At 36.8% G+C, this 115,343-nt stretch carries 94 protein-coding genes, 5 tRNA genes, 6 pseudogenes and 3 riboswitches (1 of these 108 only partly in view); of the genes and pseudogenes, 28 read left to right on the plus strand and 77 right to left on the minus strand.

From position 1 onward, the window contains the following. From EHR_RS12400 to EHR_RS12425, 6 genes and pseudogenes are all read right to left on the minus strand, one after another. A protein-coding gene (locus EHR_RS12400; protein WP_010719544.1) for an SGNH/GDSL hydrolase family protein crosses the window boundary here: on the minus strand, positions 1 to 555 show its 5' portion. It extends 339 nt beyond the left edge of the window; 555 of the gene's 894 nt are visible here — the first part of the coding sequence; the start codon lies at positions 553 to 555; the stop codon falls past the left edge of the window. A 145-nt stretch (positions 556 to 700) separates the two neighbouring features. Next, positions 701 to 1,543, minus strand: a complete 843-nt coding sequence (locus EHR_RS12405; protein ID WP_010719545.1) for a DegV family protein — start codon at positions 1,541 to 1,543, stop codon at positions 701 to 703. 231 nt (positions 1,544 to 1,774) lie between these two features. Further along, positions 1,775 to 2,350 (minus strand): dihydrofolate reductase, encoded by a 576-nt coding sequence (locus EHR_RS12410; protein ID WP_080593150.1) that lies wholly within the window; start codon positions 2,348 to 2,350, stop codon positions 1,775 to 1,777. Further along, positions 2,289 to 3,235 (minus strand): annotated as a pseudogene (locus EHR_RS12415) (thymidylate synthase). The gene EHR_RS12410 and the pseudogene EHR_RS12415 overlap by 62 nt, the downstream one beginning before the upstream one ends. Positions 3,236 to 3,245: 10 nt before the next feature. Beyond that, positions 3,246 to 5,141: an ABC-F family ATP-binding cassette domain-containing protein gene (locus tag EHR_RS12420; protein WP_010737367.1), complete on the minus strand. Its 1,896-nt coding sequence runs from the start codon at positions 5,139 to 5,141 to the stop codon at positions 3,246 to 3,248. 318 nt (positions 5,142 to 5,459) lie between these two features. Continuing rightward, the gene (locus EHR_RS12425) at positions 5,460 to 6,227 is read right to left on the minus strand and encodes a cyclase family protein (RefSeq protein ID WP_010737366.1); all 768 of its coding nucleotides are present in this window, start codon (positions 6,225 to 6,227) and stop codon (positions 5,460 to 5,462) included. Between the two features lie 432 nt (positions 6,228 to 6,659). Between EHR_RS12425 and EHR_RS12430 the strand changes: the two genes are divergently transcribed. Both EHR_RS12430 and EHR_RS12435 read left to right on the plus strand, forming a co-directional pair. Continuing rightward, a complete protein-coding gene (locus tag EHR_RS12430) occupies positions 6,660 to 6,989 on the plus strand; it encodes a DMT family transporter (protein WP_010737365.1) in 330 nt (109 codons plus the stop codon). A gap of 3 nt (positions 6,990 to 6,992) precedes the next feature. Continuing rightward, a complete protein-coding gene (locus tag EHR_RS12435) occupies positions 6,993 to 7,307 on the plus strand; it encodes a DMT family transporter (RefSeq protein WP_010737364.1) in 315 nt (104 codons plus the stop codon). Positions 7,308 to 7,435: 128 nt separating this feature from the next. Here the strand turns inward: EHR_RS12435 and EHR_RS14580 are convergent. The 6 genes and pseudogenes from EHR_RS14580 to EHR_RS12460 form a co-directional block, all read right to left on the minus strand. Further along, positions 7,436 to 7,659, minus strand: a pseudogene (locus EHR_RS14580) (type IA DNA topoisomerase); the annotation flags it as partial. Between the two features lie 81 nt (positions 7,660 to 7,740). Then, positions 7,741 to 9,825 carry a cation:proton antiporter gene (locus EHR_RS12440; RefSeq protein WP_010737363.1) on the minus strand — a complete coding sequence of 695 codons (2,085 nt, stop codon included), beginning with the start codon at positions 9,823 to 9,825 and terminating at the stop codon, positions 7,741 to 7,743. Between the two features lie 12 nt (positions 9,826 to 9,837). After that, entirely contained in the window at positions 9,838 to 10,113 is a 276-nt protein-coding gene (locus tag EHR_RS12445) for a hypothetical protein (RefSeq protein WP_010719553.1), read from the minus strand. 231 nt (positions 10,114 to 10,344) lie between these two features. Beyond that, complete coding sequence (locus tag EHR_RS12450) at positions 10,345 to 10,800, minus strand: hypothetical protein (RefSeq protein ID WP_010751262.1); 456 nt, start codon at positions 10,798 to 10,800, stop codon at positions 10,345 to 10,347. Between the two features lie 264 nt (positions 10,801 to 11,064). Continuing rightward, on the minus strand, positions 11,065 to 12,273 hold the full coding sequence (locus EHR_RS12455; RefSeq protein ID WP_010737362.1) for a CCA tRNA nucleotidyltransferase: 1,209 nt from the start codon (positions 12,271 to 12,273) through the stop codon (positions 11,065 to 11,067). Between the two features lie 26 nt (positions 12,274 to 12,299). Next, on the minus strand, positions 12,300 to 12,653 hold the full coding sequence (locus EHR_RS12460) for a nucleotide pyrophosphohydrolase (RefSeq protein ID WP_010737361.1): 354 nt from the start codon (positions 12,651 to 12,653) through the stop codon (positions 12,300 to 12,302). A gap of 159 nt (positions 12,654 to 12,812) precedes the next feature. On the opposite strand from EHR_RS12460, the gene EHR_RS12465 reads away from it, so the two are divergent. Continuing rightward, positions 12,813 to 13,688, plus strand: a complete 876-nt coding sequence (locus EHR_RS12465; protein ID WP_010719557.1) for a YitT family protein — start codon at positions 12,813 to 12,815, stop codon at positions 13,686 to 13,688. Between the two features lie 176 nt (positions 13,689 to 13,864). On the opposite strand, the pseudogene EHR_RS12470 reads toward EHR_RS12465, so the two are convergent. From EHR_RS12470 to EHR_RS12480, 3 genes and pseudogenes are all read right to left on the minus strand, one after another. After that, positions 13,865 to 14,445: pseudogene (locus EHR_RS12470) on the minus strand (ReoY family proteolytic degradation factor). 5 nt (positions 14,446 to 14,450) lie between these two features. After that, positions 14,451 to 15,710 carry a tetratricopeptide repeat protein gene (locus tag EHR_RS12475; protein WP_010737359.1) on the minus strand — a complete coding sequence of 420 codons (1,260 nt, stop codon included), beginning with the start codon at positions 15,708 to 15,710 and terminating at the stop codon, positions 14,451 to 14,453. Continuing rightward, the gene (locus EHR_RS12480) at positions 15,711 to 16,757 is read right to left on the minus strand and encodes a hypothetical protein (protein WP_010737358.1); all 1,047 of its coding nucleotides are present in this window, start codon (positions 16,755 to 16,757) and stop codon (positions 15,711 to 15,713) included. Between the two features lie 329 nt (positions 16,758 to 17,086). Between EHR_RS12480 and EHR_RS12485 the strand changes: the two genes are divergently transcribed. After that, complete coding sequence (locus tag EHR_RS12485; RefSeq protein WP_237727799.1) at positions 17,087 to 18,766, plus strand: hypothetical protein; 1,680 nt, start codon at positions 17,087 to 17,089, stop codon at positions 18,764 to 18,766. 361 nt (positions 18,767 to 19,127) lie between these two features. Beyond that, positions 19,128 to 19,574, plus strand: a complete 447-nt coding sequence (locus EHR_RS12490) for a tyrosine-type recombinase/integrase (RefSeq protein WP_014834737.1) — start codon at positions 19,128 to 19,130, stop codon at positions 19,572 to 19,574. A gap of 230 nt (positions 19,575 to 19,804) precedes the next feature. On the opposite strand, the gene EHR_RS12495 is transcribed toward EHR_RS12490, so the two are convergent. The 4 genes from EHR_RS12495 to EHR_RS12510 all read right to left on the minus strand — a co-directional run bounded on the left by EHR_RS12495 (position 19,805) and on the right by EHR_RS12510 (position 24,854). Next, a complete protein-coding gene (locus EHR_RS12495) occupies positions 19,805 to 20,080 on the minus strand; it encodes an HU family DNA-binding protein (RefSeq protein WP_002290178.1) in 276 nt (91 codons plus the stop codon). 244 nt (positions 20,081 to 20,324) lie between these two features. Then, on the minus strand, positions 20,325 to 21,635 hold the full coding sequence (der, locus tag EHR_RS12500) for a ribosome biogenesis GTPase Der (protein ID WP_010719563.1): 1,311 nt from the start codon (positions 21,633 to 21,635) through the stop codon (positions 20,325 to 20,327). A gap of 815 nt (positions 21,636 to 22,450) precedes the next feature. Further along, positions 22,451 to 23,413, minus strand: a complete 963-nt coding sequence (locus tag EHR_RS12505) for a LacI family DNA-binding transcriptional regulator (protein ID WP_010737356.1) — start codon at positions 23,411 to 23,413, stop codon at positions 22,451 to 22,453. A gap of 1 nt (position 23,414) precedes the next feature. Beyond that, a complete protein-coding gene (locus tag EHR_RS12510; protein ID WP_010737355.1) occupies positions 23,415 to 24,854 on the minus strand; it encodes a sucrose-6-phosphate hydrolase in 1,440 nt (479 codons plus the stop codon). Between the two features lie 184 nt (positions 24,855 to 25,038). Here EHR_RS12510 and EHR_RS12515 point away from each other — a divergent pair, with 184 nt between their 5' ends. Then, entirely contained in the window at positions 25,039 to 26,982 is a 1,944-nt protein-coding gene (locus EHR_RS12515; protein ID WP_010737354.1) for a sucrose-specific PTS transporter subunit IIBC, read from the plus strand. A gap of 224 nt (positions 26,983 to 27,206) precedes the next feature. Beyond that, entirely contained in the window at positions 27,207 to 28,079 is an 873-nt protein-coding gene (locus EHR_RS12520; RefSeq protein WP_010737353.1) for an ROK family protein, read from the plus strand. A gap of 311 nt (positions 28,080 to 28,390) precedes the next feature. Here the strand turns inward: EHR_RS12520 and rpsA are convergent, their stop codons facing one another. From rpsA to EHR_RS12545, 5 genes are all read right to left on the minus strand, one after another. Beyond that, complete coding sequence (gene rpsA / locus EHR_RS12525) at positions 28,391 to 29,623, minus strand: 30S ribosomal protein S1 (protein WP_010737352.1); 1,233 nt, start codon at positions 29,621 to 29,623, stop codon at positions 28,391 to 28,393. Between the two features lie 123 nt (positions 29,624 to 29,746). Further along, a complete protein-coding gene (gene cmk, locus EHR_RS12530) occupies positions 29,747 to 30,424 on the minus strand; it encodes a (d)CMP kinase (RefSeq protein ID WP_010719569.1) in 678 nt (225 codons plus the stop codon). Between the two features lie 46 nt (positions 30,425 to 30,470). Continuing rightward, entirely contained in the window at positions 30,471 to 31,097 is a 627-nt protein-coding gene (locus EHR_RS12535) for an SAG1386/EF1546 family surface-associated protein (protein ID WP_010719570.1), read from the minus strand. A gap of 84 nt (positions 31,098 to 31,181) precedes the next feature. Next, positions 31,182 to 32,573: a RecQ family ATP-dependent DNA helicase gene (locus EHR_RS12540; protein ID WP_010737351.1), complete on the minus strand. Its 1,392-nt coding sequence runs from the start codon at positions 32,571 to 32,573 to the stop codon at positions 31,182 to 31,184. After that, positions 32,557 to 33,585, minus strand: coding sequence for a helix-turn-helix domain-containing protein (locus EHR_RS12545; RefSeq protein WP_010737350.1), 1,029 nt, complete (start codon positions 33,583 to 33,585; stop codon positions 32,557 to 32,559). Before EHR_RS12545 ends, EHR_RS12540 begins: the two co-directional genes overlap by 17 nt. A gap of 30 nt (positions 33,586 to 33,615) precedes the next feature. Here EHR_RS12545 and EHR_RS12550 point away from each other — a divergent pair, with 30 nt between their 5' ends. Further along, the gene (locus EHR_RS12550; RefSeq protein WP_010719573.1) at positions 33,616 to 33,834 is read left to right on the plus strand and encodes a ferredoxin; all 219 of its coding nucleotides are present in this window, start codon (positions 33,616 to 33,618) and stop codon (positions 33,832 to 33,834) included. A 374-nt stretch (positions 33,835 to 34,208) separates the two neighbouring features. Here EHR_RS12550 and EHR_RS12555 read toward each other — a convergent pair whose 3' ends face one another. From EHR_RS12555 to EHR_RS12635, 17 genes are all read right to left on the minus strand, one after another. After that, positions 34,209 to 34,934, minus strand: coding sequence for an alpha/beta hydrolase (locus EHR_RS12555; protein ID WP_025480478.1), 726 nt, complete (start codon positions 34,932 to 34,934; stop codon positions 34,209 to 34,211). A gap of 286 nt (positions 34,935 to 35,220) precedes the next feature. Beyond that, entirely contained in the window at positions 35,221 to 36,561 is a 1,341-nt protein-coding gene (locus tag EHR_RS12560; protein ID WP_010737348.1) for a M20 family metallopeptidase, read from the minus strand. Positions 36,562 to 36,712: 151 nt separating this feature from the next. After that, positions 36,713 to 38,236, minus strand: coding sequence for a YfcC family protein (locus EHR_RS12565; protein WP_010719576.1), 1,524 nt, complete (start codon positions 38,234 to 38,236; stop codon positions 36,713 to 36,715). A gap of 596 nt (positions 38,237 to 38,832) precedes the next feature. Next, positions 38,833 to 39,447 (minus strand): ECF transporter S component, encoded by a 615-nt coding sequence (locus tag EHR_RS12570; protein WP_010737347.1) that lies wholly within the window; start codon positions 39,445 to 39,447, stop codon positions 38,833 to 38,835. Between the two features lie 121 nt (positions 39,448 to 39,568). Beyond that, positions 39,569 to 39,692, minus strand: a riboswitch (FMN riboswitch). Positions 39,693 to 39,772: 80 nt separating this feature from the next. Then, positions 39,773 to 40,489, minus strand: a complete 717-nt coding sequence (locus EHR_RS12575) for a pseudouridine synthase (protein WP_010719578.1) — start codon at positions 40,487 to 40,489, stop codon at positions 39,773 to 39,775. Beyond that, on the minus strand, positions 40,489 to 41,064 hold the full coding sequence (gene scpB, locus EHR_RS12580; RefSeq protein ID WP_010719579.1) for an SMC-Scp complex subunit ScpB: 576 nt from the start codon (positions 41,062 to 41,064) through the stop codon (positions 40,489 to 40,491). The genes EHR_RS12575 and scpB overlap by 1 nt, the downstream gene beginning before the upstream one ends. Next, positions 41,048 to 41,815: a segregation/condensation protein A gene (locus EHR_RS12585; protein ID WP_277749450.1), complete on the minus strand. Its 768-nt coding sequence runs from the start codon at positions 41,813 to 41,815 to the stop codon at positions 41,048 to 41,050. The genes scpB and EHR_RS12585 overlap by 17 nt, the downstream gene beginning before the upstream one ends. After that, positions 41,812 to 42,183, minus strand: coding sequence for a hypothetical protein (locus EHR_RS12590; RefSeq protein WP_010719581.1), 372 nt, complete (start codon positions 42,181 to 42,183; stop codon positions 41,812 to 41,814). Before EHR_RS12590 ends, EHR_RS12585 begins: the two co-directional genes overlap by 4 nt. Positions 42,184 to 42,201: 18 nt before the next feature. Further along, complete coding sequence (gene xerD / locus EHR_RS12595) at positions 42,202 to 43,089, minus strand: site-specific tyrosine recombinase XerD (protein ID WP_010719582.1); 888 nt, start codon at positions 43,087 to 43,089, stop codon at positions 42,202 to 42,204. Between the two features lie 92 nt (positions 43,090 to 43,181). Further along, on the minus strand, positions 43,182 to 43,655 hold the full coding sequence (fur, locus tag EHR_RS12600) for a ferric iron uptake transcriptional regulator (RefSeq protein ID WP_010719583.1): 474 nt from the start codon (positions 43,653 to 43,655) through the stop codon (positions 43,182 to 43,184). 103 nt (positions 43,656 to 43,758) lie between these two features. Continuing rightward, the gene (locus EHR_RS12605) at positions 43,759 to 44,622 is read right to left on the minus strand and encodes a CvfB family protein (RefSeq protein WP_010737345.1); all 864 of its coding nucleotides are present in this window, start codon (positions 44,620 to 44,622) and stop codon (positions 43,759 to 43,761) included. Positions 44,623 to 44,823: 201 nt separating this feature from the next. Then, positions 44,824 to 47,157: a cell division site-positioning protein MapZ family protein gene (locus EHR_RS12610; RefSeq protein WP_010737344.1), complete on the minus strand. Its 2,334-nt coding sequence runs from the start codon at positions 47,155 to 47,157 to the stop codon at positions 44,824 to 44,826. Positions 47,158 to 47,527: 370 nt separating this feature from the next. Further along, the gene (gene rpoD, locus EHR_RS12615) at positions 47,528 to 48,637 is read right to left on the minus strand and encodes an RNA polymerase sigma factor RpoD (protein WP_010719586.1); all 1,110 of its coding nucleotides are present in this window, start codon (positions 48,635 to 48,637) and stop codon (positions 47,528 to 47,530) included. Between the two features lie 23 nt (positions 48,638 to 48,660). Continuing rightward, complete coding sequence (gene dnaG / locus EHR_RS12620; protein WP_010719587.1) at positions 48,661 to 50,502, minus strand: DNA primase; 1,842 nt, start codon at positions 50,500 to 50,502, stop codon at positions 48,661 to 48,663. 186 nt (positions 50,503 to 50,688) lie between these two features. Further along, positions 50,689 to 53,010: a cation-translocating P-type ATPase gene (locus tag EHR_RS12625; RefSeq protein ID WP_010737343.1), complete on the minus strand. Its 2,322-nt coding sequence runs from the start codon at positions 53,008 to 53,010 to the stop codon at positions 50,689 to 50,691. Positions 53,011 to 53,177: 167 nt separating this feature from the next. Beyond that, on the minus strand, positions 53,178 to 53,960 hold the full coding sequence (locus tag EHR_RS12630; protein WP_223603424.1) for a DUF368 domain-containing protein: 783 nt from the start codon (positions 53,958 to 53,960) through the stop codon (positions 53,178 to 53,180). Positions 53,961 to 54,104: 144 nt separating this feature from the next. Continuing rightward, complete coding sequence (locus tag EHR_RS12635) at positions 54,105 to 54,746, minus strand: lysozyme family protein (RefSeq protein ID WP_014834739.1); 642 nt, start codon at positions 54,744 to 54,746, stop codon at positions 54,105 to 54,107. Positions 54,747 to 54,947: 201 nt separating this feature from the next. Here EHR_RS12635 and EHR_RS12640 point away from each other — a divergent pair, with 201 nt between their 5' ends. Further along, positions 54,948 to 55,664: an alpha/beta fold hydrolase gene (locus tag EHR_RS12640; protein WP_010737340.1), complete on the plus strand. Its 717-nt coding sequence runs from the start codon at positions 54,948 to 54,950 to the stop codon at positions 55,662 to 55,664. Between the two features lie 21 nt (positions 55,665 to 55,685). Next, complete coding sequence (gene mprF, locus EHR_RS12645; RefSeq protein WP_010737339.1) at positions 55,686 to 58,271, plus strand: bifunctional lysylphosphatidylglycerol flippase/synthetase MprF; 2,586 nt, start codon at positions 55,686 to 55,688, stop codon at positions 58,269 to 58,271. A gap of 105 nt (positions 58,272 to 58,376) precedes the next feature. Here mprF and tuf read toward each other — a convergent pair whose 3' ends face one another. The 4 genes from tuf to EHR_RS12665 all read right to left on the minus strand — a co-directional run bounded on the left by tuf (position 58,377) and on the right by EHR_RS12665 (position 62,003). Further along, positions 58,377 to 59,564 carry an elongation factor Tu gene (tuf, locus tag EHR_RS12650; RefSeq protein WP_010719593.1) on the minus strand — a complete coding sequence of 396 codons (1,188 nt, stop codon included), beginning with the start codon at positions 59,562 to 59,564 and terminating at the stop codon, positions 58,377 to 58,379. Between the two features lie 263 nt (positions 59,565 to 59,827). Continuing rightward, positions 59,828 to 60,232: a GNAT family N-acetyltransferase gene (locus EHR_RS12655; protein ID WP_010737338.1), complete on the minus strand. Its 405-nt coding sequence runs from the start codon at positions 60,230 to 60,232 to the stop codon at positions 59,828 to 59,830. Positions 60,233 to 60,276: 44 nt separating this feature from the next. Then, positions 60,277 to 60,657 carry a VOC family protein gene (locus EHR_RS12660; protein ID WP_010737337.1) on the minus strand — a complete coding sequence of 127 codons (381 nt, stop codon included), beginning with the start codon at positions 60,655 to 60,657 and terminating at the stop codon, positions 60,277 to 60,279. A 341-nt stretch (positions 60,658 to 60,998) separates the two neighbouring features. Then, positions 60,999 to 62,003, minus strand: a complete 1,005-nt coding sequence (locus tag EHR_RS12665) for a nucleoid-associated protein (protein ID WP_010719596.1) — start codon at positions 62,001 to 62,003, stop codon at positions 60,999 to 61,001. Positions 62,004 to 62,173: 170 nt separating this feature from the next. Between EHR_RS12665 and EHR_RS12670 the strand changes: the two genes are divergently transcribed. The 3 genes from EHR_RS12670 (at position 62,174) to EHR_RS12680 (ending at position 64,246) form a co-directional block, all read left to right on the plus strand. After that, the gene (locus tag EHR_RS12670; RefSeq protein ID WP_010737336.1) at positions 62,174 to 63,025 is read left to right on the plus strand and encodes an aldo/keto reductase; all 852 of its coding nucleotides are present in this window, start codon (positions 62,174 to 62,176) and stop codon (positions 63,023 to 63,025) included. A gap of 20 nt (positions 63,026 to 63,045) precedes the next feature. Beyond that, positions 63,046 to 63,300, plus strand: a complete 255-nt coding sequence (locus EHR_RS12675) for a hypothetical protein (RefSeq protein WP_010719598.1) — start codon at positions 63,046 to 63,048, stop codon at positions 63,298 to 63,300. A gap of 355 nt (positions 63,301 to 63,655) precedes the next feature. After that, the gene (locus tag EHR_RS12680) at positions 63,656 to 64,246 is read left to right on the plus strand and encodes a hypothetical protein (protein WP_014834740.1); all 591 of its coding nucleotides are present in this window, start codon (positions 63,656 to 63,658) and stop codon (positions 64,244 to 64,246) included. Positions 64,247 to 64,495: 249 nt separating this feature from the next. On the opposite strand, the gene EHR_RS12685 is transcribed toward EHR_RS12680, so the two are convergent. From EHR_RS12685 to EHR_RS14725, 3 genes and pseudogenes are all read right to left on the minus strand, one after another. Beyond that, a complete protein-coding gene (locus EHR_RS12685; RefSeq protein ID WP_010737334.1) occupies positions 64,496 to 65,272 on the minus strand; it encodes a phosphatase PAP2 family protein in 777 nt (258 codons plus the stop codon). Positions 65,273 to 65,317: 45 nt separating this feature from the next. After that, the gene (locus tag EHR_RS12690) at positions 65,318 to 66,457 is read right to left on the minus strand and encodes an FtsW/RodA/SpoVE family cell cycle protein (RefSeq protein ID WP_010737333.1); all 1,140 of its coding nucleotides are present in this window, start codon (positions 66,455 to 66,457) and stop codon (positions 65,318 to 65,320) included. Between the two features lie 281 nt (positions 66,458 to 66,738). Next, positions 66,739 to 66,906, minus strand: a riboswitch (M-box (ykoK) riboswitch). 220 nt (positions 66,907 to 67,126) lie between these two features. Continuing rightward, positions 67,127 to 69,567 (minus strand): annotated as a pseudogene (locus EHR_RS14725) (hydroxymethylglutaryl-CoA reductase, degradative). Between the two features lie 185 nt (positions 69,568 to 69,752). Here EHR_RS14725 and EHR_RS12705 point away from each other — a divergent pair. Further along, positions 69,753 to 70,904, plus strand: coding sequence for a hydroxymethylglutaryl-CoA synthase (locus EHR_RS12705; protein ID WP_010737331.1), 1,152 nt, complete (start codon positions 69,753 to 69,755; stop codon positions 70,902 to 70,904). Between the two features lie 207 nt (positions 70,905 to 71,111). Here the strand turns inward: EHR_RS12705 and EHR_RS12710 are convergent, their stop codons facing one another. The 3 genes from EHR_RS12710 to EHR_RS12720 all read right to left on the minus strand — a co-directional run bounded on the left by EHR_RS12710 (position 71,112) and on the right by EHR_RS12720 (position 77,757). After that, positions 71,112 to 73,289: a putative mucin/carbohydrate-binding domain-containing protein gene (locus tag EHR_RS12710; RefSeq protein WP_010737330.1), complete on the minus strand. Its 2,178-nt coding sequence runs from the start codon at positions 73,287 to 73,289 to the stop codon at positions 71,112 to 71,114. A 688-nt stretch (positions 73,290 to 73,977) separates the two neighbouring features. Beyond that, positions 73,978 to 74,706, minus strand: coding sequence for a class I SAM-dependent methyltransferase (locus EHR_RS12715; protein WP_010737329.1), 729 nt, complete (start codon positions 74,704 to 74,706; stop codon positions 73,978 to 73,980). A 384-nt stretch (positions 74,707 to 75,090) separates the two neighbouring features. Next, positions 75,091 to 77,757 carry a cation-translocating P-type ATPase gene (locus tag EHR_RS12720; protein WP_010737328.1) on the minus strand — a complete coding sequence of 889 codons (2,667 nt, stop codon included), beginning with the start codon at positions 77,755 to 77,757 and terminating at the stop codon, positions 75,091 to 75,093. Positions 77,758 to 78,107: 350 nt separating this feature from the next. Between EHR_RS12720 and cls the strand changes: the two genes are divergently transcribed. Next, positions 78,108 to 79,559: a cardiolipin synthase gene (gene cls / locus EHR_RS12725; protein ID WP_010737327.1), complete on the plus strand. Its 1,452-nt coding sequence runs from the start codon at positions 78,108 to 78,110 to the stop codon at positions 79,557 to 79,559. A 197-nt stretch (positions 79,560 to 79,756) separates the two neighbouring features. On the opposite strand, the gene EHR_RS12730 is transcribed toward cls, so the two are convergent. From EHR_RS12730 to pfkB, 9 genes and pseudogenes are all read right to left on the minus strand, one after another. Next, entirely contained in the window at positions 79,757 to 81,478 is a 1,722-nt protein-coding gene (locus EHR_RS12730; protein ID WP_010737326.1) for a hypothetical protein, read from the minus strand. A 13-nt stretch (positions 81,479 to 81,491) separates the two neighbouring features. Next, positions 81,492 to 82,504, minus strand: a pseudogene (locus EHR_RS12735) (WxLIP family cell surface protein). A gap of 13 nt (positions 82,505 to 82,517) precedes the next feature. Next, positions 82,518 to 83,228: a WxL domain-containing protein gene (locus tag EHR_RS12745; protein ID WP_010737324.1), complete on the minus strand. Its 711-nt coding sequence runs from the start codon at positions 83,226 to 83,228 to the stop codon at positions 82,518 to 82,520. A 28-nt stretch (positions 83,229 to 83,256) separates the two neighbouring features. Beyond that, complete coding sequence (locus EHR_RS12750; protein ID WP_010737323.1) at positions 83,257 to 83,916, minus strand: WxL domain-containing protein; 660 nt, start codon at positions 83,914 to 83,916, stop codon at positions 83,257 to 83,259. Then, a complete protein-coding gene (locus EHR_RS12755; RefSeq protein ID WP_010737322.1) occupies positions 83,913 to 84,224 on the minus strand; it encodes an LPXTG cell wall anchor domain-containing protein in 312 nt (103 codons plus the stop codon). Before EHR_RS12755 ends, EHR_RS12750 begins: the two co-directional genes overlap by 4 nt. Positions 84,225 to 84,583: 359 nt before the next feature. Further along, the gene (lacD, locus tag EHR_RS12760; protein ID WP_010737321.1) at positions 84,584 to 85,561 is read right to left on the minus strand and encodes a tagatose-bisphosphate aldolase; all 978 of its coding nucleotides are present in this window, start codon (positions 85,559 to 85,561) and stop codon (positions 84,584 to 84,586) included. Beyond that, positions 85,562 to 86,020 carry a fructose PTS transporter subunit IIA gene (locus EHR_RS12765; protein WP_010737320.1) on the minus strand — a complete coding sequence of 153 codons (459 nt, stop codon included), beginning with the start codon at positions 86,018 to 86,020 and terminating at the stop codon, positions 85,562 to 85,564. A gap of 11 nt (positions 86,021 to 86,031) precedes the next feature. Continuing rightward, entirely contained in the window at positions 86,032 to 87,456 is a 1,425-nt protein-coding gene (locus tag EHR_RS12770) for a PTS fructose transporter subunit IIC (protein WP_010737319.1), read from the minus strand. After that, on the minus strand, positions 87,453 to 88,391 hold the full coding sequence (gene pfkB / locus EHR_RS12775) for a 1-phosphofructokinase (protein ID WP_010737318.1): 939 nt from the start codon (positions 88,389 to 88,391) through the stop codon (positions 87,453 to 87,455). The genes EHR_RS12770 and pfkB overlap by 4 nt, the downstream gene beginning before the upstream one ends. Positions 88,392 to 88,567: 176 nt before the next feature. On the opposite strand from pfkB, the gene EHR_RS12780 reads away from it, so the two are divergent. Continuing rightward, positions 88,568 to 89,314, plus strand: coding sequence for a MurR/RpiR family transcriptional regulator (locus EHR_RS12780; protein WP_010737317.1), 747 nt, complete (start codon positions 88,568 to 88,570; stop codon positions 89,312 to 89,314). A 194-nt stretch (positions 89,315 to 89,508) separates the two neighbouring features. Here EHR_RS12780 and thiD (EHR_RS12785) read toward each other — a convergent pair whose 3' ends face one another. The 4 genes from thiD (EHR_RS12785) to EHR_RS12805 form a co-directional block, all read right to left on the minus strand. Beyond that, a complete protein-coding gene (gene thiD, locus EHR_RS12785; protein ID WP_010737316.1) occupies positions 89,509 to 90,357 on the minus strand; it encodes a bifunctional hydroxymethylpyrimidine kinase/phosphomethylpyrimidine kinase in 849 nt (282 codons plus the stop codon). Between the two features lie 279 nt (positions 90,358 to 90,636). Further along, complete coding sequence (locus tag EHR_RS12790; protein WP_010719609.1) at positions 90,637 to 91,077, minus strand: universal stress protein; 441 nt, start codon at positions 91,075 to 91,077, stop codon at positions 90,637 to 90,639. Positions 91,078 to 91,152: 75 nt separating this feature from the next. Then, positions 91,153 to 91,740: a hypothetical protein gene (locus EHR_RS12795; RefSeq protein WP_223603422.1), complete on the minus strand. Its 588-nt coding sequence runs from the start codon at positions 91,738 to 91,740 to the stop codon at positions 91,153 to 91,155. Positions 91,741 to 92,212: 472 nt separating this feature from the next. Continuing rightward, positions 92,213 to 93,610, minus strand: a complete 1,398-nt coding sequence (locus EHR_RS12805) for a glycoside hydrolase family 1 protein (RefSeq protein WP_010737313.1) — start codon at positions 93,608 to 93,610, stop codon at positions 92,213 to 92,215. Between the two features lie 153 nt (positions 93,611 to 93,763). Between EHR_RS12805 and celB the strand changes: the two are divergent. The 7 genes and pseudogenes from celB to EHR_RS12840 all read left to right on the plus strand — a co-directional run bounded on the left by celB (position 93,764) and on the right by EHR_RS12840 (position 101,231). Further along, a pseudogene (celB, locus tag EHR_RS12810) lies at positions 93,764 to 95,034 on the plus strand (PTS cellobiose transporter subunit IIC). Between the two features lie 214 nt (positions 95,035 to 95,248). Then, the gene (locus EHR_RS12815; RefSeq protein ID WP_010737312.1) at positions 95,249 to 95,968 is read left to right on the plus strand and encodes a GntR family transcriptional regulator; all 720 of its coding nucleotides are present in this window, start codon (positions 95,249 to 95,251) and stop codon (positions 95,966 to 95,968) included. Between the two features lie 157 nt (positions 95,969 to 96,125). Next, entirely contained in the window at positions 96,126 to 97,100 is a 975-nt protein-coding gene (locus EHR_RS12820) for a VOC family protein (protein ID WP_010737311.1), read from the plus strand. Positions 97,101 to 97,163: 63 nt separating this feature from the next. Then, positions 97,164 to 97,772, plus strand: a complete 609-nt coding sequence (locus EHR_RS12825) for an alpha/beta hydrolase (protein WP_010737310.1) — start codon at positions 97,164 to 97,166, stop codon at positions 97,770 to 97,772. A 458-nt stretch (positions 97,773 to 98,230) separates the two neighbouring features. Continuing rightward, complete coding sequence (locus EHR_RS12830) at positions 98,231 to 99,589, plus strand: adhesive domain-containing protein (RefSeq protein ID WP_010737309.1); 1,359 nt, start codon at positions 98,231 to 98,233, stop codon at positions 99,587 to 99,589. Positions 99,590 to 99,610: 21 nt separating this feature from the next. Beyond that, positions 99,611 to 100,219, plus strand: a complete 609-nt coding sequence (locus EHR_RS12835; protein WP_010737308.1) for a WxL domain-containing protein — start codon at positions 99,611 to 99,613, stop codon at positions 100,217 to 100,219. Between the two features lie 10 nt (positions 100,220 to 100,229). Beyond that, positions 100,230 to 101,231 (plus strand): WxLIP family cell surface protein, encoded by a 1,002-nt coding sequence (locus EHR_RS12840; RefSeq protein ID WP_202605293.1) that lies wholly within the window; start codon positions 100,230 to 100,232, stop codon positions 101,229 to 101,231. A 155-nt stretch (positions 101,232 to 101,386) separates the two neighbouring features. On the opposite strand, the gene EHR_RS12845 is transcribed toward EHR_RS12840, so the two are convergent. The 6 genes from EHR_RS12845 to srlA are packed head-to-tail and all read right to left on the minus strand — an operon-like array spanning position 101,387 to position 106,728. Further along, on the minus strand, positions 101,387 to 101,749 hold the full coding sequence (locus tag EHR_RS12845; protein WP_010737306.1) for a PTS glucitol/sorbitol transporter subunit IIA: 363 nt from the start codon (positions 101,747 to 101,749) through the stop codon (positions 101,387 to 101,389). Between the two features lie 15 nt (positions 101,750 to 101,764). Then, complete coding sequence (locus EHR_RS12850; protein ID WP_010737305.1) at positions 101,765 to 103,012, minus strand: NAD(P)H-dependent oxidoreductase; 1,248 nt, start codon at positions 103,010 to 103,012, stop codon at positions 101,765 to 101,767. A gap of 39 nt (positions 103,013 to 103,051) precedes the next feature. Beyond that, a complete protein-coding gene (locus EHR_RS12855) occupies positions 103,052 to 104,047 on the minus strand; it encodes a 2-hydroxyacid dehydrogenase (RefSeq protein ID WP_010737304.1) in 996 nt (331 codons plus the stop codon). Beyond that, entirely contained in the window at positions 104,044 to 105,117 is a 1,074-nt protein-coding gene (locus EHR_RS12860) for a zinc-binding dehydrogenase (protein ID WP_010737303.1), read from the minus strand. The genes EHR_RS12855 and EHR_RS12860 overlap by 4 nt, the downstream gene beginning before the upstream one ends. A gap of 15 nt (positions 105,118 to 105,132) precedes the next feature. Further along, positions 105,133 to 106,170 carry a PTS glucitol/sorbitol transporter subunit IIB gene (gene srlE, locus EHR_RS12865; protein ID WP_010737302.1) on the minus strand — a complete coding sequence of 346 codons (1,038 nt, stop codon included), beginning with the start codon at positions 106,168 to 106,170 and terminating at the stop codon, positions 105,133 to 105,135. Positions 106,171 to 106,194: 24 nt separating this feature from the next. Then, a complete protein-coding gene (gene srlA / locus EHR_RS12870; RefSeq protein WP_010737301.1) occupies positions 106,195 to 106,728 on the minus strand; it encodes a PTS glucitol/sorbitol transporter subunit IIC in 534 nt (177 codons plus the stop codon). A gap of 246 nt (positions 106,729 to 106,974) precedes the next feature. Between srlA and EHR_RS12875 the strand changes: the two genes are divergently transcribed. The 5 genes from EHR_RS12875 (at position 106,975) to tenA (ending at position 111,149) form a co-directional block, all read left to right on the plus strand. Continuing rightward, positions 106,975 to 107,922 (plus strand): sugar-binding transcriptional regulator, encoded by a 948-nt coding sequence (locus EHR_RS12875; RefSeq protein ID WP_010737300.1) that lies wholly within the window; start codon positions 106,975 to 106,977, stop codon positions 107,920 to 107,922. A gap of 113 nt (positions 107,923 to 108,035) precedes the next feature. Continuing rightward, positions 108,036 to 108,134, plus strand: a riboswitch (TPP riboswitch). A 75-nt stretch (positions 108,135 to 108,209) separates the two neighbouring features. After that, a complete protein-coding gene (thiD, locus tag EHR_RS12880; protein ID WP_010737299.1) occupies positions 108,210 to 109,013 on the plus strand; it encodes a bifunctional hydroxymethylpyrimidine kinase/phosphomethylpyrimidine kinase in 804 nt (267 codons plus the stop codon). Between the two features lie 4 nt (positions 109,014 to 109,017). Next, on the plus strand, positions 109,018 to 109,839 hold the full coding sequence (gene thiM, locus EHR_RS12885; protein ID WP_010737298.1) for a hydroxyethylthiazole kinase: 822 nt from the start codon (positions 109,018 to 109,020) through the stop codon (positions 109,837 to 109,839). Next, entirely contained in the window at positions 109,832 to 110,461 is a 630-nt protein-coding gene (gene thiE, locus EHR_RS12890; RefSeq protein WP_428829666.1) for a thiamine phosphate synthase, read from the plus strand. The genes thiM and thiE overlap by 8 nt, the downstream gene beginning before the upstream one ends. A 4-nt stretch (positions 110,462 to 110,465) precedes the next feature. Beyond that, positions 110,466 to 111,149, plus strand: a complete 684-nt coding sequence (tenA, locus tag EHR_RS12895; RefSeq protein ID WP_010737296.1) for a thiaminase II — start codon at positions 110,466 to 110,468, stop codon at positions 111,147 to 111,149. A 419-nt stretch (positions 111,150 to 111,568) separates the two neighbouring features. Here tenA and yqeK read toward each other — a convergent pair whose 3' ends face one another. The 7 genes from yqeK to EHR_RS12930 all read right to left on the minus strand — a co-directional run bounded on the left by yqeK (position 111,569) and on the right by EHR_RS12930 (position 115,315). Continuing rightward, a complete protein-coding gene (gene yqeK, locus EHR_RS12900) occupies positions 111,569 to 112,162 on the minus strand; it encodes a bis(5'-nucleosyl)-tetraphosphatase (symmetrical) YqeK (protein WP_010719632.1) in 594 nt (197 codons plus the stop codon). A gap of 889 nt (positions 112,163 to 113,051) precedes the next feature. Continuing rightward, positions 113,052 to 113,942 (minus strand): acyltransferase family protein, encoded by an 891-nt coding sequence (locus EHR_RS12905; RefSeq protein ID WP_243464872.1) that lies wholly within the window; start codon positions 113,940 to 113,942, stop codon positions 113,052 to 113,054. A gap of 888 nt (positions 113,943 to 114,830) precedes the next feature. Beyond that, a tRNA-Leu gene (locus EHR_RS12910) sits at positions 114,831 to 114,915 on the minus strand. Between the two features lie 8 nt (positions 114,916 to 114,923). Next, positions 114,924 to 114,995, minus strand: a tRNA-Gln gene (locus EHR_RS12915). A 9-nt stretch (positions 114,996 to 115,004) separates the two neighbouring features. After that, positions 115,005 to 115,077: transfer RNA gene (locus EHR_RS12920), tRNA-His, on the minus strand. Positions 115,078 to 115,138: 61 nt separating this feature from the next. Next, positions 115,139 to 115,223, minus strand: a tRNA-Leu gene (locus EHR_RS12925). 21 nt (positions 115,224 to 115,244) lie between these two features. Continuing rightward, positions 115,245 to 115,315 (minus strand) — tRNA-Cys (locus tag EHR_RS12930). Positions 115,316 to 115,343 lie beyond the last annotated feature (28 nt).

Below are 115,343 nucleotides of genomic sequence, written 5' to 3' on the forward strand. Positions count from 1 at the left end.
ATTATAAATACCTAAGATGTAAACCGGTGCGTGACCATTTAACTTCCTAATTTCTTCTATCAGTTGTTCAACATTTTTCTGATACTTTTGTAATGGTCGCTTAAATGATTGGATACTGATCCCAAATAGATCGTTTTGAATCACTTTCATTAAGTCATTTCCGCCCACTGTCAAAGTGATAAAGTCAGCTGATTTAATGTTTGTTTGAATCTCTGAATTTTTCTTGAGCCGTTTTAAAATTTGATCGCTCCGTTCACCGTTTACCCCATAGTTTTCAATTTCAACAGCAGTCAGATCATAGCGATCTTTTAAATCGTTGGCTACTAATGGAACAAAACCACCTTGTTTCGTTTGATCTCCTATTCCTTCAGTTAACGAATCGCCGATAGCTACATAATGGATTTTTTCTTTTTGATCCGTCTTTTGACTAACTGTCGCTGCTGGTTTTAATAGCGGTTTAGCTTTTGGAATCGATAAAGATAGTCCTAAATATACAAATATAGCGATAAGTAATGGGAACAAAACGAGCAATAGTTGTCGTTTTGTTAATTTCATATCATTCACCTCATATTATTCGATTGTTTCTTATGTTATCAAAAATTAAAATAAAAAGGTAGTGTTTCTGAAAAAAATAAGAATTATTATAAAGAAAAAAAGGATAAAATCAATGGCTAACTGACCAATGATTTATCCTCTTGATTTAGTCAACGTAATACATGATTGCAAAGGCGTTTTTCCCCGTATGTGTTGCAATAACTGGATTCGTGTGTAGAACAGGAATCGTCATATCAGGAAATAATTCTTGTAGTCCTTCTTTAAATTCTTGAGCAAGCTCTTGAGCATCTGCATGAGAGATCCCAATTTGACGAACATTTGGTAGCTCTTTTAATTCTTTCTTCAAATTATTGAACCATTTGTCAAAGGTTTTCTTTCCTCGACCCTTAGCAACTGGGATCAACTCTCCATGAGTGAAATTCATCACAGCACGTATGTTCAATACACTTGACAATAAACCAGTTGCTCGGCTAATGCGCCCACCTTTGACTAAGTTATCTAATGTAGAGATCCCAATATATAATTTTGTATTTTCTTGTACTTTTTTGATTTCTTCAAGAATCTCATCAGCACTTTTTCCTGCTTGTGCAAGTTCAGCAGCGCGGATTACTTGGAAGGACAGCCCCTGATCGGTTGTATCACTATCGATGACAGTCACTTTCGTTTTAGTCAGATTGCTTGCCTGACGGGCCGCTTCAACCGTTCCACTCAATCCTTTAGTCATATGGATCGAGATAACTTCACTGCCATCTTCGCCAAGTTGATCATAGGTTGAAATAAATTCACCGATTGGCGGTTGACTCGTTTTTGGTAATGATTTAGCTTGAGCCATCATATCCATGAATTTTTCTCCACCTAATTGATCGTCATCAGGATAGACCACGCCATCGATCATGATAGCTAGTGGCATCACCTGGATATTTAAGTTATCTCGCACACTTTTTTCCATTGTACAAGAAGAATCTGTTACGATTTTTACATTTGTCATACTATCTCACTCTTCCTTTAACAAGATGCCTTTTGGTTTACAACAAGTACTAATAAAGGCAATTTCTTTTTTAAGTATAACAGACAACAGACGTTTTTTCATTAAATACCTCTACGAACGATTCCGTTTTCATCCAAAGATGTGGTATTGATCCTTTCAACTTTATTAAAAAAGATATTTCCCAAAATGTGCTAAACAAGCTTTCAGGAAATACCTTTTTTCATTGGTTATTTATTTTCTTTTTCGTTGATATGTTTCAAATTGATGGGCATAAGGATTTTTTTCGTCCATCTCCCCTTGGCTGATATTGATTAATGACCATTGATCCCAATCAACTTCTGGAAAATAAGTATCCCCTATAAAAGAATGATGGATGACTGTACGATACAGCACCGAACAAAAAGGAAGAAATTCTTTATAAATAGCTGATCCTCCCGCAACGAACAAAATGCCATCGTTTTCCTTTGCATAGTCCAATACTTCTTCAATCTCGTGCATAACCATGACATTGTCAGCTTGGTAATCACGATCTCTTGTCATCACGATTGTTTGACGGTTAGGCAACGGACGACTTCCCATACCTTCAAATGTTTTTCTTCCCATAACTAAAGTGTTTGCTTCAGTCATTTGTTTAAAAAACTTCAGATCATTGGGTAATCGCCAAGGCAGTTGGTCTTCTTTACCGATCAACCCATTTTCATCTTGTGCCCAGATAGCAGCTAACATTTCATCATCCTTTCTGTGTTCATACTGCGATTGGCGCTTTGATTGCTGGATGAGGTTCATAGCCTTCAACCTTGATATCATCCATTTCAAAGTCAAACACAGATTTTTTTCTGTATTTAAAACTATTTTAGGAAACGCACGCATTTCTCTTGAAAGTTGTTCTTTCATTTGTTCCACATGATTTGAATAGAGATGAGCATCACCTAAAGTATGGATAAATTCACCAACTTCTAATCCAGTTTCATGCGCAATCAGATGGGTTAACAAAGCATAACTGGCAATATTGAAAGGCACACCTAGAAATACATCACCACTCCGTTGATACAATTGACAACTTAAACGACCATCATGAACATAAAATTGAAACATCGTGTGGCAAGGCGGTAACGCCATACTAGGAACATCTTCTGGATTCCAAGCAGACACGATCAAACGTCTTGAATCAGGTGTTTTTTTGATTGCTTCGACCACTTCCTTGATTTGATCGATAAACCCACCATCTTTCGTTTCCCAATGGCGCCACTGGTACCCATAGATGTGACCTAAATCGCCATATTTTTCAGCAAATGCGTCATCAGTTAAAATTCTTTCACAAAATAGCTGACTTTGTTCTTGATATTGTTTATTAAACTCAGGATCAGAGATGCTTCGATGGCCAAAATCAGTCATATCTGGCCCATGGTATTCATCACTTTTGATATATCGTTCAAATGCCCATTCATCCCAGATATGATTGTTATTTTGTAAAAGATAACGGATATTCGTATCCCCTTTTAAAAACCATAACAATTCACTCTTAATCAACCCAAAAGGAACCCGTTTCGTTGTTAATAATGGAAATCCTTTTTGTAGGTCGAACCGCATTTGATAGCCAAAAATGCTGCGTGTACCGGTGCCTGTTCGGTCGCCTTTTTCATGTCCTTCTTCTAGTAGTTTCCTGCCTAAATCAAGATATGCTTGCTCCATTTTATTCCTCCTAGTCTTCTACCCATTCGCTTAAGTATTCCCAACGAGCCATTTTCTCATCTAATTTGCTTTCTGCTTGTGAAACGTTTGCTTGTAATTCTTGTAAACGAGTAAAGTTATCTCCTTGATGATTCATTTCTTCTTGTAGCTCTGAAATCTGTTCTTCTAATTCAGCAATTTCATCTTCGATCGTTTCCCATTCTTTTTGCTCTAAATAAGAAAGTTTCTTTTTTGTTTCCTTTTTACCGTCAGCAGCCGGCTTCGTTGGTTCATTCATTTTTTCTTTACCTAAAGGCGCTACATCTTTTTGTGTCAATAAATAACTCGACATATCCCCATAATATAATTTTTGCTTAGCATTTCCTTGAAAAACTAATAATTTTTCTGCTACTTTGTCTAAGAAATAACGGTCATGTGATACAGTAATCACGGCACCTGGGAAACTCTTGAAATAATCTTCTAAAATGGTCAGTGTGGCGATATCTAAATCATTCGTTGGTTCATCCAAGAGTAAAACATTAGGTTGTTGGATCAGCAATTTCAATAGATATAGTCGACGTTTTTCGCCACCAGATAATTTTTTGATCAATGTACCATGCATAAATCGAGGAAATAAAAATCTTTCCAATAATTCAGCCACACCAATTTGCATACCTTCTGCCGTTTGAGCTTCTTCAGCTGCTTCTTGCAAATAAGCAATCATGCGTTTTTCGGGATTCATCTCTTCATTTTCTTGTGTATAGTAGGCGATACGAACAGTCTCACCAACCGTAAACGTACCATTATCTAAAGGAATACGTCCCGCTAAAATATTCAGTAAGGTTGATTTACCGGCACCATTTTTCCCAGTGATCCCTAAACGTTCTCGTGATTGAATCAACAAATCTAAATGGTTGATCAGCAATTTCCCTTCAATAGCATATGTTCCATCTTTGATCTCTAATACTTTTTTTCCTAAACGTTTCGTTGCGATATTCAATTCGAGGTCTGCTTCATGATTGACTTGATACAAGTTTTCTTTAAGATCCTCAAAACGATTGATGCGTGCTTGTTGCTTCGTTCCGCGTGCTTGAACTCCAGCTCTCATCCAGGCTAATTCTTGTTTGTACAGGCGCTTTCGTTTTTCTTCTTGTTCCACTTCCACACGATCTCTTTCAGCTTTTTCTAAAATATAAGCTTCATAATTCCCTCGATACTCGTGTAGTTGTCCAAATGATAGTTCAAAAATGCGATTCGTCACTCGATCCAAGAAATAACGATCATGGGTGACCATTAATAACGATCCACGATACTGTTTTAAGTAATTTTCTAACCATTCAATCGCTTCATAATCCAAGTGGTTCGTGGGTTCATCTAATAATAATAAATCAGGCTCATCGATTAGGACTTGTGCTAAACTTACACGTTTTTTTTGTCCACCTGATAGTGCGCCAATCTTTTTATCTAATTCACTGATGCCTAATTTTTGTAAGATAATCTTAGCATTTGTATCTGTGGTCCAAGCATCTTCTTTGTTCATTTGTTCTTCTGCCTTGGCATAACGTCTCTGAACGCTCTCGTCCTCGCCATTCTCAGCTAATACAAGCAAAGCTTCCTCATATTCTCTCACGGTACGGATTAATGGACTATTTCCTTGAAAAACCGCTTGAAGTACAGTCAATTCATCAGAAAATTCGGTTGTCTGTGACAAATATCCAATTCGATAATCATTCGGATAAAAAACTGTTGGTCGATCTCCATCCCCACTGTCGATACCTGCTAAAATATTTAATAAACTTGTTTTTCCAGTTCCATTAGTTCCAATCAAACCGATTCGGTCTTTTTCGTGGATCAAAAAAGAAATCTGGTTAAATAGTTCTTTTTCACCATACGTTTTATTGAGGTCAGTTACTTTTAATTCTTTCAATCCATTCCCTCCTCATCTTGGTTATTGTATCATAAAATAATTTAATTACGGATATTTTTCTATTGTCATCTTAGACAAAATAAAGGGAGAAAATAAGATAGTGTTGATTTTTTCATTAGAGTGGGATAATAGTTAGAAAAAATCTGATTATTGCCTCATTTTTTTAAGGTACACAAAAAGCACACAACCTTGTATGATTAAAGTGCCTAAACAAAAATCAAAGGAGTGTGCTTTTTTTGTATCTATAAAATAAAAAAAATTTTATGTTTTGACTATCTATAACGTTCCTATTATAAAAAATAATTAGAAAGATGTTAATTATTCGATTATAGCTACTGCTCTAACCCAACCAGCACTAGCATTTTTAATTTTTATCGGATAACAACTGATTTTAAACCCCGTGGAAGGTAATTGATCAAGACTGGTTAATTTTTCAAGCTGACAATAAGATTTCTCGATTCCTGCAAAATGCCCTTCCCAAATAAGTGAAGGGTCTCCGGTCTTATCAAATTCTTTTGCAATGAATGGTAAAGGTCTGTCCCATGACCAAGCATCGGTACCTACCACTTTTATTCCTTGTTCGAGTAGCCATAAAGTTGCTTCTCTTCCTACACCGCACCCACTGATTAAGTAATTTGATGTTCCCCAATATTGATCCGCTCCAGTCCGAATTAAAACAATGTCCTTTTCTTTTAATCGATAGTCCATCGCATCTAAAGCTTCTTTAAAATCCTCGATTTCTAATCGATATCCGTCTGGTTTGTTTGAAAAATCAAATACAACACCATTACCGTAACACCAATCAAGAGGAATTTGCTCAATTGTCCAAGCTGGCTTACCTTTATCCATTGTTGGATGGTAGTGATAAGGAGCATCTAAATGAGTACCTGAATGCGTAGTCAAGTGAATTTTTTCGATCGCCCATGCTAAACCAGCAGGCAAGTGTTCTTTTTTTGCTGTTCCAAAGAAACGAAGCATATCGTTGACGCTTTGTTCATGATCAATATATGAAATTTTAGGTATCATTTCCTCTGGATCACTGGGCAAATCATTTTCTATAGTGATACTTAAGTCAACTAATTTCAATGTCTAACAACTCCTTGAATGATTATCTAAGTTTTAATATTAACTAAAAAAATTTTTCTATTTTACTTTTTTTTGATGATTTTTGAATTTATTTTTTATAGTGATAGTCTGATGGACAATCAATGAATTATGTCATTAAATTAAGAATAGACGTTATGAACGATGCTTTTATTAGTTTATAACGATTAGAAAGGTGAAGAAAATCTTGAAAAATAACTGTCATTTATCCTATTGATTTTATAATGTGGAAGTCCAACATAGTATACTTTACTTGATTTTTTGAGACTAGAAGAAATATCTTCTTTACATTAATAGAAAAATATATTACAATTTTTTTCGAATATCGGAGGATCCTAAGGGATTGGATAAGATTACTCTTATCCAATCCCTTTTTTGTTTTCTGATATCTAATTTTTCTTAAGTAGGTACGAAATGGAGAAGAACTGGTTTTACGTTATCTTCGGAGGTTTTTTAGAAATTTTTTGGGTACTTTGTTTAAAAAAATCAGAGAATTTCCATCATTTTTTCTATTCCATTTTGACGATTTTGCTCGTTGTTATTAGCTTTTATTTATTTGCTAAAGGTATGGAAAGCTTACCTACTGGAGCAGCATATACAGTGTTTACTGGAATAGGTGCAGTTGGAACAATCATTTTTGGTATTTTATTTCTAAATGAAAGTGTATCTGTGCAAAAAATATTGTTTTCTGCATTATTAGTTATAGGAATTTTGGGTCTAAAAATCACAACAAAGGAGGAATAATCTGTGGATATACTTTATCTTATACTAGCAGGAATAGCAGAGATCATAATGGTCTTTTCTCTTAAAAATTCACACGGATTTAAAAAAATAAATTGGAGTATTATAACTATTATTTCTGCAGCCTCTAGTTTACTCCTTTTATCGCATTCAATGAATACATTAGAAGCTGGGGTTAGCTATAGTATTTGGGTAGCTTTTGGTTCCATTGGTTCAATGATCCTTGGAGTATTTTTATTTAAAGAAAAAATGAACTGGCTGCAATTTGCTTCCATGATTATTATTTTATTTTCTGTGATTGGGCTAAAACTAGTTAGCTAATTAAATTGAAGAATCTATTGTCATTTGTGAGATTGGGACAAAACTTGTCTCAGTCTCTTCTACTATCACTAAAGCTGTTTTGCTAATTGAAAGCCATTTTCTTTTAAATACGCTTCAAATGCTTCTTATGTGATTTGAGTTTCATTCGGATCAAGCTTGGCACAAAACTCTCCGTTTTAAGCGATTATCTGGGCTTTTCCTTCAAAGTAAGGTTTTTCTTGACTTTCCTGATCTTTTCTTGCAATTGGTAAATCATAGATGTTGTTGGGGTTTGGACTCTACCTAAGGACAAACTTACTGGTATGCCTTTTTGCTGCAAGAGTAAACTATACCATGGGTTATCATTCATACCATCAATGAATCAACGTGAAATAACAAAAAATCTGAGACAGAATGAGGTTCATTCTGACCCAGATTTGATCACGCTGAGCACTTACTCAACTTTTTTAGCCGGAAGCGAACGTTTTCTTGCCCGCAATGCGAATTTAAATGAAAAATCATCAACTGGCTTATTCATAGTATAAGATTCCAGTAAATTAATATTTTTCCGATAACTATTAGCAGAAAAAGTTGTGATTTTCTCAGCTTCTTCATACTCATCAACGATTTTGCGCTCTAAGTAATAGCCACGTAACATTTTTTTAGAATAAAGACTGTCTTGTTGGATCATCCAAAAGGAGATCAAATTTCCTGAAGCCATTTTGATGCCTTCCATTTTTCGTTGTTGGATGAAAAAGTTGACCATTGTTTCATCATAAACATCGGTTAGGTTTTCTAAACTCTCAATGATCAATTGTGTGTTTTTTTGATAGGTTTCCCGAATTTCTTGAATATCTTTTTCAGAAATCAGTGTCTTTCGATCTGATTTTTGTCGTTGCCAGAACATTTTGGGATGTAAGATGATCCGAATCAACCGTCGAACAAAAATAAACCAGAAGCCGACAAACGACAGTACCTGACTAGTAATAGAGTGTTCAAAATTAGCAAGAAATCGTGAATAAAAACGATAGCCATTTGAGGAAAGCTTATCAGAACGATAACTTTTATCTAACCCATCACGTTCGATGGATAAAATCAATGCTTGAATTTCTTGTACTTCTTGCTTTTCATCATCAGAAAGATCTTTTAAATAAAGATCACGGATACGCTCTTGATAGTTTTCGATCACTGCTTCAGTTGCTAAATATTCTTTTGAATCTTTATCTAACGTTTTGATTTCAGATTTCAATACTTCAATGACTTCTTCTAGGATCATTAAAGCATTCAAATCTGTTTTCACTACCTCTTCCGTTTCTGTCAACAGGGGTAAAACCACGATGCCTACGATCAGCGTTACCAAAATAACTCCTGCCGTCAAAAATAATAATAAAGAGCGCTGATAAAAAATCATTTGGTTAATCGTAAAAGGTAAGATGAAAATCGTTGCTAAACTAACCGTTCCTTTCACACCACCAAAAGTTAAAATCAAAATCTCATTCAATTGTTCCTTGAATTCTTTTCCTTTATATTTAAATAAATAAAAAAGACTGATCGAAACAAAGCGAATCATAAATAAGATCATTGAGATCAACAAAATCGTGATTAACAGCAACCAATTTGAATAAAGCCCATCTCCCCAAACTGGAGAAAATACTTGGGTTAATTCGATTCCTAAAAAGATAAAAACTAACGCATTCAGCGTAAATGTGATTGTTGTCCATGTACTATCGGACAAACTTGATAACTCCGCATCAAACACCGAGATTTTTCTAAATCCCGAAGCTTGCAATACCCCAGCTACTACTGCGGCAATAATCCCTGAAACATCAAATACTTCTGCTAAAACATACGCTAAAAACGGTAATAGCAATTCAATTAACAAGTAACCTGTCACATCTCTGGCAGAAGCCTTCTCAATCAGATTAATTACTTTTCGTTTGACCCAGACAAGTAAAAAGCCAACGACGGCTCCTCCTATACTAGAAAACACAAGTGTAAATCCTGCGTTGACTGCAGAAAAAGAGCCCGTGATCAATGCAGCTAATGCAAATTGAAAGGCGGTAACACCTGAAGCATCATTCAATAATCCTTCGCCTTCTAAAATATGCATCGCTTTATTTGGGATATTCACCCGTCCAGAGAGCGAGCTGACAGCGACAGCATCGGTTGGTCCAAGAGCCGCTCCAAAAGCAAAACAAGCAGCTAATGGCACGCTGGGTAATAAAAACGACAGCGTGAAACCAACCCCGACTAATGTCAGGATTACCCCTCCAAAAGCCAGAAATAAAATCGTATCAAAGTTTTTCAGGATCGAGGATACATCGGCTTTTTCTCCTTCACGAAAAAGCAACGGCGCAATGATCATCACTAGAAAGAGTTCTGGTTCAAAGTTGATCGATTGGCCCCATTCTGTTAAGCCTAAGATGATACCAAGAAATATTTGGATCAGTGGAGCTGGGATCATAGGTAAAATGCGGCTAGCTATATTAGATAAGGTGATCGTTACAGCAAATACGATCACTAACTCAGCAAATTCCATGGTCCGTCCCCTTTATTTTTTATTTTGAGCGAGTACCTTTAGAAATTGTTCTTTTTTCTTCAATATTTTGTTTTCTACCACTTCTGCTTGTACATTGTTTCCTTCTAATTCACACTGTACTCGCTTTGATTCTAAACGTAGCAAATCATGTTTCAATCGCTCAAGCTGACGGTACATGATGATATTTTTCTTCCGCAGCTTACAAAGGATTTGCCGACGATCTTCCATTGAAAACGCACCATAACGATCATGCAACAGTTTCTTTTGTTCTTCAAAGCTCTTCCTCATTTTTAAGATCTCCTAAATGCAAACTTGATCTTCATGAAACACTGAACGTTAAAAGGAAAAGGATTCTCCTTCATTAGACAAGTTCAGCTGGATTCGAAGAATAAGTTTGCTTGAATTTCAGAAACTCATTCTATTCCAAATGGAAGAAAATATCAAGTGCGGAAAACACACCAAAAAAGGAGCTGGGAAACCATTTCCGCTCCTTTCTCAGCTATCCATTAAACTTTGGTTTTATTCAAAAAACTCGCCATAGATATCTTCAACACGTTGATCCGGATTGATCACGATGTATAAATTACCTGTTTTTTCACTGATTTTAGTTGATTGGTATTGATTATCCAATCCTTCTGTTCCTTTATCAAGATAAGGGAAATAAACTAGGTCAGGTGTACCATTGCGATAAAGAATCTCCATCCGTTCAATATCTTCATATTTTAATGCACGGTTGAACATGCCCATCTCTAATCCACCTAAGTTGATGTCGTGAGTTGCTACGGAATCACCTTCGTGAAAAATTTCGATCTTAAATCCAGCACAAGGATGGATTTCCATAAATTCACTACCATTGATTCGTCCAAAACTCGTTGTTATTTGTTTGATCCACAAATCACCAATATGGCGACGATTGATCGTCCACGTTTCGCCGTTTCGGAAATAAAATTTTAGCGCTGTCATTTCTTTACTCATAAAAAAATCCCCTTTTGACGTCATTTATTCTGGTTCCCTTTTAGTTTAGCACACATCCCACGTGAAGGTCACATCTAAAGTTTTTTCAAAGATGTGAAACTTTAGAAGCGTTCCACTATTGACAAAAAAATCCGGAAGCAACTCCCCAGCAATAAGCGAGGATTTTCTAAATAGGAGAAGTTTTTAAATTCCTCACTTATTACTCAGAGCTGATTGCTTCTTTCAGAATCTCTATTAAAGCGCGACTTCGACATTCATCGAAATCTATAAATGGTTATTTTGCTGGAGATAATCAACAAGGGCACTTGCTTCATTTGCTAAATTTCCCTCTACCACTGCTCTTTCTGCAGCTTGAAGTGCATCACTGACCCATTTCCCTGGTTTCTTGTCACTCACACTAAGAAGTTTCTTCCCATCAATTGCTAACTCTCGCATGGATGTAATCGGTAATTGATCATAGCACTTTGCTACTTGTTCTAGTTGAGGTGTTTCACCAAAATAAATCATGAGTTCTTCTGTCTTCAAAGCGTTCTCTTTTCCCAAACAATAGAGTACCATTGGTTCCAACATCTGTCTTTTACGTTGAATCAATCCATGAACGATCATTTGAACTTCTCGAATCATTTGGTTGGAACATTTCCATTCCTTTAAGAAAGGACGGATCTCACTTTCTTGAAGTCCTAACTGATCGATCAACAATGCCCACGCCTGACTTTCAGTTTGCAATGGTTCATCTGGTAAATCGGCAAAACGTAACAGGGCTTCACCATAGTCTCTTAAACCTGGACAATAAATATAACATTGCGTCTCAACGAATGTTCTCAATCCTGTAGAACGCTCTTTCCCTAATAACATTTTGATGAATTCCACATTAATCCGTTCGACAGAAATTTTTCCTAATAATGAATGGTTGGCCTGAATGGCCGCAGCCGTTTCTTGCTCGAGCGTAAACCCAATTTGACTAACAAATCGAATCCCACGCATCATACGCAAAGCATCTTCATGAAACCGTTCCTGTGGATCGCCTACTGCTCGAAGGATCTGGTTTTCTAAATCAGCTAACCCGTCAAATAAATCAATGATTTGACCATCTTCTTTTAATGCAAATGCATTGATCGTAAAATCACGTCTTTTTAGATCCTCTTCAAGTGAACGGACAAATTCGACATGATCTGGACGACGATAATCTTGATAGGTCGATTCTGTCCGAAAGGTCGTGATTTCATATTGTTCCTCTTCAGCCAAGACCAAAACGGTGCCATGTTCAATGCCGATATCAATGGTTTTCGGAAAAAGTTGTTTGATTTCTTCTGGGAATGCACTTGTTGCGATATCTACATCATGGATGGGTTGATCCAACAAGATATCTCTAACGCTTCCTCCGACAAAATAAGCTTCAAAACCCGCTTGCTCCAATTTATTCAAGACAGGAATCGCTTTTTGGTATTCTCTTGGTAATTGTTTTAGTTTCATTGTTTTCCCTCTTCCAACTTGATGGCTTACGCTTTTTTATCATCCTTATTTGCTTCTTTTCTTTCAAAGCGATTGTGATCTCTGCGATTAAATTTTTCCATATTTTTTTCAAATACATCCGTTAAATCGATTTCCAGGGAATTTGCCATGATCATAGTGACAAATAAAACATCACCTAATTCTTCTGCTACAGAATTGTTGGGCTCCGTTTCTTTCTTCGCTTTTTCACCGTATGTATGATTGACTTCTCGAGCCAGCTCCCCGACTTCTTCTGTTAAGCGTGCCATTTGAGCTAATGGAGAAAAATAGCCTATTTTAAACTGTTGGATATAGTCATCTACTTCCTGTTGCATACTTCTTAAAGAACGTTCTTTTGTCATTTCTTCTCCACCTTTCCTATTTATCTTACCAAAAACTACGTCCAAATCCTAGGCAAGAGCGATTGAGAAAATAAAGATTACGTGCTACATTGAGTATTGTGATGTAAAAAGAATGAAATATTGCGAAAATATTAGTCGGTTTATCGAAGGAGTGGTTTGATGATCTCAATGAAAACAGTTAAAGAAGTCGTAATGATTATGGTTGGTACAAGTATTTATGCGTTTGGACTCGTTTATTTAAATATTGCGAATCATTTAGCAGAAGGTGGCGTTTCAGGGATCACTTTGATCTTACGCGCACTTTTTGGGATTGATCCTGCCTACTCTACACTTTTGATCAATATACCTTTGATTTTGATTGGGGGAAAAATTTTAGGAAAACGTTCACTCGCTTATACCGTCTTAGGAACAGTTTCGTTGTCTGCATTTTTATGGATTTGGCAACGTGTTCCTTTACAAATCAATCTTCAACATGACTTACTGATCGTTTCATTATTGGCTGGCTTAATTGCCGGAACTGGAAGTGGTCTGGTCTATCGGATGGGTGGAACTACCGGTGGAAGTGATATCATTGCTCGTATATTAGAAAAGAATTATGGGATCTCAATGGGTCGATCTTTACTGGTATTAGATGTTATCGTTTTGTTGGCTTCATTGACTTACATTGACTTGAAACGCATGATGTATACGTTAATTGTTTCTTATGTTTTCAGCCGTGTCATTGATTCAATCTTAGATGGCGGTTACTCAGCTAAAGGGATTTTAGTCGTCTCAAACAAAAATGAAGAAATTGCCCCACTATTGATGACTGGATTAGAACGCGGCGTCACTTTTTTAAGTGGTGAAGGTGGATTTTCTGGTCATTCTAAAAAAATTATCTATATGGTGGTTAGTTCGAGTGAATTGAATGAAGTGAAACGAATCGTCCATGAAATCGATGAAAAAGCCTTTCTATCGATCATCAATGTCCATGAGGTCGAAGGAGAAGGATTCACTTATCTTAAACCACAGTCTAAGTTATTTAAGCGAATATAGCTCTCTCCTAGTCCTACTCGTTTTTCTGGAGTGAGTTTCATCTTTCTTTTTGGCATACAAAATCCCCCTATACAGGACTTTTATATTTCAGTGTCCTATATAGGGGGAGCATATCAACTTTCCTCAGTCTCTTTTAGTATCTTTAAAAACGAATAAACGTTTAGATAAAAGTATCCTTAGTTAGGATTCTTTCCTGCATGTTCGCCTTTTACTTGGTTCTTGCTTAATATTTCACGATTAACTTCATCGGACAATTCCAGGAAAGCATCTTTATCCCCTTTTTCAAGCGCTTGATCAATCTGTAAGTAAAGCATTTTGAGATGGGCTGCTTGTTCTTTCTCTTTGAGATATTGCTCGACTAGTTCAAGATCTTCTTCACTAATAGAGTCGTTCCAAGATGCAAAGGGGTTCTCTTCTAAAACCATTAAATACTCTTTCGTCTGCCAAGCATTTTCAAAAAGGCATTCTACATATAGCGGTCTTTTCCAATTTAATCGAATTTCATGAAAAATTTGATCAGTATCGGTAAACTCTTTCCCCTCGAGAAATAATTTCATTGGTTCTCCATCGAAAGAAAGGTCACTGATTTGTAATCCCCGATTTGCTTGATTCGCTCCTTCAACAAAATGAACATTACTTAAGATTGCTTCATGATTAGCCAAGTAATTCAAAATCCAAAAAACCTCTCTGCGACTAAATGAAACATGATTGACCATCCAAGTTAAGAAATTCTTTTTTCCTTTACATCTATTAGCATTTTACTCACCTCTCTGCTAGGTCGTCTAATACTGACAATGCCTCCAAATCTCCAGGTTCCAATTCTAAATAATGAGTAAGTAGATCTTTTGTTTTTGTCAATTGTCCTTCTTCTCGTAAGAATAAGGCGTATTCTTTTAGAAAATCAGGTTCATGCTCCAATTCGTGATACGCTTGTTCATAATGAACAGCTGCTAGCGTGAAGTCCTCTAATTCATTATAGGCATGGGCTAAATTCCATTCCGCATATGGATTTGCAGTTTCTTCCATTTGCTCGATACTCTTGATTACATCTTCGTAACGTTCTTCATCTAAATACAAATTACTTAATGTTAATAATGTTTCGTCTTGTTTTTCACCTAATTCCAACGCATTTAATAATAGTTTTTCTGCTTTTTCTTTGTCATGTAGGCGATACGCATTTTCAGAAGCTAAGTGATAGAGTTCTACTTGATAAGGATTTTCTTTGATCCCATCTTCAAGAACTTTCTGCGCTTCTTCAATCAATTCTTCTTCTTGCAATGCTTGACCTAAATAAAGATAAAGAGATTGATATTGGGGATTTACTTCTCTCAATTCTTGTAAATAATTGATCGCTTTTTCATTTTCTTTTAGCTGCAGATTGGTGAAAGCTAACTGGAATAAGCGATCATCTGTCCGTTCTTCCTGCAATGCTTGTTCCAATGGTTCGATTGCTGCTTCAAACTCTCCTTGCATGCTTAGAGATTGTCCTAAACGTTCCTGCATAGAGATGCCAGAAATCTCATCAATATTACTTGATAATAATAGTTGATAGATCGTTGCAGCTTCAGCAAAACGATCGACTGAAAAGTAAAGTTCAGCTAATGCAAATTGGATCAATGGTTCATCAGGCAACAACGCAGCTGCTTCCTTCAATTTCGCTTCACTGACTTCAGGAATACCGATCACTTGATATAAATCAGCAATTGCTAATAAAGCTTGAGGATAGTAGTCACTTTCTTTTGAAATGTTTTCCAGATATTCAAATGCTTGATCGATTTCATTATCTTCAATCGCAATTTCCGCCAATGGAATGAACAACTCATCATTTTCGGGGTACTGTTTCACTAACTGTCCAAAAATTTGCTTTGCTTCTTCTAAAAAACCAATCGCTAAGAGTTCTTCCCCTAATTCAGCCAAAACATCGGCCGGATCTTCTTTCAAAGCTTGTGTCAGATATAACTGAGCTTGCGCCAAATCTTCCTCTGACAATGCTTGTAACATTTTTTCACTATTTGTATTCATTTAAATCCCTCTAATCTCACTAATAATCTCGTCATAAGATTTCATTGTTTGTATTAATTCTTGTTCCTTTGGCGATTGATATTTCTCTATTATACCAATTTTTTTCAAAACAAGAATTTTTTTGCTTTTTTCCGCTAGAAGCAAGACATTTTCTAAATAATCAATTTTTGATAATTGTTCTGGCCAATCGATAGGATAACCCAGATGTTTCAACCAGATAAAAAAATTTTTCAATTGAAAGGACATATCCGCTAGTCCTACATTCCAAGTAAGATGAAAAAGCATTCCTAATAGTTTTTTCATACTAGCTGATAACAAATGACCATTTTCTGTTAGGTAAAAAGCTTGTTCAAATAGTTTACCATAATTTGAGAGATTTTCCGCATCTACTTGGTAAAAACTAATCATTTCTTCCAGCATCCCCGTAAAAGCCCGCTGAGATAACTGCCTTGGTTGCGGATAGTTTTTATAGAGATTTTGTAAAAAATGATAATCACAAACTAAACCACATGTTATCAAAGTCAAAAAATCTATTTGTTTCCCTTCTCCTTGTTTTTCACTGATTGTTTGATCGTAAACAATTCGTTCTGGAAGGTTGGTCGTTCGCAAGACGACTTGATTTGGCAATTGTAAAATATTTCGTTGAGGAGTTAATGCCCGGGCCATTGAACGAATCGATACCGGTATTAGCCATAATGTTGATGCAAGTGAGGTATGCTTCTGGAAAAAACCTGCTAAATCCATGATCCCCTCATTCCCAAACCCAATGATAAGTAAGGATTGGTTTTCAGGATATCGTTTTGCAAATGTCACAAGATTACTTAGTTCTGTTAAGTGATTACATTGAGTATTGGCACAGATATACCAATCAATCTCACTTGGGTTAGGAAACTGTTGGTTGATTTTCTCAACAAACAAATCGTAATACCGTTGGTTCGTCAAAAATAAAACAGGCTGATCAATCGTTATTGTTTTCAGTTGGCTGACCAACGTTTCCCCATAATAGATTTTTGTTTGTTCTTCTTGTCCTTGATAGTCGATTTCCATAAGCACCCCTCCTTTTCTTTATTTTACCATTAGTAAGTAAAATCGGAAAAGAATAGGGTAAATTCTTGGGAGAATATAGAAAAACTTCGTAATTCACCTACATTTAAGAGCACCTATTTAAAGAATTCTTGTGTAATAAATCGGGCATGGTATACTGTAATACGAAGTAAAAGATTATATAGGACTTTGCTTTTCATTTTATAAAACGGAGAAATGGATTAAGCAATTTTATTCAACTAAATTTCATCAAAAATGAGGGATAAGTTTTGTCAAAAATAAATAAAAAATCAGTTACAGCAATATTAATTATCTCCCTATGTGCTTTTTTTATGGTTTCACCTCAAATTTATAAACATGCACTCATTGTTTCAAATGACTGGGTATTTCATATGAACCGTTTCTATGACACGGCTATGCAATTAAAAAATGGCACGTTTAATTATTTCCAATCCATCTACGGTTTTAGCCAATCGGGAAGAGTCATCAATGCCCTTTATGGAACCGACTTTGCCTATTTACATGGACTGTTACTTTTAATTTTTAAAACTTGGTTCAGATTCCAACTTGTATCTACTTTTCTGTGTTACTTCACTGCCGGTACATCGATGTATTTCCTTGGACGGTACTGCCATTTAGAGCAAAAAATTGCTACTGGGATGGCTATTTTATACATGGGTACACCTACCATTTTTTACTATACTCTTGCCCAAAATTTTTCTGGTTGGGGTGCTGCCTTTTTACCTCTTATTTTTATTCCAGCTGTTAGAATGATAAGAAATCGGGAAAGCCCAATCCAACCTGTGGTGCTAGGAGGAACCATTTCATTATTGCTATCTGTCCATATGTTTTCAACCTTACTAGCCGTAGCCGCTTTGATTCCCTTTTTCCTTGTGGGTTTGCTTTACTCTAACAAAAAACTAGTAATAATCAAACAGGCTCTGCTAGCAGTGGTGATCGCTATCGGTCTTTCTTTCAATACGTTTGCTGCTTTTCTGGATTTGTCCAATGATACCTTGATTCCACCATACGCAGTAACTGATCTATTATCGAATAGTACTTCACTTTCGTTTGGTTCAATTGGCTGGACAAACTTTGGACTAATCCTTTCTATGATATTTGTTTTTCAACTTGTGTTTACTATCGTCCACTTTAATAAACTCAATGTGTTGGAAAAAACAATCAACTTAGTCGGAGCATTCTTTTTACTTGTCTCTTCTAAATACATTCCTTGGAATGATATCGGCAATTATTTTACATTTGTTCGCAAAATGCAATTTCCACAAAGACTGGGTTGCCTCGCATGTATCTTATTAATACTAGGGTTCGGTTTTACCATTCAAAAAACCTTTGTAACTTTAGAGAAACAATCGGTTTTAAAAATCAGTGTGCCACTATTACTGACTTTTTCATTGTTAAATTTAACAGGTGGCTATGCTTTAATTTCGGATACAGCAGCTATCTGGAATAGTGATGCCCCACTTTCTAAAGACACCAGTGCTGCTGAAACCTTAGAAAGTAATGCAAGTAATATTCGTCACCTATTTGGAGGCAATGCTGATCTATCTGCTGCTTTACAAATACACAGAAAACCGATGGCTGACTATTTACCCGCTAGTGGTGGACAATTGGAAGATCCTTACAAAGCTTATAAAGAGGACGTTTTACACAATTCTATCCCTCTTAAAAGATCAATTGACAAACAAGGGAATATACATCTAACTTTCACTGCTAAAGATACAAATAAAATAACTTTACCAGTAATCATTTACCACAATAGTTCCCTCATAATCAATGGAAAATCTAGAAGTGAAGCACAATATTCACTGACTTCAATAGGCGCTCTAAGAATTTCTCCAAAGATTGGTACAAATGAAATTATTGTAGGATATAAACCAGGTAAACTATTCAGTTCAGCTATTTATCTCCGAATATTAACAGTGGTTATCATCATTGCTTACTATATGAGCAAACGATGCAAATTTTTCAGTAAAAACAAACGCACGCAATAACCGATGAGCAAAAGATTTTTTCTAAACAGCCAGATAGACAAATGAGACAATGAACGAAGCAATCAACTTTGAATAAATAAGAGGTTGTAAAAATAACGACTATCTTATTCATTAAGATAGTTTGAAAAAATAGCTTTTCGTCAATAATGACTGAGAAGTTTTGTATTAAAAATCTGGGACAGAATGAACCGTATTCTGCCTCAGATTTTTTTATTATTGTTTAAAGCAAGGTTGTGAAAAGAGCGTAAATCAGAGGTTTTGCAAGCATCGGGAGCTTCGATGACAATGAGAAAAGATTTTTTGAAATAGCTTCTCCTATTTTAGAAAATCATCGCTTATTGCTGAGAAATTGATAAAAGAATTGTATCGAAAACCTTCAACGTATCGTTTAGGTCGATTTGCTGAATTTATGTTTTTGACGGGCACACACATCGGAGAAGCAATAGAAATACAAGCGAAAGATTTTGATTTTGAAAATAGTCAAGCTTTCGTAAACGGATCAATTGATCGTTCTGGAGAATATCGAAGAGGGATCAAGGGATCTGTTAAAACAAACGCATCATACAGAAATCTTGATATAACAAATAGAACTCTTTGTTTGGTTAAACGGACAATTGAAGAAGTAACTTGGGATTCTATGGAAAACGACAAGTTCGAAAATCTCAACTATCTATTTGTAACGAAGAACGGGGTTCCTGTACAAAACAATTCTTTCAATCTAGCTTTGAAAAGAGCTGATGAACGTGTTGATTTAGCGCATAAAATTTATCATCTCATATTTTTCGCCATACGCACGTTTCGTGGTTGACAGAAAAAGGATAGCCGTTAAAAGCAATCATGGATAGAGTTGGACATGAAGACTCTAAAATCACAAATCAAATTTACACTCACGTTACATAGAGAATGCGAGTTAACATTTTAGAGGACTTAGAAAAAGATGGGCTCTGATTATTATTGCCCCTTTTCTGCCCCTTTTTCATATTTCGACTTAAGAAAAACGCCTGTAGCTCTAGAGCCACAGGCGTTTATTCAGCCGTATTATTTAACAGCGTCTTTTAATGCTTTACCTGGTTTGAATGCAGGTACTTTGCTAGCTGGGATTTCGATTTCTTCACCAGTTTGTGGATTACGTCCTTTACGTGCAGCACGTTCGCGAACTTCAAAGTTACCAAAACCGATTAATTGAACTTTTTCGCCGTTAGCTAAAGCATCTTGAATAGTTGAAAATACAGCATCGACTGCTGCAGTTGCATCTTTTTTAGTTAAGTCAGTAGCTGAAGCAACTTTTTCGATTAATTCTGCTTTGTTTGCCATGGATAGATTCACCTCCTCCACAAGAGATATGATGTAAAACATCAGTTTAGTTAAAAACATTCTGAGTGGTCCAGAAGTTTAAAAGAAATATTGATCTAGTTCAATATTCTGTTATCACGATATCATATAAACCGCTTAATAGCAAGGTTTTTACCATTTTTCACGTGCTTTTTTTAGTCATAAAAACGTAATAAACAAAACCACCTATTTTTTTTGAAAAAAATCTGCCGATGTGGTAAAATGCCTATTTTCGTCTTCTTGGAATGATTCGGATCGAAGTTCCTTCGAAAGTAAATGCTTTACGAATTTGATTTTCTAAGAAACGTTCATAAGAAAAATGCATCAACTCTTCTTCGTTAACAAAAACGACGAAGGTTGGTGGTTTTACAGCCACTTGCGTAGCATAGAAAATCTTCAACCGCTTCCCTTTATCTGTTGGAGTCGGGTTGATTGCTACTGCATCCATGATGATATCATTCAAGACAGCAGATGGCACACGCAAGTTTTGATTCATACTTACTTCTTCGATCATTTCAGGTAAACGTTCTAAACGTTGTTTTGTGACTGCTGATACGAAGACGATTGGCGCGTAATCTAAATAACGAAATTCTTCACGAATTTCTTGCTCAAAATCACGCATCGTATTGGTTTCTTTTTTGACAAGATCCCATTTGTTTACCACGATGATCACACCACGTCCTGCTTCATGAGCGTATCCAGCTACCCGTTTGTCTTGCTCACGGATTCCTTCTTCAGCATTCAAAACCATCAAAACGATGTCGGAACGGTCAATAGCACGCATCGCACGCATCACACTGTATTTTTCGGTATTTTCATATACTTTTCCACGTTTACGCATTCCAGCAGTATCGATCATTAAAAATTTCTGACCGTTATCAGATACAAAGTGAGTATCGATAGCATCTCTAGTCGTTCCTTCTATATCCGAAACGATCACTCGTTCTTCTCCTAGAATCGCATTAATCAATGAAGATTTCCCAACATTTGGGCGGCCGATCAAACTAAATTTGATCGTATCATCCTCTTCTTCTTCCCCATCATTTGAAAAGTGTTTAATTGCTTCATCTAATACGTCGCCGATCCCTAAACCGTGACTCCCTGACACTGGATATGGATCACCCAATCCTAATGAATAAAATTCGTAAATATCGTTTCGCATTTCGGGATTATCCACTTTGTTAACTGCTAAAATCACAGGTTTATTACTGCGGTATAAAATTTTTGCTACTACTTCATCTGCATCGGTGACTCCTTCACGTCCGCTGACAACACAGATGATGACATCTGCTTCTTCAATCGCGATTTCTGCTTGATGCTTGATTTGATCCATGAATGGTTCGTCACCTAAATCAATCCCACCTGTATCGATCACACTGAATTCTCGACCTAACCATTCGCCTTTAGCATAAATACGATCGCGAGTTACTCCTGGAGTATCTTCGACAATCGAGATACGCTCGCCAGCGATGCGGTTAAAAATCGTAGACTTACCGACGTTCGGGCGGCCAACGATTGCAATTGTTGGATTTGCCATATTTTTTCCTCCTCACAAGTTTCCAATCTTACTTAGTGTAACGAAAGCTTTGCGAACTTTCAAGCATTGTTCGCTAAAATTACGCAAGTATTTATTCATTGGACAACTTTTTTTCATAAAACATCAAAGTGAATATTGAACCCTAGGAAACCACCTTTTATTCTTGTTTCTTTGGTTAAGGAACTTCATTGTTTCAATAACCCTAAAAACCATATTCAGAACCGCTAGATGAGCGTTAGCCTAAATATTCACACACTACTGAACTTAAAATCGATCAGTGACATTTGATTATAGCATAAATTGTTTCTCTCGTTTTCATTTTCTACTCTTTTTATTGTTTCATGATATGTGAAAGCTCTTTTCTTCACTCTCATTCTTTCAACGATCTTCATATTCTCAAACTCTCAGTTTATCTAGCGCAATATCCTAATTCCTTATTCTAGCCTGTATTTTCTTATGGTCACTTCATTAGTCCCACTGTGCCTACAATATAGCCTGATGCCCAAAAATGTTGATTTTCAAACTCAAATTAATATTTTCATGTTTACCAGAAATTATTAACGTCCTTTTTCTTTTAAATAGCCTGTAAAACTGGACATGCATATTTCATTAATCTACAACCGGAAAGTTTATGCCATATCTAGCTATGAGAAATAAGCCGAAGAATCCAAAAATAGTTCCTCCTATTTTTGGTATTCTTCAGCAATTTTTTGTTAAAGCAACTTCTTGAACCATGTGGATAAGGTCGTGAAAGAAGCGATCAGCTCCAAATTTTTTTGAACGAATGTGATAAACATCAAGAAAAGAATTTGACGTTAAATGCTCCCTCCGGGAAGTAACGAGATTGGCAAAATGTAATCCTTGCTTGTCTTTTCATTCTTCATTTTTTTCAGAAGAACATCAACAATCAGACTTGCGATTTCATCAATTGGTTGTCTGATTGTGGTCAATTGTGGGAAAAATTTCTCAACAAAAGATGTTCCATCATAGCCAATAATTTTTAGATCTTCTGGGATATTAAGTTTAAGCTGATGAGCAATTTTCATAGTAAGAATGGCTGTTAGATCATCAGAAACAAAAATACCATCTGGTTTGTGACTTAGGATCGTCGACTTGATTTCCATTTCTCGACGAATCGTAGAGAGATTATTAGGAATTTTGAAAACTTTGCCATTTGGATTTTGAAAAGAAAAACCAAGCGCACGTAACCCTGTTGGAGAATCCGTATTGTCATTTCCTGTAATCATAATACTATTTTGACAACCATTTTTTTGTAACGTTTTAGCAGCCAGTTTTCCACCTTCAAAGTTGTCTGAAGAAACAATGGAAACATTGGGAGCTAAGTTTCTATCAAAAGCGACAATAGGTGCTCCCACACGCTCATAATCAGCAATTCCAAGATTATGACTAGATGAGATAATCCCATCAACTTGATTCGCTTCAAGCATTTCAATATATTCCCGCTCTTTAGCAGGATCGTTCTGACTATTGCAAATAATTGTTTTATAGCCATGTTTGAATAATTCGATTTCCAGATACTCAATCAGTTCAGAGTAAAAGATATTACTGATATTAGGAAAAATAAGCCCAATAAGTTGGGGTGACTTTCCTTGAAGTCCACGTGCTAGATTATTAGGTTTGTAACCAAGAGTTTTCATAGCTTCATGAACTTTTTGTTTTGTTTTTTCCGATAGATATCCCTTATTGTTAATGACACGTGAAACGGTAGTTGGGCTAACTCCAGCTAGTTCAGCGACATCAGATAATTTTGCTACCATATTAATATTTTAATTCAAAGTATTTTCCAGTCGGTTCACCTGATTTAAGTTGAATACCATTTTGGTGTTTCTCAGGGAATACGCGACTAGTAAATACTTTTTCTCCTTTATTAATAAAAATCTCAATGATTGAATTGTCTACAAAAATGTTAGCAATTGTTTCTTTAGTATCAATTGAGCATTCACGAATCGTACCAAAGTCAGTGGCATATTGAATGCCTGCTTTACTGCGATCTAAAATAATTTTTCCTTCTTTGGTATCTACAATCAAGCTAAGTCCATTTCCTTTACTATCAGAGAAAAGAAGTAACTCCGATTTCTGATTTGGAGGAAACGTTAGTTCAAGCTCATAAGTATTATTTGTTTCTGCTTTTGCTGTAAATTGTTCAGAACTAGCACGTAATGATGTAATAGCTTCTACTGGATATTGGTAAAGTTTACCATCTTTTATTGAAAGTTCTTTTACAAGACTCATTGCTCCCTGATAATCATACTTATCAGTTGGATAATCGATATCAGGTAGTCCAATCCAACTGACAATCAGAGCACGACCATCAGGAGTATTGAATCCTTGAGTCGCATACGCTTCAAATCCATAATCAAGATTTTGAATTTCTGAAGTGCCCACAAGTTTTACTTTTTCTATGTCAAGCGATTGACAGATCTTAAAAGTATTTGGGTAGATATTTCCATAATTAAGCTCAGATTTATCCAACCCTTGAGGACAATAAATGAGAACAGGTTTTTTGTCTACAAATACCAGATTTGGACACTCAATCATGTATTCTGAACCAGTGCCGCCAAAATCAAGGTTGCCAACTTCTTCCCATGTTTCCACGTTATTGTCAGTCGCTTTGTAAAGTTTGATAAAGCCTGATTTTTCTAAATTTTGTGCTCCAACAATCGCATACAATTGTCCTTCATAATTAAACATTTGTGGATCACGAAAATGATCAGTTACATCAGCAGGTGGATGAATAAGAACATTCTCACCTTTCGTAATGTTGTAGTCTTTATCCATCCATGCTCCGATTTGAAGTGTATCACGTTCCCAATTTTCATTTCGAACGTTTCCTGTATAGAGTAAGAATAGATTCCCCTCTATTTCATATGCAGAACCGGAATAAGCGCCGTGGCTATCTCGTTTTGTGTCTGGAAGAAGTTCTGCTCCTGTTACATGAAAATGAACTAAGTCATCTGATTCAGTGTGTACCCATTCTTTCAAACCATGAGCAGCTCCAAATGGCCAATTTTGATAAAAAAGCGTATATTTTCCGTTAAAAAAAGAAAAACCATTAGGATCGTTTAACAATCCTGTTTTAGGTTCGATATGATAGCTAGCACGCCAAGGTGATCGTTTTACATTATCCTTAATTTTATCCATCTCATCTTTAGTCCAATCAGAATAAGCACGATATCGTATTTCTCGAGGTAAGTTCATATTTTACTCCTTCAATTTATCTTTTTACAACTAGTATGGTAAACGTTTTCCGTTGAAAAATCAATCATTTCATTTAAAAAAATAAATTATATGACAAACGTTTGACATATTTTTAAGATATGCTAAAATAAATTTGCATTTCAGTGAACCGTTTTCACGTAAAAATAAAAAAGGAGTGATTCGAATGAATTACAGTAAAGTAGCTTCCGACGTAATACAAGCGGTCGGAAAAGATAACCTTATTGCAACTGCACACTGCGCTACACGTCTTCGTCTCGTACTAAAAGATGACACGAAAGTGAATCAAAAAGCTTTAGACGAAAATCCAGATGTGAAAGGCACATTTAAAATTGATGGACAATATCAAGTGATTATAGGTGCAGGTGATGTTAATTTCGTTTATGACGAACTTATCAAAAAAACTGGACTTTCAGAAATTTCAACAGATGATTTAAAACAAATTGCTAGTAAAGATAAAAAATTCAACCCCATTATGGCATTAATTAAATTATTATCAGATATTTTTGTTCCAATTATACCTGCCCTTGTTGCAGGTGGTTTATTAATGGCATTACAAAACTTTTTAACAGCTGCTGGACTTTTTGGACCAAAATCAATTGAAGAAATGTATCCTGCGATTGAAGGTATTTCCTCAATGATCCAACTGATGTCCGCTGCACCATTTATGTTTTTGCCTATTCTAGTTGGTATTTCCGCTGCTAAACGTTTTGGAGCCAACCAGTTCCTTGGTGCTGCAATTGGAATGATTATGACAACACCACAACTTGGTGGTTCTATGGAATATTGGAATATTTTTGGTTATCATGTCTCACAAACTAACTATGCTTATCAAGTCATTCCTGTGTTAGCAGCTGTTTGGCTATTATCAATACTGGAAAAGTTTTTTCACAAAAAACTTCCATCATCCGTTGACTTTACATTTACCCCCTTATTATCTGTAATCATTACCGGCTTTCTAACCTTCACAGTCATCGGCCCTGTCATGTTATTGCTTTCTAACGGGATTACAGATGCGATCGTTTGGCTATATAATGCAACCGGATTTATTGGAATGGGTATTTTTGGTGGAACTTACTCGTTAATCGTTATGACCGGTCTTCATCAATCATTTCCTGCAATTGAAACGCAGTTACTTTCAGCATGGACTAATGGTATTGGACATGGAGACTTTATATTTGTAGTTGCTTCTATGGCGAACGTTGCCCAAGGTGCTGCAACATTTGCTATCTGGTTCTTGACTAAAAATGCTAAAACAAAAAGTCTTGCTTCCTCTGCAGGAGTATCAGCTCTTCTTGGAATTACTGAACCAGCTCTGTTTGGTGTCAATTTAAAATATCGTTTCCCGTTTTTCTGTGCTTTAATTGGTTCCGGAGTTGCCGCTGCAGTAGCAGGTCTACTGAAAGTAGTTGCTGTATCACTTGGTTCAGCAGGTTTTCTTGGATTTCTTTCAATTAATGCAACCTCTATCCCATTTTATTTACTATGTGAATTAATTAGCTTTGCGATTGCTTTTGCAATTACTTACTTTTATGGAAAAACAAAAGCTTCAGGCATCTTTGCAGCAGAAGCTCTTACGGATCAAACAGTGACGAATCATTCAGAAAACACCCAACAATCCACAGTTACTTCTGGCGAACCTACTAAAACAAATCATTCTTCAGAAACAATCGTTAGTCCCCTTGCAGGTGAAGTGATTGGACTTGATTCAGTAAATGATCCAGTATTTTCTTCAGAGACTATGGGAAAAGGTATTGCGATTAAACCAACTGGGGACACTGTTTATTCTCCAGTAGACGGTACTATTCAAGTTACATTTGAGACTGGACATGCTTACGGTCTTAAATCGAATGATGGCGCTGAAATACTGATTCATATTGGTATTGACACCGTATCGATGGGCGGTAAAGGATTTATACAAAAAGTTACTGCTAATCAAAAAGTAAAAAAAGGAGATATCCTTGGAACGTTTGATCGTACGCTAATTAAAGAAGCAGGACTTGATGATACAACAATGGTTATTGTGACAAATACCGCAGATTATTCAAAAGTGACACCACTTATTAAAGGAACAGTTACCGCTACTACTGATTTACTTGAAGTTGACTAATGGAATAGTCAATAGTACTGATTATTCTTTCTAACCAAAACATCAATAAACGGATAATTTAAAGGGCTATGCGCGATCTGATGTATGTATTAACTGGAATAATAGCGATTTTTCAAAAGAAAATAACAAATAAACGAGTTAAATTCTTTAAAAATCTGAACAATAAATTGGTTAAATGCATAACTGCCCATGAAATCATCTTTAACTATAAGGAGAAATGTTTTATGCTATACGGTGCAATTGAAGCAGGAGGAACAAAATTTGTCTGTGCAGTTGGTAATGCACAATTAGAGGTTATTGAGAGAGTGAGTTTTGAAACTTTGAATCCAGGAGAAACAATGCCACAAGTTGTTTCTTTTTTCAAAAAATATGAAACAGAATTGTCCAGCATTGCTGTTGGTTCTTTCGGACCTATTGATATCCATCCTGAATCGAAAACATATGGATATATAACCTCAACACCTAAAATACCGTGGAGAAATTTCGATTTTATTGGTTATCTAAAAAGAAATTTTGAGAAAATTCCTTTTTATTGGACAACTGATGTCAATGCTGCAGCTTATGGAGAATATATAGCTGGACATGGTCAAGGCCATTCATTAGTTGTTTATTATACAGTTGGCACAGGTATAGGTGGTGGTGCACTGCAAAATGGAAGATTTATCGAGGGATTCAGTCATCCGGAAATGGGACATATGATTGTACGTAATCACCCTGACGATCACTTTAAGGGTAACTGCCCTTATCATCAAAATTGTTTAGAAGGTATGGCAGCAGGACCTGCTATCGAAAAGAGAATAGGAATTAAAGGTCAAGATTTAAAGGAAGATCATCCTTTTTGGGACATGGAAGCTTTTTACATTGCCCAATGCATTCATAATACTACAATGATGTTTTCACCGGATATTATCATTCTAGGTGGCGGTGTAATGAAACAAGTACACTTACAAGAGAAAATTCATCGTGAATTTTCAAAACTTAATCAGAATTATGTTGCTCATCCGAAAATAGAAGAATATATTGTTTTTCCAAAATTAGGAGATCAAGCTGGAATTATCGGTTGTTTAGGGCTAGCCCAAAAAATAGCTTCTAATTAAACAATGATAGAGTTTTGATAGTAGTTTGACAGAAATCTCCAGCTCTGATAAATAGTTTAAGCAAATCATCTATCCAATATCTCCAATTGTGAATACAATATGGCACTTGCACAGCCATTTGGTATGGTCTAAACGATGTACTTTATTAGGTATTCCTTAGCCCTTCTCACAGCAGTTGGTTTTATCTTTCACTCGATTTGTGAGTTTAACTAGTTCTAATGATAATAACAGAAAAAGATCAATCAATGTTGTAAACATTGATTGATCTTTTTGTCTCATTTCAGTTTTTTTAAAATGAACACTCAAAAATTTTATTTTTCTGAATCATCAGTAGTCGTTTCTTCGACTTCTTCTTTCAAAGCATCACCTAAAAGATCACCCATTGTGAAACCAGTATTTTCTTCTGGTAATTCATAAGTTTCAACATCTTTTGGTTCTTCTTCCGATGCTGGTTTTTCTTCTAAAGCCTTGATGCTAAGGGCAATACGATGTTCTTCAGGATGTACTTCTAAAACTTTTACTTGCACTTCATCCCCTTCATGAAGTACTTCATGAGGTGTAGCGATGTGCTTGTGGGAGATTTGAGAAATATGAACCAGACCTTCTACCCCTGGGAATACTTCTACAAATGCACCAAAGCTTGTCAAACGTTTCACTTTTCCATCTAAAACTGAACCAACAGTGGCTTTTTCTTCAATATCAGTCCAAGGCCCAGGCAACGTGTCTTTAATTGAAAGAGAAACACGTTCTTGTTCAGGATTAATCGAAAGAACTTTTACTTTTACTTCATCCCCAACTGCTAAAGCATCACTAGGCTTCGCCACATGGCTATGTGAGATCTCAGAAACATGGACCAATCCATCAATTCCACCTAAATCAACGAAAGCACCAAAATCAGTAATACGAGCTACTCGTCCGTCGATAACGTCTCCCTCGTGAATATTGGCTAGAATTTCTTTTTTCTTTTCTTCTTTTTCCGTTTCCACAACTGCTTTGTGTGAAAGAATTAAACGGTTTTCTGAAGGTTCGATCTCAACGATCTTGAACGCCAATGTTTCACCTTTGTATTCTGAAAAATCAGCAACAAAATGATCTTCCACCATTGAAGCTGGTACAAAACCACGAACACCTACATCAACGACTAAGCCGCCTTTTACGACATTCGTCACAGGTGCTTCGATGATATTACCTGCTTGGAAATCTTTTTCGATATCTTCCCAAACTTTTTTGGCATCCAAACGGCGTTTTGAAAGCAAATAGCTACCGTTTTCTTTATCTTTTCCGATAGTACTGATAACTACAAGTTCTAGAGTATCTCCTACTTTTACTACCTCGTTGATATCTTCAACAGGTGAAGTAGACAATTCTTTAGCAGGAACGACGCCTTCAACTCCGGCACCTTCGATTCCTACCACAACTTGTTTATCTTCGATTACTAAAACTTCGCCGGATACAACGTCTCCAACGTTTACTTCTTGGACGCTATTCATTGCATCTTCCATTGATTGACTGTTTTCTGTTTGATTTTGTTCAAATTCTGTCATAACATTTGTCCTCCTAACCAACATTCTGCCGTAACAACGGTACTAATTTTAGTTTAATTGATTATTAAAAAAAATAAAGCGATTTCGTTTGGTTTACCCTAAAAATCCTGAGTTTTTCCCTTTTTACAAAAGATAGCCTTTTTCTGTGACCACTTTTTTGATGGATTGGACAACTTCCGTAATCGATTTTCCAGTAGTGTCGATTCGAATGGCATCATCCGCTTGTCTTAAAGGGGATACTTTTCTTGTAGAATCATAATGATCTCTCTCTTGGATTTCCTTCGTAAGAGTTTCCAACTCTGTTGGTATCCCTTTTTCAATATTTTCTTTATAGCGTCTTTGTGCCCGTTCTGTTACACTTGCTACTAAAAATATTTTCACTTCTGCCTGAGGTAAAACAGAAGTACCAATATCTCGGCCGTCCATTACAACCCCACCATGTTCACCAATTTTACGTTGGATCGAAACCAGTGCTTCACGTACTTTTTGATGAGCAGAAACTTCAGAAACTGCCTTGGTCACATCTGGCTGACGAATTTCTGTAGTTACATCTTGGTCTGCCACCAAAACGTGTTGACCGTCTGTCTCTTGGATAAAAGAGATTGGATAGGCTTGGATCAGCTTTACGAGTTGCTCTTCATCTCCAAAAGGTACTTGGTGTTTTATCGCTAGATACGTAATGGCACGATACATGGCGCCTGTATCGGTATAAATATAGTTGTATTCTTTTGCCAAAATTTTTGCAACAGTACTTTTACCTGACGAAGCAGGTCCATCTATTGCAATACTGATTTGTGTCATGCTATAACTCCCTTTTCAAAAAAAAAGCCGCAGATCGCGGCTAAGATTATTTAACTTTTAATTGTTGTCCAGGATAAATCATATAATTATTTGGATCTAAACCATTTAATGCAAATAATTGATCAATAGTGATCCCGGCACGTTCAGCTACTTGTTTAGGTCCGTCACCTGGTTGAACAGTCACTGTTGATCCATCTGCAGCAGCCGAAGAGGATGGTGTTGTCGCTTCTTCTACCGTGCTAGTTGGTTGTGTTTCTTGTTGGTAAGTAGACGTTGTCGAAGGCGTTGTTTCCTCTGGTACAGTAGTACTTTGTGGTGTACTTGCTACTACTGATTCTGTCTGAGTAGTGCTTTCAGGCTCCGTACTTGATTCTTTTGTTGATGATACTTCTGATGAGGTCGTACTTTCCACTACAGAAGACGTTGTTGTAGTTGATGATGCACTTGAAGCATTGGAAGACCCATTTCTAATCCAGAAGTAAGCTCCCGCTGGAATTGCAATACACAATACTAATAATACTAAGAAGAGAGACAAAAACAGCGTGTTGCCTTTCTTTTGTTGTCGTTGAGAACTTCTTGAAGAAACTTCGTCTTCAGTGTCATAAATCGGTTGTTCCCATGGCTCTTGTGTTTCATTATTTTCTGATGAATGATGTCTATCTTTTCTGCTCACCTTATTAACCTCCTAATTTCTATCGTGAATATTATACCATAGCCAGAACGCGATTGTCTTATAAATTTTCTATCCAATGTTTTTTTAAAATAAATTTAGTAAAATATCTTGCCACTGTTTTAGCTCTACAGATGGGCTGACTTCTCTATTTTCCTGACTCGTAAGGACCGCTCCATCAATATCACAACATTTTTCTGGTTTTTTTATCAGTTTCTCCCCAAAGTATTCAAGAATCAGCGCTCTTCGACAAGTCTTTGCATTGACATAATGAAGCATTTGTTGTAGTCGATATTCCTTTTCTTTTTCTTGACGTTTTAGCCGATTTAACCACTCTTGCGGATTGCTCGTTTGTGCAATTATTTCTAACCATTTTTGTTGAATCTCATCGAATTGTTCTTGTTCATTGCTATGATATTGCAGATAAATTTCAAAACTTTGTCGTTGTTCTCTAGAAAGTTGATTAAAAAAATAATGAATGCGTTCGTCATTTTCTTTGTATAAAAGAATCGCTTCACTCGCCTGTTGGTCTCTTCCCGCACGCCCGATTTCTTGAACATAATTTTCTAAACTATCTGGTAAATCGTAATGGACAACATAACGGATATCTGGCTTATCGATGCCCATACCAAAAGCATTCGTCGCAATCAAAAATTGAAGTTTATTTTGACTAAATTGTTGTTGCAACTGTCGCCTTTGTGATGCCTCTAATCCACCATGATAATAGCCGATAGTAAAACGTGAGCGAAATAGCTGATACAAACGCTCTACCTCTTTCTTTGTCGCACAATAAATAATCATCGAGCCTTTTGCTTGTTTCATCAGGTCCTCTAGATCAGCTTCTTTTTGGGAAGTCTTTTTGACATATAAAGCAATATTTTGTCGATTAACCGAATGGATAATTCGAACTGGCACTTCTTGAAACAAGACAGTTTCAATATCATGTTGCACGGCTGTAGTAGCGGTTGCTGTCAAGGCAAGCGTTACTGGAGAGCCTAATTTCTGAGCAATTTCTCCTAGTTGTTGGTATTCCGGACGGAAATCTACCCCCCACTGAGAAACGCAATGCGCCTCATCGATCACATATAACCCAATTTTTTGTTTTTGTAATTGTTCTATCACATCTTTTTGCGTCAACATTTCTGGACTTAAAAATAAAAATTTATAATCGGACAAATGATTTAACACATAATATCGTTCCGTTCTAGATAGTAAACTATTGAAAGCAACAACTCGCTTTTCTCCTTGTTTCTGTAGTTGCATCACCTGATCCTCCATCAATGAAAGCAAAGGTGAAACAATGATAACTATTCCTTCACGCAGATAACCGGTCAGTTGGTAGCATAGGCTTTTTCCATTTCCTGTCGGTAACACTGCGAGGACATCTTGGTCATTCAATAAAGACTGGATGATTTCTTCTTGTCCTGAACGAAACGAAGTAAATCCAAAACGTTTTTGTAGTTCATCCTTCAGCGACATTCTTCAGTTCCCCTTTCAATACACCAATTTGATAAAAACGAAACTCTCCATAGTCTAGTGGTGCGACTTCATTTAATTCTCGATAATTCCATTCTTTGATGTTCGATAGTTGACTTAGTCGCTTAAATGTCTGCTTGGTGATCATTTTTTGATAAGGAAAATCAGTTAAATAAAGTTGCCATTCGATCAAATGATCGGTTACTGTTCCTCTTTTTAAATGACGTATCTTCATTACTTCATCAATTGAGCATCCAGATAAAATCAGTTTTCTCGTCGTTAACATACTTTGATTGAAGTTTTGCATAAGTAGTGGTGAAACCAATTGAAAAAGCAACGAATCTTTTTTTTCTTCGATTGTTTTTAGCAGCAGGTGTACTTGCTTTGCTTCATACAATTCACGTTGCACTTCATTGGTTATTTCTGTTAATTGATAAGTTAATAGACCAGGTGACTGGATACCTGAAAATTGATTGGCCAGAAAGTTAGCCGATTCAGATGTCATCGTTGAAAAGATTTCACTCAGTTCTTGGCTTAATTTTTTTGCTAAGGTTTGTCGATCTAGTTGTGTGTCAGCTAACCATTTTTTTACTTGGATAGTATAATAGGGACTAGTTTCAATCGGTAAGTATTCCTTTTTATTATTTACCAGATGAGAGACAACTTGAACAGCAAACTTGATCAACCGCCAACAATTCTCAGCGGTTCTTCCATAACGATCATAATGGAGCCCTTCTAGATCAATTATTTCTTCTGCTAAAGCTTTTTCACCTAAATGAGTGATCATCACGCCATCTTCTAGCTGAATAAGGAACTTTTGGTCAACTAATTGGTCAATGATACGTGTAAATTCTTCTTGATTCATTTTAGGAAAACTACCATGTATAAATAATAAATGGTTTAAAAAACTATAAATCAATACCGAACTCGTTCGTTTTCCTGTGATAACTTGGTATAAGGAGCTGATCCTTAACTTGTTTCTTGTTGAAAATAAAGCTAAAATAAATGAAGTCATATTACTCCCCTTAAGAATAGGATGGTCAAAATGTCATTACTATGTAAATTAGTACCTGAGCGCTGTATCGCTTGTGGTCTTTGTCAAATCGAAGCCCCAGATATCTTTGATTATGATGAAGAAGGAATCGTTTTATTTGCCCAAGAACCAGAAGCTCATCAGCAATTTGTTTCTCAAACTGACGAGGAAGCCGTCAGAAAAGCTTATCAAAAATGTCCAGTAAGAGCTATTTTATTAGAGAAATCATGAAAACTAGTTAACCAAATGAATATAGATCAATGTAAGTGTTTCTAACAATGATGATTTGAAAAGTAGGCAGTTGACCTGGAAATGGTGTCTGAACAAATTTCTTTCTATGTTCAAGTGAAAGTTTGAGTTGATTTATCTCTAGTCTATTTATATAAAGATTGTGACTTATGTAGCTCTTCGGCAAAGTTTCTGATAAATGGACTTCTGAACTGCCTTAGATAAAGTCATGAAAGAAGCGGGAAGCTACGATAACAATAAGCTTGAATTTTTTTTAACAGTTTCTCATGTTTAAAAAAATTCAAGCTTTTTTCAAAGAGCTGATGCACACTTTTTACTCATTTTTAAAGTGAGCTGTAAGATTTAGGTCTGGAACTCTATTCTCCTAACCAATTGATTAACGTATTGGTAATCGCTGTTTGTTGGTCTTCGTTTGTAATCTTAGCTTTACCGTCTCCCTTTTGTTCCCCATAGCTGCCAAATCCGCCATGATTTCCTCCATTAATCGAAACATATTCTGTTTGCTCAGGTAAATATTCTTTAGCTGATTCATAGGCTTTTTGATTCAAGACTTTATCATTAGACGCAGTCAGGCTTAATACAGGTAACGTCGTTTTCGCCAATGTACCTTTTTCATCAGGATAGCTTGCTAAGAAAAAGATTCCTTTTAAGTGTTTGTCAGAAGAATGCTGATTAGCATAGCGACTCGCCATGACGCCCCCCAATGAGTGTCCACCAATCACATAATTTCGATTTGAAAAGTCTTCTTTGATCTTATCTGCCTTATTCCCACTAAGTATGGCTAAGTCAAGAGGCATCTTAGCGATTGCTACGGAGTACCCACTTTTTGCTAATTGTTCAGCCCAGACACTATAACTAGCTGGTTCAACCAAAGCACCTGGATAAAAAATAACCAGTGGTTTTTGACTTTTTTCTTTCGTCTCAAAAAATAAATAATCTTTTTTATCCTTTCCATTTTGGGCTATTTGACTTGCTTGACTAGATGGTTCATAGGTATTTTGTTGTAAATAGTAGTACCCAGCGCCTCCTGCTAGCCCCAAAAAAATAATTATACCAATTAATACTCGCTTAAATATCTTCACATCTCTCACCTATTCTCCTTTTATCGTACCTATTGATCGATTATAAATTCACACTAAATAAAATACGAATAAATTGCAACTCTTTTTTCTTGAAAAAGAATAAATTTGTTTAGCCAGTGGCACTAAATGCGATCTTTCTTAGACCTGACTCTTCCCCTCAACAAGACCCACTATAACAAAAAAAAAGGCTGATGAATGTACATTGACCTTCATCAGCCTTTAACAGTAAGAGAGCAGTTTCGTTCTCTATTGAACTAAAGTGTATTTAGTTGAGCATTTCAAATGATTATTTTCCACACAAACGGTAAACAGCTTCTGCATAGATTTCCATTGCTTTGTACATGCTGCTTAGTTCCCAACGTTCATTTGCCTGATGCATAAAATCAGGGGTATCTGGGAACATTGCACCAAATGCTACACATTGGTTCATCGTCCGCGCAAAAGTTGCACCGCCAGATACAAATGGTTCAGTCATATCACCAGTAATATCACGGTAAGTTCCTAAAAGATTTTTGATCAATTCACTGTCTAATGGAACATAAAGGGAATTTAAGAAGTCAAATTCTTCATAAGTCAAGTCATACTTTTTAGCAGTTTCTGTTAGTTTTTCTACGAGTTCATCTTTTTTGAAAGTTACTGGGATACGCATGTCGACCCCGATTTTAGTTTGTTCAGGAGTGATTTCCAGACTAGCAAAGTTCATTGTCAATTCGCCAGATTGTTCATCCACCGTTTTTCCTACCACGTTTTCACCAGTAGCATTTTCTTGAACTAATTGACCTAAGAAGTTGATTGGAGCAAAATCAAATACTTCAGAAAGAGCAATCGCTAAACGAGAGATTGCATTGACACCTTCTGCTGCATCTTTGGCATGGATACTTTTTCCAAGAACGACAATTGATTCTCCTTGATCTTCAAAGTCAAATCCATGTTTTTTCAATGCTTCTTTGACTTCAGCTAATTTTTCACCAGCATAAGGAGCTGCATCTGGAACGACATTCAGTGCGCCACCAGCTTTAACTGAAAATTCAGATGTTCCCGGTCCAGTTAGGTAAGCTTGTAGTAATCCTTTTTCAGCATAAATCAATGGAAACTCTGCATCTGGTGCGAATCCTTGCGTAATACCTTCTTCTTTTTCGTTGTATTTATCTAAACAACGCCACAAGTTTTCTTCATCGGTTCCAAAAATAAATCGGATACGTGTATTAAATTCAACGCCTGCATCCATCAACGCTTTGACAGCATACATTGCAGCGATAGAAGGTCCCTTGTCATCTTGTGATCCTCGTCCAATCAACCAACCATCTTTGACAGTTGGTTCAAATGGTTTAGAATCCCAATTGTTTTCATCGCCAGCTGGAACGACATCCATATGACACAAGATACCAAATAGCTCATCGCCAGATCCGACTTCCGCATAACCATAATATCCTTCTGGATCTTTAAATGTCTTAAATCCTAGATTTTCACTGATTTCTAACACTTTATCCAATGCTTCGATCACTTTTGTCCCAAAAGGATGCCCTTCACCAGTATCTGATTCGTCCAGAACTGAAGGGATTCGAATCAATTCATTTAAAGATTCCAATGCTTGTTCATGATGTTGTTTTGTTACAAATTGTTTCATGTTACTAGCCTCCTAATATAATAAAAAGGTTATGTCAAAACAACAGACACAACCTCTTTTTTCAAACAATAAATAGTTGAGCTTGGATCTTGTCCATTCACATCAAGTAAAAAACCATGTACACTCTAAGTCAACGGTTTTGTCTACTTTGTTATAACATTGCCGCTACACCTAAGATAACACAAATGGCTACAAATAGGATAGCAATCAATTTTCCTGTGAATTTCCACCAAACGGAAATATCAAAACGAGCGATCGCAACAGCCCCCATAACGATTGCTGATGTTGGTGTGATCAAGTTGACCAAACCAGATGCTGATTGATAAGCAGTGATAACTAAATCTTTACCAACGCCTGCAAATTCACCCATTGGTCCCATGATTCCCATAGTAGCTGCTGCTAGTCCAGAAGTTGATGGGATCAAGAATGACATAGGGATATAGAAGATAAACGTTAAGATCAAGAAGACACTAGATGACAATGAACTTAATCCTTGTTCACCCCAATGTAAGATCGTATCAGTAATTAAACCATTATTCATCACAACTTGGATACCACGTGCAACAGCTACCACGATCGCAACACCGATCAAATCTGAAGCTCCTGCTAAGAATTCAGAAATAAAGACTGATTCTTTCATTCCGTAAGTGATTGCCACTACAATAGCCATCACTAAGAACAACATGGTAATTTCTGGGAAATACCATTCTCCTAAAGGAAGCATGTTTTTACCTAAAACAGTTCCGACTACAGGTAACCCTGTTAACCAGTTAGTTAATGATTCAAAAATCGTAAAGTTTTTATTCAATGTTGTCCAAGGAATCAAACTAATGATCATAATACCAAAGGTAATGAAAAATAGGATATTTACATGTTTTTGTCTTTTAGTAATTGATTCTTGACGACCAATTGAATCGATATCAAAATGTTTGATGTCTTCTTCACGTTGTTTATATACAAGTGATTTCGTTGGGTCTTTTTCCACTTTAGATGCGTAACGGTAGACATAAGCAATTGAGATAGCCAATAGTACCACGAACATCAAGAAACGTAACCCGATTCCTTCACCCATTGAGATACCAACTGCTTGAGAAGCGACCCCAGTAGCAAATGGATTAACGGTTGAAGCTAAACAACCAACTTGTGACCCTACTAAAACGATAGCTACTGCAACAACTGTATCAAACCCAACAGCCATCATAACAGGAATCAATAAAGCATAGAACGGAATAGTTTCTTCCGCCATACCATAAGTTGAACCACCTAATGCAAATAAGATCATCAACACAGGGATCAACATTTTTTCTTTTCCTTTAAAGCGTTTTACAACGGAAGCAATCCCTGCATCCAAAGCACCAGTTTTATTGATAATACCTAAGAAACCACCCACAACTAAAATAAAGAATGAAATTGGAATAGCAGCCGGTGTTTCTTTCGTTAATTCCCCAGCAGGTACACCTAGCATCCCATTAATCGGTGCCATAAAGATATCCCATAGCCCCTGAGGATTTTGCTCTACTCGTTCATATGATCCAGCAATGATGTTGCCTGCATCATTGACACTATAATGTCCAGCTGGTATGAACCAAGTTAGTACAGCGATAATCGCAATAATAATAAATAAGACCGTATACGCTGAAGGCATTTGAAATTGTTTCTTCTTTGTTTGTTCCATGTTCTTCTCCCTTTCTTGTAACATTAGAATCTTATAAGAGTGATTCCATCAGTTATTTTATCAAAAAGAATACGATAACCAAAACAATAACCTATTGATTCGGCAAATTTTATTCAAAAATCCTGCTTTCACTCCTTTCTCTATAAAATTTAAGGTAAAGCTTTTTCAATACAATTGTAGCGTTTTCCTCTTCCATTATAACAAAACTATTTATCATTCAAAAAGTGATTAATTTCACATTTTGAATCATAAAATACATTTTTATGCATAAACAAAAGAAATACTCAAACACCGTTTATAAAACGCTTACACAACATAGGTTAATGAATTTTTTTTCATTAAAATTTCCGATATTTTTTTATTTCCTTGAATTCTTTTTAGAAAAAACAATTTTTATTTTCTCATCCCTTTTTTTTCTAATCGTTGGACTACTTTTTCAGAAATACTAGTACTTACAAAAACGGCTCCATAACTTTTTATATTGTAAAAGTTATGGAGCCTTGACTGATTTTTTTAATGATAAAATAATTAAGAAAGTGGCATCAATTCATGCTTCCCTCTGAAAATGGATAAACGAGCATGAGCTGCTGTACTATTTATTTGTTGTTCGTCACTGTATGTCTTTGTGCCAACTGGTGTTGTTTCCGACTTAACCATGGCAATAATTTTGCGTGTAAAACCAAAAAGGCAGCACTGACGATAAATCCTTTAATGATATTAAATGGGACGATTCCGATCAGGACATAATTAGCTAACGGCATCCCTAACATTTGATTAGCATTTAAACCTAAAAACATAAGGTACAATGGGGTAATCACAAAATAGTTTGCGACACTCATGAAGATCGTCATTGCGATCGTACCAGAAATCACACCTAAAAACTTATTTTTTCCTACTTGAGTCTTCTTACGGAAGAAGTAGAAAATAGGTAAGGTAAAGATAGCTGTTGCTAAAAAGCTGGCTGTATCTCCTACCAAATTATCTGGTGAAAAGCCGGTAGTGATCAAGTGTAAGATCGATCGTAAGAAAGCTGTAACCAATCCAGCAACTGGACCAAATAAAAACATACTGATCAGTACTGGGATATCACTAAAATCGATCTTTAAAAAACTAAAGGCTGGCATGATCGGAAATGCGATATATTGCAAAACCAATCCGATCGCAGCAAATAATGCCACAGCGACCATTTTTTGTACACGGGTGTTCTTCATTTGAAATCCTCCTGTTAGGACTCCTCTTCAGCGAACTTTTCGACGAACTTTTTGCAAATAAAAAAACTCTCCAATAACAGGGAGAGTTAGAGTTATTTGGCAAAAAACTACGTCAAATAAGCTCTATCTTCTTTATCCAGACTATACTGTCGGTATCGGAATTTCACCGATTCAGCTACTTAGGTAAAGTAGGTCGTGGACTATAACCACCGGTCGGGAATTTCACCCTGCCCCTGAAGACGAACCATTTATAATTTTGTTTACCTTTACATTATACATCGCTTGAGAAAAAATGCAATCATTTATTCTTATAATAAGTAAGTAATCATTTTGATTGATTCAATAAACTGCTGACTTCTTTTTTGTTCAACTCACGATAGTCGCCAGGGCGTAAGCCTTGAAGCGTCAAATCGCCGTATTTTTCTCGTTTTAATTTTTGAACAGGTAAGCCAACTGCTTGAAGCATATTTTTTACTTGATGATTTCTACCTTCATGGATAGTCAATTCAACGATACTATGATTTGTCTTAGGATCCACAGATAATATTTGGTAACGTGCTGGTGAAGTTCGTTTCCCTTCGATTTTTATCCCTTTCGTCAAGGGAGATAACATTGTTTTAGTAGCAATCCCTTTGACTTTCGCCACATATACTTTGTCTACTTCATGTTTCGGGTGGGTCAAACGTTGCGCAAAATCACCGTCATTAGTCAAGAGCAGTATACCCGAAGTATCATAATCTAATCGTCCTACTGGATAAATTCGTTCTTTCACCATTGGAAGCAAATCAGTTACGACTTTTCGCCCCTTGTCATCAGCAACAGCGGAAATCACGCCTTTTGGTTTATATAGTAAATAGTACCCGTATTCTTCTTGATAAATCGGCACTTCATCTACTTCGATCAAATCACGTTTGCTAACTTTTACTCCGAGTTCTTTTACTACTTTGCCGTTGACTTTTACTCGTCCAGCCAAAATATATTCTTCCGCTTTACGTCTGGAAGTGATCCCTGCATGCGCAATTACTTTTTGTAGTCTTTCCATTATATCTGTTCTCCTTCATCCATTTCATCAAAGAATAAGTCGAGTGAAGACTCTTCGTTTAATGAATGCTCCATTGCTTGTATATCTGGTAAGTCTTTTAATGAGTTGAGACCAAAATAATCTAAAAAATAAGGAGTCGTCCCATACAAAATAGGTCGTCCAGGTCCTTCCACGCGTCCTTTTTCTTCAATCAACTGATGAGCAGCTAGCCGTTGAATGGCACCTGAGACTTGAACCCCACGAATTTGTTCGATTTCTACTCTGGTAATCGGTTGTTTATATGCAATGATCGCCAACGTTTCGACAGCTGCTTGTGAGAGAGTATTAGACGTCCCTTGGGCATAGCGTTTCAACAATGGCGCTAACTCTTTTTTGGTTGTTAAAACGACATGTGCCTCTGTTTCCAAAATATGCAAAGCACTAGCTGGATCATTTTCATATCTTGTTTTTAATTCCGTTAATAAAGCCACTGTCTCTTCTTTCGTAATAGTTAACAGATAGCTGATTTCTTCTAACCCGATTCCTTCCTCGCCAACAATAAATAAAATGGCTTCAAGTTCACTTAATTTTGTCATCTTTGGTATCTCCTACTGCTAGATAAAGCATAATTGTTTCATAATTTCCTTCTTGTTGCGCAACGATCTGACCATTTTTCATCATTTCTAATAAAGCCATAAATGTAGTGACTACTTCTGTTTTCGAAGGCGTTTCAAAAAAAGACTCAAAAGAGCATCCCTTATGATGTTGCTTAAGACGCTCTTCAATAAAGATGATACGTTCTTCAATTGTTGTATCATCAGGAGTAATCGTTTTTTCAACTTTCTCTGAGAATTTCTTTCGCTCTAAGATTTTTTCCATCGCATGAAACAAATCAATCTTTTTGACTTGTCCACGTTTCAATGGTTTCTCTTGTCCAATGAGATCGTCTACTGCAACTGGTTCTTTCGTATAATATAAGCTTCTCTCTTGGGCTTTTTCGGTTAACTGCTCTGCAGCATACTTATACTTTCGATATTCCAATAATTGATTGACTAATTCGTCACGCGGGTCCTCTTCCCAATACTCATCTTCAATGATTGCTTCTTGAACAGGTAACAAAGTTTTGCTTTTGATCGCCATCAACGTGGCAGCCATCACTAGATATTCTCCAGCAACAGCAAGTTCAAGAGTTTTCATCGTATGGATATAACTCATGTATTGCTCAGTGATCGTTGCAATCGGGATATCATAAATATCGATCTCCATTTGCTGGATCAAATGAAGGAGTAAATCTAAGGGTCCTTCAAATATATCTAATTTGATATTGATTTCTGTCACCATATTCACTCTTTCTTCTTGTTTCGATCGACCCATTTTGCGAGATATGGACGGGTAATCTCTGTTGGTCGTATGGAAAAGTCTGGGTATTTTTCTTGAAGTTCATCAAGCATTTGAAAGCCCATCTGATCTCCCCGATAAGATGGATTCAATGAAACATCGTGAATAATCAATTCCTGATTTTCACCCCAATAAACACCAATGATTCCTTGAATATTCGTTGAACCTTCTGGTGTGAAGAAAAAAAGTTCATATCCTTCTTCTGTTTCATAGGTATTGATTTCTTTGAGTAAATTCGATTTATCCGTTAGTTTCTTATGAAAACTTAACAGTCCCATAGCAATTTTACGATTTTCTTTTCGGTAATGTGTTAACATTTTTTCACCTTCCTATGACTAAGCCCTTGGAAAATGCTGCTTATAAACATCCGTCATTCTTTTCTTTGTAATATGTGTATAAATTTGTGTTGTTGAGATATCAGCATGTCCTAACAATTCCTGTACCGTTCGAAGATCTGCACCATTTTCCAGCAAATGTGTCGCAAAACTATGCCTTAAAGTATGAGGGGTCACCTCTTTATTGATTCCTGCTTCACGCACTAATTGTTTAAGGTTTTTCCAGATACCTTGCCGTGATAACCCTGTACCATGATGATTGACAAATACATGCGTTTCAGAAGGATTCGCTACAAGGAGGGGGCGTGCTTCGTCTAGATACCGCTCCAACCATTGGATCGCATAATCACCTAGAGGTATGATCCGTTCTTTGTCCCCTTTACCAAGTGTTTGGACCAAGCCGAGCGACAAGTGAAGATCACTTAGCTTTAAACCAACGAGTTCACTGACACGCATACCTGTTGCATACATGACTTCTAGAATTGCTCGATCTCTGATCCCTAGATTTTTGGTTGTATCAGGTGTTTCGATCAATCGTTCAACCTCAGTCAAGGATAAGGTGCTAGGTAACTTTTGAACCTTTTTAGGCGTATCAATGTGTTGCATCGGGTCATGATCAGTCAATCGTTCTTGACGTAAGAATTGATGAAATCTTCTCAAGCTAGTAATCATTCTGGTCACGGTTGCTGGAGCTTTCTTTTCATCATGCATCTTTTCCAGATAATTGATCACGACGTAGCGATCGACATCTTGCCAGGAAGTGATTTGCTCATCTTCTAAATAGTGAAGATACTGTAACAAATCTCGTTCATAACTTTTTCTCGTATTTAATGACAAGCCACGTTCAATCGTCAAATAGTGGAGATAATCATTAATTTCTTCATTCATAATAATCCACCTCGTGCTCTTCTATCATATCAGATACCCTTCATTTTCGATAGTCTATTTTACAGCTAGGCAAAGAAAAAGCCGTCTAGCAATCAGACGGTTTTGCTTTCTTTTTCTTTAGTGTAACATTTTTGACAAATACCATGAAATGTTAAGCGATGATCTTTTACCAAAAAGTGATACCGTTGCTCCACAATTTCTTCCACTTCACACAATAAATCTTCTTCAACCTCTTCAATCGTGCCACATCGTAAACACAATAAATGATGATGGAAATGTTTTGCTCCTTCTTTTCTCAAGTCATAGCGAGCAACACCATCATTGAAGCTGACTTTATCAATGACTTTCAAATCGGTCAAAATCTCTAACGTCCGATAGACAGTAGCTAACCCAATTTCTGGACTCTTTTTTTTCACTAGAAAAAAGACTTCTTCTGCCGATAAATGTTCTTTCTCATTTTCTAAAAGTACTTGTAAAGTTGCTTCTCTTTGTGGGGTTAATTTGAACCCCGACTCGTGTAATTGTTGTTTCGTTTTTTTCATTACTGACATCGCATTCATAACCATGTATTCAACCCCGACAATTTATAATAATTATAATCAAACAAAAGGAATCTCTTTCTAAATTAAAATAATTATAAGCTAGTTAAGATAAACATGCAAGGTATTCTCAATTAGATTTTCTAATTCGTTTCGTTACCCCTGCTTCTTGTTTGACTAGTCCTTGTTTTAATAGATTGCCGATTGCTCGTTTAAAAGCTCCCTTGCTTATACCAAAAGTTTTCATGATATCTTCCGGATCAGATTTGTCAGTAAAATGGATTTGCTCATCTGCTGATCGTTCAATGATCGTTAAAATCATTTGTGCATCATCAGAGATTGCTTCATATGCTCTTGGTTTTAATGAAAGATTCAATACTCCATCAGGTCTCACACCAATTACTCGTCCTTTGACTTGTTCACCTAAGCGCGGCTCATTATAGCGTTCTGATGGGTGGATAAATCCGATATAATAATCATCTGTTAAGACGTACGTTCCGGTAATTTTCAAGCGGTAAGCAACACCTGTAATGTCTTTATTTTTGATTTCTTCTGTTCCACGTTTACTCAATGATTTAAAAATCTTTTCATCGGCTAAACTACCCCAAATTCGGTCTTTGCTATCGACTCTTAAAGCAACCATTAAACGATCGCCTTTTTTAGGCCAAAGTTCTGTCATCGTTGGTAGTTCATCTAATGAGACTACAAAATCTTTGTCGGGTAATCCAATATCGACGAATACTCCTAAATCTTTTCGTGAAGCAGTCACTGTACCAAAAGCATAATGACCAATTCGACTTTTAGGAATCAACGTAGTAAAACGATTTTCATGTTTTTGATTTTGATAACCAAACCCTTCGACTGCTTCACCGATACGATAGGTCCCTTCGGTTTTACTTAATCCAAAAGTTTGTCCATTTTTCTGGACAAAGTAATTTTTTTCATTTTCATCAATTACCATTCCGGTAAATATTGTTGCCAATAATTCATTCATCTTATTTCTCCTTATTTATAAAAGATTCAGCCATCTTTTCTTAGCTATCATAACATAATGTTCCCATGATTAGTAGTTGGTTTGGTCTTAGTCGTCGCAAAAAAACTCAGACATCGTGTATCTGATCCTATATGGTCATCCACTTAGTTCCATACGATCTACGATATCTGAGTAGTATTTGATCATTGTCTATCTAGCAGATTAATGGCTGCCATTTCCGCCAAACCAGCCTGTTTTACAATTGATCGTCACAATATAAAATGGTAATGCACTTTCACCGATTCCACGCATCAAATTAGATTGGGTTGAAGTAGCATAAAGATTATAATAACCTTCACCATTTTCGATTCTCGCTTTTTCTAGTTTATATCCACCTGCCACAATGTAGCCTCGTTGAATACAAGTAGCAATAACACTTTGTTGGACTCCTGGTGCCCAATTCCATGCTGGATTAGATGCATCAGCCACATCACTTTGTCGAGTTGACATGATGGGTTGATTGGCTGAATTAGTCTTATTGGTCGTTGAACTAGATTTTGCTTGTTGTGCAGCCAGAGCTGCAGCTTGTTTGGCTGCTTCAGCTGCTTTTTTTGCTTCTTCAGCTTTTTTCGCTTCTTCTTTTGCTTGTGCTTCTTTCTGCTCTTTCGCAGTCAAGGTTTCATCTACTTTTTTTAGTTGATCTTTTAAAGCGACAGCTAGCTCTTCATTTTTGATTTGCTCTACAGCATTTTTTGCTTCGTCATACTGCTCTCTGTTCGCACTGTCTACGACTTGATTATCATGATAGACAACGTTCACTTTATCTTTAGCCGTCTGCAATTGTTTGTATTGATCCTCTGCTTCGGTTTGCGCTTGCTTGATCAGACGTCCAAAAGCAGTTTCATTTGTAGTCATTGGTTGAATGGCTTGATCTTCTTTTAGTTTGGGATCAGCTGCTAAATGATCATCGTCAATCACTACCGAAGTAAATAACTGGTTGACACGTTGAATATCTTTGATTTTGGTTTGGATATCCTGGAATGTTTTTTCTAATTCAGGATATTCTTTCTCTTTTTTTACGTCATTCAGATCAGTCTTTAGTTTAGCTAAGTCTTGATTGATCATTGAAGTACGGATAAACTGGTGAGACGGATCTGTATAAAAAGCGTTCAAGGCAGTTTGTAGCTCTGCCACCTTTTGTTTTTGTCTTTCTTCTTGTGCAGCGATTTGCGCCTGAACATCTTGCTGATGGTCATAATAAGCCCAACCACCGACTCCGAGCAAGACGATTGCTGCTAAAGCCAGATACGGTCCTTTTTTCGATCTTTTTCGTTTCCCCTCATCAGACTTAGCTGATGTAACTGGTTCTTTTTGTTCCGTTTCTGTCCTTTGATCGATTTCATTTGATAATTCTGTTTTTTCTATAGCTTCTGGTTTTGAAGAATCTTTCTTACGAATTTCTTCTTTTGGTTCTTCTTCTTTTACCGATTCTTCTTTCGATATTTCTTCTTTCGATATTTCTTCTTTTGCTGTTTCTTTTTTCGATATTTCTTCTTTTAGAACTTCTCCGTTTGATTGATTCTCTTGTAATGGAGCTGCTTTCGGAATATCTTTTTCTGAAACTTCAGGTTTCAAATTTTCGTTTAACGCTTCGTCCTCATGGGTTGAGTTTTTATCGACATCTTCCGCACTCGCTTTTTCTTCGACTTCTTTTTTTCCTATCAAAAGATTTTCTGACGACGATTGGACGTGAGTCGATTTTGAAGCGGGCACTGGTTCTTCAGTTTGTTCCTTAGAAGAAAGCAATTGATTTTCTTCTAAAGTTTGGGTTACCGTTAAGCGTTCATTATTTTTTTCTGTTGCTGTTTCAAACGTTTCTTCTTGATCAATCACTTGATGGTCAGTTGGCTGAACAACGCTATCGTTCGTATCAACTGGTTCCTTTTCTTTCGTTTCACGTTCGTTAGTTACTGGCACTATACTTTCTTGTTTTGAATCAGTCTCTTTGGCATTTTTAGCTGCGAGTTCCTCTTGGATCATTCGCATCAATTCTTCTGCATGTTCTTCTGTTGTATCTTCTCTATGAGCTTTGATATAAGCAGATAAAATCGAATTTTCTTTTTCATGATCAACAAATTCTTTTAATTCAGCTACTCTTTTTTGTTGTTCTGCTTCGATTTCATCCGTCAATTCATCGCCCTTAGCCTGTTTTTTCAAATCAGTTCCTTCTTCGCTTGTTGACGGCTTTTTGTTTGCCTTTTTAGTGACTACATCTTCAGCATCATTAGTTTCTGCTAGATTCGTTTCTTCAGATGATTCTTCTTTAAACAAGGCCATGACCGATTCTAATGGTAACTCTGTTAATTCTGACCATTCGATTGGATCATTTAATTCCGTGTCAGGAAAATGTTCTTCTGAAGAATCTATTGGTAATTGACTGTTGTTCTTTTCTTCATTCGTGTGTTGGTCTTGCTCTTTTATTTGGTAACCACAATCAGGACAAATCAACTTTCCTTTGATTTTCTTTGATCCACACGTTGGGCATTTTTTTATCACTGAGCGATCGGCTCCTTTTGTTAGGTTTACGCTACCATTTAATCTACCATATTCTGAAAGTTTCGCCAAGAGTCTATTTTGATCAAACGGATATCAAATAGTATAACTCGTAAAAATAAAACAAATAATTTACAAAAAGTTTCTTATAATTACGCATAGTTACGCAATTATTTATGTTTTCATCATCATAACGTTAATAGCGCATCAATTATTTATTATGATCAGGTTCAAGCTTTTGACTCAGCCATTGACTAAAAAAGTAGCACGAGATCATCTATTCTGATCCCGTGCTACTTTGTTTTCAGTAAAGGCTACTCGCTATTTTAAAAGACAGTCATTGTCTATAAGATTCAAAATTTGAATCCTATTTTTACTCTAAGAAATCTTTCAATTGTTTTGAGCGTGATGGATGGCGTAATTTACGTAACGCTTTCGCTTCAATTTGTCGAATACGTTCACGTGTTACTCCGAATACTTTCCCAACTTCTTCGAGTGTTCTGGTACGACCATCGTCTAAACCAAAACGTAAGCGGAGAACATTCTCTTCACGGTCAGTCAATGTATCTAAAACATCTTCTAATTGTTCTTTTAGCAATTCATAAGCCGCATGTTCTGCAGGACTAGTAGCTTCTTGGTCTTCAATGAAGTCTCCTAAATGAGAATCATCTTCTTCACCAATTGGTGTTTCTAAAGAAACTGGCTCTTGCGCAATTTTCAATATTTCACGTACTTTTTCTGTAGGAAGGTCCATTTCTGCCCCAATTTCTTCTGGCGTCGGTTCTCTTCCTAAATCTTGAAGTAATTGACGTTGGATACGGATCAATTTATTGATGGTTTCTACCATATGCACTGGGATACGGATCGTACGTGCTTGGTCAGCGATGGCACGAGTGATTGCTTGTCTGATCCACCATGTAGCATAAGTTGAAAATTTGAATCCTTTACGATAGTCAAATTTTTCAACAGCTTTCATCAAGCCCATATTTCCTTCTTGGATCAAATCAAGAAATTGCATGCCACGTCCAACATATCTCTTAGCAATACTTACGACCAAACGAAGGTTTGCTTCAGCTAAACGCTGTTTTGCTTCTTGATCACCTTCTTCGATTTTTAAAGCAAGAGCTACTTCTTCTTCCGCAGTTAATAGGGAAACACGACCAATCTCTTTTAAATACATACGAACTGGATCGTTGATTTTTACACCAGTAGGTGCTGACAGATCTTCTGTTTTTGCTTGTTCCGCTTTTTTCTCTGCACTCTTCAAGCTATGGATCGATGGATCTCCATTTTCATCAACAACGCTGATTCCAGCATCCTCGACTTTTTGGATCAATTTATCCATCTCATCCGCATTCAATGTGAATGGCGTTGCAAGTTTATTTGAAAGATCATCATACACGACTTGTCTTTTTGGTTTGTTTTCTTTGATAAAAGCTGCTACTGCTGCTTCATACTTTTTATTCTCTGTTACATTTGCCATAAAAGAAGGCCCCCCTTGAGTAGCTATTCGGCTTGTTTTAACTGTTTTGTTAAATTAATGATCTCAATCGTTAATTCCAATTCTAATTGCTTGTTTCCAGTTCTTCTAGCCTCTTGCTGCATTTGTTTTTTTAAAGTTATTTCATCAGCTAAACTAGACTTTCTGATTACACGCAATAAGTCTTGGATTTCTCTTGGTGTGCTTTCTTCGGCTACACGCAAATACTCGATTTCCACCACTAAACGCCTTAAATTTTCATCTTGCAAAAAGTCCAAAAACTCCGCAAGGTTGAATTCATCATGTTGTGACACAAATGCATCGAATAAAAAATATACTTCTGCATAAATGTCATGAATAAACTGAAATTGCTGTTCTTTCAAAAGATTACGGACAGATATCTCTTTGAACACTCTGTACAAGAGCATTTGTTCCGCTTTTTCTACTTGAGTCAGCGGTCTCTTTTTCGTTATTGCCGTCCGTGAAATAGCTGGTTCTGGCAATGTCGTTGGTTGGTTGGTTCGATTCGTTTGATTTTCCCTGCGAAAATCCCGTATTTGCTTTTGCAGGGTTTCACGACTAAGTTGAAATTCGGTCGCTAGTTGCGATAAATACATATCTTGTTCGATTGGCGAGACAACTTGACTAAGTTCTCTCGATACCTCTTCTAAGTACTGGATTTTATCTTTTTCATTCTCCAGGTTCTTGTCTTGCTTCAAATAACGTGACTTGAAAGTAAAGACCGTTTCACGACCATGAAAGATCAGTTCATTAAAGGAGTCATTTCCATATTTACGTAAATATTCATCGGGATCAAGTTTTTCCGGAATCACAACGATTGATAATTGCAATCGACTATTTTGTCGTAACAATTCGATCCCTCGATTCGTTGCCTCGAATCCTGCCTTATCTCCATCGTAACAAAAAACTAGTTCTTTGGTTACTCGTTCAATCTGCTGGATCTGTTGATTCGTTAAACTCGTTCCCATGGAAGCTATCCCATTTTTTACACCTGCTTGCCAAGAAGCAATGACATCCATGAAACCTTCAAATAAAAGAACTTCACCGCTTTTTCGGATATCACTACGTGCTTTATCCAAGTTGAACAACACTTGTCTTTTATTGAATAATTCTGTTTCTGGACTATTCAAATATTTGGGTTGATCTTTTTCTTGTCCTTTTTCTGGTGCAAGCCAGCGTCCAGAAAAACCAATCGTGCGCCCTTGAGGGTTTCTGATAGGAAACATGATACGTTGGTAAAACCGATCAGATATTCCTCCATCCTCATGAGAGATAAACAAACCAGAACGTTCCAACACTTCTTGATCGTATGCTTCAGTTTTAAATACTTGTTTCAAAAATGAACGTTCATTCGGTGCAAATCCGATCGCAAATTCTTCAATCAATTCTAGTGTCAAACCACGTTGTAGTAAGTAATCTAAAGCTTGCTCGCCTACTTTCGTGTGTAGCAACATATGATGATATACTTCTGCGGCTTTTTCATGCGCTAAAATCAATTTTCCTGTAATTGAATCGCTATTTTCGAAGGGAAGTGTTTGTTTGCGCCATTGATCTTCTAACTGAATTTGTTCAAAATCAGCAACTTTGACGACTGCTTCTGGGAAACTAAGTCCTTCTAGTTCTTGAAGAAAAGTAAAGACGTTTCCTCCTTTTCCGCAACCAAAGCAATGAAAAATCTGTTTATCTTCAGCCACCGAGAAAGATGGTGTTCGTTCTTCATGAAAAGGACACAAACCTAAATAATTCTTTCCAGATTTTTTTAATTGGACGTATTGACCAATCACCTCAACAATATTCGTTTGTCCACGAATCGTTTCAATGACTTCTTGAGGAATCCGTTGAGCCATGCTTTCACCCCCTGTAAATAGCTAATTGGCATCTGTCAAAGAGATACCTCAGGAGAATAACCGGTAAAAAATCGCACTAACGAAAATCAGTGCGATTTTAAAGGACACAATTATACATGTTTCATTCTATCACAATTCTAAACTTTTTCAAGTATAATACTTGTCATTCTAAGAACAAGCAACGGTTTATTTCGTTGTTGCTAATTTATTCAATAAGTAGTCACGGATATTGGTCTTTCCATAAATCAGTCTCAAAATGATATTAACGATCATAAAACCAATGAAATATGGCCAAGCCGTTCCTAACCCAAGATCAACTTCTAACAGATGATGGAAAAGCATCGCTGCTACATAAATCCCTACAACAGTTGTTACCGCTAAGAAAATTCGCAACGGATTAAATGGATAACACGCTTTGACTACTGCCATACAGCTGATTCCGATCAATAGATAATACATTAAAGTGGTCGTTTGCAACTGGGTAAATGGCAAAACTTTTCCTAAAATATAAACCACAATAATATTCAATACGACTAGCAATGCATTTGGCAATGCATTGATCAATGCTGTTGGTAAATAACGATAGGTAATCTTTCGTTTATCTTGTTCAAACGATAAGAAGAAAGAAGGATAACCTTCAATAGCTAAGTCAATCAATGTGATCTGGATTGGGATGAATGGAAACCCGATTGCAGTAATTGCGCATAAGATAGAAAGAATAAACGAATAGATCGTCTTTATAAAGAAAATACCTGAAACTTTGGTCACATTGTTCACGACACGACGCCCTTCGAATAAGACTTCTGGTAAAGTCGTAAAATCAGAATCAAGTAAAACGAGATTAGCAATTTGTCTTGTTGCACCGTCTCCTTCAGCCATGGCGATACTGCAGTCTGCTTCACGCAGTGCCAACACGTCATTGACTCCATCCCCAGTCATAGCCACAGTTCCACCACTTTGTTTTAATTCGTTCACTAATGTTTTCTTTTGTTGTGGACTCACACGACCAAAGACCGTGTATTCATGAGCGGCTTCCCGGACAGCTTTTTCTTCTGTCATCGTAGAAAGATCAACATACGAATCATAATTTGGTAAGCCTGCACGGCGGGCAATATTTGAAACTGTGAACGGATTATCACCTGAAATAACCTTTAGATTCACACCTTCAGCATGTAAATAAGCTAATGTTTCTTCTGCATTTTTACGTATTGGATCGTCAATCTCAAACAGCGCGATTGGTTCAACGCCTTTTGGCTCTCCTTCAGTCAAATGTTGTTCAGGAGCGACACCTAGCATCAATACACGGTAGCCATTTGCTTGAGCATCCACCAAACTTTCTGGCAGTTGTGATTTTTCAACCAAACGTTCAGGAGCTCCTACATAGATCACACCTAATTCAGGAAACTCCATTGCTCCCCATTTACGGTCAGAAGAGAAAGCTAACTTTTCAGTCACAGTATAGCGATTAGCTACTTGAAAGTAATCTCTAAGTGCCCGCATGGTAAGATTATTGTCACTGCTTTCAGCTAGATAGGTTCCCATGATTTCAGGAATCGCTTTTTCGTACTTAGGATTTAGGGCTTCGACCCGTTGGATACTCATTTTTCCTTCAGTGATCGTCCCTGTTTTATCCAAGCAAAGCGTATCTACATGAGCAAGTGTTTCAATCGAATACATATCTTGGACTAAGATTCTTTTCTTTGCTAATTTCGTTACACCAGTAGTCAGTGCAATACTAATCAAAAGGACTAAGCCTTTAGGCAACATCCCTAGTAATGCTGCTGCCGAAGCAATAACAGAAATCTTAATGGAAGCATCACGGATAAATAACGCTTCTAAAAATAAAATAATACCTAATGGAATGATAATGAAGCTAGTAAATTTCGATACTTTTCGAATAGAATCGACAAGTTCAGAATGAATCGCTTTATGGGTTTTTGCCTCACTCGTTAGGCGAACTGCATAGTTGTCTGCACCCACACGAATCGTTTGAGCTAAAACAGAACCACTGGTTAAGAAACTACCTGAAAGCAATTCATCTCCTTCGGTTTTGACAATCAGGTCTGACTCCCCTGTCAATAGTGCCTCATTGGCTTCTGCGCGTCCTGAGATCACTCTTAAATCAGAAGGAATCTGTTCCCCTGCACCAATCTTTACGACATCTCCTAAAACTAATTCTTTCGTTGAAATCGACTGCTCTTTTCCTTCGCGGACAACTCGTACCTCTGATTGCGAAACAATCGATAACTTTCTTACTAGATTTCTAGCATGGATTTCTTGATAGATACCAATAATGATATTCACCACAATGATTGCCAAGTAAGCCATATTGGAATAGGCACCGACCAATAGTAAGCAAATCCCAATACCAAAATTTAAAAAATTGAACAGCGTTAGTATATTGTCACTAAGAATCTGCTTAGTACTTTTTGATGCATCCTCTTGGTAATCATTTTGCTGCCCAGAGGAAATTTTTTGTCTCACTTCTTCCTGAGTAAGACCGTTCATTTCTTTCGTTTCCATTTTTCGCCAACTTTCAAAAAATAATCAATATATTTAAGTCTAGCTTGTTCTATTATTAAAAACAACTTATTTTTTACAAATTTATACAAAATAAGAACACATGATTCTATGCCGTTGAGAAATCCCAGCAAAAATCATGCGCCATTCAACCTTTATTTATATTGTTCTTCTAAACGACTCATCCACCAACCTAATGCGATACCAGCAAAAAATAAAATGGGACAAAAGATGATTCCTAGTAAACTTAAATTTGTGTAATCTGTAGGAACAATCATTACCGTCGAAGCAAAAACAACTCCTAAAATAAAATGGAACAATTTACTATATGCCTTAGAAAATATAAAATCAAATAACTTTGATAACGTCAACACGCAGAATACCGCGCCTAAACCGATCGGTAAGATCACGTCTAAGCGAGCTTCTTTGAAACCATCAGCCATCGCCTTGTATAACCCCATATAGACTAAAAAATTCGAGGGACTCAGTCCAGGAACAATCATCCCTAAGCCGATTAGACCACCAGCGATGATCCAAGTTACTGTGTTTTGTTCAACTTGACCATCAAATAGTTGTGATCCGTAAAGTAAAAAGAAATAAGCCACGATCAATGTGACGATCATCAGGATGATATCACCTGATTGCCGCCCTTTCTTTCCAGCTTCTTTCCACAACGCTGGAACAGTACCTACAATACACCCAACAAAAAACCATAAAATCGTCGTTTCATATGTCCCTAATAAGAAACTCACCAAAAAGGAAAGCAAAAAGACTCCGCTGATGCCTCCTAATCCGACAGGCAAAAAGAAAAGCACGTTTTCTTTAAAATTTCTGGTTAGATGAGCTAAAAAAGAGATCAATCGTTCGTACATCCCAAAAACAGCTGCTAAAGCGCCTCCGCTTACCCCCGGTAAAATAAAACCCGAACCGATAAACATTCCCTTTACAAAGCGCAATAGCCAGTCTTTCCCTGAATCTTTCGCTACCTTTTCTGTTATGATTTGTTCTTTTTCCACTTTTTTGAGCACTCCTTCTTTCTGATAAGATAAAGATCTAGCAAAAAATCTCAGCATTACACTCAATTAGTTAAAAACTTTGTCATATAACTCAATGAGGTCTTCATTCATCTTGACAACTTTTGTGTAAAACATGTTCCCTCCATTATGATAAAGATAACCGCCATTGTAAAGCAATGAGGGGACTCGCCAATAGCGATACTTGGTTTTTTTCTCATTACCTAAAAGTGGACTCAAGACATTTTTGGAATATTCTTCTGCTATCTCCATAGTATTTTCCCCACCTCGTTTTTTTACGTAGACAATATAATCCTTACCGAAGTTATAGGCTTGTATAGCTGTATCAAGATCACATCCTTGTTTTTTTGCCTCATTGATCATTTCTGCTAAGTAGCTGACTCCTTGATCGATACTTTCTTTTTGATTATCGATCAAATTGGCTTTACCATAGGCGCTTTCCGAACTTTGCATCAAATCAATCCCCTTGCCTTTTGATTCTGTTAAAATGATCCCCTTGACCAAAGACTCGTACTCTTCCATATGGTACTTTTTGATTGCTGTTGTTATTTCTGGTTCGTACTTTTCTACTCTTTTAATTGATTGATAGGTTTTTCCTAAGATGATCAATACTCCTATGACCAAGACAATCACTAAAAAAGAGACGATTCTTCGAAAGATTGATTTTTTCTTTTTTTCATAAACATTCACCTAGTTATTTTGACATCTTTTTTTATCTTACTATTTATTATCGTTTTTGGCTATTTCTTACTAATCATTTGTTCCTTTCCTTAATAAAAACTGAAATTTTCGGAATTTTTTACTATCTTACGAAAATGATCGTTGTTTTTTTAGGAAAACAATTGCTCTTATAGGAGAATTGTCGTTATACTTTAACCAGTAGGTGATTATGTGAAAAAAGAAAAGAAATATGCAAAAATGACTGATGGAACAGAGATCTATTATGAGAAAAGCGGAAATGGCATGCCTCTGTTTTTACTCCATGGTAATGATGGCAGTGGTCGTTTCTTCTCAGAGCAAGTTCCTGTCTTTAGTCAGTTTTATACCGTTTATCTCATTGATAGTCGAGGTCACGGACGTTCAACGAATCAAGCAAATACCTTGTCTTTTCGTTTGATGGCAGAAGATCTTTATACCATCATGCTACTTGAAGGAATTACAAAAGCAAATATACTAGGTTTTAGTGATGGAGCTAATCTTGGATTGGTCTTTTCAAGTTATTATCCAGAGAAAGTACATCGATTAATATTAAATTCAGGAAATACTTTAGTTAAAGGGGTTTTATTCTCAGCGAGACTGCTTAGCTACTGTCATTATATTGGTATGTGGTTGCTTTCTTTAGTTTGCCCATCGCTTAGAAAAAATTTGTTGGTGATCAAATTGTTGTTAAAAGATATCGGTCTTTCAACAGCAGATTTAGAGAAAATTAAATGTAAAACATTGATTATTGTTGGAAAAAAAGATGTGATCAGACTGCAACACTCCCTTTACCTAGCAAAAACGATCCCAAATGCTTCTTTTGTTTTAGTGAACGAACAAGGACATCAGTTAGCTAGAAAAGATCCTCAACGTTTCAATCAAGAAGTATTAGATTTTTTGTCTGAATAATAAGAATAGTAGGTGATTTTTTTGTTAAAACAAGCCTTACAATGGTTCAAAAACCATTTAGGTCTCTTTAAAACAATCTTTTTAATTTCTGTGGTTGTCATTATCGTTAGTGAATTGATCAATATTGGCAAAACACTATCGATCGCTCAATTAGCCGAAACATTTGCAACAATCCCACTTTGGAAGACGGGGTTGATGCTCATTGTTGGATTACTATCTGTTGCACCGATGATTGGGTATGACATCATCCTTAACCGCTTGTTGGGACAAAAATTAAAAAAGAGTTATTTATTTGAAACAAGTTGGTTGATCAATACCATCAACAATGTTGCCGGTTTTGGCGGCTTTGTCAGCATCGGATTACGCTCCGAATTATACGGTCATAAAAAAGACAGTAAGCAGTTGATGCAAGCTTTGTCGAAGATCTTTTTATTTCTAATGGCTGGACTGTCTATTTATAGTTTGATTTCTTTTTTTATGGTCTTTTTTGCACCGGTTGCGCCTTTTATTAAGCAGTATTGGATTTGGTTGATCGGTGGTGGGTTATACTTCCCACTTGTTTTTGTAGTCACTACCTTAAAAAAAGAGGGCTACCTCGGAGGACTTTCATTAAAAACACAAGGACAATTGCTGCTTGTCTCGATCTTAGAGTGGTCTGGTGTCTTGTTCACCTTTCTAGCAGTTGGGGCACTTATGGATATCAAAGTCGATTTGTGGCAAACGATACCGCTCTTTATCGCAGCTTCAGTTATCGGAATCGTCTCGATGATTCCTGGTGAAATCGGTAGTTTTGATATCATGATGATTATCGGTCTTTCTGCCATAGGTGTGCCAAAGGCAACTGTAGTCGTTTGGATCTTACTGTACCGAATTTTTTATTACATTATTCCTTTTTTGATCGGGATCGTCTTTTTCTTTAAGAATATTGGCTCAACTTTTGATCAACGTTATTCTGGTATTCCTAAGCAGCTGGCAACAGAGATTGCTCATAAAGCCGTCGTCGTCCTTTTATATTTTTCTGGTATCATGATGGTTCTTTCAGCAACGATCCCACAAGCTTTTACCGAGTTTCGTTGGCTGCATAGTATCAATCCGTTAAGGTTGCATTTTATTATTCAATTCCCAAGTATGTTGTTAGGATTTCTCTTTGTCATCATGGGGCGTGGGATTGCTGCAAGAGTCAAAAGAGCCTATTGGCCAACTATTGCACTGATCTTTTTAGCAGCATCTTATGTGACGATTATTGACTTTAGCTTTACTGCAGCTATTTTCCTATTGTTACTGTTGTTGATCGTAATTGCTTCGAAAAATGAATTATTTAGAGAACAAATCATTTATTCATGGGAATGGTTGACGATTGATGGTGTGATTATTGGTGCTTTAGCGTTGCTTTACATCATTATTGGTGTTTATAATCTGCCAACATTTCCTCATCGTAAGCATCATTTTATTTCGTTCTTTTTGTTCCCGTCAGAAAAGATTTGGTTATCTGGATTATTTGCTATTATTGCAGTAAGCTTTATCATCATTCTTTTCGTCCACTTCCTACAAGGAAAGAAACAGCAAGTCGGCGAACCGTTGGATGAAGAAAAAGCGTTAAATATCCTCCATACCTTTGGCGGAAATTCTGACAGTCAATTGATTTTCTTAAAAGACAAGCGCATGTTTATTTACGAAAAAGACCAAGTTGGAACGGTTTTATTACAGTTTGCTTGTTACAATAATAAATGTATCGTGATGGGTGATCCTTCGGGTAAAAAAGAAGATTTTCCTGCTGCTATCGAAGCGTTTATTGAAGAAACTGATCGTTTGTGTTACCTACCCGTCTTTTATGAAACGAGTGAAGAAATCGTGATGATTTTACATGAATTTGGCTATGATTTCATCAAAATGGGCGAAGAAGCACATGTTGAATTAGCCAATTTCACTACTTCTGGAAAGAAAATGAAAGGGTCACGTGCGATCTTGAATCGGATTGACCGAGAAGGTTTTACTTTTGAGATTATTCAGCCACCTTTTTCTGCGACACAGATGACTGAACTCAAACAAATTTCTGATCAATGGTTAGGAAGCCGAAAAGAAAAAGGTTTTTCACTGGGGTTCTTCTCAGAAGATTATCTACAGCGGGCACCGATCGCTGTTTTAAAAGACCCGCAACAAGACTTAGTAGCATTTGCTTCGATCATGCCAACCTACACAGATAACAAAATCGGCACGATTGATTTGATGCGTTATGATCCTGAGAAAGCACCAGCTGGAAGTATGGATTATCTTTTCCTTCATTTATTTGAGTATATGAAAGAGGAACAGATTGAGTTTTTCAACTTGGGGATGGCGCCATTATCCAACGTTGGAACCTCAAGAAAAAGTTTTATTCAAGAACGAATCGCTTACTTAGTTTATGAATTTGGTTCACATTTTTACTCTTTCCACGGCTTGCGTGAGTATAAAGATAAATATGCGACTCATTGGACTTCCCGCTATACTTCCTATTCACGTGACAGTTGGATTGCCTATGTCATGATCGCATTATTGATCATTGATAATGCACCAGTTGACCATAAAAAGCGATTAGTAGGTTTAAAGAAATGGTTACAAAAACGCTGAATATGACAACTTATATCTAATGATGGATGAAAAAAAGACGCATGATTCTAAAAGTCATCTGACTTGTTGAATCGTGCGTCTTTTTTATTTATCTATCCTTTGTTCTTAGGCTTCGATTTCTGTTACGATACCTGAACCTACTGTACGACCACCTTCACGAATGGAGAAAGTCGTCCCGTTTTCAATAGCAACAGGATGAATCAATTCTACATCGATCGTTACGTTGTCGCCAGGCATGACCATTTCCGTTCCTTCTGGCAAAACAATTGTTCCTGTTACGTCAGTTGTGCGGAAATAAAATTGTGGTCGATAATTATTGAAGAATGGTGTATGACGTCCGCCTTCTTCTTTAGTCAAAACATAAACTTCTGCTTTGAATTTAGTATGAGGTGTAATTGAACCAGGTTTGGCAATCACTTGGCCACGTTCGATGTCTTCTCTTTGAATCCCACGTAATAACACACCTACGTTATCCCCTGCTTCACCGTAATCAAGCGTTTTGCGGAACATTTCAACTCCTGTTACTACGGCTTTTTGCGTTTCTGGTTTGATCCCTACGATTTCGATTTCGTCACCGACTCTAACAGCCCCACGGTCAATCCGACCAGATGCTACTGTTCCACGTCCAGTAATTGAAAATACATCTTCGACGGGTAACAATAATGGTTTGTCCGTATCACGTTCTGGTGTTGGGATGTATTCATCGACTGTGTCCATCAATTCCATGATAGCTGCTTCTGCATCAGGATCACCTTGTAATGCTTTTAATGCTGATCCTTTGATAACAGGTGTATCATCACCTGGAAATCCATATTCGCTTAATAGTTCACGAACTTCCATTTCTACTAGATCAATTAATTCTTCATCATCGACTAAATCTGTTTTGTTCAAGAAAACAATCAAATATTTCACGCCTACTTGGCGAGAAAGTAAAATGTGTTCACGAGTTTGAGGCATTGGGCCATCCGTAGCAGAAACAACCAAGATTGCTCCGTCCATTTGAGCTGCCCCAGTGATCATGTTTTTCACGTAATCCGCATGCCCTGGTGCATCGATATGTGCATAGTGGCGTTTGTCTGTTTCGTATTCCACATGAGCAGTATTGATCGTGATTCCACGTTCACGTTCTTCTGGTGCTGCGTCGATACTAGCATAGTCTTGAGGATTTGCTAAGCCTTTTTTACCTAGTACTGTAGTGATCGCAGCAGTTAAAGTAGTTTTCCCATGGTCGACGTGTCCAATGGTTCCAATATTTACGTGTGGTTTACTTCTATCATAATGTTCTTTTGCCATAATTAACAAACCTCCTAATTAATTTAGAGCTTTAAAGTTTTGCTCTCATCTGTTGTCCATTATAGACTTCTTTGGAAAAATCCAAAAAGAATCTGTCCGCCTTACTTTTTGTAAGTATCGAACAATTTGTATTATACGTCAAACTTGGTCAAAGTCAACCAAGAACACTTATGCTGATTAATGACTAATTTTTCATCAGCCAACCATGCGTAATTGTTGTGACCATCTCCTTGTTTTCACTACAATGGGCTCTTTCGTAACTATCAATATTCGCGATAAAAACAAATCATTTCTTGTGTCGCTACCGACTGAAATTGGCATTTTTCATAAAATCGACGGGTTCGTTGTTCATTTTCTGTCAATAAAACTTTTTGTCTGACTTTTGGATAAGCTTGTACCATTTTTTCGATTAATTGTGTCCCGATCCCCTTGTTTTGATAAGCAGGATGAACAAGCAAATCTTGAATATAAAGAATTGTTTCGCCATCTCCGACACTACGGATCAACCCAATCAATTGTTGTTCGTGCCATACCGTTATTACTTCGAGTGACTGCTGGATTCCCAGAGCTAATTGTTGGATGTCCTTCGTATAGGCTGACCATCCTACAGCTGTATAGAGCGCGAACAATGCATCAAGGTCAATTTTTTTCTCTTCGCTGAATTCCATGTGCTTCCTATCCTTTGCTATATTTTTGTATGATGTAATCTGTCTCAATCTGTCGTTAACTCAATCAGATTTCCTTCAGGATCTTGGATAACCGCTTCATAATAACCGTCGCCCGTAGTTCTTGGACCACTGATCAATGGATAGCCATCTTTTACAAATGTTTCAGCAAATGAATCCACCTCTGTTTTTGTTCCCACTGAAATTGCTAAATGAGCATAACCAAAAGTATCGACTGCACGATCTGATAAAAAAGGCTTTGTAATCAATTCAATCCGACTTCCTGAGGTGAAATTCAGGAAGTAAGATTGAAACCGGGTTTTAGGATTCGTGTATTTCTCTGAACTTTCTGCAGCAAAATAATTCTCATAAAACGCTCTCATTTTTTCTAAATCATTAACCCAAATAGCAATATGTTCAACTTTCATTTTGTAACACTCCTTTATATTTTCGTTATCTCTTCCTATCCTTTATACCATTTTCTCTTTATTTGATAAAGAATGATGTGATTATTTTGGCTTTTGCTCTTAGTGATCAGTTCATAAAAGAAATGGTGTTATCTGGTAAAAAGAAAGCTGTCATTCTGAAACATCTAAAGATATGCACTACTTATATAGTTTACACCTGCAAAAAAACCAAGAAAAACTTTATACTGACCGAAAAAAGTTAACTTTTTAATCCAACTTTTAACGTTCACTATAGTTTCTCTTGGCTCTTTTCTTGTCTGCTACATTTTATTGTATTCTCTGAATAAGCATTCTTTTAATAATTATAAACGATTTAATACTTCGTCTACATTTTTGATCATGACTGAGATTGTTCCATCTGGGTTATTAACAAATTCGATCAAATCTGGATTTCGGTAGACGTCTACAGGGACGATCAATTCGATTCCATTGGATAACTTGAATTTTTGTTTACCAAATTTTTTCTCAGAAATTTCTTGGACTTCTCTGACTGGCAAAGCTTCAGCAACAAATCCCTGTTCTTGGACTTCTTCTTGAAAAGCTAATTTCGCTGTGATATTTTCTTTGAAGACTTTTTCCGCAATCATTTCATGGTCTAGTCTGCCCTTTTCCTCGATCGTATCATAAACAGCCTCTTTTAAATCAGCCACTAGATCAAATTCTTCAGTTTCAAATTTTTTCCCTAAACTTTTAGCTACTTTTTGGATCACTTTGACATTCTCTTCTAATGAAGGCGCAGGAACACTTTCGATGACTCTCCCCGAAAAATAGAGTTCTTTTTTTCCAGAAAACTCATATTTTTTTTCAATCAATTCATAGGTTAAATCAGTTAATGCTACCGCAAACGCTTCATCTGCCTTTTGGGATTTTGCCCCCAATATCGCTCGATTCAAAATCAATTGATTGGCGATTCCTGTTTCGTCTGCCTCTACAAAATGTGTATAGGATTCTCGGTAATTGACTTTTAACAAAGCCACATACATCACCGTATCTACTTCATACAAAACAACAAAGACATCAGCGCTTGGCGCTTCTTCGCTTTCTTGATAGATCTCAAACCAGCGTTGAACGATCCCTTCACTTGCTGCTACAAAGTTTTCTTGACAGTCCTGGACTTGTTTCGCCATCATACTTTCAGGTGACAGCTGTCCTGTTTTCGTTTGTGCAGAAGAAATTTTTTGGATTTTCTTTTGTAAAAAATCTCGAATAAACTCTTTAGTCAGATCCAATTCTTGTTGAGAAAATACGGGTGATCCCGTTTCACGATCAATAATATGCATAATTGCTTTTTTTAAATAAATATCCATGTTCTCATTCCCTTCTGATTTAGTTTACGGAAAATCAATACAAAATACCAGAACGAAAATCATTATTTTCCTTTTTTGAAAAAAATAATTGTCTCCTAAACAAAATGGATTCCTTTTTTGAGAAAATGCGCTACACTTAAAAGTGAACTAAAAATTAAGGAGTTGAGAATATGGATTCATTAACAAATACGTATCGTTTATCAAATGGTTATGAAATTCCGATTGTTGGTTTTGGTACTTGGCAAACACCGGATGGCGATGTCGCAGTTTCTTCAGTCAAAGAAGCGCTAGCTGCTGGTTATCGCCACATTGATACAGCACAAGGTTACAAAAATGAGGAAAGCGTCGGTCAAGCGATCAAAGAAAGTGGGATTCCCAGAGAAGAGATTTTTCTAACAACAAAACTTTGGAATGCCAATCACAGTTATGACTTAGTGATGTCTTCGTTTGAAGAATCACTACAAAAATTACAAACAGATTATATTGATCTTTTCTTGATCCACTGGCCTAATCCTGTGGCTTTCCGTGACAATTGGGAAGAAGCAAACGCCCAAACTTGGCGAGCTTTTGAAGAGCTGTATGAAGCTGGAAAAATCAAAGCCATTGGCGTCAGCAACTTCTTGCCCCATCATCTAGATGCGTTACAAAAAACAGCCAAGATCATGCCAATGGTCAACCAAATTTTCTTAGCTCCTGGTGAATTACAACCAGCAGTCGTTGACTATGCCAAAAAACACGAAATGATCCTGGAAGCTTACAGCCCACTTGGCACAGGGGAAATTTTCGATGTACCAGAGATGCAGGAAATTGCCAAAGCCCATCAAAAGAGTATTGCTCAGGTTGCTTTACGCTGGTCCTTACAACATGGTTTCTTGCCTCTGCCAAAATCCGTAACTCCTAGTCGGATCAAAGAAAATGCTGAACTTTTTGACTTTGAACTGTCAGAAGAAGAAATGCAACAAATCGATCAATTAGATGGCGTAGTTGGTAAAGCAAAAGATCCAGATACTACCCAATTTTAATTTAAGGATGTTTGATAACAATGACTCCGATTGAACGTTTAGAAAGGCTCTCAGAAGAAATCACTCGTACTTTTCATCCTGATTTTATCTTTTTGATCGGACCAGACAAGATCCAACACTTCCCAGCACGTAACTGGTCCCATGATCAAAAAATTCAAGAGCTAACCAACCGTTTCGATCATTCGCTAATGGTTACGACTTGGCAAGGACATGAAGTGATCTATTCACCTGAACTGTCTGTCTTTGCTTTGATTCCTTGTTCCAAAACAACGTAGCTGACTTCAATGATCGTGATAAGCCGATACACACTGAGTTTTTCTTGCCGGTGTCGTATCGGCTTATCTTTTGATATACACCTAAAAAGAGGAAACATTTCTGTTAAAAACAAATATTTTCCTAAAAAAATGCGTATAAATACATACATATCTAAGTTTTTTTCGTATAATCCTTTTCATTTCATCTTTTTTTCTTATAATCGAAAGGGTATGAGCGAAGGAGAGAACATATGAAGAAAAACAAAAACAAAAATTACTCAATCAATTCCGTCCTTCTTTAGATGGAATCAGAAGTCAATTATTTCATTCTTTAGAGGATGAAAGTCTACGTCGTTACGGCTTACCTTTACAAGTCATGCTTGATCCGAAAGACCGCCACATCTTAACGATTGGACTTGCAGGAAAAACAAATGAAGATACTCGCATCAATGTACCGATTGATGATAATTTCACAACTGTCTTAAAACGAATCCGTTCAGGAGAAAAAGACATCTTTGAACGCTTCCGTGACAACTTATTGATTGAAATCGTTTCTTATTGGAATGATCAACGTCTTAAAAATGATGAACCAACTGCTCAAGAGGTTTCTACACCTGTTGCTGAAACAAAAGTTGCTGACTCAAAACCTGTGGAATCACCTAAAACAGCTGAAGTATCAAAAGCGGAAACAACTGAAAAACAACGCTCAACTGAAACTGCCGCTTTGAATTTCGCTGATTTTTCAAGCGCAGTAGCGGAATATCCAAAATTTTATGTAGAAAAAGAAGCGGATGCAGCAGTCATCTATGAAAAAAACTCAGATGAACCACGTAAATTAGCTGAAATTTCAATGACAGCAGAAAACCAATTTACAATTGAAAAAGCGTTAGAACGCAAATACAAAGTGAAACTGACATTGATCCCATTGATCGAACAGTTTGCTGCAACAGCTATTTCAGAAAGATAACCAGTTTCACAAATCTATCCACCGCATCAAAAAACGGATTTTTGTCAAATGATGCCGGTAATGAGAAATCATAAAATGTTAAATGAGCAGAAAGGCAATTGCCCTCTGCTCATTTTTTTATAGTAAAATATTTTTTCTATTACTTTGAATCACCAAAAGTTGTCAATAATCTTCACCAATCTTAAAAAAGATAGAACCAAAAAAACAAGCGGTCTCTTTCCCTTAGTTTATTGGTTATGTTTTCCCAGCTTACCCATGCGCATGATAAAAGACATTCAGTTCATAAGCGACACCAGAAATAATTACTGCTAGTAAAAGGACTAAAAGACCTAAAACTACTTTTTGCTTTTTAGAAAAAAGCGTTTTTTTCTTCTCTAATTGCCTTGTTTTCAATATTGAATCTGTGGAGATAAAAGAGAAACAAACAACATAAGACAATAAAACTACTACTGCACTTAACGAAAATCCAGCTAAAATATCACTTGGATAATGGACTCTTAGATATAATCGAGTTGCTGCAATCAGCAATGGATAGCTGATAAAATACCAAGCAACTCTTCTGGTATCCTGACGACTCCAAATAATACTTAACGATAAGATAATTGTTAGGAAAAGCGCAAAGGATAATAAAGAATGTCCACTAGGAAACGAGTAACTCGTACGTATTTCCAATTGTGAAACGGCAGGTCTGATTCGTGCAATGAGCTTTTTTAGAATATACCCAAAAAAACTAACCGCAAAGATATTACAGATATTCCAAATCGCTAACAAATGGTAATTCTTTTTCCAAATATAAAAAGCAAAAAGAAAGGCGAAACATAAGGTCGGACCAATCGTTGCTAACTTAGCAAACAAACGAACAATCGTTGTTAGTTGTGGAAAATTAGGTAAATCGATCTTTGTATAAACCGCTAAATCTAGTGTTTCGAACCATGGAGGATTGATTTTTACGCATAAAATCAATCCAATCAAAAGACATAATGGAACGATTGATAATTTCAGTGCTTTTTGTTGATAATCACTCATAAAACTTTCACTTACTTTCTAACTTCATCTGACTAAACAAATGACTTATTCTACTTTTTTAAAACCTAAAATCATACCTAATCCGCCTCCCATGATCAACAAGGAGGTTCCTCCTTGACTTAGAAAAGGCAAAGGAATTCCTGTTAAAGGCAGTAAACCAATCGAAGCGCCGATATTTTCTACGATTTGAAATAATAGTCCAAATACGAGTACTACCGCTAGATATAGATTTCCTTTATTGTTTGTCTGTATCGCAGTGTAAATAACTTGGTAGAAAAGATAGAAATATAGAAAAACGACGGTCACGCTACCTAAAAAACCAAACGTTTCGGCAATTACAGTAAATACCATATCTGATTCACGTACCGGTACATAGATTGGTGGTATTTCAGCTGGTCGTCCACTAAATCCACCTGCACTAACAGACAATAAGCTTTGTGATTGTTGGTATCCGATCGATTGACTGTAAGCAAAAGGATCGATCCAAGCTCTCACCCGGTCTAATTGATACGTCTTAAAGTTCAGACTATAAAGGATCTCATTACCGTATTTCGTAAAAACTAGACAAATCAATATGACCCCAATAATAAATAAAAAACTAGCACATACGGCCAAGATCTTCCAATGGACCCCTGCAATCATGAACAGAGCCCCCAAACAAATAATAAATACCAAACTTGTCCCAAAATCTTTTTGCATATACATCAACAAGAAAGTTGGTAAACTGATCAACAGAACTTGAAAGACATAGATCAGATCCGTTTTCACGGTACGTTCACTGACTTTCTTTTCATAAAGCAAGGTGAAATAAACGAGAACTAATGCAAAAGTCAATTTAACCAATTCAGAAGGTTGAAAAGTAAAACTACCCATCCTCAGCCAACGTTTCGTATCGGTTAATTGGTACATCACCGGATCATAAAATTTGTAGAGCAAACTCATAATTGCTAATGAAATGGCATAAAAATAAGGAGACAATCGTAACAATAACGCTGTCTTGATTTTTTGTGTCAGTAACAAAAGTCCTAATGAAGCAATGCAAAAGATCACTTGTTTTAAAACAATAGTTTTATAAGGAACTTGGTCGTAGACTGCTGCTCCATATTGCACACCGATACTTAATAAATAAAAGAGAAAAATCGGCAAAAATAACGCATAATTAAACTCAAATGATTTTGATTTCACACACAACACCTCTTAAACGAAAGTTTTCGTAACCAGAATTTCTCTAATCTTCTTATCAAAACATCCGTTATCAACTAGTATCCATTTTGCCATCCTTTCTATTAGGCAAAAGGAGTCACTTTCACATGAGGAAAAATAAAAGTAGCGTGATCAAAATGTGCTGTGATTTATTTTCAAGTAAGTGGTGTAAATATCCAACTCCAAAAAATAAGCCGAAAATTCACAAAAATCAGCAAAGATTTTTAGAAGTTTCGGCTTATTTGTTAAAGTTGCGTACATCAACAACTATCTCATCGTGTGAGTTTTGACACTAAACAACGTAAAGATTTCTCTTAGCTATCTTATGAAGAGCCTTAATTCGACAATTCCTGTTTTACACATTGGCGTCTTTCGACGTTTCTGCGCAATAGCCTATGTTTGTTTAGGAGCCTCGCCTAACAAGTATTAAATTTGAAAAAAAGTATATCCTTTAACGAACAATTTCACAATAGCATCCCGTAGAAAGTTCGCAAAAATTTAGTCATATTTAACCTTTTCCTTAATTTTACCGGCAATTAGCAAAAAAAGAGAGCTTTTGACTAGGAATAATATGAATAAATATAATAAATATATAGTAGCTTTTTATCCATTCTGCTGTTATCCCAATCAGTCTCTCTTTTTTATAAATACTTATTTTTTACGTAATTGCATCAAAAATTTTCTAGCTACGTCCTGATTCATTCCTTCGGCTTTTCTTAGAAATTCAGCGACTTGTTCAATTTCAGTTCCTTGTGCCCCGACTGTGATCGCTAAGGCTCTAGCTTGAAGCGACATATGCCCCTTTTGGATACCGTCTGTCACTAATGCCCGCAAAGCAGCTAAATTTTGTGCTAAACCGACGGCAGCAATGATTTGAGCTAATTCTTTTGCTGATTCAATCTTCAACATGTCTAGTGCAATCTTTGCTTTTGGAAGAATCCTAGAAGCTCCTCCAACTGTTGCCACTGCCAAAGGTACCGTTAATTGTCCAATTAACTTATCTCCAATCATTTGCCAGTCTGACAGGCCTTGGTAAGCACCATCTTTCGCAGCATACGCATGAACGGCAGCTGCACAAGCTCTCGTATCGTTTCCAGTAGCAAGAATGACAGCTTCGATGCCATTCATGATCCCTTTATTATGTGTTGCTGCCCGATAAACATCTAATTTAGCATACTCGGAAGCTTGTTGGATTTTTTCAGCAATTCTCTTTCCTGCTTCAATCGTTTTTCCCAATCGCTCGAAGGGAATCTCACAACTAGCTGTTACTAATGATTCTGTTGCGAAATTGCTTAAAATACTAAATAAAATCTCTTCTTTAGGAAACCAGGAACGTATTTTCTGGGCAACACCTTCTAAGATAGCGTTGATGATATTAGCTCCCATCGCATCTTTTACATCAACCAAGAAATCGATCGATAAGTAATCCAAATTATTACCCTTAAAGTTTCTTGTTGCGATTTCCTGCACTCCACCACCACGTCTCACGATCGAGGGATAACTTGCATTCGCACATGCTAGTAGTTCATCTTGTCTGGCGATGACAGCATCAGTTATACCTCGATTATCCAGTTCCCCTGATAGTACAATCTGACCACGCATCAGGCGTTGTGGTGTAATTGCTGTAATGTCTCCACATATTTTTGCTCCGTTACTGGCTGCAGCAATTACAGACGGTTCTTCTGTCGCCATCGGTACTTGCCTTTTGATTCCATTGATTTGAAAATTAGGTGCAATCCCTAGAGGAATCTCAACTTGACTGATTTGATTTTCAATCAAATGATTGGCTACTTCTTCAGAGAGTGTTCCTACTTTTAATTCATCAGCTTGTGATTGACTGATGATTCCTTCACTAACCAACTGACTCCGACGTTGTTCAGGCGTCAGTTGATAAAACTTTTTTTTTGGTCACTTGATTGTTCCGTTTCTAGATTTGCTTCAAGTAACATGGCTAGTCCTAAGCCTCCACCAATACATAAAGAAGCCACACCATATTGTTGGTTCATTCGTTTCAAGCCATAACTTAATGTTGTCAAAATACGAGCACCACTTGCACCAATCGGATGACCGAGTGCGATGGCACCACCATCTACATTGACTTTTTCTTCAGCTAGTTTTAAGTTGCGATTGACCACGATCGATGAAGCCGCAAATGCTTCGTTGATCTCAAAACGATCGATTTGATCAATAGAAATTTCTGCTTTTTTCAATAATGTTTGGATTGCTGAGATAGGTGCAATTCCCATAATGCTCGGATCAATCCCAATTTCAGAAACAGCCTTGATCGTTGCAAGATAAGGAAGCCCATGTTTGATCGCATATTCTTTTGAAGCTAAAATCAATACCGATGCTCCATCATTTAACGGAGAAGCATTCCCTGCTGTCACAGTCCCATTTTCGGAAAAAACAGTTTTCAAAGTCCCTAATTTTTCCAGTGTACTATTCCCTCGGATGGCTTCGTCTTTATCCATGATTCTTTGATCAGGTAAAGTAACGGGAATAATTTCTGCTTCAAATACCCCGTTTTCACTAGCTTGAGCTGCTTTTTTTTGTGAGTTGAGCGCATATTGATCTTGTTCTGTTCTCGTAACGGAAAATTCGTTCGCTACTTTTTCAGCAGTTAAGCCCATATGTGCATTTGAGAACGCATCTGTCAGCCCATCATTGACCATACTTGAGATCGGCTCTTCATAAGTTGCATTTTCTGCTTCATATTGCTGAAGCAGTGGCGCACGTGACATGCTTTCAGTGCCTCCTGCGACTACTAGATCAGCTTCACCTAACTGAATCAATTGGCGAGCCAAAATAACCGCCTTCATTCCTGAGCCACATACTTCGTTGACTGTCATGGCAGGAACCTGAACAGGGATCCCACTATTGACAGAAATTTGTCTGGCAACATTCTGACCATTCCCCGCTTGTAATACATTTCCAAATATTACTTGATTGATGTTTTCTTTATGGATACCTGTTTTTTCTAACAGTTCTTTTGTAATGATTGTTCCTAATTCTACAGCAGAAAAACTGCTTAAACTGCCACGATACTTTCCAATTGGCGTTCTCGCAGCATCTATAATAACGACTTCCTTCAAGTCAGTCACCTCCTAGAAAAATATACCATTGTTTATGCTAAAAACAAATACCTCACTACAGCTTCAAAAAAATCTAGGAATAAATTTTACAAATCCTTAAATATTCGCTTTTTTATATTTCTTTTAATCTTTTTATGATACTTTAGTAAAGTAAGTTTTTTTATCATGAGTAAAGAGGTGTTGAAATGAAAGTAGGGATTGATCGTCTTTCCTTTTTTATTCCAAATTTATATTTAGATATGACAGAGTTAGCTGAACGTCGGGGAGATGATCCTGCTAAATACCATATCGGTATTGGCCAAGATCAAATGGCCATCAACCGAGTGTCAGAAGATATCGTGACTTTAGGAGCAAATGCAGCTACTAGGATCGTCACAAATGAAGATCGCGAGCTGATCGATATGGTTATCGTAGGAACGGAATCTGGCATCGATCATTCAAAGGCGAGTGCTGTAATTATCCATCATTTATTGAAAGTCCAACCTTTTGCTCGTTCGTTTGAAGTAAAAGAAGCTTGTTATGGTGGAACTGCTGCTCTCCACATGGCAAAAGAATATGTAAAAAATCATCCAGATCGAAAAGTTTTAGTGATCGCTAGTGACATCGCCCGTTATGGTCTAGCTAGTGGTGGAGAAGTGACACAAGGTGTGGGTGCTGTCGCTATGATGGTTACCAAAGATCCACGAATCATCACTATCGAAGACGATAGTACTTTCTTAACCGAAGATATTTATGATTTTTGGCGTCCTGATTATGCGCAATACCCAGTGGTTGATGGTCCTTTATCCAACTCCACTTATATCGAATCTTTTCAAAAAGTTTGGAATCGACATAAAGAGGTAACAGGATTTACTTTAGAAGACTATGATGCGCTAAGTTTTCACATTCCTTACACAAAAATGGGGAAAAAAGCCTTACAAAGTGTCTTGGATCAGACAGATGAAAAAACACAAAATCGCTTATTGACTCGCTATGAAGAAAGTATTCGTTATAGTCGGCGAATTGGTAACCTTTATACTGGTTCTCTTTATCTAGGATTGATTTCTCTTTTAGAAAACTCACAAGTGTTAAAATCAGGTGATCGAATTGGCTTATTCAGCTATGGTTCGGGTGCTGTCAGTGAATTTTTCACAGGTTACTTACAAGACGGCTATCAAGATTTCCTATTGACTGAACTACATCAAGAAATGTTAGAAGGTAGAGAAGCTGTCACAGTCGATCAATATGAAACAATCTTCAAGGAAAAATTACCTGAACATGGGGAAACAGCCGAATATTCTTCCGATGTACCATTTTCAATCTATAAAGTTGAAAATGATATTCGTTACTACAAGTAATCCTATGAGACAACTGCCTGATTGATTTAATAGGTAATCAAAAATGTTTGCAAAAAAGCAACTTTTGACATATAGCTACAAAAAGCAGTAAAACAAAAAATAGCGGCTTGCAATTACTTTTGTCAACATTGTTGTGACAATAAATAACTGTAAGTCGCTATTTGATTTTCTATCCTATTTCATAAACTATATGATGCTTCTTGATATTTAGAACCATTTTTTGAATAGTATATAATATAAAATTTGATATTCTGATTTTTCTTTTAATGTTGTTTGATCCATCATCACCCATAACAATTTCTTTTCTGGTGATCGGTCACTTGGAACCGGATTGACTAACTCTTTATCCCAAAGTTGAGTGGCTAATGACGTAATTCTTTTTTTGAGATCCTCTTTGGCATCATTTTTCAAAGCTAGGTTTTCTAATCCAAATTGGGTTACTACCCAACGATTGGTCGATTGCGTAGTATCAACGATCCCTTCTGAAGAAATGAAGCGCTTTTTAGGTTCTGCATGATAAATTTCAACGATATCACCTATTTTCAATGATACATTTTCTTCACCAGTAACAGACTCTATGCCTTCGATCGTTTTTTCGTATTTCAGTTCTCCTGTACTACTTTTGACCATTACTTTTACATAAGTTTCATTCTCATAACGATAATGAGGTCTCGAATGCGTAACTGAAACAATTGCTTCTTGAGTATCACTGTTCTTGTTTGTTCTAAATGTAAATGAGCCAAACTTCCTGTCATTCACTCCATGAAAATCAATGACTTGGCTATCTTTTACTTCGTCCAACGTAATAACCGCATGATTTGTTACTTCTTTCACGTAAACATAACTATTCTGTGGGATGAAATACATCATTTGATTTCCAGAGAATTCTGCACAATAGATGCCATTAGGAATGTTTTTAAAAGTGACTACTCCTCCAGTGATTTCTTGAGTAGCTATTTCTTTCGCTCCATCTTTTAAAGTTATTTTGGTACCTTTTAATAGGTTTAAATCTTTCAAACTTAATTCAATCGTAAGATCACCTTTTAGATTTAGCGCAGCAATCTCCTTATTTTGCACCATCTCAAAATTAAAATTGATCAAATAAGATGGGTCGACTAATTCACGCGCACGTGCCAACTCACTTTCTGGTACGACATCAGCTAAAGAAGCGACTGCCGGATAACCATGCTCACGATTTTTTTGGACTTGTACTTGATCAAGCGTCAATCCCCATTTCTCTAAAACACCTGAAAAATCTAGTTGACTATTTTCACTATAGATACGATTCATTAAATCAGGTAAGGTATGATCTTCACGGACGAAATCTGATTGATTAGCTATTTTACGATATTCTTGGTACATTTTAGCAAAAGCCTCATCTCCAGCTTTTTGTTTCAACATCGCTAATAAAATTAGTTTTTCGTTGGCTTTAGCCTCAGCATATGTACGTTTTTCGTAGATCATATGTTCATACATACTTCTTTCTACTGTATCTTTTTTCCCTTCAAATAGCCCGCCTTTTTTATCTGCTTCTTTTCCAAATAGGATATTGTACTCATACTGAACACCAAACAAATTATTTGATATTTCTCCCGTATACATTCCAACTCCATCAAAACCAGCTTGATAGCCATGACCAATTTCATGCAACACTTTCCAACTGTCTTCAGTTAACCAGCACTCGACTGTGCTATAGCTATTTGCTGCCCATTCTGAGGAATAATAAGCACCGCCACGTCCGTTTTTATCTGCTTTAAAGAAAAAACGGTTCACTCCATTTTGATTTTCTTTAGACGAGTTATCAAAACCAGCGATTTGATTATAGTAACCAAACAATTCGATGTAGTGTTCGATCAATTCATCTAAGGAACGGTAATCTTTCAAGTTTCTTACTTTTTCTTTATCATTTTTAGGAACAAGCAATTGAAAATCTGGTCCTTTAATCAAAGCATATTCAGCATCGAACTTGTCCCACATTGAAAGAAACATAGTATCGTCTCCATGATAATTATAAACTGGTAATGGTTTAATATTTTCAGAAGTGACGATTTCATATTCAATCTGAGCAGCTTCTTCTCCATATGGCGTATCAATAAACGGAACCAAAAGATCATCTGCACTTATACTTACCCATTCTGAACCAACTAAGATACTTTTTTCGATACTTGAAGCATTACCTAACAATCTCAATCTTAATTTATTTTTGAATTGTTTATTTGTTTGTCTAATCCTCAATTCAACATTTTCGGACAAGATAAATCCTAAATCCTGGCGATCATGATTTTTTCCTTTATCCATCCCTGCATTGAAGATCCAAGTTGGTTCAGGAATACTAAAAATCTCTTTTTTAATTACCTCTTGCGCCTGAACATTCGTAGAAAACAAACAACCAAAAAAATAACACTGATAACCATATCAAAAAAATCTTTTTCAAACAAAAAACATCCTTTTATGTAATTTTATACAAATTGCCATTTAATCAAACAAAGCAATCGTATACATTTAAGTATAAATAAAATAGTCAACAACCACAATAAAAATTATACTTTCACTTCAATTAAACTATTTTTTTAAAGAAATAATTAAGATGCAAGCTATAATTTTCTAAAACAAACATTTTAATGATTTGTTATTTTATAAAATAATAAAAATGATTTAAAACAGTTAAGAAAACATAAGGCCAATATATCTGACAACTCATTTTTCTCCGTTTATTATTTTAGAAAGATAACCAACAGTCAAAAAATAGTTTTAGGTCGATTTCTTAGAGTGAATTGTTAAGACACAAGCAAATATAAGTGTTTTTTCTTTTACGTTGATTTTCGATTACTCCATTAGCCACAACAAAAAAAGACTGAGGCAAGTTGTGATATGCTCTCCCTATACAGGACTTTTATATTTCAGTGTCCTATATAGGGGGGAGCATATCAGATTGGCTCAGTCTCTTCTCATCATATCTCTAAAGACGGATAAACGGTGTTCAAAAAGTCATTCCTCGTCAATCCGTCCTAAGAGATAAATCGTTTTTCTCTATATTCTTAGAGTAAACAAAACTAGTCATGCCCATTTGGGGTCACTCCTTCTTGATTAGTAGTAGCCGATAGGTCAACATCGTTGTACTAACAATTTTTTCTTTTGGGTCAAAATATTTTTGAATATACTCTTTAAAAATTGTTTCTTCTAGATATTCTTGATAATAAGCTCTCATAAAATCTTCCGTAATTTCTTCTTTAAACGTATACGTAAATTCTTTTCTTTTATAGGACCATTCTTCATCTTTTAAATAAGTTTCCAATTGATCCATTATTACTGGTGAAGTCACAGCATCTTCTTCGAAAATTCCTAATTTTTTTTCCAACGATGTAAACAGATCTTCTTTAGAAGAGACAACTCTTAGGATGACACAATATTTTTTCATCTTTGTTAACATTCTACTTAACCTTACGGAATCGTCTAAAGCCGGATTAGAAGCAGAGAAAATAAAATCATACGTTTTTCCATTTTCCAGAAATTCAGAAAAAGTCTGTTTCGTTAGATGAATGTTTTCCCTCCCCAATCTAGCTGCTTCTTCAGTAGCAAACTTCAACATTTCATCCGAAAAATCTATCAATTCATATGTAGTTGCTTCTTTTGACATCGCTAGATAGCGTCCAGCGCCACCTGCTACATCCACTATTTTCTCAGTTGGTAATGCAGCTTCTTTTTTTAGATATTCAATGACATCTCGGACAATTGTTTTGTCTGATTCTTTTTGATTCATGTAGTAATCGCTTGCAAAGGCGTCCCATTCTTCTTCGTTCATTTTCATTCCTCTATTTCTCTATTTTTATATCGCTTTTTCACTTTTCGGAATAAATAATATACTGACTAATTCATAACCAAAACCTACCTGCTCTTAGGCTTATCGAAATAATTATTTTTAAAATTTCTGTCCTTTCATTATACATGATTCACATGTGTTTTCCTTTCTTTCTATCTCATCAGAGCCAAATTTTTAAATTACCGATATAGTTCTTCACTATGTATATTAGACAGCTATCATCAAGTAAAGAATAAAGATGTCATTGAACAAAAAACTGGCTGGTATACATTCGGTTGAATCCCGAAGCCATACCAGCCAGTTGGTGAAATACTCTGCTATTAACTTTTGAATAGCACATCAAAAAATTATCCCAGGTATTCCTTTTTATTTCTCTTTTTGTACGTGTACAAGGATCAGTTTTGTGATTTCCATTAAAATGATTGTTACTAAGGCAATCCCGATTGACGTAAAGACTTCTGTCAAACCAAATGCTGCTGGAATTGAAAAGACTTCTTTCAAGCCTGGGATCATCGTCAAGCAATACAATGCACTACATACTACAACAGCTAACAATACGCTTCGATTTGCGAAGAAACCTGCTTGGATCGCTGTTTGTGTGTTAGAACGCGCAGGGAATGTTTGTAATGTTCGACACCAGATCAATGTAGAAAACGACATTGCTACGCCAAATTCTGGTGAATGTTGCATTCCTAACCATTGCGCAAAAATGACTGCGATACCGATTAATACGCCTCGATAAGTAACCGAGATCAATGTTTTATCGGTAAAGATTCCTGAATTTGGATCTCTTGGTGGACGTTTCATTGTAGCTGGTTCGGCTTTTTCTGTTCCTAAAGCAATCGCTGGTAATGAGTCGTTGACTAAGTTGATAAACAATAATTGTAATGCTGTAAATGGATTGGACCAATCAGCAACTAAAGCGAAGACAATCGCAATGATCGCACCTAAGTTTCCAGAGAATAAATAGGCAATCGCCTTTTTGATATTATCAAAAACATTACGTCCTACTTCTACGGCACTAACGATTGAAGCAAAGTTATCATCGGTCAAGACCATCGCTGCCGCATCTTTCGATACATCCGTACCCGTACCCATGGCAATACCGATATCCGCTTGTTTCAGGGCCGGAGCATCATTAACACCATCGCCTGTCATCGCAGAAATGTGTCCTTTTGTTTGCCATGCACGTACGATTCGGATCTTGTTTTCAGGAGATACACGTGCGTATACAGTCACTTTTTCCAAGACTTCGTTTAATTGATCTTCGGTCAATTCATCTAACTCTGTCCCTGTAAGTGCTTGATCTCCTTCTGCAAAGATCCCAATTTCTTTCGCGATCGCAACAGCAGTCGTTTTGTGGTCTCCAGTGATCATAATTGTTTTAATTCCAGCGCTTCGAGCTTCTTTAACTGCTTGTGTGACTTCTGCTCTTGGAGGATCGATCATGGCAAGTAATCCAACTAGAATCAAGTCATTTTCATCTTCAAATGACAACTCTGGACTTTCAATTGGGCGATAAGCAAAGGCTAAAACACGCAATGCCTTGTTTGAGAAAGCTTCATTTTGTTCTTTGAATTGTTTCATCAATTCCTCTGTCATTGGTACAACTTCACCATTTAGCAAGACCTTTTTACTGCGAGCAAACACGATATCTGGTCCACCTTTAACAAAAAGATAGTGTCCCTGATCAATGTTATGAGCAGTCGACATTAATTTTCGGTCAGAATCAAATGGTAATTCAGCTTTTCTTGGATAGTTGTTACGGATTTCTTGATACGGTTGATTCAATTTTTCACTAAAATCAATAAACGCTACCTCTGTCGGATCTCCAAGTTTCGTACCATCTTCACTGATGGAAGCATCATTGGCTAATACACTGATTTCAATCAAGCGTCTTTCATCGTCTATCCATTTTTTTGGATCATCGGTAAAATCTCCAGTCGAACCATTCGCTAGATAATAATCAACTACCGTCATCTTATTTTGGGTCAATGTCCCAGTTTTATCTGTACAAATAATACTAGTCGAACCCAGTGTTTCCACTGCTGGTAATTTTCGGATAATGGCATGTCGCTTCGCCATTTTATTGGTTCCCAAGGATAAAACGATCGTTACGATTGATTGTAATGCTTCTGGGATGGCAGCAACCGCAACAGCGACTGCAAACATTACTGCACTAACGATATCAGCAGTTAAATCACCTGTGCCTCCGCCAAGATAGATTCGGAACAATTGGATACCTAAAATAACTAACGATAAAGCTAAAATCGCTAAACTTAACTTCTTACTAAATTTATCTAATCCACGCTGTAGTGGTGTTACTTGTTCAGTTGTTGATTCAAGTAACCCTGCCACCTCACCGATTTCTGTGTTATTTCCAGTAGCGGTAACTAAGAATTTCCCACGACCATAAGTAATGATTGTTCCACTAAATACCATGTTGATACGATCACCAATCGGCACTGTCTGACTAATATCAGTTACTTCTTTTTCCGATGCTGTCGATTCACCAGTTAGCATCCCTTCATCCACTTTCAATGATCCAGCTTCTAACAACCGACCATCGGCAGGGACATAATCTCCCGCTTCCAATAAAACGATATCTCCTACAACCAGTTCATTCGCAGGGATCGTTTTTTCTTTTCCATCACGAATCACACGTGCATCAGGTGCAGAAAGATTTTTCAATGCCTCTAAAGAACCTTCTGCTTTCTTCGTTTGGATCACACTAATCACGGAGTTCAACATCAATACGGCAAAAATAACGAAAAATTCGATATAATCTCCCATGACCATTTGAATCAAAGCGACAATCAATAAGACAATAACCATTGCATCTTTAAAAGTTTCTAAAAACAATTTCCACGTTGGCTTCTTAGGTGCTTCTTTTAACTGATTCAATCCGTCTCTTTCTAACTTTTCTTTTGCTTGTGATGTACTCAAACCATCGATTGAGCTCTGTGTTTTTTGCATCAGCGAGTCAATTGGTTCTTTATAGACAACTTGCTGAGCCTGTTCTTTGTTTTCCAAATTCCATCCCCCATTTTGTTTTTCGTTACCAAAAAGTTTTCTGACTGAAAAAAAAGAGACCTAAGACAAATGCGGATTTGTCTTAGGTCTCACCATTTCATACAATACCAGAAAACCAAATGGTTAACTTACTGTTGATATTATCACAACAAACGTTGTCGGTTACTCCCCTAAGGAGATATTCAACTATATTCTTATCCTACATGAATGAATAGAAAATTGCAACCACTTTGCCTTGTGGTTCTTTATTTTTTCAAACCACTTTATAATCTCTGCAACTTCAAATTTAGGATTCTAAGGATTCTCATGATATAATACTGTTTGTTATTCTAAATAAGGAGGAAGCTATTTTGGTTATCACTATTCTCACGATACTTTATTTCATCAATGCACTAATTGCTTTAGTAACTATTTTAATCAAACCTCGTGACGTAGCTGCAATCTGGGCGTGGTTGCTCGTACTATTTGCTCTTCCAGGTCTTGGATTTATTCTATATCTCTTCTTCGGTCGCGGATTGACTGATAAGAAAAAATTTTATTTGAGACAAAGCGACTTGAAAGAACTAGAAAATTTTCAAGATTTCAAAGGAGATACGATCGATCACTATGATCCCGTCATGGATAATGAAGAGCATCAACAATTTGTTGACTTCTTCTCTTCTTTGAATCGCATGCCATTAACCCGACGTAATTCCGTCACTTTATTAACAGATGGTCAACAAAAATTAACTTCTCTATTAAGTGATATTCGGCAGGCAAAGCATTCGATTCATATCGAATATTATGCATTCGTCACGGACAACATCGGACAACAAATCTTGACATTACTTGAAGAAAAAGCTGCTGAAGGGGTTGAAGTCCGCTTATTATATGATGCGTTTGGCTCACACGGCACTAAACCGAAAGACTTTAACCGTTTGATCCAAAATGGTGGTCACGTCCACACATTCGTCACGTCACAAAGAGCATTACTTCGATTCCGCTTAAATTATCACGACCATCGTAAAATCGTCGTGATCGATGGTAAAATCGGCTATACCGGTGGCTTTAACATCGCCAATCAATATGTCAATCCAACCAAAAAGTTTGGTTATTGGCGTGATACTCATATTCGAATCTATGGCGCTGCTGCTTCATTATTACAGCTACGTTTTCTAACGGATTGGAATGTTTCAGTACCCGAACAAAAGAAGGTTGCCTATCATCTTGATTACTTTTTTCAAAAAGAACTTGGGAAAGACGACAAGCATGAAAATACTTCGATTCAACTAGTATCAAGTGGTCCTAACAACGAACGTGAACAAATTAAATTATCCTTTATTAAATTGATCACAGCTGCTAAAAAACGGGTATGGATTCAAACACCTTACCTGGTTCCAGATGAAAGTGTGATCGCTGCCTTAAAAATTGCCGCTTCTTCTGGCGTAGAAGTCAAGATCATGATTCCTAATAAACCTGATCATCCGTTTATTTACCGAGCAACCCAATATTATGCACGTCAATTGATCAAAGAAAACGTTCAAATCTTGGTTTATGAGAATGGTTTTTTACATGCGAAAACATTGATCATGGATGATGAAATTTGTATGGTCGGCTCTGCCAATCAAGATGTTCGAAGTTATCGGTTGAACTTCGAAACCAGTGCTGTCATTTATGATCCAGCCTTTTTAACCCAGTTAGCAGATCAATTTTTACAAGATGAAAAACAATGTACACCGATGACCACAGAAACAGTCAAAGAAATGTCTGGCTGGTTGTTATTCAAACAACAAATTTCTCGTTTGTTTTCACCTATCTTATAAATCATACGCAGGAAAGACTTACAAAACATGAGAAACTAGTGTTTTTTCCTTGAGCCACAAAAAAAGCCAAGAGCTTCAGAAACATTTTTTGTTTCTGGATTTCTCGGCTTATTTCTTTATGTTTAACTATTGCTTATTAGGAAACGTCGAAAATTGCTAGCGGAAAAATGAAGTAAGTCTCTTATCAAAAAATGACTCTATCCAGGAGCTTTTACGATAGTCCATTCTAATTCAGATTGATATACCCCACTTTTCCCTCCTGGAGCAACTGTTAGTTGGAATTGATGAGCTTGGTCTTGAGGTAAAGAATACTCCCTATCATTGATCTGTCTTAATGAAAGATTGACAGGTGTCGTTGAAATCACTGAACGGACCGAGTCATTTTGATAGGCTAACTGAGCCGCTAACTTTTGATCTCCATTACTAAACGGTTGAACTTGTTTAACGGTTAAATCCCAATCCTTTGGCTTGCCTGTTGTATCCTCTACTATCACATTCACTGCTTTTTGTGTCGTTGATTGGCTCGTTTGCCCTGTGATCACTAAATCTTGAAATAACATCTCTGGATCAATCTGTTTAAATGAAATCGTTCCTTGAACCAATTGGATAATCAATTTCTCCTTTTCAGAAACCTGTCCTTCCGCATCTTTTCCATAAATTTCTACGTGGTTTTCTCCTAATTGGAGCTGATCTAGTGGGAGTTTTTGACAAAAATCTGTCCACGTATCTTTCTTTTCATTACTAATAGAATTTACTAAAACATTTTCCGTACCATTTAATTGATAGAAAAGACGAATACTCTCACTTTCTTTATCTTTCCATTGACCTTTGATCACTAGTGACTGATCGGTCGGTGAAACCGTGACTTCACTTGTGGGTTCTAATAGTTTGACCTCTGGTGGTGTGTCTGCTTGAACAAGTGATAGCACTGCATCATCTTCAGCTACTTGCGTGCCGTTAGTGATCTTAAGATGAACTGCATTATCTCCTAATTTCCCATGATTTTTCAAATCAACAGGAATTGAAAACGTCCCGTCTTCCTTAAAATCTGTTACTGATACTGGGATCGTTTGCCCATTGATCGTCAAGTCAGGAGAAAGATTGCTTTGATCGCCCACCCAATTTCCTGTCAATGTTGTTTGGTAGGACTGCTCATCTGAAACAGTGATTTGCTTATTTTTTGTTGCTTCATCAAAAGAAAGGCCTAGTTCTTGAATCTTTGGCGCTGATACTGTTAGGAAATTATCCCAGTCAATCGTAGCTGTCTGACTATCGAAAATAGCTGTATGAAAAGTAAATTTACTTTTCGTTAGTGCTTCTTTTGTGATCTCCGCTTGGTAAGATAATGACACTTTATCCCCTTGATGAAGCAATAATTTTTGTAAGGAATATTGATCGTCGTAGTTTCCATCTGTAAAACCTGAGTCAGAGATTTGGGTCATCCTACCGTTATATGTGATATCGTCTGAATATAATATTTTTACATTCGTATTAAAATACCACAACATCGTTGATTGCAACTGTGTATTGCTATCAATAAAGGCACCTGTTTGATTTTCCCCATTCATTGGCTGATAAGTAAAGGCTGGATCCCCGAATAATTTTAGCCCTTGAGTTTCTTCGGGATATAAAATCACGACAGAAGACTGCTTGTACACATCTGGCAGAATTCCTTCGTCCTGTTTTTCTAAAGTCGTCGTGACAGTAATTTTATCGCCTACAGCTGTGTAATTAGGTGCATGATCTTTTGTATAAGAAATGGTTGCTTTTACATGCCCATCAAAAATGAGTCCTTCCGTCTTTTCTGGATAAGTAACATCCGCTAACACCGAAGTAGTAGAAAAGAAAAGAGTGATCAAAAAACAAAAAAAGAATAAAAAGATAAAGAGCTCTTGTCTTAATTGTTTTTTTGCATCCATTTGACTAGCTCACCTACCTTTTTGCTTTCAGTAATTTCCAACTTAAAAATAAAATGATCAGCACAAGAAATAGTCCAATTCCGATAATGAGGGATAAATAAGGGATTCCCTTTTCATTTGTCACAGCATCATGATTTAGTTTATTTGCTTTATCAGCTTTAATTGTCAAATCAGAGGTCATATGCCAGCGATGAGTGGTTCCTTGCTCTTTTGCATCAATGGTCACTGTATAGTTACCTGCAGCGATTTTGTCTTTGTTCAAACCGATCGGAAAATCAAAATTTGTATTGGGTGCGATCGACAAATTCTCCTTTTTCGTTTCATACAGTATCTCATTACTGTCTTTTTTCGTCACTTTAGCATCAAATGCCACCTTACTAATGATCGTAGCTGTCGGATTTTGGATATTTGCAAAGATTGTCGTATACGAGTTTTGTAATCCTACGTTGACTTTTTTTAATTTTAAGTCAGGAGTCACTTTAACCAAACTATTTTGTAATTTAACGCCAATGACATAGGCATATTTATTACGGATCGCCGTTCCTTTTGCTTTTTGGCTAATGTCATCCTTCTTACTAACGTGAATCCCGCCAAGAACGATCCCCTTAAAAGCAGTTTTTGGCATGGTGATCTGGAATTGAACATCCTCAGCTTTTCCCGCAGGTAATTCTACTTCTTGTGTTTTGGGTTTTACTAGTTGATTCAACTCGTATTTGGCTGACGGATCTTTTTTAAATTCATTTTTTCCATAATCGATCACACCATTGCTATTGGTTGCAGCATTATTCACGTTCACAAGAAAAGCAGCTTTTTCTTTCCCAGTATTCGCTAGATGGATCTTAATTGTTTTTGTTGATTGGGCTGAAGGTGTAAATCAAAATACGAAAGATTCTTGTCAACTTGGAAATCTGGAATATCCGCGCTAACGCTATATGCTGATTCATTTGAATCAGCATAGACGGACATTGGCAACATAGTCACCCATAATCCAAGAACCAAAACAATCAATGCTCGTAGTTTATTCATCTTACTCCTCTTTCTATTCCGTTGGGCCTGCCGTCAATGTCCAGGTAATCGTAGCCGTATATTCTTTTGCTTGTGCCGATCCTGAAGGAACCGCTAACTGCACATTTGCATTGTCTCCTTGTGTTCCATTAAAGACATCTACCCAAGTGCCTTCTCCAGCTAAACTATCTGCTGTCATGACCGTTTGTGCTTCTGTATTGGCAAAAACGACATCATTCGTCACTGGCTTTTTACTGATATTATCTGAATTAGTAGCTGCTTCACCATTTTTAAATGAAAGAATGGCTCCTTTTAATTCTGAGTTGTCACTAGCTGTAAATTTTGAGGCTGAGGCTGTCAAAACCCAACCACCTTCTACACCACGCTTATCCGTTACTTGGACATAAGGGGAAGCATTGACTGCATGATATACTTGTCCAGTCGTAGCAATATCTTTGGTACCAAATGTAATATTCGAAACATAATCGATCGATAATGGACCATTGTCTCCTGTCCCATGGTTATCTGGATCATCTGGATCAATCGGATTATTTGGATCAACTGGCGTATCCGGATCGTTAGGATTGACTGGTGTGACCGGATCGGTATTGGTTCCATCAAAAGTGATCTTTGCAGTAGAAGTAGTTGAATCATCAATCGTTTCGTCTGCTTTCACCATCGTAGATAATAAGATAGTAGAAAATAATGAGGCCGTTGCTAGCGTATAAAGTACTTGTTTTTTCATTGTTATTCCATTTCTCCTTTAATTAAAACTATGCTGGTGCATCAGTTAATGTCCAAACTAAAGTGGCCGTGTAGGCTCCTGCCAAATTCCCTGAAGGAACTTTTAACTTCACTTGAGACGTTGTCATTTCATCTGCCCAAGTACCCAGACCAGTATCTTTCACTGCTGACATGATATTTTGGGCATCATCATTGACGGTGATTTCATTTGTAGCAGGCGCAGCGGATTGACTATCTGCGACAGTTTTAGTTTGCCCAACTGGTAGCGTGAGTTCTGCCCCTTTTAATGTTTGATCAGCTGAAGAAAAACCAGATTGTGCTGGATCATAGTTTACTTGCAGATTCCAACCAGCCCCTGTTCCTCGTAAATCTGAGATTTGAGCTTCGACCATGTTAGCTGGTGCTGTTGCTTGGTAAGTCTCTGTCTTCCCAGAAATCATTTGAGTCCCAAAATCAATATTTGAGATATAATCAATACGCAAATCACCTGTGTTACCAGTAGGTTGATTCGATGATGGGTTATCATCTGGATCAAGAGGGTCAATCGGCCCTACTGGATGATCAGGATCTTGTTTCGTCAAGCCGATTTTTGCTGTACTTTTTCCACTTAAATCATCGGCATGTACGGTTAAAGCCCCCATTAAAAAACTTGTACTGAGTAATACAGTCGTTAAGATTATTTTTTTCACTGTTGTTCCTTCTTTCTTTTCCTGAACAGTTGCCATAGACCTATCACTAAAGTAAGAAAACCCAGCCATTCTAAAAAGAACGAGGATCGGTCATTTGTCTGTGGAAATCGTGTTTTTTCTTCTTTTTTTGTTACCTGATTTTTTTCAGATGCAGAAAATAGAGTACTTGGGTCTTTCGGAAGCTCCCCTTTAAAGGTGATCCCCACCTGACTTTTTTCACTTGAAGCAAATACTTCATCATTTAAAACGGATAATTGGACCGATAAAAAAATCAAAACATACAAAACAATCTTTTGAAATGTCTTCACATGTATTTTGCATCTCCCCTTTTTAAATAGTTATTAAATGTCAGATAGGATCGATTTTTCGTTCATGACTAGTTAGAACACTCAAAAACAAAAAATAGGTCTATATCTTTTCAAACCAGAATCATACACGCTTCCTCTTTTCCCAGCAACGTAATAAATGTATGCCATACAATTTTCAATGAGAGTTTTTTGAGGTTTTTGAATTTTTTTTTAACTAGTTAAACTAAACTAGCTGAGACTAGGTCATTCATGAAACAAAATAAGCCGAAGAGCCCCAAAGTTAAACTACTTTTGGCTCTTCGACTTTCTTCTCAAATATAGATACTTTTCTTTCAGTATAAAAATTATGAAATGAAGATTTATTGAATTTTATTGAATATGGAAGAAGCAGTTTGCTCTAATACGTTGTTTAACGAATGTAACTTTTCTTTTCCAATGGTTTGAAACCAATCTACTGCAGCTTCGTTGCCTTCTTTCACAAATGGTGACACTCCTTCTGCCCAAGTAGCTCGTCCACATAATACTCCATTGAAATCAGAACCTGCTTCATGAGCAAATCGTAATGTTTGCTGAAATAATTCTGTGCTAACTCCTGCACTCAAAAAGATAAACGGACGTTCAGTTGCAGCGCTTTGTGCTAGAAAGAATGTTTTAGCTTCTTCTCTTGAATACACAGCTTCTTTCCCAAAGCCTTCGACAAAGTTCATATTGACAGGAACTTCTACTTTTAATACATCTACATGATATCGCTCTTTTGAAAATTCCTGCATCGCTTCAATTACTTTTCGCGGTTTTATTTTTGCATATTCTTTTGTCGTTGTATCAGAGTGAATTGCATCGTACGAAATGATTTCTAAAAAAAATGGTAGTTCTTCTGCAAGACATTCTGAGCCGATTCTTTCGATATAGGCTTTCTTTTGTTCATTGATTTCTTCGTTTTCATCCACATCGTAATACAATAAAAATTTGCAGGCATCTGCCCCCACCTCTTTTAATCTTTTTACAGACCAAGTATTCAAACTATCTGGTAACCGTCCTGGCAGCGAACTATCATAACCGGTTTTTTCATAAGCTAATAATAGTCCTGTATTATGGGCACGATCTTTCGCTGCTGGTAATCCATACTCCGGATCTAACAAAATAGCTGAGGCATAAGGTGTTAATTCCTTTGAAACGATTTCTTTAAAACCAACTATATCGCGATCGTTTGTTTCTCTGTATTGACCAATTAGTTTCTTCAATGCGCCCCGTTGATCAATTGCTAAGGCACCGATCCTTCCATTTTCATCAACTATATTTTTTAAATGGTTTCGTTTCCCTTGACTGATCTTTTTCATTTAAGCTACCTCGTCTATCTGATTATTTAGTAATTTGGCTATTTCATCTGCTGAACTGGCTTCTTTTAAACTAGCTCTTATATCATCACGCATCAATAAACGTGCCACTGTTGACAATAACTTTAAATGCGCGTCATCAGCTTGTGTATCGGGAACAAACAAAGCAATAATAAATTGGATTGGCTGACCATCCAAACTTTGCCACACTACTTTTTCTTTTAGTTTTAAAATAATCGCTGCCGGGTGATGAATCGCTGAAGCTTTCGCATGAGGAATCGCAAAACCGTCCATCATTCCAGTAGTACCTTCATTTTCTCTTTCAATTAACTTTTCCAATACTTCTTTTTGATTGTCTGCAATAGTCAAATCAACGGTTTTCTTAGCTAAAAACTCAAAAATATCATTTTGAGTTTGACCTATTTGATTCAAAAATATATTTTGCTCTTGGATAAAGCCCATTTTATTATCTCCTAGTCTATTGATTTAACCATGATTTTATTTTTCATAGTTACAGTTCTTTTTTGCAAAAATCCTAATAAAAAGCCGCCAATTAAAGAGCCAATTAAAATAGCGATCAGCCATTTCACCCCATGTGTAACAACAGGTAATACTAAAAATCCACCATGAGGAGCAGGGACTTGTACCCCGAAAATATAGGTTAAAACTGCAGCAATCGAGGATCCAAACATCATGATTGGCAAAACCTTCAATGGGTCTTTGGCAGCAAAAGGAATAGCGCCTTCGGTAATATGTGTCGAACCTAGAATAAAGTTCACTAAACCAGCGTTTCGATCATTTGTCGCAAAATATTTACCAAAAAACAATGTCGCAAAACCGGTAATTAACGGTGGGGCAATACAAGCAGCAGAAACTCCTGCCATAAAGGTTGTATTTCCTTGCGCTAGCAAAGCGGTCCCAGTGACATACGCCGCTTTGTTGATTGGTCCGCCCATATCAAATGCACACATACATCCCACAATGATTCCTAAAACAAGTGGACTAGAATGTTGAAAACTAGCTAACCAATTCATCATTCCTTCATTGATCATTTTCATTGGTTCTGCTAAAAGGGCCATAATTGTCCCAATCGTTGCTACACCAATCACGGGATAAAGAAAAATTGCTTTCAATCCATCTAATGACTTTGGCAAGTTTTTTAATAGTTTTTGCAAAAGTAGAATAAAGTAACCTGCTAAAAAGCCTGATAAAATCCCCCCTAAAAAGCCTGTTCCTCCTGCATTTGCTACCAAGCCACCTACTAAACCGACTACTAAACCTGGTCGTTTGGCAATTCCTTCTGCAATATAAGCTGATAAGATAGGAACCATCATCCCCATCGCTGCATCTCCGACACTTTTCAGCATTGCAGCAGTTGCATTGTATTGGGCATTTGTCGGATCAAAGGAATAAATGCCCCACACAGCAAAAGAGATAGCAATTAAAACACCACCGGCTACAACAAATGGCAGCATATGTGAAACACCATTCATTAAATTCTTATAGACACTGTGTCCCAGTGAATTAGCGGAACGCTGGTCCACATCTTCAATCGTATCGGCTACTTGATCTTTTGTTACAATTGAGCCTTTACCAGCTAGCGCCTCTTCAATCAAACGATCTGCTTCTTTAATCCCCACACTAACAGAAACATCAATGATTCGTTTCCCCGCAAATCGTTCTGGCTGAACATCTTTATCTGCTGCAACAATTACCGCATCAGCTTCTTGAATCTCTTCATGTGACAGTTCATTCTCTACTCCTATTTGTCCGTGCGTTTCAACCTTGATCGTAATACCTTTTCGTTTGGCTGCTTGTTCTAATGCTTCTTGTGCCATATACGTATGGGCAATTCCTGTTGGGCAACCAGTGGCTGCAATCAGTTGATACTTCGTCATACTTTCTCCCCCTCTTCTTGAATCACATTGATTTGTGTCATTAATTCCTCAACATCCGAAAAATCGGTTAACCCTTTACGAAAAGCCGTAGAACTCCCAGCTGCGAGCCCTTCTTTCAATGACTCTTGAATTGTTTTTTGTTTCAACCACCCAGCTAAAAATGCCCCCAGTAAACTGTCACCCGCACATGCGGTATTCACTACTATTCCTTTTGGCGAATTACCGAATAATACTTGTTCTTTATTCAGAAATAAAGCGCCTTCACTGCCGAGTGAAATTAACACATTTTGAGCTCCTTGTTTTAACAACTCTTTTCCATAAAAAATATACGCTTCTTTGGTATTCCTCTCTGTCTGGAACCATATTCGCAATTCTTCTTCGTTTGGCTTTAACAAAAACGGTTGGTATGGTAAACAATCCAATATTTCGTAGTAGCTGCTGTCAATGATCAAAAAGACTTTATTCTTTTGACAAATGCGACTGATTTCGACTAAAACTGCTGGAGAAACACCTTGAGGCAAGCTTCCTGAAACACAAAGATAATCGCCCATTTTAAGATTCTCAATTTTCTTTAAAAATTGCATCACTTGGTTTTTAGTTAATTCTGGGCCTTTATTTACCAGTTTGTATTCTGCTTTTTCTTTTTTTACCTGAGTAAATACATTGATCCTAGTCATCCCAGGAACTTCTAAAAAGTCCGTTTTAATGCTTCTTTCTTTTAAAAAATCTTCGATATATTGTCCAGTAAAACCTGCTTTAATCCCCATTGCTGTACTTTCGATACCTAACATTTTTAAAATCATCGACACATTGACACCTTTACCATTCGCTTGAATATCATCTTGATTTGTACGATTTACAACAAAAGGATTTAATTGATCCGTTTCAATAAATAAATCAATTGCTAGATTTAGCGTACATGTATAAACGGCCAATTGACTCCCTCCCTTCTTTCCTTTATTATGAAGCAGAGCCTATTGTAAATGTTTTCATAATCACTCATATTCAATGAAAAGTTTTACAAACAACAAAAAACAAATATTTTTATTCTTTTTTACAGAAGAAGTGCCGCAATTTCTTTCTATTCTATACATCAAGCGGGGGATCATACATGGAAAACAAGCTAAGTGAGTCTGAACAATTTTTGTGGCGTTTTATTGAGGCACATATTTTAGATATTCCTGATTATTCGATCATCAAACTGAGTGAATTAGCTAATGTGTCAACGGCAACCATCGTTCGAACTATGAAAAAGAAAGGTTATGAAGGTTTTACTTCTTTCAAACACCATTTAAAAGAAAAGGGAAATCAAACGATCAACTTTTCTACTTTAGAAAAAGTGGATCGAGGGATTCGGAAAGCTATTTTAAAAAATGAAGAAGAAGTAACTCGTACGATCAATATGATTGAAATCGGCAACATTGAGGATGCCATCCAAAAAATCAAAGTTGCACGTCGGATCATTATTTTTGCTCGTGGCTTTTCAGAATTAATCGCCCAAGAAATGATGGTTAAATTTCAACTTGCAGGCAAATACTGTGAGCTTCACACTGATCCTGAAATCATCAAAAATATCAGTAAAACGTTACATAAAGAAGACATTGCTATTTTTGTTTCTTTAAATGGCGAAACAAGCGAATTAGTAGTTGCTGCTCAAAATTGTTATAACGCAGAGATTGGGACGGTACTCTTAACCGCGAATCAATACTCTAGTATGATGCAATTTATTGAAATCGCTTTCGTTGGGTTTAAATCAGAGGGTTCATTTTTTCCTGATTACGAGGTAAGATCCAGACTCCCATTGTCGATATTAGCGCGTATATTATTAGATGCATACGCATTGAGAACAAGCGAGTAAAAGAGAACATGGATCGTTTACTTTCATACTCTATGAACTTATTTTTTTGAATAAAACAAACGAAAGACAGTGGAGTGATCATCAATGAATGATCCTCCTCTGTCTTTCTCGGTTACTTTAACCAGCTATTTATATGATTCACTTATACTTTTTTGAAAAATTATAAAAGCAAAAAAAACGATTCTTTTAGATAGCTATTGATTCTTCTTTGAAGAACAGTTTTTTGCTGAGAGTTGCTTTTCTGCTGCCCAGTGATTGATGGGACCATACTTGTGACCGACAATGATTTCTTCACCAATTGCAATATTGACATAGTCTTTTGCCGTTCGGATTGCTTCTTCTACTGTTTTTCCTTTCGCTAATTCTGCAGCAATGCAAGCCGACAATGTGTCTCCTGTACCGTTGATTCGATCTGTCGGATAAAAGACTGCACTTAACCAAAATGATCGTCCAGATTCCAGCAACACATAATCTCTTACTTCTTCTTGATTACTTTCTTTCGTATGAAATCCTTTGATCATCACATTTTTGGCACCCATTGCCTGTAAGTCAACAGCGGCCTGAACATAATCTTCATCTGTCGTTAAGGTTCTTCCAGTTAATTTCTCTGCTTCATAGAAATTCGGCGTCAAGACAGTCGCTAACGGTACTAGTTTTTCTTTCAGACTACTTAAAGCAGCCTCTTCTAATAATAGATTTCCATGCTTCGTCACGATTACCGGGTCGACCACTAAAGGACCGAAGTTATACTGTTGATAATTTTTAACTACTGTTTCAATCAATTCTGCATCAGCTAACATACCTGTTTTAGCCGCTCTTATTTGGTAGTCTTCAGCGATCAAAGAAAATTCTTTATCAATGAACGCACTTGGTAAGGTCACACTTGCTCCGATCCCATAAGAATTTCCTGCCACACAAGCCGTCATAACTGATACACCATAGACGCCACGGGTAAAGAAAGTATGCATATCTGCTTGCATTCCTGCACTTCCATCACTGTCTGATCCCGCGATCGTCATGACTTGTACATATTGGTCGTTCATACGCTTCATTCCCTTTTTTATTTTTCCAACTCATTCCCTATTCTACACAACTATACCACTTCTTACTTTAAGGAATCAAATCGTATATAAATAGGCATTTCCATCCACTAATCATTTGCTGATTAGTAAAAAAGGGAAAGCAAAAAGAAAAAGCATGACAAAAAACCGAAGAATACTGACATAAAAGAGATGATGCTCAGCTTCTTCGGCTTACTTTTTTATTTGCTTCTTCAGTGTACTGCTCAGTTCTAGCATCCTCTCACTAACTAGCGAGTGACGTTATTTTACTACCAACACATTGCACGGTGCATGTGTGACTACATAAGAAGTAGTTGACCCAACTAAGACACGTTCCACGGCATTCAATCCTGTAGCCCCCATAACAATCAAATCAATTTTTTCCTTTGATTCATTGAAATTTGCAATCAATGTTTTCGGATATCCATACAAAATATACGTCTCGATATCAGTTAGTCCCTTTTCAATTGCTAAGTTGCGATGCTCTTTCATTTGGTTTTCTGCAACTTCATCTAATTCCTCTTGTAAGTTCGTTGTAACAAATGCAAAATCACCGAAATAGTTACCCGTTACTTCGTTTACGTACAAAATGTGTAGCTTTGCCTGATTTCTTTTTGCAATTGTAACTGCTTCAGAAAAGGCTTTTTCTGCTTTTTCTGATCCATCAATTGCTACTAATATATTTTTATAGGTGTCTGCCATTGAAACCGCCTCCTTTACAATCAGTGTAGCACGATTATTTTAAGGGAACAACTAATTTACTAGCACTGACCAAACTTAGCGATTCGCTTGTCTTTGAACTTGTTCATGCGGTTTTCTTTCATTAGAGCTGTGACCTTCTTGGCTTGCTTTTTCTTTTATCTGAGTCATACGCAGTTTTTTTTCTAGCGGCTTCATTTGTCCTAAATTACTTTTCGGTTCAAAATGATCCGTGGTAGGAAATAACCTTTTCTTTCCGTCTGTCTCTGTTAAATCCATCATATTATTATTTAACTTCTTATGCTCGCTCACTGTTGATTCTGTTAATATTTCAGTCTGGCTTTCCTTATCCACTGATTCTTTTTGTTGAAGTTCTTTAGGTAATATTTTTTTTAAATCTGAAGCGATACCTGTATAAAAATCCGTTATTTTTTGTGCTTTACCCAGTAATCTCCATTTATCAGAATCCCCATCCGCTTGAAAAGAGTATAATTCAGGTCTATATATTGGGTTTAAATTTATATTCTTGAACCCAGCATAATCGACGAGGATCGCTCGTAAATTTTCACAGCACCAAGCTGGACTTTCTTGATACAAATCATAGATTTGTTTTTCTACTGTCGTTTGGTTTCTTAACTTGGTGTTGTTCCCAATTCCTTGGAACAAATGCCGGCTTATTCATGAATAAAAGATTATATAAATAAATACTATCTGACATCAAATTCGGGTTATTCTTTAAATTGATAGATTCATAACCATTTTTTCCATAGTCCACTCGATCTGCTTTAAAATATACATTAAATAAACCTTCGTTTTTTTCCATTCGATCTCCTTTTCTTTATCGACAGTTTTTGTAAATTGCAACAAATTTTAATCACTCGTATCCATGTTCTTACTAGTTTGGATAACTGTGTCGGTTCACACTGCTTTTTAGTATTGTTTCCTACCATTTTTTATGTAATAAACCAATGAAATTGAGACAAAAAGTTTTTATTTTCAAGAAATGAGCAGATAAGCCGAAATTTCTGAAGATTGGTAAAAATAATAAAATCGTTTATTGCGATTATGACCTTTGTACTTCACAACTTTTTGTCCCAGTTTCATTCGTTTTTATTCTAAAAACTATTTACAAAACTTTTTAGGCTTCAAACCCATTTTTCATGGCTACGGTTTTAAACCAATGGCCCGACTTTTTAATCGTCCGTTTACCGTCTTGGTTTAGATCGACAGCAATCAGTCCATAACGATTTTTATAAGCGTTCGTCCAAGACCAGTTATCCATGCAAGTCCACATGTGGTAACCCACACAATTCGTTCCTTCTTGGATTGCCTGATGCACATATTTCAGATGGTCTGTGACAAAAGTGATCCGATAATCATCTTCAATCACGCCTTCCGAGTTAACGAAACGTTCTTCCCCTTCTACACCCATACCATTTTCAGAGATATAACATTTGATATTGCCATAGTTCTCTCTCGTATTCGTCAAGATATCATAGATCCCTTTTTCATAAATTTCCCAACCACGATAGATATTCATTTTTTTATTAGGCATATCATAATAATCAAAATAATCTTCTGGCATTGGTCCATTCTGATGATCAAGCGGTGTTTCTTTTGCCTTGATTCTCCGAGGTTGATAATAATTGATTCCTAATAGATCAATCGTATTTTCTTTGATAATCGTTAAGTCATCGGGCCCCATCTCTGGCATTATCGCTAATTCTTTCACAATAGCAACCAACTCTGATGGAAACTCTCCTTTTACTGCAGGATCAAGAAAAGAACGATTGAAAAAAGCATCAGCGACTCTAGCAGCCTTGACATCCTCAGGGTTTGTTTCGTCTCGCGGGTAGCTAGGAGTTAAATTCAAAATGATTCCAATTTCTCCTTTTTGTCCCATCTTATGATAGGCTTCAATTGCTTTGGCACTTGCCAAATTTTCGTGGAAACCAACTTGAATAGCCTCTTTTAGATTGATATGGTTAGGATAATGGAACTGATAGAGATAACCGCCTTCTACTGGAACAATCGGTTCATTATGGGTAAACCATTTCTTTACTAAATCCCCAAATAACTCAAAACAGGTTTTTGCATAGGCCACATAGGCGTCAACCGTATCACGAGACAACCAGCCACCCGTTTGTTGTAATTCTAAAGGCATATCAAAATGATATAAATTGACAAATGGTTCAATTCCCTGCTCCAGTAATTCTGTAAAATATGAGCGGTAAAATGATACAGCCTGTTGATTCACTTCTCCTTTTCCTTTAGGGAATAGACGACTCCATTGAATGGATGTTCGGAAAGTATTATGACCTGTCTCTTTCATCAATTGAACGTCTTCTCGATATTTCGTGTAAACTTGAGAGGTTTTCTCAGGACCAACTTGATTGAAAAATTTTTCTGGCTCTAGATCATACCAATAGTCCCAAATGTTTTCTCCTTTCCCATCTCCTTTGATTCTGCCTTCTGTTTGTGGTCCACTTGCGGCAGTTCCCCACCAAAAATTCTTTGGAAAATCGTAGTGTTTCATTTCATAATCCCTCAATTCTTTTAGTAATTACCGTAATCATAAACAATCACCAAAAATAAATCAATACTTTTTATAAAAATGACTAGACATTTAAACAGACAGACGTTATACTACGTTTGTAATCGATTGCAAAATAAATTTGAGGTGAAAAAAATGAATGGTTTTATGGATAAACTTTCTCAAAAAATTATGCCCTTAGCCAATCTTTTAGGGCAAAACCGTTACTTAACTGTGTTACGGGATGCATTTATGTTGTCATTTCCGCTAACAATGTTTGGATCAATTGTGGTCGTTGTGAATAATCTACCGTTCTTCAGTGATGGTACCAAAGGCACGTTAAGCACCCTTTTTGGTAATGGTCAAAATGCGACGATGAGTATCATGTCCGTTTTTGTTACATTTGGTATCGGCTATTATTTATCAAAATCATATGATGTAGAAGGTATTTTTGGTGGCGCTGTTTCATTCGCAAGCTTTTTGATTCTCACACCTTTTGTGATGACAACAGCTGGTGGTGAAGAAGTTTCGGGTGTCCTATCACTTGATCGTCTAGGTGCTAAAGGAATGTTCATTGGAATGATTGCTGCCTTTTTAGCTGCGGAAATCTACTGTCGAATCACCAAACGTGGTTGGCAAATTAAAATGCCTGATGGCGTACCACCTGCAGTAACGAAATCTTTTGCCGCTTTGATTCCAGCTGTAGTCACATTGACTGTTTTCTTGATCATCAACGCTGTCATGACTGGCGTATTCAATGCGAACCTTCATGACTTAGTCTATGAAGTTATCCAAAAACCTCTAACTGGTTTAGGTAGTAGTTTACCTGCCACGTTGATTGCCTTATTCTTTGTTCAATTTTTGTGGTTCTTTGGTCTTCACGGTCAAATTATTGTTAATTCTGTTATGGACCCTATCTGGAATACATTGATGCTTGATAATTTAGAAGCTTATCAGCATGGGAAAGAACTACCACATATCATCACAAAACCATTTATGGAAACCTTTACCGTTGGTATCGGTGGCTCTGGAATGACGTTAGCAGTAGTATTATTGATGGCTTTTGTCTTGAAGAAAAACAATACCGTGATGTTGGTCGTTTAGCGCTAGCACCTGGAATCTTCAATGTCAATGAACCTGCAATTTTTGGTCTACCAATCGTATTGAACGCAACCATTTTGATTCCTTGGGTCGTTGCTCCTTTGGTCGTGACGACGTTCAACTACTTGATGATGGCAGCTGGCATCGTTCCTCCGCCTACTGGTGTTTCAGTTCCGTGGACTGTGCCGATCATTGCTAGTGGTGTTTTAGCTACCAATTCATGGCTAGGCGGTCTCTTACAAGTAGTCGATTTTGTGATCGTCGCTTTTATTTGGTACCCATTCTTAAAAGTATTAGATAAACAACCTGATTTAGACGTTGTGTAAAGCCTTATCTACTCACCTGTGAAGCAAATCATCTTCTTTCTAATAGAGATTAAGTAAATTTTATAATCTAGCATGAACAGTCAAAACATGGAATGATGTGAATTGATTTGTTCATGCTTGTTTCATTGAAATGAGTGATTCAACAACTAAACTTCGTTATTTCTTTCTTGTCGAACGAAATAACTTTCGTTATACTCAATACGAGGTGAATAACGTGCCAAAATATGAAGAAATCGCAAATGTTTTAAGGGAAAGAATCCGTTCAAAAGAATATCCACCAAACAGTTTTTTACCTAATCAGATCACTTTAGTCGAAGAATTTGGCGCAAGTCGAATGACCATCAAAAAAGCCATCAATATTCTGGCTATGGAAGGATTAGTTTATTCGCAAAGAGGGGCTGGAACCAAAATTTTAGATCATCCTTTTATCGAGAAAGATACCTCCCCTGCCAATGAGTATGAGGGACTCAGTCATCAAATGAAGCGTCGTCATCGTTCACTGACGAGTCAAATCATTCAATTTGATGTCGAGTTTCCGAACCCATTTATTCAAGAAAAACTAATGATTGGTGCCGAACAACCGGTTTATAATATTCACCGTCTACGAATTTTAGACAACGCACCTTATATTTTGGAACATACATTTATGCCTGTACATTTAGTTCCAGGTCTAAAAAAAGAACATCTGCTTTCTTCTATCTATGATTACTTGCACCAAGATCTAAATCTTCATTTTGCAGGCGCCTATCGAGCAATTTCAGCAGATAAAAGTACGCACTTTGATCAGGAATACTTGAATTGTTCGGAAATAGATCCTGTTTTGGATGTGCAACAAGTCGTTTATCTAAAAGATGGTCAGCCCATCGAATATTCATCTAGTAGAAATCGGTTTGATGTCCGCAACTATTCCTTACTTGATGTCCGTTCAAACTAAAAAAATCCGTTTCAAAAATAGGAAACTATTGTGAAACGGATTTTTTGGTGTTTACAAAAGAGCAGAGTCAAACAGAATAATTGCCAGAAACGTTTCCACTCACTATACTGTAACTAACACAACACTTACTTTTTGTAAGTTCAAAGGAGGAACTCCCATGGATACTCAAATCAAAGGCATCCACCATGTTACCGCTATGACTTCAAGTCCCACTAAAATTTATCGTTTTTTTACGGATATTTTAGGAATGCGCTTAGTAAAAAAAACGATCAACCAAGATGATATCGAAACGTATCACCTTTATTTTACAGATGAATACGGCTCCCCTGGAACTGACATGACTTTTTTCGCTTTTCCTAATCAACCTCAAGGAAGTAAAGGAACGGATACGATTTCTAGAGTGTCCTTTCGAGTACCAACTGATGAAGCATTGACTTATTGGTTCAAACGCTTTGAAGAAAAGAATGTTCTTCACTCTGCGATCAAGGAACGTTTTTCTAAAAAATATCTGGAGTTTGAAGACTTTGACCATCAATTCTATCAATTGATTTCTGATGAAAACAATACAGGTGTTGCTGGTGGTACTCCTTGGAAGAACAGCAATATTCCATCAGAATATGCAATTACAGGCTTGGGTCCAGTTTTTGTCCGAGTGAGTCAAATGGAACCATTACAGTTACTATTAGAACAGACTTTAGAGTTTAAACTTACTGATCAAACAGGAGCTTTTTCGCTCTTTGAAGTCGGTCAAGGCGGTAATGGAGCAAGCATCATTGTTGAACAGCGAGCAGATTTACCAAAAGCAATCGAAGGATTCGGCAATATCCATCACCTTGCCTTGCGTGTCGCTGATGAAGAAGCCTTACGTCACTGGATCCATGTGATCAATCAGATAAACGTACCAAGTTCAAGGTTTGTGGATCGCTTCTACTTCCAATCAGAATACTTCTTAGCTGCCACCCACGTTCTCTTTGAATTAGCAACAGATGGACCTGGTTTTTTTGGAGATGAATCAGCAGATACAGCTGGCGAAAAACTATCACTCCCACCACAACTCGAAAGTAAAAGAGAAGAAATCGAAGCGTACATTCGTCCCTTCGATACTCAGGATGCCAACCAACAACGAGAATGATCTTCTTTCTATCCAGACAGTCGTTTTCAAGAAACATAACTTTCAAGAAAAAGAGGTCAAATCATGGAATATTTTTTTCAAGCGGGAAAACAAACAAGTAGAAATTTACTCCTTCTTCATGGTACAGGTGGCGATGAATATTCTTTACTTGAAACCGCCCAGTTCCTTGAACCGGATGCTACGATTCTTTCTTTTCGTGGTTCAATCAAAGAAGACGGAATGAATCGCTTCTTTCGCCGGAATGGGTTGAATCAATTCGATTACCAGAGCTTAGCAGAAGAAACAGCGCTTCTATACCATGAAATCTCAGCAGTTAGCCAAAAAGAAAACATCTCGTTACATGACTGGGTGATCGTAGGCTATTCCAATGGAGCGAATATCGCTGCTCACTTGCTATTATCGAGAAATACTGAGCTGCGAAAAGGAATCCTTTTTCATCCAATGTCTTTAAACGTCAATTATCCAGCAAAAATAATGACTGATACTCAGATCTGGCTTTCTTACAGCAAGACCGATCCAATCGTCTCCTCTATAGCGATTACGAATCTGATCAAAGATTTTGAAATGCAAAAAGCTCACCTCACATTGCAAGAAACGTTTACTGGTCATCAATTAACAAAGGCTGAATTAATTGCCGCAAAAAGTTGGCTTTCTTCGCTTTCGGTTAACTAATATTGGACGAAGGTTGTGATGCATCGGATTATTTTTTCAAAGTCTCTTTTTCAAAGACTCTATAATGAGGTACGCTCCAAAAGTTGTACGTGAAAACGACAATTTTTAGGGCGTATTTTTTTGTTTCGACCTTTACGCACGAAACAGAAAAATGGATGTAAGTGCTAGATCCAACTATCCATTTTTCTCAAATCATCTCTTTTAATTTTCATTTTGGAAAATCCTTCTTGGCTCCCCCTCATTTTAAACGCATCATATTAAAGATAAATAGAAACATTCCTCATTTGAAAAAACTGTAGAATATGGATTTCTATTATAAAAATTAGAAAAAAATGAGTTTTTGATTAGCTAGATTTCCGAAAAATTGCTATAGTTTAATTAATCAGAGTTGCAATCATTTTAGCGTTCGCCAATTTTTTGTCGAGTTAATATGGTTCACTCATTAGGGAGGGGGCACGATGCTTCACAAAAAAAGAAAACAGATTCAACAAGTAATCTTTCTGTTATTGACACTTCTGTCAGTCCTTGCACAAACAAATGTTGTTCAAGCAGTTTCGTTAAATTTATTTGGTACGACTACCGCAACTAATAACAGTCAAACCAGTCCAAATGCGCCTTTTTTAAACCGAGTAAATGTCCCTGTCACTTTTCTCATTGAAGGAAAAAATGGCATCAGCGCTGGTGTTATCACAACTGGCGATAAATATGCCATTTTAGAAGCACCGACTGAAATGGTCGGGTATATCCAACCTAATGGGAATGCGACTGTTCAAACTACTGTTACTGTGCCACTTAGTCAGTCCCCTTTACAATTGATTTTGCCGACCATAACCTCTGTGATTTCGTTGATCGTCAACTCACCTTTAGTTTCCACACAAAATAAAACAGCGGTTAATCAGGCATTGTCAGAATTACGTTCGGAAACTTTTGGTGCCCAGAATCTTACTCTAGCTATCGTCCCACGCTCAAGCACTCAGTATGGCGTAGCGATTAGTCAAGGGCTATTACCCATCCTGACAACGACATTAAAAAATCGGATTCAAAATTTATTAACGATCGTCCAAGCTTTACCGCTGATTGGTACTGTTTTAGGAACATTATTGTCCCCCTTTGTCACAGCTTTGTCTCAATTTATTACGAGTTTAAATTCACCAACTTCTGATAATAGTAAAAATTTGGTTGCTGCTTCGATTTTAGGTAATACGAGTGTTTCGCTATCATTTCTTTTATCTTCGCCCAAATTGACCCAAGATCTAACAGCTAATTTTAAGGGCGGTTTTATTCAAACAGATCAGTCGACGATTCAGTTAGGACCTACTACTGGTACAACACCTGTTTATTTTTCAGCTGGAGCACTCACTTGGCAGACCACAAGCTTGCCGACTCACTTGAACTTTGGTCAGCACTTGATCCAGACCCAACAGGATGAGCACTTAGTAGCCACCAATAACAATCAAGTAACTACCGGATCGATTTCGATTACTGATACACGGACAGTTGTAAAAAATTGGCAAATAAAAGTCCAACAACTTAGTCCTTGGCAAAACGGAACCAATCAATTAACGTCCCAATTACAAATCTCAACAGCAGATTTAACAACTACCTTTCCTATCACTGGGATCACAAGTACTGCTAATCAAATGGTCCCTCTATCTATAGGTACGCAACAAACATTACTCAAATTAAATGGTGTAACTGATCCTGGTCAAGTCCAATTGGCAATCAATCAGTTCTCATTAGCGGTTCCCAAAGAAAGTCTGAAAACAAAGGGAACCTACCAAACAATGGTGGAATGGCTCTTATCGGATACACCGTAATTTATTTAGGAGGAAGAAGAAATGAAAAAGAAAACGTTATCTTTTTTTGTCTTGGGGATCAGCTTGTTTTCAAGTTCTCTCGTTTTTGCTGATTCACAAACCCAAGGAGAAGTGGCCTATGTGGAAGGCGCACTTGAATTTGACTATGCTGGCGGTATACCAACTAATTTAGACTTTGGGGATCATCCCTTGCAAACTGCAGCTGCTGAAAACTGGATTGCTACTGCTACAGGTGAACAAACCGGCTCTACACCTACTACTGGAACCGTAGCTGTTCGAGACAACCGAGGAAATCCTGCAGCTACATGGACAGTTAAGTTATCTCAAACTGACCAGTTCAAAACAGCGGATGATGTTGAGCTATCAGGTGCACAGCTCAATTTATCTTTTGGCGCACTTACAAATAACTTAGGATTAGCCCCTACCAGTGCCTATGAAAACGATGAATTAGCGATCCAAGTATTCAATCAAGATGCTACGATTTTAGATGCAACCGCAGGTCAAAACTCGGGTGATACTGCACTAGCGATCAATCAATTCAGCTTATCTGTTCCAGCGAATACAAATAAAGTAGCCGAACAATATACTACTATATTAAATTGGACTTTCTCATTCAGTCCAACCAACTAAGAAAGGAGGAATGATCGTGAAAAAGTGGTTTTGGATACTACCCTTCTTCTTTCTACTGATGGGAAATCTTAACATCTACGGCGAATCCTTACAAAGTTTTGATGCACAAATACAAGTCAATGAATCAACACCATCAACAAACGACAATTATTTTGATCTACAACTAAAACCTGGACAGGAATCGACTTTGAATGTCTTAGTCACGAATCTAAAAGAAACTGAGATCACGATCATTCCGTCCTTTAATCGTGCAAAGACCAATCAACTAGGCGTTGTTGAATATTCTGGTAGAAATCAAGATCGTCCTAATAATTTGCCCATCGATATCGAGAAAATTGTTTCTGTTGATAAGCAAAAGTTTACTCTTGCGGGACATGAACAAAAAAAGATTCCTTTAACCATCAAAATGCCAGAAAAAGATTTTGATGGAGTAATTGCGGGTGGGCTCTATCTCCAAGAAGAACCAAAAAAAGATATACAAGGAAATATCCAACATGTCTTTTCTCGGGAGATTGCTGTCTTACTTAAAACACAACTAAACAAAATCCAACCGAACTTAGAACTAAAAAAAGCAGCACCTACCCAAATCAACCAGAGAAATGCCATCAAAGCAACTTTGGAAAATACTAATGCTGCTTATCTATCTAGTGCTCGTATACACTATGAGATCAAAAAAGAACAACAACAAACCCCAGTACTAACTGGGACTCAACCCATTTCGTTCGCCCCTAACAGCGGCACGGACTATTTGATTTTTTTAGAAGGAAAAGAATTCGAACCAGGAACCTATCAGCTAATGACGAATGTCAAAAACAAGGAAATCAATTGGCAGCAAAAGATAAATTTTACTATTTCGCAAAAAACAGCTGCAACTTATAATGAACAAAATATATCTACTACAAAGGATGAGCCGCAAAACAATTGGCTCCTTTGGCTAGCTGGAGGTATTATTTTCGCTCTCGTCCTCATTATTGTCTTTTTACTGTATATTGTAAAAAAGAAAAAACGATAACTGTTATCAAACAAAAACTAACTCTACCTAAATTTTCACGAGGCAGAGTTAGTTTTTTTCTTCTGATCTAGCAGTTATTGATATACTATCAAACACATTAGTTCTTTACTACGATCAGGAACAATCCCAGCCGTTCTTCAACAACTAGCGACTCCTTATTGTGGTTCTCCAAATCGGATGGTATCCCCAATCGCAAACTCTGGAAAGATTTGAGGCTCTACAACGATTGCTCCTGGCAAGACTTCGTTTTCTCCTGTGCGGAAATAAATGGAGATATGACCGAGGGTTTCAAAGTTATGATTGGCTTCACTGCCAACTTCTTTGATTTCATATTCTTGGTTGCCGATGGTCAGTATATCCCCTGTTTTGATGACATTTTTAGCCGTTTCATGATTGTCATGGACCACACAGATGTCTTTTAATTCAGGTGGTACCTGTTGTCCGAAAAGAATCATTAAGTACTCTGCCGCAAATTCTTCCACTAAAGAACCAACCTCAACAATCTTTGTTGTGTGCATGGTTTTCTCCTCCTTCTATGATAACGTCGTATCTTGTAAATGACGTAACTGCCAAACAGTGGTACTGGCATCTAGTTCAACGTCATCTTCAGTTAAGAAAGAACCCGCCCGTATAAAACGTTTTGCTACTACTTCTCCAGAGATCAGTCCGATCGGGATATGTCCCTCTCGCTTCATTTCTTCGTGGGTCTCAAGTACTCCTCGGACACAAAAACCACCGATTCCATCTAAATGATCCCCAGGTTGAATATCTTTTTTCGCTACCGCAACGGTTTCTGAAATTGGGGCGCCTAATGGAACAATGGCATGATCTTGTTGTAAGACAGCTTTTGCAATCGTAATTGGTGTTTCTAAACTTGCTAAATGATACGGGCGATATAAGATATGATGATCCCGTTCCCCTTTCTTCATCAAGTAATTCATTTCTTCAGCTACTTCGCTATTTTGCCCCTTAACGATAACAAAGACGCCTGGCGCTAAACCATCCACATATTCCACTACACCAAATTGAGATAAGACACCACCATTTTCTTTTAAATCTAACGAAGTAATGACAGAATCTAGATCCCCTTTCAAACCATGCATACCTACCTTGTCAGGGATATAGCCAATCGCATTTGATAAAAGATTCATTTCAGCCATTGTTTTTGTTCCATCTTGGAAAGCAGCTAGCATGTGAGGAGCCATTTGTTTTTTCTGAGCTTCTTTTTCAGCAGTTGCCGGATTTGCGGAAATATTCAATTGATTATTTTTGCCTTTTCCCGCAACTAAGACTTCCATCCCCATAGACGAAGCAAATTCAAATAATTCGGTGGTTGCTTCAGGTTCATCGCCATCTGATCCTGTATAGATCAACCCTGCTGAATCATAGAGTTTATGCATCAAAGGTCCAATAGTGATATCGATTTCAACATTTAATAAGACAAGATGTTTTTTTGCTAATAACGCTTCAAGCGCAATTTTTGCTCCTGCTTCAGGTACACCAGTAGCATCTACGATTACTTCATTCCAATCAGAGTGAATAATTTCTTTAGCATCTGTTGAAATAAGGACATCATTTTTAACTTTTGCCGAAGCTAGATACGCTTCTTTCGCTTTTTGTGCATAATCAAGGGACAAGTCACTGATCCCTGTTACGATCATCCCTGGAATTGACGCTATTTGTGCAATCATTCCCCTGCCCATTTGTCCTGCACCAATTACACCCACTTTGATTGGATTTCCTGTTTTTTCTCTTAATTGTAATTCACCATATAAAGTCATCTTATGTATTTCCTCCACTCATTCAATTTTTTATGTTTTTTATAAATATTCTCTAAAGATTCGGTTCACTAATATTTTAGGCGAATTGGCAAAATTACCAATTGTCGAGCCCGCAATATGAGGAGTGATCGTGAGATTATCTAATGTTAGATAAGGATGGTCTGCGGGTAATGGTTCCTGTTCAAAAACATCCACTGCCGCTCCCATAATCTCTTTGTTTCTTAATGCTTGAATCAAATCTTGTTCATTGACTAATCCAGCACGGGCACTATTGATGAAAACAGCAGAAGGTTTCATTTTCTTGAAATGCGACTCATTGATCATATGTTTTGTTTGAGGAGTCAATCGATAATGCATCGAAAAGATATCTGCTTTTTCCACCAGTTCCTCTAAGCTAACTTGAGTATCAGGGGACGTACCATCAAAATAATCATCAAAGAAAAGAATGTTACATCCAAAAGGTCGCAACAAATGAGCAACTCGTTGGCCAATTTCGCCATAACCAATTAACCCAATCGTTGACTCTTTTAATTCAGGTGCTAATAGCCCATTAGGATAGTACTTTTGCCACTGATGCTCTCTTAATTTTTGATTTCCTCGTGCGATATTTCGAATTTCTGTCAAAATCAAACCAACAGTAAATTCCGACACACTAGTCTTACTTCTGCCAGGAGTATTATAAACAGCAATTCCTTTTTCTTCGGCATAGCTAACAGCGACATTTTCTGTACCTGCTCGCAGTACGCCAACTAATTCCAAATTTTCCGCCCGTTCGATCACTTTTTTACCAATCGGTGCAAATTGAGTAATGATCCACTGATACTCTTCAATATTTTCTAAGAGATACTCTGGTAATTCGACTGCATCACACCCATGTTTTTCAATCTTGATATTACCTTTTTGCAGACTATCTAAATCAGAATGCCGCCATTCTTTGATGTCTACAGAAATTCCTTTTGTCGCTAAATCTTTTAAGCCTTCTTCCATCATTTCTCGATCAATAAATAAATCTGCGATTGCTAAACATTTGATCATTCTTTATTCCCCTCCTCATTTAATACAACTGATACCCGGTAGCTTCCTGGGGTACTAGCGATCTCGAATGCTTTTTGAATATCCATTAATGGAATTTTGGTTTCGATCAATTTTGATACATCGACACGCCCTTCATTTAGGAGTGTAGCTGCGTCATAAAAATCTTCTAATGTGGAAGCATACGTACCGATCACTTCGAGACGCATATAATGAATCGTATTTGGCTGGATAGCCATTTCAGGCGCAGGATAACCCGCAGCATAAATCGAGATTTTCCCATCTTTTTCTTTCACCATCTCAAGGGATTGATTCATCGCCAAAGTTGATCCAACTGCGACAATGACGCTGTCAGCCCCTCTCCCATTTGTGAGTTCTTTGACTTTTTGGACTGGATCGTTTTGACTTGCATCAATCGCTTCAAACCCTAATTCCTTGATCAGAGCTAACTTTTTAGGCATGACCTCAGAAATAATGACCCTTGCGCCCATTGCTCGTGCTGTTAGTCCATTAAGAAGTCCCATTGTTCCTCCACCGATGATCACGATCGTTTCTTTCCCAGGCACTATTCGTAATTTTTTCATATTTTGAACGACGGAGGATAAGGGTTCGACAAAAGCAGCTTCTGAGGCAGATAAAGTTGGTCTCATCTTGACGAAGCTCTTGGCTTTACGAACAAAATAATTCGCAAATCCAAAAATCCCATAAAACTCTTTTGAATAATTCTTTCCAAATTGCCGTTTGTTTTCACAATTCGTAATTTCACCAAATTTACACTCATCACAGTAACCACAATAATCATAAAGTACACTGACTCGATCGCCGATCTGGTAGGTATCGCCGACAGCTTTGCCTTTTGCTATGACAATTCCTGAACATTCATGTCCGCCAGCCATAGGATAGCCTTGATGTTCTCTAAGTCCTAACCATTGTTGATAGTCAGTTGTACAAATGTTACAAGCTTCTTGTTTTACTAACAATTCATCTTCTGCCAATTCAGGCATCGGTATTTCCTTGATCTTTGCATTCTTCTTCTCAGCTAAATAGCCAAACGTTATGTTTTTAGGTTGCATTTTTTCACTCCTATTCTATAATCCAATTGAAAAGGCATACGCAATGATAACTGCGATCGGCCCAGTTAAAATTCGCGAAAACAACACAGCTGGCACACCATTAGAAATCGTTTCTGGTTTTGCTTCTCCCAAAGTCATTCCTACGGGTGCAAAATCACAGCCAACTTGTGAATTGATAGCAAACAGTGCTGGTAGAGCGTAATGTGGCGGGATTGTACCATTAGCGATCTCTGTTCCGATCAATAAACCAATCACCGAAGCAATCACCGCCCCTGGTGCTAATAAAGGAGATAAAAACGGCAAACTAGTAATAGCACCTAATAGAACTAAGCCAAGTAAGCTACCGCCTAAAGGTGACAAAAACTTCGCAATAATATCCCCAATTCCTGTATAGTTGATAATACCAATCAAAGTTGCAACAAAAGCCATAAATGGAATAATATTTGTTAGCACGGTATCGATCGTTTCACGCCCTGCTTGATACATGATATTGATAAAGCTCCCCGCACCACGTCCGATGGTATCGATCAAGCCAAAAATCCCACCTTTTTTATTGCTATGATTTTTCTTTTCAGTGGTTTCTTTTGTTATTTCTGTAGTTGTTTCCGGTTTATTTGTGTTGATATTTGATGTTTTTTCATTCTTATCTTCTTTATTATGTACTTGTGCAGCTTCGCTTTCACTAATAATTTCTATGTTTGTAATCGTTGTTCCTGAAACAAAAATATCTTCTGTCATAAATTTCGCCAACGGCCCAGAAGGCGCTTGCAATTTTACGTTGATTGTTGGGATCTTCATTCTTGGATACGTTCCACAGCGTGCTGTTCCGCCACAATCAATGACTGCACACAAGGTTTCTTCTTTTTCCACTGGATTTTTAAATGCATCAACCGCTGTTACCCCAGCTAATTCCGCAATCTTTTCAGCGACGGGATGAATACCACCACCGGTTACACTGATAACGTACTTCTTACGTTCATCATTTAACGGAATGGTTAATGGTCCTCCCCAGCCTCCATTTCCTTTATGGATAATTAGTTTTTTCGCTTCCATCTCTACCTCCATTCTCAGTTTCGTCTATGCCTCTGTTGTTTTTTTTGCTTCTCTTTGTGTTAAGAAACGAGCAATTTTTTCTGTAATGATTCCTCGTACTAAGATAATCATAAAAGCAGCCAATAAATACCTTAGACCTAATTCACTTTGATTTCCCACTTTACCAAAGCCAGCTGCTACACCAAGATAAACAAATAGTTCAGCTGAATTTGCATGAGGAAATAATCCCACGATGGGATGAAGCATTGACACCGTTGCATCATAGTAAGCTGCCTTGTGTTCTTCTTTTAAAAATCGTCCAAATGTATAACACATTGGATTTGTTAAAAAGAAACACGCTAAAAACGGAATCAATGTATAACGTAATAACGTGAATTTCGTACATCGTTGCATGAATCCAAATACTCTTTTTTCTCCGATAATTTTTATTAGAGCGTTTACAAAAAGAATCAAAGAAATCAACAGCGGAACGATCGTCGTTAAAAATCCAACAAAAGTATCTGCTCCAGCTTGAAACATTCCCATAAAGCCATCTGACAACTTCACCAGAAAATTCAAATCCCATTCCTCCTTTTAAGATCAAATTGCGCGCTTTTATCAAAAGACAATTCATTTGTCATATGATACCACGCCAAGAATATATCATTTGACAAAATTAATGTCAATTGATTTTTTTGAAAAAATAAAGTACACTAAAAATGGAAATGTTTTTTATTAAATGTATGACAGTTATGATTACCCGATCGACTTGATCTATTTAAGTGAAGTGAATAACTGGAGTGAAACGATCAATTGGAGGAAAAAATGAGTAAGTCTGAAGAAAGAAACATGGTGAAAGTAGCAACTTTATATTATAAAGAAGGTCTGACACAAGCACAGATTGCTAAGAAAATGGGAGTCTCTCGTTCACTCATTTCTAAATGGTTAATTGATGCTCGAAAAGCAGGTTTCATTGAATTTTTTATTAATAGTGAAAATATCTATGCCATTGAATTAGAAACCGAACTAGAGAAAAAATTTGCCTTATCTTTTGTTAAAGTGGTGGACACAACGAATCTATCTTATCCAGAAATCGAGAAAATGGTTGGACAAATTGCAGCAATTTCTTTAAAAGATAAGATTGCAGCTGCGAAAACAATCGGGATTTCATGGGGAAAGTCAATCAAAAGCTTAGTTACTCAATTTCCATTTGAGAATTATCCTGATACAACATTCATTCCATTAATTGGCGGCATGGGATATGATCATTTTGATATCCACTCCAATCAACTTTGCCATGAATTTGCTCGAAAGACGCGTGGTTCTTCAAAATATCTTTACACTCCAGCACTGGTTTCTAATGAGATAATCCGTCAAGAATTTGAAGGTAATATCTACATTGATAAAATTCTCTCTGAAGCCAAAAAAGTCGAATTAGCACTTGTCGGTATCTCCTCCCCTGATCATTTCAACACGATGGAAGAAATCGGGTATACTAATAAAAAAGAAATGGCACAATTAAGAGGGATTGGTGCAGTTGGGGACATCAACTCCCGTTTTTATGATAAAGATGGGCAAGAAGTAAATCATCCAATCAATAAGCATGTGGTTGGCCTAAGTCTTGAAGAGCTTAAAGCGATTCCTGAAACCATCGCTATTGCTTATGATGATGCGAAATGGCAAGGAATCTATTATGCTTGTAAAAATCAACTGGTTGACTCCATCATTACTACCGACACCATTGCGGATCACTTGATTCATATGGATATTTAGCAATGACAAAAACGGAAGTTACGTAAGAGCAGTTCCGCTTCTCACCTGTTTCCTTTATCTGCTCTTGAATCTCCTAACTATTTCCGCTATGATTAAAAAGTAATAAAATATGATTTTGTTTGCAGGGGGACGCTGTTGCGTTGAGAAGGTAAAACCTGACCCTTTGAACCTGTTTGGTTGATACCAGCGTAGGGAGCAAATGTCCTTTTTGTTGATGCGAAATCAAAACAAACAAGACATTCTTCTTTCTAGGGGAATGTCTTTTTCTATTTTAAGGAGGATTACAGATGAAAAAAGTGCTTAGTATTGCAGGATCAGATTGTAGTGGTGGTGCGGGTATACAAGCCGATTTAAAGACTTTTTCTGCTCATCGAGTGTATGGAATGTCGGTTATCACCTCAGTCGTAGCTGAAAATACGGTTCGTGTATTGACCTACCAAGATATTTCCCCTCAAATCATCAAAGATCAAATGGATGCGGTTTTTGAAGACATTTTTCCCGACGCTGTAAAAATTGGGATGCTTTCTAGCCAAGAAACAATGCTTGCAGTGACCGAAAGTTTAAAAAAATGGCAACCACAAAATATTGTTTTAGACCCAGTGATGTACGCTAAAAACGGCAATGCGTTGATGGAGCCAACTGCGATTGATACACTGATCCAGACAGTTCTTCCCTTAGCTAACTTGATTACACCTAATATCCCAGAAGCAGAAAAAATTGCACAATGTACGATCTCATCAATAGCAGATATGGAACAAGTCGGACGAACCATCTACGAAAATAGTGGAACAGCTGTTTTAATCAAAGGTGGGCATAAATCTGGTGAAGCTACCGATGTGCTCTTTGATGGAAAGAAAGTCTATCATTTTACTGCTGAACGAATCGAAACCAAAAATACTCATGGGACAGGGTGTACGTTATCTTCTGCTATTGCTTCTGAATTAGCTCTAGGAAAATCCTTAGAGCAGGCTGTCTGTGAAGCAAAGAAATACGTTACACTTGCAATCCAACATTCGTTGGCGATCGGTCAAGGACATGGTCCTACGAATCATTTCTACTCGCTTTACCAAAATACCGTTGAAGAGGAGTAATTTTATGTCATCATTCGAAACTATTATCCAACAAATTCGTGCATGCAATCCGTTGGTTCACCATCTAACGAACTATGTAACAGTCAATGATTGTGCCAATATTACTTTAGCTATTGGTGGTTCTCCGATAATGGCTGATGCGATTCAAGAAGTAGCAGAAATAACAGCTAAAACGGATGCACTCGTTCTCAATATAGGAACCTTGAATGAACAAACCGTTGATTCGATGATTCTTGCTGGCAAAGAAGCGAACAAGCATGGAATTCCGGTCATATTCGATCCAGTCGGTGTGGGTATTTCTCAATTTCGTATGGATGTGACTAAAAAGTTATTAAACAGTATCCATTTTACAGTCATTCGTGGAAATTATTCAGAAATCCTTTGTCTAGCAGGTATTCAAACTTCAGCTAAAGGAGTAGACACTTCGCTTGTGAATCAAAAAAAAGAAACTGAAGTCATCAATATTGCACGAACACTAGCTTCTTCTTTTCACTGTATCATCGTCATAACCGGCGCAATCGATATCGTTTCAGATGGTGTTCGAACGATGCAGGTAAAAAATGGTTGTGCTGCAATGCGCCATGTTACTGGTACTGGTTGTATGTTAGATTCCCTAATTGCTACTTTTTGTGGTGGTTATTCCGATGATTTTTTTGAAGCAACCGTAAGTAGCGTGATTGCAATGGGTGTTGCTGGTGAATTAGCTTTTGAAAAGGCAAAAACCAACGGAACAGGTAGTTTACGTACTCATTTAATAGATGAAATAAGTAAACTAACTGATCAAACCTTATCAGAACGAGGTGACTATATTGCATTCGATGATTGATTACCGGCTCTACCTAGTAACAGATCCACTCTTGTTCACTACCAATACACTGCTAGAAGCTGTCTCACAAGCACTTGAAGGAGGCATTACTGCTGTCCAACTCCGAGAAAAACAGTTAGATTCTAGAAAGTTTTACGAAGAAGCCATACAGATAAAGCGATTAACCAAAAGATATAACGTTCCCTTGATCATCAATGACCGCCTTGATATTGCTCTGGCATGTGATGCAGACGGTCTCCATATAGGTCAAAATGACTTACCCTTAACTATAGCTCGTAAGCATCTTGGACCAGATAAACTAATCGGTGTTTCAGTACAAACGGTTGAAGAAGCCATCGAAGCAGAAAAAAATGGTGCGGATTATCTAGGAGTCGGTGCAATGTTTCCTACAGATACCAAACCAGATGCAATGCATGTCACAACTGAAGAATTAGAAAAAATCTGTGCGCAAATCTCGCTTCCAATCATTGTGATCGGTGGAATCAATCAGCAAACAATCCCAGCTTTTCACTCACTTCCCATTCAAGGTTTTGCTGTCGTATCTGCTATTTTGTCAAAAAAAGATATCAAAAAAGCCAGTCAGGAACTTTTAGGATTGATTGATCAGACGATTGGGAGGTAAATCAATGTCATTTTCAAAAAATTTAAAAATCGAAGCTTATGACAGCTGGGAAAAAGGATTTAATCATCCATTTATTCAAGAATTAGGAAAAGGTATTCTTGCTAAAAAGACATTTCAATTTTATTTACTACAAGATTACTTGTATTTATTTGAATATGCTAAAGTATTCGCATTAGCTGCCACCAAATCAGACAATGAACATCAATTGTTTCATTTTGTGGAAGCACAATACAGTATTCTAGCAACAGAACTTGACTTACATCGCCAATATATGTTGGATTATGCTATTGAAAAAGAAGAATTTAACACCGTACAACCTTCTTTTTACAATCGCTCTTATACAACAAATATGCTAGCGATCGGCCATAGTGGAGGTGTAGCTGAAATCATCGCAGCTATCCTTCCCTGCGCTTGGACCTATTACGATTATGCGAGTCGTTTAAAAAAACGATATCAATCGAGTTTAGAAAAGAACCCCTATCGCTCCTGGATTGATTTATATGCAGATCCTAGTTTTGAAAAATCATTTGAGTGGATGTTTGACCTGTTGGATGAATTAGCCGAAATGAAAAGTGCGAAGGAACAACAAAAAGTAAAACAAATTTTTATTTCCAGTTTGGAATTTGAATATCTTTTTTGGGAAATGTCTTATTATGAAGAAATGAATCTGATTCCATTATCAGAATAAATTGTATAGTGATTTCAGTAGACAACTTCTTCTGCTTTCGTTTAAAGCAGATCTAGTAAAACATGTTAAGTCTAGGACACTCACCTTTTAGTCTCTAGACCAGACGAACACTCAATCATTGTAGGACTGATAGAGTATTCTATCGGTCCTAATTCTTTTATAAAAAACTACTACACTACCGCTAAGATGAAGTTATTCAACCCATCAATCTGAAAGAACTTATTTGATCACGCCAAACTACTAAGTAAAATTGTGTATGTCTTTTACTGCTTTGAGAATAACCGTTTGTCTAGTCCTCATCGGTGATTACACTCATTCGACATAAAAAATAGTAATCTCTCTATAAAATTAACTGACGAAAATATAATCATAAAAAAGCACAAATTCTTTATTGAACCAAATAGAATTTTCTCATAAACTCACATTCCTAAGTCACACATTGCGTCTTTTAGCCAAGGATGTAAAACGAAAATATCCGTTAAAGCCCACTCAATATAGGTTTTACACCCTTGATCTAAAGAGATGTCTAAAGCTTTGTTCAATTGTTTTAAATAAGGAGCACTATGGTCTCTATCCCATTTAATCTTATCTGCAATGAAAACAACTTTATCTAAACTAGAAGCATTTTTTTTAAGCGTTGTATGACATTCAATAGCTGATAATATTTCTCTATCCTTTATATTGAATAGTTCTTTTGCTATACATACTGATTGTTTTTGGTGGAGAATCATAGGTAGTTTCTCTTCTTCTTTTAGAACTTCCTCCCCTAAACTCTTTTGTAGTTCTATCCTTTCATCATCAGGAATGATTACGCTAATATCATGTAACAAACCAGCAAGATAGGCTTTATCTTTTGGTACGTTAAACTTTTCTGCAAGTTCTTTCGCCTTGTTGGCTACTTCATACGAGTGAAAGACAGTTTTATCTTTCTCATAATAATTCAAAAATTCTCTGACTTGTATTTCAATATTTTTAGAACTAAAGGGTATCTTATACTCAATAATGTTCTTCATTTTAACTCACCTTCCAATGAATGCCTTTACATTATTATGTATTAATAAGGTCAAAAATAAAGTTCGACAATCATTCCATCCTCTGATAGTTTTGCTCCTTTTTAGCTTTTCGATTCCCCTGGATCAGGGTACAACGAATAAAATCATCAAATCAATCTAAGTGCGTTTTGATTTCTTACTGTCTGACTTATTCCTATCAGATAACAAACCATAAGTGGCATAAGCAGGAATTACTACAGCTAAGAACATTTTAACGAGAAACTTAAAAACTTTCATATGATTCACCATCCTTTATATGTTACTCATACTTTATCATACTACCTATTAATACCCCAGCTATCACAGGCAATCGTTTATCCTTAGAGACTAACTACTTCTTACTTCTCTCTCATTATTTCATGAGGTTGTGAAAAGAGTGTCTTGACCTGAGCGCTCACCAAGTAAAAACTGCGACGAGTAATCGCAGGAGCATTAAGGATGAAAATCTCGAAATAGCTCCTCATGTTTTGAGATTTTTTGACTTATCGCCGAAGGTCAGCTCTTTGAACACCGTTTATTCGTTTTTAGAGATACTAGAATATTATCTGTCATGGTAATACTATTTTAACCAAAAAAGAACAGAAAGAAATTTTCTTCTTTGTGTCCAAATGATTCTAAGAATTTTCTTTACCAACATCATTTGACAAAGAGACCAAAAATGTAAGATTCATTAGTGGTTCTATGATACCCGAAGGCTGGGGTTTAGCTAGAACCCTGATTATTTTAATTAGATGATTACCCATCTCGTATTTTCTTAGTTCAGTTTAACTAGATGATTTATTTCAAAACAAGATTGCTGACTTAAATCCTAATTCAGCATAATCAAACAAATATGCTGCATCAATTCATCTCACATTTTAATTTTGTAAAAAATTGATATTTGTTTCACAATTTTATTGTAAAATAAAACAATGCTTATTGGAACAAACACACCTAACATCAAGCGGAATAATCCATTTATAGGTGTTATTTCGACATGCCTCATATTAAAGATTTGAATAGGTATCATATGAAACAAGAATATATTCTTACTATAGGAATTTAAATTTTCAAAACTTTTGATTTTACTTTTAGAAATAACCAACAGTCCATACAAACTAAAAATAAAAGGGATTGTGAAATACATAAAATTCTTATCGATTCCTTGATTATAAAATGTGATTATCCCTTCGACTCCTCCTAAAAAACACGCAGCGACTAGTCCATATATGAATAACTTTCGATGCTTTTCTAAATTATGTACATTATCAGCCAAAACAAATCCTATGGAAATAAAGAGTGGACTAAAGAATAACCCATTTCTTGTAGTAAAAAAAATATTAAAGTATTTTTCCATAACTGATATGACCATTGGATTTGATATAAATAAGGAATACGTTTCAAGGGAACCAACTGAAAAAAATAAAAAGCAAACCAGAAAAATCCATTTATATCTAAATCTTTGAAACATATATTTAACTATAGCTAATGAACTTATCAAAGCAGGAAAATACCATAAGTGATAGAAGCTTCCAGTATATAGGAAACTAACTACCAATGCCAATAATATTGACCATAAATTCCACTGAATATCAACTGTATCTTGTAACAGTTGAACACCAAACGGAATGTACAACAAAAACACTATAGTATATAGACGTACTATTCTTCTTAGCCACATCTTCGAATAGCCTTCCCTCTTACTATTTATCCGAAAGAAATATGCATTATTTACAAAAAGAATGGAACAGCAATACGACAAACCATACTTTTTAGAAAAAATGCACTATCGGGTGATTAGTAATGGTTCCACAATGAATAACAACAACACAAATTGTTGCAATAAACTGAGCAATAAATAGTTTTTGATTCTTATTATCCATAATCCCTCCAACAAGCAAATTTGACTTTAATAGGCTAGAAATAAAAATAGAATATGTACCAAAAAAAATTTGGAGATAATTAACTCTAACATCTATATTTTCTCTTTCCTCTTTAATTTCTTAAATCCACAATACTATATTAATTATAGTATTGATTAATGTAAAAAACATTAGACTAAAGTCCAATTCATTTAATTCATAATTGTATAGAGCGGGAGCAATTTTAAACTATCGAGGTATTCAAAAAAACAATAGATAGATCCCTATTTTTTAAAATTAGATGATTACCATTATTGTATTTTCTTGGCTCAGTTTGATTAGATGAATTATTTCAAACACAGATGAGTGGGTAAAAACGACTTTCACTATATCTAGAAGCCAGAAAAATCATAGGCTATCTAACGTTTGAATCCCTGTAGGACCCTCACCAATGATAATGAATGATAAGGACCATTTTCTGCTCTTTGCAGTAGCGAAAGCAACTCATAAAAGTCATCAGACAGAAAAACGTTTTCTTCATCTTCATTACCTCTATTCATTTTAGCTTCTTATACGGCAGTAGGTACGGTTCTTTTCATGATGTGGAATGATTTTCTGTATAGAGAGTAGGACAACGCTTCAAAAAGAAAATGGCTCTATAACAAAAAAATCTGAGACAGAATGAGGTTCATTCTGACCCAGATTTGTTTTTACACCACGCATCAGTTCTTATTGACAAAGAGCTAAAGAAAACCCCTAATGTAAGACACATTAGGAGTTCATTATGATACCGGCGGCCGGGGTCGAACCGGCACGCCCTTAACGGGCACTGGATTTTGAGTCCAGCGCGTCTGCCAATTCCGCCACGCCGGCGTAAAAAACTGGGGTAGCTGGATTCGAACCAACGCATGAGGGAGTCAAAGTCCCTTGCCTTACCGCTTGGCTATACCCCAATAAGAAAGGGCGAATGATGGGAATCGAACCCACGAATGCCGGAGCCACAATCCGGTGCGTTAACCACTTCGCCACATTCGCCATTATAAACAATGTTATTTTATTTCTCAATAAAAAACTAAGATGAGTACATCTTAGTCAATACCGGCGGCCGGGGTCGAACCGGCACGCCCTCAACGGGCACTGGATTTTGAGTCCAGCGCGTCTGCCAATTCCGCCACGCCGGCAAGTTGATTTTATTAGTACTAAGGCGGTAACCGGATTTGAACCGGTGATGAAGGTTTTGCAGACCTCTGCCTTACCACTTGGCTATACCGCCATTATACTATTTTCAATCTATAAATGAA

Origin of the sequence: Enterococcus hirae ATCC 9790, from assembly GCF_000271405.2 — a bacterium.
GTDB classification, from domain to species: domain Bacteria; phylum Bacillota; class Bacilli; order Lactobacillales; family Enterococcaceae; genus Enterococcus_B; species Enterococcus_B hirae.

Excerpts from the sequence above, each read along its gene's own strand:
- EHR_RS12405 (WP_010719545.1), bottom strand. The coding sequence starts at position 1,543 with ATGACAAATGTAAAAATCGTAACAGATTCTTCTTGTACAATGGAAAAA.
- EHR_RS12410 (WP_080593150.1), bottom strand. The coding sequence starts at position 2,350 with ATGATATCAAGGTTGAAGGCTATGAACCTCATCCAGCAATCAAAGCGC.
- EHR_RS12430 (WP_010737365.1), top strand. The coding sequence starts at position 6,660 with ATGGAGAAGAACTGGTTTTACGTTATCTTCGGAGGTTTTTTAGAAATT.
- EHR_RS12440 (WP_010737363.1), bottom strand. The coding sequence starts at position 9,825 with ATGGAATTTGCTGAGTTAGTGATCGTATTTGCTGTAACGATCACCTTA.
- EHR_RS12445 (WP_010719553.1), bottom strand. The coding sequence starts at position 10,113 with ATGAGGAAGAGCTTTGAAGAACAAAAGAAACTGTTGCATGATCGTTAT.
- EHR_RS12450 (WP_010751262.1), bottom strand. The coding sequence starts at position 10,800 with ATGAGTAAAGAAATGACAGCGCTAAAATTTTATTTCCGAAACGGCGAA.
- EHR_RS12455 (WP_010737362.1), bottom strand. The coding sequence starts at position 12,273 with ATGAAACTAAAACAATTACCAAGAGAATACCAAAAAGCGATTCCTGTC.
- EHR_RS12460 (WP_010737361.1), bottom strand. The coding sequence starts at position 12,653 with ATGACAAAAGAACGTTCTTTAAGAAGTATGCAACAGGAAGTAGATGAC.
- EHR_RS12465 (WP_010719557.1), top strand. The coding sequence starts at position 12,813 with ATGATCTCAATGAAAACAGTTAAAGAAGTCGTAATGATTATGGTTGGT.
- EHR_RS12475 (WP_010737359.1), bottom strand. The coding sequence starts at position 15,710 with ATGAATACAAATAGTGAAAAAATGTTACAAGCATTGTCAGAGGAAGAT.
- EHR_RS12480 (WP_010737358.1), bottom strand. The coding sequence starts at position 16,757 with ATGGAAATCGACTATCAAGGACAAGAAGAACAAACAAAAATCTATTAT.
- EHR_RS12485 (WP_237727799.1), top strand. The coding sequence starts at position 17,087 with ATGGTTTCACCTCAAATTTATAAACATGCACTCATTGTTTCAAATGAC.
- EHR_RS12495 (WP_002290178.1), bottom strand. The coding sequence starts at position 20,080 with ATGGCAAACAAAGCAGAATTAATCGAAAAAGTTGCTTCAGCTACTGAC.
- der (WP_010719563.1), bottom strand. The coding sequence starts at position 21,635 with ATGGCAAATCCAACAATTGCAATCGTTGGCCGCCCGAACGTCGGTAAG.
- EHR_RS12505 (WP_010737356.1), bottom strand. The coding sequence starts at position 23,413 with ATGGTAGCAAAATTATCTGATGTCGCTGAACTAGCTGGAGTTAGCCCA.
- EHR_RS12510 (WP_010737355.1), bottom strand. The coding sequence starts at position 24,854 with ATGAACTTACCTCGAGAAATACGATATCGTGCTTATTCTGATTGGACT.
- EHR_RS12515 (WP_010737354.1), top strand. The coding sequence starts at position 25,039 with ATGAATTACAGTAAAGTAGCTTCCGACGTAATACAAGCGGTCGGAAAA.
- EHR_RS12520 (WP_010737353.1), top strand. The coding sequence starts at position 27,207 with ATGCTATACGGTGCAATTGAAGCAGGAGGAACAAAATTTGTCTGTGCA.
- rpsA (WP_010737352.1), bottom strand. The coding sequence starts at position 29,623 with ATGACAGAATTTGAACAAAATCAAACAGAAAACAGTCAATCAATGGAA.
- cmk (WP_010719569.1), bottom strand. The coding sequence starts at position 30,424 with ATGACACAAATCAGTATTGCAATAGATGGACCTGCTTCGTCAGGTAAA.
- EHR_RS12540 (WP_010737351.1), bottom strand. The coding sequence starts at position 32,573 with ATGTCGCTGAAGGATGAACTACAAAAACGTTTTGGATTTACTTCGTTT.
- EHR_RS12545 (WP_010737350.1), bottom strand. The coding sequence starts at position 33,585 with ATGACTTCATTTATTTTAGCTTTATTTTCAACAAGAAACAAGTTAAGG.
- EHR_RS12550 (WP_010719573.1), top strand. The coding sequence starts at position 33,616 with ATGTCATTACTATGTAAATTAGTACCTGAGCGCTGTATCGCTTGTGGT.
- EHR_RS12560 (WP_010737348.1), bottom strand. The coding sequence starts at position 36,561 with ATGAAACAATTTGTAACAAAACAACATCATGAACAAGCATTGGAATCT.
- EHR_RS12565 (WP_010719576.1), bottom strand. The coding sequence starts at position 38,236 with ATGGAACAAACAAAGAAGAAACAATTTCAAATGCCTTCAGCGTATACG.
- EHR_RS12570 (WP_010737347.1), bottom strand. The coding sequence starts at position 39,447 with ATGAAGAACACCCGTGTACAAAAAATGGTCGCTGTGGCATTATTTGCT.
- EHR_RS12575 (WP_010719578.1), bottom strand. The coding sequence starts at position 40,489 with ATGGAAAGACTACAAAAAGTAATTGCGCATGCAGGGATCACTTCCAGA.
- scpB (WP_010719579.1), bottom strand. The coding sequence starts at position 41,064 with ATGACAAAATTAAGTGAACTTGAAGCCATTTTATTTATTGTTGGCGAG.
- EHR_RS12590 (WP_010719581.1), bottom strand. The coding sequence starts at position 42,183 with ATGTTAACACATTACCGAAAAGAAAATCGTAAAATTGCTATGGGACTG.
- xerD (WP_010719582.1), bottom strand. The coding sequence starts at position 43,089 with ATGAATGAAGAAATTAATGATTATCTCCACTATTTGACGATTGAACGT.
- fur (WP_010719583.1), bottom strand. The coding sequence starts at position 43,655 with ATGGTTATGAATGCGATGTCAGTAATGAAAAAAACGAAACAACAATTA.
- EHR_RS12605 (WP_010737345.1), bottom strand. The coding sequence starts at position 44,622 with ATGAATGAATTATTGGCAACAATATTTACCGGAATGGTAATTGATGAA.
- rpoD (WP_010719586.1), bottom strand. The coding sequence starts at position 48,637 with ATGGCAAATGTAACAGAGAATAAAAAGTATGAAGCAGCAGTAGCAGCT.
- dnaG (WP_010719587.1), bottom strand. The coding sequence starts at position 50,502 with ATGGCTCAACGGATTCCTCAAGAAGTCATTGAAACGATTCGTGGACAA.
- EHR_RS12625 (WP_010737343.1), bottom strand. The coding sequence starts at position 53,010 with ATGAACGGTCTTACTCAGGAAGAAGTGAGACAAAAAATTTCCTCTGGG.
- EHR_RS12630 (WP_223603424.1), bottom strand. The coding sequence starts at position 53,960 with ATGTTTATCGGTTCGGGTTTTATTTTACCGGGGGTAAGCGGAGGCGCT.
- tuf (WP_010719593.1), bottom strand. The coding sequence starts at position 59,564 with ATGGCAAAAGAACATTATGATAGAAGTAAACCACACGTAAATATTGGA.
- EHR_RS12655 (WP_010737338.1), bottom strand. The coding sequence starts at position 60,232 with ATGGAATTCAGCGAAGAGAAAAAAATTGACCTTGATGCATTGTTCGCG.
- EHR_RS12660 (WP_010737337.1), bottom strand. The coding sequence starts at position 60,657 with ATGAAAGTTGAACATATTGCTATTTGGGTTAATGATTTAGAAAAAATG.
- EHR_RS12665 (WP_010719596.1), bottom strand. The coding sequence starts at position 62,003 with ATGGATATTTATTTAAAAAAAGCAATTATGCATATTATTGATCGTGAA.
- EHR_RS12670 (WP_010737336.1), top strand. The coding sequence starts at position 62,174 with ATGGATTCATTAACAAATACGTATCGTTTATCAAATGGTTATGAAATT.
- EHR_RS12675 (WP_010719598.1), top strand. The coding sequence starts at position 63,046 with ATGACTCCGATTGAACGTTTAGAAAGGCTCTCAGAAGAAATCACTCGT.
- EHR_RS12680 (WP_014834740.1), top strand. The coding sequence starts at position 63,656 with ATGCTTGATCCGAAAGACCGCCACATCTTAACGATTGGACTTGCAGGA.
- EHR_RS12685 (WP_010737334.1), bottom strand. The coding sequence starts at position 65,272 with ATGAGTGATTATCAACAAAAAGCACTGAAATTATCAATCGTTCCATTA.
- EHR_RS12705 (WP_010737331.1), top strand. The coding sequence starts at position 69,753 with ATGAAAGTAGGGATTGATCGTCTTTCCTTTTTTATTCCAAATTTATAT.
- EHR_RS12715 (WP_010737329.1), bottom strand. The coding sequence starts at position 74,706 with ATGAACGAAGAAGAATGGGACGCCTTTGCAAGCGATTACTACATGAAT.
- EHR_RS12730 (WP_010737326.1), bottom strand. The coding sequence starts at position 81,478 with ATGGATGCAAAAAAACAATTAAGACAAGAGCTCTTTATCTTTTTATTC.
- EHR_RS12745 (WP_010737324.1), bottom strand. The coding sequence starts at position 83,228 with ATGAAAAAACAAGTACTTTATACGCTAGCAACGGCCTCATTATTTTCT.
- lacD (WP_010737321.1), bottom strand. The coding sequence starts at position 85,561 with ATGAAAAAGATCAGTCAAGGGAAACGAAACCATTTAAAAAATATAGTT.
- EHR_RS12765 (WP_010737320.1), bottom strand. The coding sequence starts at position 86,020 with ATGGGCTTTATCCAAGAGCAAAATATATTTTTGAATCAAATAGGTCAA.
- EHR_RS12770 (WP_010737319.1), bottom strand. The coding sequence starts at position 87,456 with ATGACGAAGTATCAACTGATTGCAGCCACTGGTTGCCCAACAGGAATT.
- EHR_RS12780 (WP_010737317.1), top strand. The coding sequence starts at position 88,568 with ATGGAAAACAAGCTAAGTGAGTCTGAACAATTTTTGTGGCGTTTTATT.
- thiD (WP_010737316.1), bottom strand. The coding sequence starts at position 90,357 with ATGAACGACCAATATGTACAAGTCATGACGATCGCGGGATCAGACAGT.
- EHR_RS12790 (WP_010719609.1), bottom strand. The coding sequence starts at position 91,077 with ATGGCAGACACCTATAAAAATATATTAGTAGCAATTGATGGATCAGAA.
- EHR_RS12805 (WP_010737313.1), bottom strand. The coding sequence starts at position 93,610 with ATGAAACACTACGATTTTCCAAAGAATTTTTGGTGGGGAACTGCCGCA.
- EHR_RS12820 (WP_010737311.1), top strand. The coding sequence starts at position 96,126 with ATGGATACTCAAATCAAAGGCATCCACCATGTTACCGCTATGACTTCA.
- EHR_RS12825 (WP_010737310.1), top strand. The coding sequence starts at position 97,164 with ATGGAATATTTTTTTCAAGCGGGAAAACAAACAAGTAGAAATTTACTC.
- EHR_RS12830 (WP_010737309.1), top strand. The coding sequence starts at position 98,231 with ATGCTTCACAAAAAAAGAAAACAGATTCAACAAGTAATCTTTCTGTTA.
- EHR_RS12835 (WP_010737308.1), top strand. The coding sequence starts at position 99,611 with ATGAAAAAGAAAACGTTATCTTTTTTTGTCTTGGGGATCAGCTTGTTT.
- EHR_RS12840 (WP_202605293.1), top strand. The coding sequence starts at position 100,230 with ATGATCGTGAAAAAGTGGTTTTGGATACTACCCTTCTTCTTTCTACTG.
- EHR_RS12845 (WP_010737306.1), bottom strand. The coding sequence starts at position 101,749 with ATGCACACAACAAAGATTGTTGAGGTTGGTTCTTTAGTGGAAGAATTT.
- EHR_RS12850 (WP_010737305.1), bottom strand. The coding sequence starts at position 103,012 with ATGACTTTATATGGTGAATTACAATTAAGAGAAAAAACAGGAAATCCA.
- EHR_RS12855 (WP_010737304.1), bottom strand. The coding sequence starts at position 104,047 with ATGATCAAATGTTTAGCAATCGCAGATTTATTTATTGATCGAGAAATG.
- EHR_RS12860 (WP_010737303.1), bottom strand. The coding sequence starts at position 105,117 with ATGCAACCTAAAAACATAACGTTTGGCTATTTAGCTGAGAAGAAGAAT.
- srlE (WP_010737302.1), bottom strand. The coding sequence starts at position 106,170 with ATGGAAGCGAAAAAACTAATTATCCATAAAGGAAATGGAGGCTGGGGA.
- EHR_RS12875 (WP_010737300.1), top strand. The coding sequence starts at position 106,975 with ATGAGTAAGTCTGAAGAAAGAAACATGGTGAAAGTAGCAACTTTATAT.
- thiD (WP_010737299.1), top strand. The coding sequence starts at position 108,210 with ATGAAAAAAGTGCTTAGTATTGCAGGATCAGATTGTAGTGGTGGTGCG.
- thiM (WP_010737298.1), top strand. The coding sequence starts at position 109,018 with ATGTCATCATTCGAAACTATTATCCAACAAATTCGTGCATGCAATCCG.
- thiE (WP_428829666.1), top strand. The coding sequence starts at position 109,832 with ATGATTGATTACCGGCTCTACCTAGTAACAGATCCACTCTTGTTCACT.
- tenA (WP_010737296.1), top strand. The coding sequence starts at position 110,466 with ATGTCATTTTCAAAAAATTTAAAAATCGAAGCTTATGACAGCTGGGAA.
- yqeK (WP_010719632.1), bottom strand. The coding sequence starts at position 112,162 with ATGAAGAACATTATTGAGTATAAGATACCCTTTAGTTCTAAAAATATT.